This window comes from Lysobacter sp. 5GHs7-4, from assembly GCF_021284765.1.
GTDB lineage: Bacteria > Pseudomonadota > Gammaproteobacteria > Xanthomonadales > Xanthomonadaceae > Lysobacter.
This window is the reverse complement of record NZ_CP089924.1, coordinates 4,376,669-4,489,153: the sequence shown is the minus strand read 5'-3', so window position 1 is coordinate 4,489,153 and position 112,485 is coordinate 4,376,669. Positions and strand designations below refer to the sequence as shown.

The following is a 112,485-nucleotide window of genomic DNA, read 5'->3' as shown; positions in this document are numbered from 1 at the left end:
TGGCCCAGCCTGGCGCGCCTGCGCTGTCCGGGGCTGCTGCAACTGGGCGCGGTCGTGCATCCGGAGTGCGAACACGCGCAGGTCGAACAGGCCCTGCGCGCCGCGTTGGACGAGTTGCGCCGCGACGGCGTCGGCGACGAGGAAGTCGCGCGCGCGAAGGCGCGCATCCGCGGCAGCCTGCTGACCTCGCGCGACGGACCGCTGGCGGTGGCGATGCAGTTGAACGAGGCCATCGCCTGCGGCGATTGGCGCGGTTACGCGGCGGCGGCCGACCGCATCGCGGCGGTGAGCGCCGCCGATGTCGAGCGGGTCGCGCAGCGCTACCTGAGCGATCGCGGGCTGACCGTGGCCTATCTCGTCGATACGTTCGACGCGCGCGCGCCGCAGGCGGTGTCGGCATGAACGCGCAGCTGCGTTCCGACATGCCGCCGTCGGTCCTCGCCTTGCCGTTGGCGCACGCGGATTACTACGGGCTGCGCGCGGGCACGCCAGCCATCGTCGCCGTCAGCGGGCGCTTGCGCACCGGGCCGGCATCGCAGCCCGGCGAGGTCATGCTGCAGCGCCTGGTCGCGGCTCTGGTGGGTTGCGCCAGCGCGCGCCACGATGGCTGCGAGATCGCCGAGTTGCTGGAAGGCCGCGGCGCCTCGTACGCGGTCGAAGCCGACGCGGACGGCCTGCGCTTCAGCGCGCGCGCCTGCGCCAGCGATCTGGAACCGGTATTGGCCTGGACCCTGGCCTGCCTGCGCGAACCCGAGTTCGATCAGGCCCTGCTCGACGCCGAACGCGCGCGCATGATCGCCGAGTTGCAGTACCGCGCGATCGATCCCGGCCATGCCGCCGCCAGCGCGCTCACGCGTTCGCTGTATCCGCCGGCGCATCCCGCTTACGAGCCCGGCACCGACGAGCAGATCGCACAGCTGGAACGCTACGGCATCGCCGACGTGCGCCGCTGTCATCGCGAGCGCTACGGCGCCAACGAGCTGCGCATCGCGGTGGTCGGCGACGTCGATCCGCACGAGGCCGCGCGTCTGGTCGAACGCGAGCTGGCGCCGTGGACGCCGTGCGCGCTGCCGGCCGAGGAGGATCGGGTGACGCCTGACGCGACGGCGCAGCGGGTGCGCATGCGCTTGCCGGAGCAGGAGAGCTACGGCGTGGCGATGGGCCAGCGCCTGGCCGTCGGTCGCGCGCATCCGGACCATACCGCCCTGCAGTTGGCCAACCGTATCCTCGGCGGCGCCTACGCCTCGCGTCTGGTCGCGCGCGTGCGCGAACAGCGCGGCCTCAGCTACGCGATCCGTTCCACGCTGGTCGACGCGCCGCGTGGCAGCGGTCATTGGCAGGTCGCGCTGTCGGCCAGTCCCGACAAGCTCGACGATGCGGTGGCCGTGACGCGCGAGACCATCGCGGAACTGGCGGCGTCGGGCGTGCAGGCGCCGGAGTTCGAGAGCGCGCGCCGCGCGGCGATCGGCGCCTATCAAATCGGCCTGGCCACGCTGGACGGCTTGAGCGCGGCGATCCTGGCGGAGGCCGAGCGGGGCGAATCACCCGGCGATCTGCGCGGCTACGAGCGGCGCATGGCCGCGCTCACGCTGGAACAACTCAATCGCGCGATCGGCGAGGGCCTGCAGCCGCAGCGCTGGAGCACCTGCATCGCAGGGCCGTACGAGGACGGCTAGCCGTGCCTGCGCTGGCGCGGCTGGCGCGCCCGCTCAGAACCCCATCACCTCGCCGTCCAGCGGCATCTGATCGCGATGCGGTTCGCGCTTGGGACTGAACGTGGATGCCGGGTCGATCGCCTGGGTCAGCGTCCAGTCGCCGGGCGAAGCGTAGCGTTCGAACACGAACGGCAGCCCTTCGGAGCCTTCGAACGTCGCCGCGTTCGACACATGGATATGCAGGTGCGGCCCGTTGGTGTTGCCCGACTGGCCCATGCGACCCAGCGTGGCGCCTTGCTGCACCTTCTGGCCGACTTTCACGCCCACGCTGCCGGGCTGCAGATGCGCGTAATGCACGAACACCTGCGGCGCGATCTCCAGCACCACGTAGTTGCCGTACAGGCCGGCAGCGGTCAGCGATTCGGGTTCCGGCTGCGCCTCCAGCGGCGAGTGGTCCGGCTGGCCGTCGCGCACGTCGCGCACCACGCCGTCGGCGACCGCGAGCACGTCGCTGCCGTATCCGATCCAGTCCTCGCGCTTGCTCTTGCGCAGGTCCAGCGCGCCGTTGCGCAGTGCGCGGCCGTGGTCGTCCAGGCCGAACACGTCCAGCGCGTAGCGCTGCGGAATGGTGACCTGGCCGTTGGCCGCGACCAGGCTGCCCCAATGGTGCGAGCGCGAATTGCCCGGCCCTTCGCTCGCCAGCCACAGCCCCGCGCGCAGCGGCGGGCCCAGCCGCACCGGCGGTGTCGCGTCGACCGCCACGCGCGCGCCGTCGACCAGTTGCAGCGCGCCCTTGGCGTCGACGAACTCCAACCGATGGCGCAGCGTGTGCGGCGCCGCCGTGCCCGCCGGCAGGGTCAGCCATACGAACGCGATCGCGCGCATGCCGGCCGCTACCAGCACGCCATCACTGGCGGCGTCGTCGGCCGGCTGCGCTTGCACGATCTGCGCCAGCGCCTGTCCTTCGAAACTCGCCAGCGGCGCGCTCTGCGCATCGGCGTACACCGCGATGCGGCGCAGGCGCAGCACGCCGGTGTCGCGATAGAAATTGCTCACGTGCAGTTCGTAAGCCAGATGACTGCGGCCATCGCCGCCGACGACCGCCGCAGGCGCCCACGGCGTGCGCACCTCGACCGGTGCCAGCGCGACCTGCGGCGCGACATCGGTCTGCGCAGATGCGCTGTGCGGCCAGAGCAGGTTCAGCGACAGCGCCAAGGCGCAGCCGATCGCGTGCAACGGCAACGGGTGGGCGTCGGAAGGGCGGGGCGTGGCGGGCATCGCGATGTCCTGTGTCCGCGGGGTGGCGCGGCGTGCGGCCATACTAGCCGCCGCGCCGGCCGCACGCGCGTGGCCTCGGGCGCCCCTTGCGCCGGCGCCGGCCGACCCCATCAAGGGAGTTCGTACCCCGGAGGCCGTATGGACCCGAGTCAGAACCCCAACACCTTTCACGCCACCACGATCGTCTCGGTGCGCCGCAACGGCCGCGTCGCGGTCGCCGGCGACGGACAGGTGACCTTGGGGCATACCGTAATGAAGGCCAACGCGCGCAAGGTGCGCCGTCTCGGCCGCGAGGGCCAGGTGCTCGCCGGTTTCGCCGGTGCGGCCGCGGACGCCTTCACCCTGTTCGAATTGTTCGAAGCCAAGCTCGAGAAACACGGCCAGCTCACCCGCGCCGCGGTCGAGCTGGCCAAGGATTGGCGCACCGAGCGCCGCCTGGGCAAGCTCGAGGCGTTGCTCGCGGTCGCCGACCGCGAAACCTCGCTGATCATCAGCGGCACCGGCGATGTGATCGAGCCCGAGGACGGCATCATCGCCATCGGTTCCGGCGGCATGTACGCGCTGTCGGCCGCGCGCGCGCTGATGAAGCACACCGAACTCGACGCCCGCACCCTCGCCACCGAGGCGATCGGCATCGCCGGCGACGTCTGCATCTACACCAATCGGAACGTGGTGGTGGAGGAGTTGTAAGGGCGTCCGCCCTGCAACCATCCGCCATTCGCTCACCCTACTCATTTCTCCCCCCTATGAAACCCGATAACAGCCACGCCACCATGACTCCGCGCGAGATCGTGCAGGAGCTAGACCGTCACATCGTCGGCCAGCACGCGGCCAAGCGCGCGGTCGCGATCGCGCTGCGCAACCGCTGGCGGCGCATGCAGCTCGCGCCGGATCTGCGCAACGAGGTGATGCCCAAGAACATCCTGATGATCGGCCCCACCGGCGTCGGCAAGACCGAGATCGCGCGCCGCCTGGCGACGCTGGCCAACGCGCCCTTCGTCAAGGTCGAGGCCACGCGCTTCACCGAGGTCGGCTACGTCGGCAAGGACGTCGAGCAGATCGTGCGCGATCTGGCCGACACCGCGGTCAAGCTGTACCGCGAGCAGGCCAAGCACCGCGTGCGCACCCAGGCCGAGGACCGCGCCGAGGACCGCATCCTCGACGCGCTGCTGCCCAAGCGCATTCCGGGCGGCTTCGGTTTCGGCGCCGACACGCCGGCGCAGGACCATCAGGCGCCCGACAACGACACCCGCGCCAAGTTGCGCAAACAGCTGCGCGCCGGCGAGCTGGACGAGCGCGAGATCGAGATCGAAACCGCGGTCAACCTGGGCGTGGACATCATGGCGCCGCCCGGCATGGAGGAGATGGGCCAGCAGCTGCGGCAGATGTTCTCGCAGGTGTCGGGCGGCAAGACCCACAAGCGCCAGCTCACCATCAAGGCCGCGCGTCCGCAGCTGATCGAGGAGGAGGCCGGCAAGCTGGTCAACGAGGACGAGGTGCGCGAGGCCGCGATCGAAGCCTGCGAGCAGCACGGCATCGTCTTCATCGACGAAATCGACAAGGTCGCCAAGCGTTCGGAGAACGTCGGCGGCGGCGACGTCAGCCGCGAAGGCGTGCAGCGCGACCTGCTGCCGCTGGTCGAGGGCTCGACCGTGAGCACCAAGTACGGCGCGGTCAAGACCGACCACATCCTGTTCATCGCGTCGGGCGCGTTCCACCTGGCCAAGCCCAGCGACCTGATTCCCGAGTTGCAGGGCCGTTTCCCGATCCGGGTCGAACTGGGCGCGCTGAGCAAGGACGATTTCGTGCGCATCCTGACCGAGCCCAAGGCCGCGCTGACCACCCAATACGTCGAGCTGCTGCGCACCGAGGGCGTGAACCTGAGCTTCAGCGCCGGTGCGGTGGATCGTCTGGCCGAGATCGCCGCCCAGGTCAACGAGCGCCAGGAGAACATCGGCGCGCGCCGCCTGCACACCGTGTTGGAGCGCCTGCTCGATACGCTGAGCTACGAGGCGCCCGACCGCGACGGCCAGGCCGTGGTGATCGACCGCGCCTACGTCGATGCCCATCTGGGCGAGCTGGTGCAGGATCCCGATCTGAGTCGCTACATCCTGTAACGCGCTGCGCGATGGCTGCGTCGCGTTGTCCATTCAACGGATCAGGCACGAAAGTGTCTGATCCGTGGTGGGTCCTCGGGGAGTGATTCAGGTGCCCCACAAAATGTCTCGTAAAACAGATAGATAAGCACGGTCGCGGCCAGGGTGCCTGTGCAGATTTTCTCTGCCTGGCGTCGCTGATTTTGCCGGCCGCGATAATGTTGCTGAGAAATAGCGCTGCCATCAGAATCCAGACGACAGCTTGGGCTGTCCACGCTCGATCTCGTAAATTGCAGCGTCACGAATTCCACGCTACCTATTGCGATCGCCGCTCACTCCTCTAACGACAGTTCGAGCAGGATGTCCGCATAGTTCGTTGTGCCGTCGGAACGAGGCGCCTTCAGTTGATCCAGTACATAGGCCATCTTCACTCTCTTTCCGACCTGAAACAGCGCCAGGTCGTTGGGGTCATTCGCATACCGGCTCGAGATGCGAACTTCGCCATCGTCGGACACGCATTCGAAATCGGGTTCGGAGATGGCATCGCCCGGCATTCCGGGGATGAACAGGCGACGTATCGTCCCTGAAAAGAACATCACCTCAAGATCGCCGTCGATGATCGCGCGCCACCACTCTTTGCTCGCGAACAACCCCTGCGTCCCCGCCAGTCCGAGATAGGGTTTGGAGTCGTCGAGAGTCGTCGCGTGGATACGGTCTGCTCGCGCCGGGTTGTCTTTCAGGTCTTGCAAGAGTGTGTAAACGATCTTCATCGCAATCTCGGAACCTGTCGCATTCTCCAGGCCATCTCTGACCCGCTCCATTCTGAGAATATTATAGTGGACGGATTCGGCGCACGGCCGTCCTCGTCGCCGAGTTACGCGGTAATCTCACCCTGCGATGCAACTAGGGTTCGATTAACTGCGACGCGTGAAATATTGGTGCGAATAGATGATTCGCGCTGGTAACTCGCTCGTGTTGCCGAGGGTGTAGGCTCGGGCCTCGACCGGCGCCGCGGTAGCCTGAGCGGACGTGTCAGGTTTTCCGCGGCCCGGCAGACTATGCAGGCAGGGGAGCCAGGAAGACCGGTATGGACAACACCGCGAAAGCGGTTTCGACGCAGAGTGGCGACGGCGCCGCGCAAGTGCAGGGGCGCGCGGGCGGGGCTGCGACAGCGAATTTCGACGCGGTGCTGCGCGAACACGGACCGATGCTCGGCCGCATCGCCGGCAGCTATCAGGCCGAGCCGGGACGGCGCGAAGACCTGCTGCAGGAAATCAGCCTGGCGCTGTGGCGCGCCTTGCCGAGCTGGCGCGGCGACGCGTCGCTGCGCACCTTCGTGGCGCGGGTCGCGCACAACCGCGCGATCGACTACCTCGCCCGCCACCGCCGGGTGGAGGACGAACTGGACGAAGACCACCCCGATCCAGGCGACGACCCGCTGCGCCACGCCGAGGCCCAGCAGCGTCGCCGCAACCTGCTGGCCGCGGTGCGGCGCCTGCCGCTGGGCCAGCGCCAGGTGGTGGTGCTGGCCCTGGAAGGATTTTCCCTGCGCGAGATCGGCAGTTCGCTGGGGCTGGAAGAAAACACCGTCGCGCAACGCTTGAGCCGCGCACGCCGCGAGCTGCGCGATGGCCTGGGCGCGGACGGTCGGGGAGAGTCGGCATGAGCGACACGAATTTCGATTGGGCCGCACTGGGCGACGAGTGGCGCGCGCAGCCCGACGCCGGCATCGACGTCGAGCGCCTGCGCGCGGACGTGCGCAAGCGCGGGCGCAGCCTGCGGCGCGCCCTGCTGGGCGAGGTCTTGCTGACCCTGGCCATCCTGGCGGCGCTGGTCTGGCTGATAGTCCAGACCGAGACCGGCGATCCGATGAGGACGATCCTGGTGGCGATGATCCCGATCTCGATCGGTTTCCAGCTGTGGTCGCTGTGGCTGCGCCGCCGGCAACTGCGCGACGACGGTCTGGACGTGGCGGCGATGCTGGAGCTGGAGATCGGCCGGGTCAACGCCAGCCTGCGCTATTGGCGTCACGGCACCTGGTCGGCGCTGCTGTTGATGCTGGCGGTCTTCGCGTTCGCCCTGGTGGACGCCCAACCGAAGCAAATCGGCGGCCTGGTCGGCGGTGCGGTCGGCGGCGGGTTGGGCGCGCTGTTCTCCGCGGCGATGGGTTGGTTCAAGCACCGCAGTGGCCGCCGTCGCCTGGCTTACCTGCGCGAGCTGCAGGCGCAGCTGCGCGACGGTTAGCGCGCGGTTCGGCGCATCGTGGAGCTGCGGCCGCGCGCGTTGGGTTAGCCTGTCGCGCATGTCCGCAGCCGACCCGCCTACGCCCGCCGTCCGCACCGTCCTGGTGATCGGCGCCGACGGCTTTCTGGCCGGGTACATCCTCGCCGCGCTGCGGCGTTCGGGTTGGCGCGTACTGCGCGGCGTGCGCCGGCGCGGCGCGTTGGCGCAGGACGAGCGCCACTGCGAGCTCACCCGGCTGCGCGACGAGGCGGATTGGCGGCCTTTGCTGGCCGGCGTGGACGCGGTGGTCAACGCCTCGGGCATCCTGCGCGAAAGCGGGCGCCAGAGCTTCGCCTGCATCCATGTCGATGCGCCGCTTGCGCTGGCGCGCGCCTGCGTGAGCGCGGGCGTGACGCGTTTCGTGCAGTTGTCCGCGCTGGGCCGCCCCGAGGACGGCGAATTCATCGCCTCCAAGCATCGCTTCGACGCGGCGCTGCTGGCCTTGCCGCTGGACGCGGTGGTGCTGCGCCCGTCGGTGGTCTATGCGACGTCCGGCTCCTACGGCGGTACTTCGCTGCTGCGTGCGCTGGCGGCGTTCCCGGGCATGCAGCTGCTGCCGGGCGACGGCCGTTGGCCGATCCAGCCGGTCGCGGCCGAGGACCTGGGCGAATTGGCGGCGCGCGCCCTGAGCGGCGGGGAGCGCGGCCTCTATGAGGTCGGTGGCCCCGAGCCCATGGCCTTGCGCGACTACCAGAGCGCCTGGCGACGTTGGTTGCGGATAGACGGGCAACGCGCCTGGCGCGTGCCCGAGGCGCTGGTGTCCGCGCAGGTGCGGGTCGGCGAGTGGCTGGGGCGCGGTCCGGTCGGCGAGACCATGTGGCGCATGCTCCGGCGCGGCAACGTGACCGCGCCGCAAGCGACTTCGCGATTGCGCGAGAGCTTCGGCTACACGCCGCGCGCGCTGTCCGAGGTGTTGGCCGCGCATCCCAGCCAGGTCCAGGACCGTTGGCAGGCGCAGCTGTATTTTCTCGCGCCGAGCTTGCGCGTGGCTATCGTCGCCTTGTGGCTGTTGTCGGCCTGGGCCGGTTGGGCGACGCCGGCCGCGACGATCGACGCGCTGACCGCGGACTCGGCGTTGGCGCATTGGGCGCCGCTGCCGTTGGCGCGCGCGACGGCGACGCTGGATCTGCTGCTGGCGGTCTGGCTCGCCAGCGGCCGGCGCCCGCGCTGGGTGCTGGGGTTGATGGGGCTCAGCGTAGCGGCCTATACCGTCGTGTTCGGCATCGCGCTGCCGGGGTTGTGGCTGGACCCCTTGGGCGGCTTGGCCAAGAATCTGCTGGTGTTGCCGGCGCTGGCCGTGGCCTGGGTCTTGGCGGAGCGTAGATGAGCATGGCCTATCTGTGGGTGAAGTGGCTGCACATCCTGTCCTCAACCCTGCTGTTCGGCACCGGTCTGGGCATCGCGTTCTTCTTCTGGCTCGCGCATCGGCGTGGCGATGCGCGCGTGATCGCCGAAACCGCGCGCACGGTGGTGATCGCCGATGCCTGTTTCACGGCGCCGGCGGTGCTGGTGCAGTTCTTCAGCGGCCTGTGGTTGGTGCGTCAGCTGGGCCTGCCGTTCGACCTGTTCTGGGTCAAGACCGCGTTGCTGCTGTTCTTCGTGATCGGCGCGTGCTGGTTGCCGGTGCTGTGGCTGCAGTTGCGCGCGCGCGATCTGGCGATGGAGGCCGCTCGCACGAACGCGCCGTTGCCGCCGGCCTATCACCGGGCGATGCGCTGGTGGTTCTGGTTGGGCTGGCCCGCGTTCCTGAGCGTGATCGCGATTTTCTGGCTGATGGTGCTCAAGCCGGTCTAGCCGTTGCAGCGCGCGGGCCGGAGCCCGCGCGCTGCGGATGGATCAGCGCTGCTGCGGCAAGCGCGACCAGCCCTGCGGCGCGGTCAGTGCCGGTTTCAGCGGCAGGCCGGTGTCGAAGCGCAGGTCGCGCACCTCGATGGCGTAGGCGACCGCGCCGTTGCGGTCGCGACCGACCAGCCTGAGCAGGGCACCGGTCTTGTCGTCCACCCACATGCGGAAGCTGTCCGCGCCCAGCTTGTGGCCCAGGTAGTCGCCGTGCTTGCCGGCCACCACGGTGGCGGCGCGGCCGAGCAGGCGCTGGCGGCCGGCGATGCGCACGTCCTCGGTGGACAGCCAGAAGGCGTAGTTCTGCGGCGAGATCACGTTGTCGGCGCCGACCGCGCCGGCGCTGTCGCTGCGGTGCACGAACACCGGCTCGCAGCGCGCGTTGCGATACACGCGCGGACCGCTGGGCGCGGGCAGCTCCGCGAGCGAAGTCGTCCGATACGCCTTGGCTTGCGGGTACAGACTCAGGCTGGTGCCGTCGCGGGTGGCGTGTTCTTCGACATGGTCGTGGCCGCGGGCGATGCGCACGAAGCTGCTGCGCTGCGTGCGCGACACTTCGAAGTCGATGGCTTCGTCCTGGCCGTTGTTGCTGAAGCGCAGGTCCACCGAGCCGGCGACGTCGCGGTAGGCGTCGCCGGCGTCGAGCATGCGCTGCTGCAACGCGGCGATGCGCGGATCGGCCGGCGTGACGGAAGGGCAGCGACCGCCGACGTCGCGATCGGCCTCGGCGATGCGCGGGGCGGTATCGGCCGCGGCCAGGCTGCCGGAGTAGTACAGCTGCACGATGTCGGCGCCGTTGCGGCCGTTGCCGCTGGGGGTGACGGTGAACAGGTAGCCATAGCCGTAACCCGCGTAGTTCCAGCCGCCCGGCGCGGTGTTCTGGTTGATGACGGCGGTCTGGCGGTAGGCGTTGCTGGTGTCGATCACACCGTAGCGCGCGTAGGCGTCGGTGAAGGCGCCGTTGTTGAGCCAGGCGTAGAAGCTGTAGCTGCGCTCGACGCCGGGGAAGAACCAGCCGTACCAGCCGCTGCTGGTGGAGTTCAGACGATCGTCGCCGTTCCAGTCGCCGCTTTGGCCGCTGCGGTAGACGTAGTTGAGGCCGCCCATGTTGTCGCAGGGGTATTGCCCCGCGGCGCGGTCGTTGTCGCACTGCACGCTGCCGGCCCAGGCCGGCGCGGCGAACATACCCGTGACGGCCAGGGCGCAGGACAGCAGCGCCCGCTTACGCATTGCGTTCATTCGATCTCCTTGTGTACCGCTGCATGGATGGACGCACCAATCCATTGATCACCCCTGCATCGGCAGGGTAACACCGCCGGATGACGGTGCGTGTCAGCGCGCACCAATCAGCGTGCACCGAGCAGATCGCGTCGCGTTCAGTCTTCGCCGATGTCTTCGTTCCAGATCTCGGGGTGCTGTGCGATGTAGCCGCCGAGCATCTCGATGCATTCGCCGTCGTTGAGATCGATCACGTTGACGCCGCTCTCGCGCAGCCATTGAATGCCGCCCTGGAACGTCACCGATTCGCCGACCACCACGGTGCCGATGTTGAACTGGCGCACCAGGCCGCTGCAGTACCAGCACGGCGCCAGCGTGGTGACCATGATGGTGTCGCGGTAGCGGCGTTGGCGGCCGGCCTTGCGGAAGGCGTCGGTTTCGCCGTGCACGGACGGGTCGCCTTCCTGCACGCGGCGGTTGTGGCCGCAGCCGAGCAGGCGGCCGTCGTTGTGGTACAGCGCCGCGCCGATCGGGATGCCGCCTTCGGCCAATCCCTGGCGGGCTTCGGCGACGGCGGTGGCGAGCAGGGCGCGGTAATCGGGGGTGGCGAGCATGGGCAACTCCGGAAGACAGAGGCGCAGTCTGGCCTGTGCGCCCGACGCGGTCGAGAGGCGGGCATAATCGTGGCCCCGCCGCCACGCCGACGATCCGCGCCGCATGATCTTCTGGAGCATCGTATTCGCGATCGGTGCGGGCCAGGCCCTGTTGCTGGCGCTGGCGTTGTGGCGAAGGCCGGTGAACGTGCAGGCCAACCGCGTGCTGGCCGCGTGGGTGGCGACGATCGGCGTCGACCTGGCGGTCAAGGCGGTGTGGTTCCACGGCCCGACGCCGGAATGGATCAAGACCTTTCGCCTGGTCGGGCTGTTCCCGTTTTTCTACGGCAGCCTGTTCTATCTCTACGTGCGCACGCTGACGCAGGCGCGCGCGCCGCGTTGGCGCGATCTGCTGCACCTGAGCGGTTTCGCGATCGGGCTGGTGGCCAACATCGGCCTGTTCCTGCAGGACGCGGCGCAGGACCGCGCCTTTCTGGATTACCTGCGCCGCGGCGGCGAGTGGCCGGGACGGCCGTGGCTGGATCTGCTGCTGTTCGGCTACAGCCTGAGCTATGTGCTGGCCGGCCTGCTGCAGGTGCGCGCGTATCGCCGCCGGCTGCGGCAGCGGCGCTCGGACGCCGACCGCATGTCGCTGCACTGGATCGACGCGATGGCGGTGTCGCAGATCGTGATCTGGTGCATCGCGGTGATGCAGTGGCTGACGCGCATCCCGGGGATCGACTATCCGTTGATCTACGGCGCGGTGGTGGCCTGGGTGTTCGTGATCGGTTATCTGAGCCTGCATCAGGTCGCGGTGGCGGCCGAACCCGCGGCCGCCGGCGACGAGGCCGCGCCGACGGAGGCGCCGGCCGCGGACGATCCGCGCTTCCCGGCGGTGGAGGCGCGCCTGGCGCAACTGATGGCGCGCGAGCAGCTGTACCGCGAACCGGCGCTGACCATCGGCCAACTGGCCAAGCGCAGCGGCTACCCCGAGTACCTGGTGTCGGCGGTGATCAACCGCCGCTTCGAGGGTTCGTTTTGGGATTACATCAATCGCCAGCGCGTCGAAGCCGCGCGCGCCTGCCTGGCCGATGGCGGCGACGCGCGCACCATCCTCGACATCGCCTACGCCTGCGGCTACACCTCCAAATCGACCTTCAACGCCGCCTTCAAGCGCCAGCTAGGCCAGACGCCCAGCGCCTATCGCCAGCAGCACGCGGCGGCTTCAGCGGGGCAGGGCGGCTAGCCGGCGCCCGGCCGCGAAACGCGCGCGTATCTGCGGCCAGCGCAGCAACAGTTCGCACACCGCCAGATTGAAGGTCCAGCAGGCCCAGGCGGCGGTGATGTAGACGGTCAGGAATGGCCAATGCATGGCGGCCGCACCCACGCCCAGCATCAGGCGCAGGGTCACCGCCGAGGCGGTCAAGGCGACGCTGCGGCACATCCAGCGCCGATGGCGCTCGTAGTCGCCGATCACCGCGTAACGGATGCCGTGGGCGGTGACGCCCATCCACGCCAGCGCCAGCAGCACGAAGCCGCTGCCGCTGGCCCAGCCGCCTTGCGCGTGGGTGGCCAGCGACAGCGCCGAGAGGCCGCCGATCAGGATGCCGCCCGCGTACAGCCCGCCGCCCAGGCGGTGCAGGCGCGGCCAGCGCCGGCGCGCGCCGGTCAGCAGTTGCAGTGGCGCCAGCAGCAGGGCCAGGCCGGCGCCGAACAGATGGCCGGGTACGTCCCAGCCGGAGACGACGAAGCGGGCATCGAAGGGATTGCCCATCGAGGCGTCGCGGTAATGGAAGAAGGTGAAGGCATACGCCGCCACCGCCACGCAGGACAGGCCGAACGTCAGCGCCGCTCCCCACCGCAACCACACCTTTGCACGCGACATGCCGTACCTCCGTTGGATTCAGGAGGTGCCAGCGTGGCCGCGACGGCGTGCGAGGTCGTCCGAGACGGCGGATTCGTACGTCCGAAGCGCCACGAACAGGGCGGGAACGCCATCGCCCCCGACGATTGCGCCGGGTCGCGCATCCGATCGCCCCTGCGCGGCCTCTAGTCAGGGTCGAAAGCCGATAGCGCCGTTTGGAGATCCGCATGCACTACCCCGAGGAACGTCCCGCCCTGTCCCGCGTCTGGGAGCTGTCGGCCCGCCTGCTTGGCCTGCTCAGCCTGTGGTTCGGGCTGATGCGGCTGTTTCCGTTCGAGATCGCCGCGCTGGAACGGACCTTCGCGCGCTATGCCTGGCTGCCGCCGGCCGAGACCGCCCCGGCGCTGAGCCTGGCGCTGGCGGTGCTGGAGTCGGGCATCGGCTTGGCATTGCTGTTGGCGCCGCGCGGCGCGTGGCGCAAGGGCGCGGCGCTGGCGGCGATGCTGTTCTGGGGCGCGGGGCTGGCGCTGCTGTTCGGCGCCGCGGCCTGGATCCACGACCCGCCCTACGGCGGTTTCCCGGTGATCGGCAGCGGTCAGACCCTGCTCAAGCACCTGGGCATCGCCGGCCTGGCGCTGGGGCTGTACGCGCGCGAACGCGGCTGCCCGCACGGCCGGCGGCGCGCGCTGTACCTGCTGTGGGCGGGCCAGCTGCTGGTGCTGGTGTGGATCGGACTGATGAAGTTCACCCTGGTCGAGGCGCAGGGCGTGGCCGGGCTGATGCGGCCCAGTCCATTGTTCGCCTGGCTGTACGGGCCCTTCGGCGAACAGGGCGCGTCGAACGTGATCGGCGTTATCGAGCTGGCGACCGCGGCGTCGATCGCGCTGTGGCCGTGGCGGCCGGCGCTGGCGCGCTGGGGCCTGTGGCTGGCGATCGGCACCTATGTGCTCACCAACACCTTCCTGTTCACCACGCCCGGCTGGGAGCCCGGCTACGGTTTCCCGTACGTCGGCGGTACCGGCCAGTTCCTGCTCAAGGATCTGCTGTTGTTGGCCGGCGCCGCGGTGCTGCTGCTCAGCGAACCGCCGTCGCGCGCGCCCGCGGCTGCGGTCAGGCGCCCGCGCGCCTGATGAGATCCACGTGCGGGATGCCGTCCTCGACGTAGGGCTCGGACGAAGGTACGAAGCCGTGCTTGCCGTAGTAGCCCTGCAGATGGGCCTGCGCGCCGATCTGGATGTCGGCGCCCGGCCAGTGCGCCTGGATCGCGGCCAGCGCGGCCTCGACCATGGCGTCGCCCAGGCCGCGGCCGCGGAAGGCCGGCGCGGTCAGCACGCGTCCAAAGCTGACCTGCGGATAGCTGAGCCCGGCCGGCAGGATGCGCAGGTAGGCGGCCAGCTCGCCGTTGTCGGCATAGCCGAGCACGTGCAGGGCCTCGGGATGGCGGTCCTTGCCGTCGGGGTCCAGGTAGACGCAGTTCTGCTCGATCACGAACACCTGCGCGCGCAGGCGCAGCAGTTCGTAGAGCTGGTCGCGTTCGAGTTCGGCGTAGGGCTTGATCAGCCAGCGCAGGGCAGGGGAGGCGGACATGGCCGGATCATGCCATGCCGGTACGCGGGCGCCGCGGACGGCCGTGCGATAATGCCGCCATGAGCGAACAGACCCAAAAGCCCGGCACCACCCATTTCGGTTTCCGCGACGTGCCCACGGGCGACAAGCAGAAGCTGGTCGGCGAGGTGTTCTCCTCGGTCGCCGGCAAGTACGACCTGATGAACGACCTGATGAGCCTGGGCGTGCACCGGGTCTGGAAGCGCTATTTCGTCGCCACCGCGCAGGTTAAGCGCGGCGACCGCGTGCTCGACCTGGCCGGCGGCACCGGCGACATCGCCCTGCTGCTGCGCGACCGCGTCGGCGTCAACGGCAGCATCGTGCTGGGCGACATCAACGGCGACATGCTGCGCGTGGGCCGCGACCGCATGACCGACCAGGGCAAGGTCGGCGGCTTCGAGTACGTGCAGATGAATGCCGAGAAGCTGCCGTTCCCGGACGCCAGCTTCGACCTGGTCACCATCGCCTTCGGCCTGCGCAACGTCACCGACAAGGACGCCGCGCTGCGCGAGATGCATCGCGTGCTGAAGGTGGGCGGCCAGGCGCGGGTGCTGGAGTTCTCGGAAGTGAAGGCCGACTGGTTCAAGCCGATCTACGACTTCCACTCCTTCAACATCCTGCCCAAGCTGGGCAAGCTGTTCGCCAACGACAGCGACAGCTATCAGTACCTGGCCGAAAGCATTCGCAAGCACCCGCCGCAGGACGAGCTGAAGCGGATGATGGGCGAGGCGGGGTTCGCGCGCTGCGATTACAAGAACCTGTCGGCCGGCATCGTCGCGATTCATACCGGTTATAAAGTCTAAGCGGGGCCTCTATGGCGCTGTGCCGCCGATGCGAACAGCGCGAGGCCGAGGGCGGCGAGGTGCAGTGGTGGTTATGGCTGCCCTTACTGCTGCTGGGCGCGGTTTCCGGCTCGGGCTATTGCCGCGACTGCGCCGGCGGTTTGAATTTCCTCGGCCTGTTGGCCACCGCCGCCTGGCTGACGATCGGTTTCGTGCTGTGGGTGATCTTCTAGCCGCGTGCATGGCACCGCGGGATTGATTCGACATGCATATACGCGAGTACCGCCACCAGGATTGGCCACGACTGTGCGAAATCCATGACGCCGCGCGCCGCGACGAGTTGCGCGCGAGCGGTTTGATGGAGGCGTTTCTGAGCCTGGAGCAGGCCGCGGCCACCGAGGGCCTGTTCGACGCCCAAGTAGTGGTGGCAGAGGTCGACGGCCGCGTGCTGGGCTTCGCCGCTTACTCGCCACAGGAGCTGACCTGGCTGTACTGCGATCCGTCGGCCTATCGACAAGGCACGGGCCGCGCTTTGCTGCGCCATGTCATCGACGCAAGCGAAGACGAGTTGTACACCGAAGTGCTGGCGGGCAACGCCGCCGCGCTGGCGCTGTATCTGTCGGAAGGCTTCAGCGTGGTGCGCAAGGTCGAAGGCCAACTGGCCGGCAACGAGGCTTACGCCGCCACCGCCTATTACCTGCGGCGCGTCCACGCGGCCTGAGCGGCGCGACCGGGCCGCCTCGATCCGCACCGACTGCGGTTTCGCACCCGCCCTGCCCGGGTCGGCGCATACCGCCCACGTGTGAGCGCACATCGCTGGCGGCGATGCGATTGGCTGCCATAGGCTCGATCGCATCGAAGCGCATGTTTGCCACGTCGAGTCGCCATGAAGTTCCTGCCCGCATCGCTATCGCTGTTTCTGCTGCTGGGCGCTGCCGTCCCGGCGTACGCAGAGGACGGCTGCCCGGACGGCATGCGGCCGAATCCGACGCCCACCGGCACTCCGGGCGCGAACCAATGCGTTCCAGGGTCGTCGGGCGGCGGCTGGCCGCCGGTGGACAGCACGCCGCGCGGGCCCAAGGTCTACAACGGCTACGGCGCGCTCGCGTTCGCGCAGACCTCGGTGGCGGTGGGCGCCAGCGACAAGCAGGATCTGTTCGGCAGCAAGCGTCAGGCCGAACGCTCGGCTTTGAACAGTTGCAAGGCCAACGGCGGCACCGACTGCAAGATCGTGCTGAGCTTCGTCAACGAATGCGCGGTGGCCGTGCTGGGCGCCGATGCCGGCGGCAGCAGGATCGCGATTTACGCCGGCACCGGCAAGGACGTGGCCGACGCGAAGCGCCAGGCCGAAGCGCAGTGCAAATCGAAGGGCTCGCCGATGTGCAAGCCGGCCTATGCCAACTGCGTGGAGCAATGGAACGACTGGTGAGGGCCGCGCGGCGGGACGGCATCAGCGCCGCGCATGCGCGCGCGCGGCCTCAGTGCACCAGCTTCAACCCGATCACGCCGCCCACGATCAGCGCCAGGCACAGCAGCCGCGCCGCGCTCGCGGGCTCGCCGAAAGCGACGATGCCCGCGATCGCGACGCCGACCGTGCCGATGCCGACCCAGACCGCGTAGGCGGTGCCCACCGGCAACCACTTCAGCGCCAACGCCAGCAAGGCGAAGCTGGCGATCGCGGCGCCCAGGCCGATCGCGCTGGGCCACAGGCGCGCGAAACCCTCGCTCTGCTTCAGTGCGATCGCCCAGACGATTTCCAGCAGGCCCGCGCCGACCAGCAGCGCCCAGGCCAGCATCGCCGCGCGCGTCATCGCCGGCTCAGGCCGAGAAGCCGCCGTCGACCGAGATCGCGGCGCCGGTGATGAAGCGTCCGCCCGGGCCGGCCAGGAACGCCACCGCGTCGGCGACCTCGTCGGCTTCGCCGTAGCGTCCCAGCGGCAGGCCCGCGCGCTGGCCGTCGGCGCCTTCGCCGTCGGCGGGGTTCATCTCGGTGTCGATCGGGCCCGGCTGGACCACGTTGGCGGTGATGCCGCGCGCGCCCAGGTCCTGCGCCAGGCCCTTGCTCAGGCCGACCGTGGCGAACTTGGTCAGCGAGTACAGGGTCATGCCCGGCGCGCCCACGCGCTCGCCCAGGCAGCTGCCGATGGTGATGATGCGGCCGCCTTCGCCCATGTGCCTGGACGCGGCCTGGGCGGCGACGAACGGCGCCTGCACGTTGATCGCGATCGCGCGTTCGAAACTTTCGCGCGATTCGTCCTCGAACGGCCCGTACATGAAGATGCCGGCGTTGTTGACCAGGATGTCGAGGCGGCCGAACTCGGCCACGGTGCGCTCGACCGCGGCGATCACCGCCTCCGGGTCGGCGCTGTCGGCCTGGATCGCCAGCGCGCGCCGTCCGCCGGCCTGGATCGCCGCGACCACCGCCTGCGCGCGGTCCGGCGAGGCGGCGTAGGTCAGCACCACATCGGCGCCGTCGCGCGCCAGGCGTTGCGCGGTGGCCGCGCCGATACCGCGGCTGCCGCCGGTGACCAGGGCCACTTTGCCTGCAAGGGAAGTCATCGTGTCGTTCCGAAAGGGGAGAGGCCGCCGATGCTAGGCGCCCGTCCGCACGGGCGCAGCCGGGCGCGCGGGACGGATCGTTGCAGCGTCGCGGGCCGGAAATCAGCGTTGCGGCGCCGGGGCTGACCACGGGCGGGCGAACCGCCATGCTGTGCGGTGCCCCCGGCGCGGATCAGGCGCTAAACTCGAAGGCTCGATCCCTAGTCGTGGGCCTTCCATGCGTTATTCGATCCTTACCGTTTGCCTCGCCGCCGCGCTCGCCCTGGGTTGCTCGCGCGAGACCGCGCCGTCCGCCGACGGCGCCGCCACTCCCGCCGCCAAGACGGAGACCGCCGTGACCCAGACCGCCGCGGTCGACGAGCATTCCTACGCCCAGCCCGGCAAGGTCCGGATCGACGATCTGGCCCTGCAGCTGGCGGTCGACTTCGAGCAGAAGCAGCTCAGCGGCTCGGCCACCTACACCCTCAACTGGGTCGACAAGACCGCCACCCAGCTGGTGCTGGACACGCGCGATCTGACCATCGAGAAGATCGTCGGCGAGCGCAGCGACGGCAAGTGGAACGATCTCAAGTTCGCGCTGGCGCCGGCCGACAAGCTGCTGGGCAGCAAGCTCACCATCGAAACGCCGGAGCGCAACGCGCGCATCCGCGTGACCTACAAGACCTCGCCCAGCGCGTCGGGCCTGCAGTGGCTGACCCCGGCGATGACCGAGGGCAAGAAGACGCCCTTCATGTTCAGCCAGTCGCAGCAGATCCACGCGCGTTCGTGGGTGCCGTTGCAGGATACGCCCAGCGTGCGCTTCACCTACACCGCGCACGTGACCTCGCCCAAGGACGCGATGGTGCTGATGAGCGCCGACAACGATCCCAAGGCGGCGCGCGACGGCGACTACGAATTCAAGATGCCGCAGAAGATCCCGTCCTACCTGCTCGCGATCGCGGCCGGCGACCTGGTGTTCCAGCCGATCTCGCAGCGCAGCGGCGTGTGGGCGGAGCCGGCGATGGCGCCCAAGGCGGTGGCCGAGTTCTCCGACACCGAGAAGATGATGGAGACCGCCGAGAAGCTGTACGGCCCCTACCGCTGGGACCGTTACGACATCCTGGTGCTGCCGCCGTCGTTCCCGTACGGCGGCATGGAGAATCCGCGCCTGACCTTCGCCACTCCGACCGCGATCGTCGGCGACAAGTCGCTGGTGTCGCTGATCGCGCATGAGCTCGCGCACAGCTGGTCCGGCAACCTGGTGACCTTCTCCACGTCGAACGACGCCTGGCTCAACGAAGGCTTCACCAGCTACGTCGAGAACCGCATCGTCGAAGTGCTGTACGGCAAGGAGCGCGCCGACATGGAGAGCCTGATCGGCCGCAACGAGCTCAAGTCCGAGTTCACCGAGGACAACAAGGCGCTGCAGCGCCTGGCGGTGAAGCCGGGCGACCTGACCGATCCGGACGACAACCTCACCGGCACCGTCTATACGAAGGGCGCGTGGTTCCTGCAGTTCCTGGAGCAGCGTTTCGGCCGCGAGAATTTCGACGCCTTCCTGCGCGGTTACTTCGACCACTTCGCGTTCCAGAGCATCTCGACCCAGCAGTTCGTCGACTACGCCAAGGCCAACCTGCTCGACAAGTACCCGGGCAAGGTCACCCAGGCCGAGTTCGACGCCTGGCTGTACGAGCCGGGCGTGCCGGCCAACGCGCCGCAGACGCCGTCGGCGCGCTTCGACGCCATCGACGCCGCGCGCAAGGCCTGGATCGACGCGGGCACTCTGCCGGACAAGGCCGCGACCGCGAAGTGGTCGACCCAGGAATGGGTGCACTTCATCGAAGGCATGCCGGACACGCTCAGCGTCGATCAGCTCAAGGCGCTGGACGCCGCCTACAAGATCACCGGCACGCCCAACGGCGAGATCGCGCAGCGCTGGTATCCGCTGACCGTGCGCAGCGGCTACACGCAGGCCAACGAGGCGATCGCCGCGTTCCTGCAGCGCATCGGCCGCCGCAAGCTGATCATGCCGACCTACAGCGAGCTGGTGAAAACGCCGGCCGGCCTGAAGCTGGCCGAGGACACCTTCGCCAAGGCCAAGCCGGGCTATCACCCGATCACGACCGATTCGGTCGCGGCGGTGATCGCCAAGGCCAAGGCCGCGCCGCAGGCCGCCCAGTAAGACGCCATGCGCTGGCGTCGTGCCCTCTACGCGGCCGCCCTCGTGGCGGCCGCGTCGTTTGCGGTGGTCGCGGTGCTGCTGTGGCGCAATCCCTACGGTCTGGTGCTGGCCGACTTCCATCGTCAGCGCATCGCCGCGGGCCTCTCGCGCGACAGCCTGGTGCTCGATGAGCATCGTTGGGTCTACGCGTACAGCAACGAAGCGCCGGCCGGCGCGCCCACATTGGTGCTGGTGCACGGCTTTACCGGCAGCAAGGAAAACTGGTACCCGCTCGCGCAGCGGCTGCGCGGCCGCTATCGGCTGCTGATCCCGGATCTGCCGGGCTGGGGCGAAAGCCAGCGCCGCGACGGCGGCGATTACGGCTTCGTGGCCCAGAGCGCGCGACTGGCGCGTTTCATCGAACGCGTGGCGCGGCCGCAGGGCGGCGAGGTGGTGCTGATCGGGCACTCCATGGGCGGCGGCATCGCCGCGCTGACCGCGGCGCGCTATCCGCGCGAGGTCGACCGGCTGGGCCTGCTCGACGCGGCCGGCGTGCGTTTTCGCGACAACCGTTTCGGCATCGAGGTGCTGGCCGGCCGCAATCCGTTCGCGGTGCACGACGGCGCCAGCTTGCAGCGCTACCTGGACACGGTGTTCTTCGACGCCGCCGCCAAGCCCACGATTCCCTGGCCCGCCGATGCGATCTACATCGCGCGCCGCAAGCGCGATGCCGCGTTCGAGCAAGCGGTGCTGAACCGCATCGGCCGCGGTCCCGAGCGTTTCCTGCCCGGCGAGGAAGCGCAGCGCATCCGCCAGCCCGCGCTGCTGCTATGGTGCCGGCAGGATGCGGTGATCGACGCCAGCGCGATGGCGTTGTACGCCGCGCGCATGCCGCAGGCGCGGCGGGTGCTGCTGGACGGCTGCGGTCATATGTCGCTGATGGAGCGTCCGGATGCGGTCGCGCAAGCCGTAGCGGCGCTGGCGGGGCCACCGTAAGGCCGTTCCGATTTTAACGACGAACCACGAACCACGAACCACGAACCCTATCGAGACTTGCCGCATGAATTCCAGGACGCCGATGTTGTTGCTCGCCGCCGCGCTCGCGCTGGGCGCCTGCAAACCCGCCGAGGATCCGCAGGTCGCGATCGCCGCCAAGGCCGCCGCGGACGAGAAGGCCGCCGAGGCGATGGCCCAGTCCTTCGAGGCGGCGGTGGCCTTGAACAAATGGGACGTCGCGCGCGCGCACGGCGACGTGCTGACCGCGCAGTACCCCAACAGCAAGGCCGCGGCGCGCATCAAGGCGCAGTACGAGGTCGCCAAGGTCGAAGCGGTGAAGGCGCTGGAGGCGCGCCGTCTGGCCGCGCTGTGGTCGTACCAGACCGAGCCGGTGATCTCCGGCGGCGAGCAGCGCTCGGCCGCGCTCTACGCCAAGGACCATATCGACACCGACGGCGGCGGTGCGCACGAGGTGCGGCTGATCTTCCGCGACCATCCCGCCTGGGGGCGCAGCAGTTACCTGGTGCTGCAGGCCGGCGACTTCGATTGCTACGGCGGCTGCAAGGTCAAGCTCAAGGTCGACGACGCGGCGCCCAAGCCGGTGGCCGCGAGCCGGCCCAAGACCGACGAGGCCACGGCGATGTTCATCGAGGACGAGCGCATGTTGTGGCGTACCGTGCGCGGCGCCAAGACCATCGCGATCGAGTTCCCGGTCAAGGCCGGCGGCACGCGCACGGCGGTGTTCGAGGTCGGCGGCCTGGACGCCAGCCGGCTGCCGGGCTGGAAGTGAGCGCGCGCGGCTGGCGCATCGCCGCCGTCTGCGTCGGTGCGGCCGCGGCCGCGGTGCTGGCCGCGTCGCTGGGCTGGCTGTGGTTCCTGCATTGGCAGCCCGATCGCGCGCGCTATCCCGTGCGCGGCATCGACGTCTCTCACCACCAGGGCGCGATCGACTGGCGCGCGGTGGCGTCCGACGATGTCGCCTTCGCCTACCTCAAGGCCAGCGAAGGCGGCGACCACCGCGACCGCCGCTACGCGCAGAACCGGCGCGATGCGCGCGCGGCCGGGCTGGCGGTCGGCGCCTACCACTTCTTCACCTGGTGCAAGCCGGGCGCCGAGCAGGCGCGCAACTTCATCGACGCCGTGCCGCGCGATGCCGACGCGCTGCCGCCGGCGCTGGATCTGGAGTTCGGCGGCAACTGCGGCCGCAGCCTCAGCGGCGCGGAATTGCGTCGCGAACTCGATGCCTATCTGACGACGGTGGAGGCCGCCTACGGCAAGCCCGTGTTGCTGTACGTCACGCCGGAGTTTCTCGCCGCGCATCGCGGCGATCTGCCGCCGCATGCGCTGTGGCGCCGCTCGATCGTGCGCCTGCCCGACGCGGGCACGCCGTGGGCGTTCTGGCAGTACCACAATCGCGGCCGCGTGCGCGGCATCGCGGGACCGGTGGACTTGAACGTGTTCGAAGGCGACGCCGCGGCATTCGCGCGATGGCGCGAGGCGGCGCCATGAGCGGCGACGAGATCCAGGTCGCGCTGTTGGCCGACCATCCGACGGCGACCGCCGACTTGCGGCGCCTGTTCGAAAGCGAATGGCCCGATTACTACGGTGCCGAAGGCCCCGGCGACGCGGCCGCCGATCTGGCCGCGTTCCGCAGCCGCGATGCGCTGCCGATCGGCGTGGTGGCGCTGCATCAGGGCGCGGCGATCGGCGTGGCGGCGTTGAAGGCGGCCTCGATCGACGAGTGCGCGCAGTACACGCCCTGGGCCGCGGCGGCGCTGGTCGCGCCGGCCTGGCGCCGGCGCGGGGTGGGCGCGCGACTGATCGTCGCCTTGGAGGAACTGGCGCGCCGGCGCGGCGATGCCGCGCTGTACACCGGCACCGCGACCGCCGTCAGCCTGATGCATAGCCTGCGCTGGGAGTATCTGCAAACCGCGCGACAAGGCGGCGAAGAGGTTGCGGTGTTCCGCAAGCGCCTGCGCGACTGATCGCTGCGCGCGCCGTCGCGACGAGGCGACGCCCCGGCCGTGCAAAAGAAAATCCCGGCGCGAGGCCGGGATTTTCGTATCGAACGCCGCGCCTCGCGCTTACAACGCGTAGCCGAACTGCTGGCGGAACTGCTCGGCGAACTCTTCGTAGTCGAAGCGCTGGTTCTGCGTGCCCGGGTGCTCGACCTTGAGCGCGCCCATCAGGTTGCCCATGCGGCCGATGGTCAGCCAGTCGTAGCCCTTCTCGATGCCGAAGATCAGGCCGGCGCGGAACGCGTCGCCGCAGCCGGTCGGGTCGGTCACGCGGCGCTCGTGCGCCGGCGGGATGTCGTAGGTCTTTTCCGGCGTGTGGATCTGCGAGCCGTGCGGGCCGCGCGTGGTGATGTAGGCCTTCACGCGCTTGACGATGTCGTTCTCGCTCCAGCCGGTGCGCTCCTGCAGCAGATTGGACTCGTAATCGTTGACGGTGACGTAGTCGGCCTGCTCGATGAAGTGGCGCAGCTCTTCGCCGTTGAACAGCGGCATCGCCTGGCCCGGATCGAAGATGAAGGGGATGTTGGCTTCGGCGAATTCGGTCGCGTTCTGCAGCATGCCTTCGCGGCCGTCGGGGCTGACGATGCCGAAGGTGACGCCGGCGACGTCGCGCACGTGGTTCTCGTACGAACGCATCATCGCGCCCGGATGGAAGGCGGTGATCTGGTTGTTGTCGTGATCGGTGGTGATGAAGGCCTGCGGGGTGAACAGCTCGTCGATCACCTTGACCTGATCCAGACGGATCGCCTGCTCCTCGAACCACTCGCGGTACGGGCCGAAGTCCTGGCCGACGGTGGCCATCGGAATCGGATCGCCGCCGAGCAGCTTGAGGTTGTAAGCGATGTTGCCGGCGCAGCCGCCGAACTCGCGGCGCATGCGCGGCACCAGGAACGACACATTCAAGATGTGGACCTTGTCCGGCAGGATGTGGTTCTTGAACTGGTCGGGAAACACCATGATGGTGTCGTAAGCCAGAGAACCGCAGATCAGTGCAGACATCGCTGAAACCCCAAGGTTGAGAGCCGCTCGATGCGGCGCCGTACAGGCGCGCGGCGGCCAAAAAAACGGCGGCCCTATGCCGCCCGGCGGCTAGCGTAGCCGCTGTACGTCCGTCCGGCCAGTTTGTGACGCAAATCCGGATTCGGCGGCCGTCGTCGCGGCACCCCCTATTCAGCTTCGGATCGGACCCGGGCCGGGGCGGCGGCGGGACCGTCCCGGCGGATGACCCCCGGCGTCGAAAAGCGTCGGAAAGCGTTGTTTTTCCTTGCTCGCAGGGGGGGCGGTTGTTAGGCTAGCGAACCCCTACGCGGCTCCCTTTTGACGGCCTATCCCCCGATGTTCAAGAAGTTTCGCGGCATGTTCTCCAATGACCTGTCCATCGACCTGGGCACGGCCAACACCCTCATTTACGTGCGTGGACAAGGGATAGTCCTGAACGAGCCTTCGGTGGTCGCGGTGCGCCAGGACCGCCTGATCGGCGGCAACCGTACGGTGGCTGCGGTCGGCGGCGAGGCCAAGCAGATGCTGGGCCGCACCCCGGGCCACATCACCACGATCCGGCCGATGAAGGACGGCGTGATCGCCGACTTCACCTACACGGAAGAAATGCTCAAGCACTTCATCCGCAAGGTGCACAAGTCGCGCTTCCTGCGCCCGAGCCCGCGCGTGCTGGTCTGCGTGCCCTGCGGCTCGACCCAGGTCGAGCGCCGCGCGATCAAGGAATCGGCCGAAGAGGCCGGTGCGCGCGAGGTCTACCTGATCGAGGAACCGATGGCCGCGGCGATCGGTGCCGGCATGCCGGTGACCGAGGCGCGCGGTTCGATGGTGGTCGACGTCGGCGGCGGCACCACCGAGGTCGCGGTGATCGCGCTCAACGGCATCGTCTATTCGGCCTCGGTCCGGATCGGCGGCGACCGTTTCGACGAGTCCATCATCAACTACGTGCGCCGCACCTACGGCACCCTGATCGGCGAAGCCACCGCCGAGCGCATCAAGCTCGAGATCGGCTGCGCCTACCCGCAGCAGAAGGCGGCCTCGATCGAGGTCTCCGGCCGCAACCTCGCCGAGGGCGTGCCGAAGATGATCCTGATCAATTCCAACGAAGTGCTGGAAGCGCTGCGCGAGCCGCTGGCCGGGATCGTCTCGGCGATCAAGCTGGCGCTGGAGCAGACCCCGCCGGAACTGTGCGCCGACGTCGCCGAGCGCGGCATCGTGCTGACCGGCGGCGGCGCGCTGCTGCGCGACCTGGACCGTCTGATCAGCGAGGAAACCGGCCTGCACGTGCAGGTGGCCGACGATCCGCTGACCTGCGTGGCCCGCGGCGGCGGCCGCGCGCTGGAGCTGGTCGACATGCACGGCAACGAGTTCTTCGCGCCGGAATGAGGTCACGCGCGCCCGCGCTGGTCGGAGCGGGTGGGTCAGCAGCGCGACGGCCATCGCAGTGTTTGTTCCATCCGCGAGCCGGCAGCCTGCCTGCCGCTCGCAGCCCGGGACGGCAGGACGCCGTCCCGATGCAGGCGCCGCGTTCGCGGCCTCTTCCGTCCGCCTCTTTCGACTCGTAGACACCGCCCGTGCCGTCTTACGCCGGTCCTCCCACCACCGCCCGCATCGGGGATGTCGCAGGGACCTTGCGCCTGCTCGCCTATCTGGCGCTGGCGGTGGTGCTGATCGTGCTCGACCACCGCGGCGGCTGGCTCAACCAGGCGCGCCGCCAGGTCGGCGTGGCGGTCGCGCCGCTGTGGGCCGTGGCCGGCTGGCCGGGACGGGTGGCCGAACGCATCCACGACGACGCCGGCACCCTGGGCCAGCTCACCGAAGACAACCGCCGCCTGCGCAACGAATTGCTGGTCAACCAGGCGCGGATGGCGCGGCTGCAGACCCTGGCCGCCGACAACGCGCGCCTGCGCGGCCTGCTGGAAGCGGCCGAGCGCGGCAATCTGGACGTGGTGCTGGCGCCCATCCTCGACATCGACCTGGACCCGACCCGGCAGCGCCTGATCCTGGACGCGGGCAGCCGCGACCGCGTGCGCACCGGCCAGAGCGTGATCGATTCCGGCGGCCTGCTCGGCCAGATCATCGGCGTCAATCCGATGCACGCCAGCGTGCTGCTGATCACCGACCCCTCGCACGCGGTGCCGGTGGCGGTGGCGCGCAACGGCGTGCGCCTGGTGGTGTACGGCGACGGCCGCAGCGACACCCTGCGCCTGGCCAGCGTGCCGCTGTCCAGCGACGTCAAGGTCGGCGACCAACTGGTGACCTCGGGCCTGGGCGGGCGTTTTCCGCCGGGGTTCCCGGTCGGCACCATCGCCGCGCTGCGCCCCGACGACAGCCGCGCCTTCCTGATCGGCGACGTCAAGCCGGCCGCGCAGCTGGACCGCGGCCGCGAAGTGCTGGTGCTGCTGTCGATGCCGCCGCCGGTGAATCCGGAGGAGTTCGACACCACGCCGCCGGCGCCGGGCGAACCCGGCGCGCCGACGGCCACCGCGCCGGCTGGCGCGACGCAGAGCGCCGCCGCTGCGACCCCAAGCGCCACCACCGGCGCCACCACCGGCGCCGCGCCGGCCACGAATCCGCCGACATCGCCCGCGCCCGCGCGCGCGACCCCGCCCACCGCTCCAGCTGCCCGCGAGCCGCGCCGATGACCCGCACCCGCCAACATTGGGTGTTGCCGGTGAGCCTGATCGCCGCGCTGCTGCTGGGTTTGCTGCCGCTGCCCACGCTGCTGCAGCCGCTGCGCCCGTACTGGCTGGCGCTGGTGCTGGCCTACTGGGTGATCGAGGACCCCGACCGCGCCGGCCTGGGCTTCGCCTTCGCCATCGGCCTGCTCGGCGACCTGGTGTACGGCGGCCTGTTCGGCGAGCAGGCGCTGCGGCTGGTGGTGATGACCTTCATCCTGCAGCGCTTCCGCGCGCGGCTGCGGTTCTTCCCGCTGTGGCAGCAGGCGCTGTGGGTCGGCGGCCTGATGCTCAACGACCGCATCGTCACCGCCGCGATCCACGTCGCGCTGGGCGAGCCGACGTTGCCGGCGACGTTCTGGCTGGCGCCGCTGTCGGGCCTGCTGCTGTGGCCGCTGATCTTCCTGCTGCTCGACGCATTGCGCCTGGGCACCTGGCGGAGGCGCTGAGCCGTGGGCCCGCGTCGTCGCTGGTTCGGTGCGCACCCGCTCAAGAAGCGGACGCTGAAGAACGCCGCCGCCGAGGCGGACCAGTTCCGCCGCCGCGCCGCGGTCGCGTTCGTGTGCGTGGTGCTGGGCGTGCTCGGCCTGGGCTTCTGGTACTACCGCCTGCAGGTGCTGCAGCACGCCGACTACGTCACCCGCTCGGAAGCCAACCGCATCAAGCTGCGGCCGGTGGTGCCCGGGCGCGGGCTGATCTACGACCGCAAGGGCCGCATCCTCGCCGACAACGTGCCGGCGTTCCGCATCGACGTGACGCCCAGCGAGGCCGGCAAGACCGAAACCTGGCTGCCGGCGCTGGCACAGGTCATCGCGCTGTCGCCCGAGGACATCAAGCGCTACGAGAACGAGCGCAAGGCCACGCGCGGCTTCAAGCCGATCACGCTCAAGCTGCGCGTGAGCGACGAGGAAGCGGCGCGCTTCTCGGTCGATCGCTGGCGCTACCCGGGCGTGGAGCTGGTCTCCTACCTCAACCGCCGTTATCCCTACGGCGAACTGCTGTCGCATGTGATCGGCTACGTCGGCCGCATCGACACCAAGGACCTGGAGACCATGGCCGAGGGCAACGCGGCCCTGACCCATGTCGGCAAGACCGGCCTGGAGCGCTATTACGAGGAAGCGCTGCGCGGCAAGGTCGGTTACGAAAAGATCGAGACCAACGTCGACGGCCGTCCGATGGGCCAGGTCGGGCACGTGCCGGCGCAGCCGGGTGCGGACCTGCGCCTGAGCATCGACCTGGACCTGCAGCGCGCGATGGTGGCCGCGTTCGGCGACTTCGACGGTTCGGCGGTGGCGGTGGACCCGCGCACCGGCGAGGTGCTGGCCATGGTCAGCCTGCCGGGCTACGACACCAACCTGTTCGTCAACGGCATCTCCAGCGCCGACTACCGCGCGCTGATGGACAACCCCTCGCGGCCGATGTTCAACCGCAACGTGCTCGGCGGCGGTCCGCCGGGCTCGACGGTGAAGCCGCTGATCGGCCTGGCCGGCCTGGACAGCGGCCTGCGCACCGCCGACGACAAGGTGTTCTCCACCGGCGAGTTCCACATCCCAGGCCAGAAGCGCGGCTACCGCGACGCGCACGGCGGCGCCGGCTGGACCGATCTGCGCAAGTCGATCTCGCAGTCGGTGAACTACTACTACTACAAGCTCGCCTACGAAATGGGGATCAACCGTTTCGAGCAGTACATGCGCAAGTACGGCTTCGGCGGGCCCACCGGCATCGACCTGGCCGGCGAGAACAGCGGCGTGGTGCCGTCGCAGGCATGGAAGGCCAAGCGCAGCAAGGAAGGCTGGTACCCGGGCGAGACGGTGATCGCCGGCATCGGCCAGGGCTATTGGGTCGCCACCGCCTTGCAACTGGTGCGCGGCACCGCGGCGATCGCCAACGGCGGCGACCTGCGCCGGCTGCACCTGGTGCGCGAGCGCCGCGACGGTTACGAGTCGCCGTGGACCGCGGTCGAGCAGCCGGTGCCGTCGCGCATCACCGACAACGCCGCGCATCTGCGCGCGGTGCAGGAGGGCATGGTCGCGACCATGCTGCCCGGCGGCACCGGCGCCAGCCTGGTGCGCGGCGCGCCGTACCAGAGCGCCGGCAAGACCGGCACCGCGCAGAAGATCAGCCGGCGCGGCAACGTCAGCCTGAACCCGCATTCGCTGCCCTACCACCTGCGCCATCAGGCGCTGTTCGTGGGCTATGCGCCGGCCGACAACCCGACCATCGCGGTCGCGGTGGTGGTTGAGCACGGCGGTTACGGCGCCAGCTCGGCCGGCCCGATCGCGCGCAAGATCTTCGATGCCTGGCTGCTGGGCAAGATGCCGGAGCCCGATCCGGCCGAGAAAAACGCGATTCCGCCGCTGGCCGCGCCGGTGGCGGCGACGACGGCGCAAGTGGTGCAGGTCGCCTTGTCGGCGGCCGACGACGGCGTGGTGGCCAATACGCCGGCGCCGGTGTCGCCTGCGTTCGCGGTCGGCGCGCTGAGCCCGCAGGCGCTGGCGCAGGAGGCCGCGAAGGGCCATGCCAATGCGCCTAATTTGAATGCGCGGCGCAGCGGCGCCACCGCGCCTGCGCAGACGGGAACCAGCACGACGACGCAAGTCGCGCCCACCGCGGCGGCGCCTGCGAGCGCCGGCACCGCGCCGGCGACAACGCAAGGCCAGGCGCCGGTTCAGGGCGGCATGCCCACGCGGCAAAACGGCGCCGCACCGCCGGAGCCGCGCCGGTGAGAGTGATTCTGCGCTGGCTGTTCGACCTGATCGCGCGCGCGCTGCGCACGGTCGATCTGCCGCTGCTGGGCGCCTTGCTGGCGCTGATGGCGATCGGCCTGGCGGTGCTGTACAGCGCCGGCGACCATTCCACGCGCATGGTGTTGGCGCAGGGGTCGCGCTTCGGCGCCGGCCTGGTGGCGATGTGGGCGCTGTCGCGCATGCCGACCTCACAGCTGCGTAACTGGACGCCGCTGATCTACGGCGCGTCCTTGCTGCCGCTGCTGCTGGTGCTGGCGATCGGCACAGGCAAGCACGGCCGCCACTGGATCGATTTGAAGCTGTTCTATTTCCAGCCCGCCGAGCTGCTCAAGCTGAGCCTGCCGATGATGGTGGCCTGGTACCTCAACCGTCAGGCGCTGCCGCCGAAGTTCTCTTCGGTGTTGGTCGCCGGCGTGGTGATCGCGGTGCCGACGGTGCTGATCCTGCTGCAGCCCGACTTCGGCACCGCCATGCTGGTCGGCATCAGCGGCGCGTTCGCGCTGTATCTGGCGGGATTGCCGTGGTGGTGGTTCGGCGCGGCCTTCGGCGGCGTCGCCGCGATCGCGCCGGTGGCCTGGTTCTGGCTGCTGCGGCCCTACCAGAAGGACCGCATCCTGACCTTCCTCAACCCCGAATCCGATCCGTTGGGCACGGGCTGGAACATCATCCAGTCCAAGATCGCGATCGGTGCCGGCGGCATGACCGGCAAGGGCTGGCTGCAGGGCTCGCAGTCGCATCTGAACTATCTGCCCGAACACACCACCGATTTCATCTTCGCCGTGCTCAGCGAGGAGTTCGGCTGGCTGGGCGTGGCGACGGTGCTGAGCCTGTACCTGTTCGTGGTCGGGCGCTGCCTGTGGATCGCGGCGGAGGCGCGCGACGGCTACTCGCGCCTGATCGCCGGCGCGCTGGGCCTGGCGTTCTTCGTCTACGTGATCGTCAACGGCGGCATGATCGCCGGCCTGTTGCCGGTGGTGGGCGTGCCGATGCCGCTGCTCAGCTACGGCGGCACCTCCGCGGTCTCGCTGCTGGCCGGCCTGGGCGTGGTGATGGCGGTGCGCGCGCACCGACCGGTGCATGGCGGGCGCTGAGAGGCTGAAGCGCCAGCGTCGAGCTCCTGATTTTCCTTCTCCCTGTGGGAGAAGGTGCCCGCAGGGCGGATGAGGGTCCGGGATGAGGTTCGAGCGGCGCACTTGCGTCGGACCCTCACCCCAACCCCTCTCCCAGCGGGAGAGGGGCTTCCGCGGCGCGATCGCTTCGTGGCCACATGTAGCCGGAATCCCGCTGCGCCCACTTCGCGCCGATTAAGCAACAAAACCTGACTATCGGCCGCGATCTTCATGAATACACGGTTTTGGCCGCTGTTTTCGCGTGCTAACCTCGCGTCGATGATTCGACGCCCCCATACCGTACGCCGCGCCGCGATCTGCGCGCTCACGCTCGCTCTGGCGGCTTGCGCCACCCAGGCGCCGCCCCCGACCGCCGCACAGCCCAAGGCGCCCGCCGCGACGCCGACGCCGGCCGCGCCGGCCGCCAAGCCCGACCCGCTCGCGCATCTGCCGCCGCCGGTGGTGCCGATGCCGATCGAGCAGGCCCGCGCCGCGTTCGTGCGCGACACCGCGGCCAAGTACGCGATCGACCCGGCCTACATCGAATCCGTGCTGGCCCGCGCGCAGATCCGCGACGGCATCGTCGCGGCGATGTCGCGCCCGGCCGAGGCCAAGCCCTGGCGCGACTACCGCCCGATCTTCATCACCCAAAAGCGCATCGACGGCGGCAAGGCCTTCCTGGCCCAGCATCGCGAAAAGCTCGCGCGCGTCGAGGCGCAGACCGGCGTGCCGGCCGAGATCATCGTCTCGATCCTCGGGGTCGAGACCAGCTTTGGCGGCAACACCGGCAGCTATCCGGTGATCGACGCGCTGTACACGCTGGCCTTCGCCTATCCGCGCACCGGCGATCCGGCCAAGGCCGAACGCGAGAACCGCCGCGAGGCCTTCTTCCGCGACGAGCTCGGCCAGTTGTTCGCGATGGGCAAGGAAAACGGCATGGACGTGGCCACGCTGACCGGCAGCTACGCCGGCGCGATGGGCTGGGGCCAGTTCATGCCCTCCAGCTACCGTCAGTACGCGGTCGACGGCGACGGCGACGGCAAGAAGGATCTGTTCACCGATCTCGACGACGTGTTCGCCTCGGTCGCCAACTACTTCGTCAAGAAGGGCGGCTGGGTGCGCGGCGGTCCGATCGTGCTGCGCGCCAACCGCGACGCCACCGCGCTGGACTTCAAGCCCGACAACCTGGACCCGATCATTCCGCTCAGCGACCTGGCCGCGCGCGGCTATCGTCCCTTGGGCACGGTCGCGCCGACCGAAACGGCGACGCTGTTGAACCTGGAAGGCGTCGCCGGGCCGGAGTACTGGCTCGGTTTCCGCAACTTCTACGCGATCACCCGTTACAACATCTCCGCCCACTACGCGATGGCGGTGTACCAGTTGTCCGAGGCGATCGCCGGACGGGAGAATCCCTTGGCCACGAACAGCACTGGACAGCCTCCGGCATGAAGCGGCTGATCGCCGCGATCCTGCCCCTGGCCCTGGTGGCCTGCGCTAGCGCCCCCAGGAAGCCCGCCTCCGAATCGGTCGCCTTGCCCGACCGCGACGGCGTCCATCGCGCCGGCCTGCCGTCGGCGGGCGGACGCAAGAAATCGCCGTACGCCCCGGCCCAGGAAGATCCGCGCACGCGCGGCAACTACACCGCCGGTGGCCTGTACGCGCCGGGCCAGCGCGACAGCACGCCGGACTACGTGCCCGACGTCGACGCGATCCCCGAGCCCGACATCGTCGCCGAGCCGCGCTCGCGCTTCGGCAACCGCTCGCCGTACACCGTGCTGGGCAAGACCTACCGCGTACTCGACAACCACGACGATTACGTCGAGACCGGCACCGCGTCCTACTACGGCCAGAAATTCCACGGCCGCCGCACCTCCAACCTGGAGGTGTACGACATGTACGCCTTCACCGCCGCGCATAAATCGCTGCCGCTGCCCAGCTTCGCGCGCGTGACCAACCTGGACAACGGCAAGTCGGTGACCGTGCGCGTCAACGACCGCGGCCCCTTCCACGACGGCCGCGTGATCGACCTGAGCTACGCCGCCGCGGTCAAGTTGGGCATCACCCAGCGCGGCACCGGCCGGGTCGAGGTGCGCGCGCTGCATCCGGGCGAGGCGCCGCCGCCGGCGTACGCCAGCGCCGCCAACAATCCGCCGCCGGCCGCGGCCCGGCCGGCCGCGCCCAGCGCCATGGACCGCCTGGTGTCGGCGATGCCGGTGGCCAGCGCCAACGCCGGCGAATTGCCGCCGGGCGCACGCATCGCCACCGGCAAGCCGGCGCCGGTCGTCGCCAAGCCCACAGCGGCGGCGGTCGCCTCCGCCGCCAAACCGGCCTCGGGCGGGGATTACCGCTTCGACATGCTGCAAAACGGCAAGACCATGACCGCCGACGAGTTCGAGGTCTGGATGAAGTCGCGCCAGGTCCGGGTCGCCACCGGCAAGGCGGTGCGCGTGGACAGCGCGCCGCCGCGCAAGCTCAGCCGCGCCGAGCGCCGCGCCCTGGAAAAACGCCAGAAGGCCGAAGCGGTCGCCGCCGCCGCGCTGCCGGCGCCGCCCAAGGCGCCGCCGCCGCCGAGTCCGGCCAAGGCCGCCACCGTGGTCGCCGCCGCGATCGAGCGCAACGACACGCCGCGCGGCGAAGACGTGACCCTGCAAGTGGCCAGCTTCAGCGCGCGCAGCAACGCCGACCGCGCGCTGGGCATGCTGAAAAGCGCCGGCATCGACGACGCGCGCCTGCTCGACGGCAACGCCAACGGGCAGAAGGTTTGGCGCTTGCGCGTGGGTCCGCTGCAGGCCGCCGCCGCGCCGGAACTCGCCGCGCGTATCGTCGGTCTGGGTTTCGGACAACCGCAGCGCGTGCGCGACTGAACGCGCCAGGAGCTACATCTGGCCGCGGATTCGTCCGCGGCGGCGCGGGGCAGGACGTCCCGCCGTCGATCGCGGCCCGGGACGGCCGCGTCGAACGCAAGGGGAGGGCGCAAGCCCGCCCGCCGATCTGGAGCGCCCGGGACGGGCGGCTCCAGCCTAGAATTCCAGCGTAAGCCCAGCCCAGGCCGGCACGAGACCGGCTCCCCGGAGTAGTTGAACGATGAAAGCCCGCTTCACCCCACGCGCCGCCGCGCTCGCAGCGTTCGCCGCCGCCTGCCTGGTCACCACGACCGCCGGCCTGGTCTTCGCGCAGACGCCCGTTCCGAAGCCCGCCGCGGCCCTGCCGCCGGCCAGCGATTCGCTGCCGGTGCCGCCGCCGCCGGCGATCAAGGCCAGCGCCTGGGTGCTGATGGACGCCGCCAGCGGCAACGTGCTCGCCGGCGAAAACATCGACACCCGCGTCGAGCCGGCCAGCATCACCAAGGTCATGACCAGCTACGTGATCGCCGCCGAACTCAAGGGCGGCAAGGTCAAGGACACCGACCAGGTGATGATGACCGAGAACGCCTGGCGCAAGGGCGGCGCGGCCACCGACGGCAGCTACTCCGGCTTCGAGGTCAACAAGACCGCGCCGCTGATCGACATGGAAAAGGGCATGGTGGTGCAGTCCGGCAACGATGCCGCGATCGCCCTGGCCGAGCACGTCGCCGGCAGCGAGGACGCCTTCGCCGCGCTGATGAACCAGTACGCCGCGCGCATCGGCATGAAGAACTCGCACTTCATGAATCCGCACGGCCTGTCGCAGGAAAACCATTACTCCAGCGCACGCGATCTGGCCCTGCTCGGGCGCGCGCTGATCCACGATTTCCCGGTCGCGTACTCGTACAACAAGATCAAGGAACTCAAGGTCGGCCCGATCGAGCAGTTGAACCGCAATCGCCTGCTGTGGCGCGATCCGTCGGTCGACGGCATCAAGACCGGCCACCACTCCGGCGCCGGTTACTGCCTGATGGGTTCGGCCCTGCGTGGCGATCAGCGCTTGATCTCGGTGGTGATGGGCTCGACCTCCGACGACCAGCGCACCGTCGACAGCCAGGCGCTGCTGAACTGGGGCTTCCGCTTCTACGAAACCCACCGCCTCTACGACGCCGGCAAATCCATCGCCAAGCAGAAGGTCTGGAAGGGCACCGCCGACGAAGCCCAGCTCGGCGTCGCCGAGCCGCTGCTGGTGACCGTGCCGCGCGGCAAGTACGCCCAGCTCAAGCCCAGCATGGACGTCAGCAAGACCCTGGTCGCGCCGATCCAGAAGGGTCAGGCCGTGGGCACCGTAAAGGTCGTGCTGGACGGCAAAGTCATCGCCCAGCGCCCGCTGGTCGCGCTCAACGCGATCGAAGAAGGCGGCTTCTTCAAGCGCCTGTGGGACGAGTTCTGGATGTGGTGGGAGTCGGAGTAAGCGGCTTACGCCTAACGATGCGATCAAAAAGGCCGGCGAAAGCCGGCCTTTTTATATCCAGTTACATCGCTAACGAACATCGCGTGCTATGCGGTTCGCTGCGCTCACCACATCCTACTTCGCCCGGAACGTCACCGTAGGATGCGGTGAGCGCAGCGAACCGCATCAGCCCGCGTCACTCGCCAAAATCACGCGTCCCGGCATACGCCGCAACACCCCAGTCTTTCGCATATCGCCCATCGCTCACGTAGCGATGAAAGCTTGAGTAGGGCCACTCCTTCGCTGCCGTCACCAGTCCATGTTTCACGGGGTTGTAGTGCACGTAATCGCAATGCGCCGCCAAATCGGTCGCATCGCGAATCAAATGATCCCAGTATCGTCGCTGCCAGATGCCGCGCTCGCCACGCAACAGGCGGCTGTTCGAACGTTGTTCGCCGTGCGGCAGGCGACGGGCGAAGTCCGCCTTGATCAGTCCCCAGCGCGTTCCGATACGTGAATCGCCGGGAGGCAGCGTCCAAATGGCGTGCAGATGATCGGGCAGCACCACCATGGCGTCGATGCGGAACGGATGTCTGCACCGAACCCGCGCGACCGTTTCGCGCAGTAGTCCGATTTGCTCCACGAGCAGGCGATTGCCGCCGCGCTGGGCGAGGTTGGTGGTGAAGAACCAGGTCGCGCCTGAGGCGTGGGGGCGGCGATAGGCGGTCATCGTTGGAACCCGGAGCACGGAGGGCCCAGGATGAATGTCGCAACGCGGGGGCGCTGTCGGCAGATGGCGCGCTACGGTGTGGGAAAAATCTGGTGATGGGTGGGCGATGCGGCTCGCTACGCTCACCGCATCGTACGGCTGCGGCTACCGCGGCAGTCAGAACCGCAAGAAATACGGCACCGCCGCCAACCCCACGCCGATCAGCACCAGCGCCCAGTTGTTGGAGACGAAGTAGGGGAACGCCATCAGCCCCAGCCCGCATACCAGCGGCACCGGTGCGCGCTGGCGCTTGCCGTACAGGAAATAACCCAGGCCGATCGAGCCGAACAGCAAGCCCCACCACAGCGACGCTGTATTCATCTGACGCGACTCCCGCAACCGGTGCCTGGGCGCATGCTACGCCGGGTTGGGTTCGGGCTCCCGCGGACCCATAATCCGCGTATGGACATCCAATCCGACAACCCCGACCACGGCTTCCAGTTCCCCGGTACCTTCGAGCTCAGCGCCATGGGCGCGGCCGAGGCCGGCCTGGAGCGCGAACTGCCGCGGCTGCTGACCGACGCCGGTATCGAGGTCGAGGCCGAAACCATCCAGTGGAAGCACTCGGCCAGCGGCAAATACGTCTCGGTACGGATCAGCTTCCGCGCCGAAAGCCGCGCCCAGTACGACCTGGCCCACCAGGTGCTGCGCGACCATCCGGAAGTGAAGTGGACACTGTGATCGACGCCGTGGCGGCGGTGCTGGGCGGCGAGCGCGGCCCGCCGCCGGCGCAGCTGCGCGATCTGGGCCGCCAGCCCTACGAGCCGGTCTGGCGCGCCATGCAGGCCTTCACCGACGCCCGCGACGCCGACACGCCGGACGAGCTGTGGCTGGTCGAACACGAGCCGGTGTTCACCCTGGGTCAGGCCGGCAAGGACGAGCACGTGCTGATGCCGGGCGACATTCCGGTGATCCACGTCGACCGCGGCGGCCAGGTGACCTACCACGGGCCCGGCCAGATCGTGCTGTACCCGCTGCTGGATCTGCGCCGGCTCAAGGTCGGGGTGCGCGAGTACGTGGACCGGATCGAGCAGGCGGTGATCGACACCCTGGCCGAGTGGAACCTGGAAGGCGCGCGCCGCGACGGCGCGCCCGGGGTCTACGTGGCCGGGGCCAAGGTCATGGCCCTGGGCATCCGGGTGCGGCGCGGCTGCACCTTCCACGGCCTGGCCTTCAACATCGCCATGGACCTGTCGCCCTACCAGCGCATCAACCCCTGCGGTTATCAGGGGCTGCAGGTGACCTCGGTGGTAGACTTGGGCGGCCCTTCCGGGCTGGATGCGGTCAAGCCGGTGCTGGTCGACCACTTGTCCCGGCAGTTTGGTTTGACGGTGGAAACCGCCGAGCCGTTGAGCTTCTGATTGCTTCTGATTTCCCTTCTCCCGCAAGCGGGGTGAGGAGCGGCGTTTGCGAGCCACCGGCTCGCGCTGCGCCGAACGCCCGACCGCTATGCGGGCGGGCCGGGGAACGCAGTGCCGATTCGCTTCGCGATCGGCCGCTGCGTGGCCCTCACCCCAACCCTCTCCCGCCCGCGGGGGAGGGAGCTAACACACCAGAGTCGACGCACGCATGACCGATCCCGCCTCCAAGACCATCCCGCTCACGGTCGTCAGCGGTGGCGCGCCCGACGCGCCGGCGGTGCTGCAGTCCACCACCATGACGCCGGGCGCCAAGCAGCTCGGCGGCGACAAGATCCAGCGCTCGCCGGTGCAGTTCGTCGATGCGCCGGTGCTGCGCAAGCCGTCCTGGATCCGCGTGCGCATCCCCTCGGGCAATTCGGTCGCCCAGCTCAAGGCGAAACTGCGCGAGAACCGGCTGGTCACCGTCTGCGAAGAGGCCAGCTGCCCGAACATCCACGAGTGCTTCAGTCACGGCACCGCGACCTTCATGATTCTCGGTGAGGTCTGCACGCGCCGTTGCTCGTTCTGCGACGTCGCCCACGGCCGGCCCAAGCCGCCGGACGCCAGCGAGCCGGCCAACCTGGCCCGCACCGTCGCCGACATGGCGCTGAAGTACGTGGTCATCACCAGCGTCGACCGCGACGACCTGCGCGACGGCGGCGCCCAGCATTTCGTCGACTGCATCAAGGCCGTGCGCAACGAAAGCCCGCGCACCAAGATCGAGATCCTCACGCCCGATTTCCGCGGCAAGGGCCGCATGGAGCGCGCGCTGGACATCTTGAACACCAGCCCGCCGGACGTGTTCAACCACAACGTCGAGACCGTGCCGGACCTGTACACCAACGTGCGTCCGGGCGCCGACTACCAGTGGTCGCTGACCCTGCTGCAGAAGTTCAAGGCCCAGCACCCGCAGGTCGCGACCAAGTCCGGCATCATGCTGGGCCTGGGCGAAACCATGGAGCAGGTGCAGGCCACGCTGCGCGACCTGCGCGCGCACGACGTGGACATGATCACCATCGGCCAGTACCTGCAGCCCACGCCGCATCACCATCCGGTGCTGCGCTACTGGACGCCGGACGAGTTCAAGGCGCTGGAGGAGTACGGCATGGCGCTGGGCTTCACCCACGTCGCCTCCGGCCCGCTGGTGCGTTCGTCCTACCACGCCGACCGCCAGGCCATCGAAGCCGGTTTCGCCGCGGCCTGAGCCGCCAATCCGGCGCCGCGCGCCGGGTATGATCGACGGCGACGATGGGACGTCGCCGGGGATATCCAATGACTGTGTTGCGCGCGGGCCTCGCGCTCGCCCTGTGGGGCTGCGCGCTGCAGGCGCCCGCGGCCGATGCCGTGGCCGCCGACGACGTCAAGACGCGCGCCGACACCATCGCCCTGGTCAGCGGCCTGTTCACCGACAAGCGCTACAACTACCGGCCGCGTGCGCTGGACGACGCCTTGTCGGCCGAACTGTTCGACGCCTGGCTGGCGCAGCTGGATCCCGATCGCCTCTACCTCAGCGCCGCCGATATCGGCGAGCTGCAGCGCTATCGCGAGGGCCTGGACGACGCGATCCGCGCACGCGATCTCGCCCCGTTCCTGGCCATGCGCGAACTGGCGCTGACGCGCCTGGACGCGCGCGTGGCGAAGGTGCCGGCGCTGCTCGCGCAGGGCTTCGACTTCGGCGGCCAGGACGACTGGACGCCCGATCGCGCCGCCGCGCCCTGGGCCGCGGACGCCGCCGCGTTGGACGCGTTGTGGCTGCGCCGGATCAAGAGCGAGGCGCTGGACCTGAGCCTGGCCGGCCGCACGCCGGCGCAGGTGCGCGCGACGCTGGAACGCCGCTACGCGCAAATCGCGGGCGCCGCGCATGCGCCGTCGCCGCAGGCGGTGTTCGAAGCGGTCCTGAACACCTATGCGGGCGTCAGCGATTCCGGCGGCGACTATTACTCGTCCGCCGCCGCGCAGCGCCTGCTCGACGCGGTGCCCGACCACGTCGGTGTCGGCATGTCGCTCAAGCGCGGCAACGACGACACGGTATCGCTGGTCTACCTCAGCGCCGACGGCCCCGCCGCGCGCGCCGGCCTGCGCAGCGGCGACCGTCTGCTGGCGACGGGCGAGGGCGAGACCGACGCGCTGGAGGACGTCGCCGGTGCCGATCTGGACGCCTTGGTGACGCGTCTGCGCGGCCGTCCGGGCAGCCGCGTGCGCGTGCAGGTGCAGCCGTTCGGCAGCCTGCCCGGCGAGCCCACGCGCACCGTCGTGCTGGAACGCGCCCGCGCCGGCATGGCCGAGCAGCGCGCCACCCAGCGCGTGCTGGAGGTCGGCGGCAAGCGCATCGGCGTGATCGTGCCGGGCAGCTTCTACGTCGATTTCGCGCGCATGCGCACCGATCCCGATCACCGCTCGGTGTCGCGCGACGTCGCCGAGCTGCTGCGCCAGCTGCAGGCGCAGCGCGTCGACGCGGTGCTGGTGGACCTGCGCGACAACGAGGGCGGCGCCCTCAACCAGTTGCCGGAAGTGTTCGGATTGTTCATGCGGGCGCCGGCGGTGGTGCAGCTGCGCGAGGGCGGTGGCCGCGTCGAACTGATGAACGCCCAGGTCGAGCCGGTGTGGACCGGCCCGATGGCGGTGCTGGTCAACGCACGCTCGGCCGCGGCCTCGGAGATGTTCGCCGCCGCCGTGCAGGACTACGGCCGCGGCCTGGTGGTCGGCCAGCGCACTTACGGCCGCGGCAGCATCCAGAACCTGATCGACCTGGACCGCTGGCCGAACAACCAGGAGCGGCGTTACGGCCAGGTGCGCATGAGCGTCGCCCATGCCTTCCGGGTCAGCGGGCTATCGCTGGAGGGGGTAGGCGTGACACCGGACCTGAGCCTGCTCGCCGATACCGCGGCCGCGCCCAAGCCTGGTCCGCGCATGGTCGCCATGCCGGGCTACAAGGCGCCGGTCGCGCCGGCCGTGCCGCTGGCCGCGCACCAGGCGCGCGCGGCCGCCGACGGCGAGTTGCGCCGCTGGCAGCAACGCCGGCAGGCCCTGGCCGCGCACGCGCGCGGCCAGGTGTCGCTGAACCTGGCGGCGCGCCGCGCCGAACTGGCGCGGCTGGGGCCGCCACCGCAGACCGACGCCGAGCTGGCCGAGGCCGCGGCGGTGCTGGCCGACGCGACGGCGGGCGCCGCGCGCTGAGCTTTAGCCCCGTTGCGGCCGGTCTTGCGTTCACATCCTTAGGCGTCGGGACGACTTTCTAACGTCGTTCTAACGCCTTTACGCGTGCCCAACCCACGAAGCTGAACGCCATCCGCCCCCGGATGCCCGAAACCGTTACCGCCGCGCGTGACAGGCACGGCAACTTTCGGCACTGTGGTCTTGTCCAATCCCGCACCATCCTCGACGCCTAGGCCGCTCCGGCCATGAAGACCCCCGCGATGACCGCCAAGACCACTCTGCTCGCCTTCATGCTGACCGCCCCGCTCGCGCTGCTCGCGCGCGCCGACGCGGGCGGCGCTCCCAACGCGTTGACCAACGCGCCGACCGCCGATCAGGCCACCGCCGCCAAGCTGGTCTACGGCGTGTTGTCCGACAGCCGCTACGCCTACCGTCCGCGCGCGCTCGACGACGCGCTGTCGGCCGACATGCACAAGCGCTATCTGGAATCGCTGGACGCGGGCAAGCAGTACTTCACCGCCCAGGACATCGCCAAGTTCGACGCCTACAAGACCAAGCTGGACGACGCCATCCGCGGCGGCGACCTCAGCCCGGCCTACGCGATCTTCGCCACCTTCAAGCAGCGCGTCGACGAACGCGTCGCCTATGCGCGCGCGCTGCTCAAGCAGGACATCTTCAGCTTCGACGGCAGCGACCGTTTCGAGTACGACCGCGAGAAGGCGCCGTGGGCCGCCGACACCGCCGCGCTGGACACGCTGTGGCGGCAGTCGGTGCGTAACGACTACCTGCGCCTGAAGCTGGCCGGCAAGAAGCCCGAGGACATCCGCAAGACCCTGGACAAGCGTTACCAGAATCTCGCCAAGGGCTTCTCCGAGCTCAAGAGCGAGGACGTGTTCCAGACCTTCGTCAACAGCTACGCCAACGCGATCGATCCGCACACCGACTACTTCACGCCCAAGTCGGCCGACAACTTCAACATGACCATGTCGCTGTCGCTGGAAGGCATCGGCGCGGTGCTGCAGAAGCAGGACGACGTGGTCGCGATCCGCGAGATCGTGCCCGGCGGTCCGGCCGGCAACTCCGGCAAGATCAAGGCCGGCGACCGCGTGGTCGCGGTGGGTCAGGGCGACAGCGGCGCGATGGAAGACGTGATCGGCTGGCGCATCGACGACGTGGTCGCCAAGATCCGCGGCGCCAAGGGCACCAAGGTGCGCCTGGACGTGATCCCGGCCGAAGCCGGCCTGGACAGCAAGCCCAACCGCCTGGTGCTGGTGCGCGACAAGGTGCGCCTGGAAGATCAGGCCGCCAAGTCCGAGATCATCACCATCCCGGCCGCCGGCGGCGTCCCGGCCAAGCGCATCGGCGTGATCAAGCTGCCCGGCTTCTATCAGGACTTCGAAGGCCGTCGCAAGAACAGCGCCGACTACGCCTCGGCCACGCGCGACGTCAGCAAGCTGCTGACCAAGCTGCGCGCCGACAAGGTCGACGGCGTGGTGCTGGACCTGCGCTACAACGGCGGCGGTTCGCTGGACGAGGCGATCGAACTCACCGGTCTGTTCATCGACCGCGGCCCGGTGGTGCAGGTGCGCCAGTCGGGCGGCCGCATCGAGGTCAATGGCGACGACGACTCCGGCATCGCCTGGGAAGGTCCGCTGGCGGTGCTGATCAATCGCGGTTCGGCCTCGGCTTCGGAGATCTTCGCCGGCGCCATCCAGGACTACGGCCGCGGCCTGGTGATCGGCGAGACCACCTTCGGCAAGGGCACCGTGCAGAACATGCTGGACCTGGACCGCTGGCCGGCCAACGAAGGCCCGCGCTTCGGTCAGGTCAAGCTGACCATCGCCCAGTTCTTCCGCGTCAGCGGCGGTTCCACCCAGAACAAGGGCGTGGTGCCCGACCTGTCGTTCCCGGCCTCGGTCGACGCCAGCGAATACGGCGAGAGCACCTACGACAACGCGCTGCCCTGGACCAAGATCGCGCCGGTGCCGCACGTGCGTTACGGCAACTTCGCGCCGCTGCTGCCCAAGCTGTCGGCGCTGCACGACAGCCGCGTCGCCAACGACAAGGAATTCCAGTGGTGGTCGCAGGACGTGACCGAGTTCCGCACCGAGCGCGCCAAGAAGTCGATCACGCTCAACGAGGCCGAGCGCCGCGCCGAGCGCGACCGCGACGACGCCAAGCGCAAGCAGCGCCAGGCCGAGCGCAAGACCATGGGCCTGGACCTGGATCCGCTGGCCGACGACAACGGCGACGACGGCCTGCAGTCCAGCGAGCGCAACCTGGCCCAGGAAGTGGCGCGCGAGAAGGCCGCCGAAAAGCGCCCGGATCCGCTGCTGCGCGAGTCCGCCTCGATCCTGGCCGACGCGGTGCGCCTGCTCAACGACGACCGCCAGCTGTCGGCGCAGGTGCTGCCGACCGCCAACAAGCCGGGCCACTGGGCCGACTGAGTTCCGCGGCGAACGGGTAATCACGAAGGCGCGCACCGCAAGGGCGCGCCTTCGTCGTTTCCGAGCCACGCCTCCCTAACGATTCGACACTCAACGGACCTCACCCAAGCCCCCCCCGCTTTCTGTGGGAGCGGCGTAAGCCGCGATCGCGACACCCGCATGCGACGAAACCCCAGCGCCAACGGATGCCGGGCTGCGACGCAGACCTCCTTTACCCCCAACTGAAGCTCTCCAGCACCGAACCCCCATGGGTGCAAGAATCGGATATCGCGCCCACGCCGCCGGCCGTACCCTGCAGGCCATGAACGCCATGACCCCCATCCGCGATCTCACCCCCGTCGACAAGCTCGATCACGCGCGCGCGCTGCTGGATGCCGGCGAGCCCACCCTGACCGATCTGGCCGCCGCCGTCGGCCTCAGCCCCTCGCACCTGCAGCGCCGTTTCAGCGCGCGCTACGGAATCAGCCCGGCCGAATACCTGGCGCAGCGCAAGCTGGGCACGCTGAAGTCGGCCCTGCGCGAAGGCAGCGACGTCAGCGCCGCGCTGTACGACGCCGGCTACGGCTCGCCCTCGCGCGTGTACGAGGGCGGCGCGGCCCGCCTGGGCATGACGCCCGCGCGCTACCGCGCCGGCGGCGCCGGCGAGCAGATCCGCTGGAGCCTGGCGCGCACCGCCCTGGGCACGGCCCTGGTCGCCACCACCGAACGCGGCGTGTGCATGGTCGAACTGGGCGACGACGGCGCGGCGCTGGAAGCCAAGCTGCGCGCCGAGTTCCCGCAGGCGCAGCTGGAACGCGTCGACGCCGGCCGCGACGAGTTCCTCGCGCCGCGCCTGCAAGCCGTCGCCGACACCCTCGGCGGCCAGGCCCACGCGGTGCCAGTGGACCTGCTGGGCACCGCGTTCCAGAAGAAGGTCTGGGATGCCTTGATGAAGATTCCGGCCGGACAGACGCTCAGCTACGCGCAGGTCGCCGAACGCATCGGCGCACCGGGCAGCGCCCGCGCGGTGGCGCGCGCCTGCGCCGGCAATCGCGTGGCGGTGGTGGTGCCCTGCCACCGAGTGGTGCGCGGCGACGGTTCGCTGGGCGGCTACCGTTGGGGCCTGCCGCTGAAGGAAAAGCTGCTGCAGCGCGAGCGCGCGGCATAACGGCAGGCGCGCCAGTCCGCGCCCGATGCGGAGCCCACGATGCGGTGCGCCTACGGCGTACCGCATCCTACGAATCGCCGGTGGCCCCTGTAGGAGCGGCGTAAGCCGCGACCGCGTCAGTGAAGTTACGAAGCAAGCCCGCCCTCCGTGGGAGCGGCGTAAGCCGCGATCGCGCCAGGAGGTAACGACGCAAGCTTGCCCTCTGTAGGAGCGGCGTAAGCCGCGACCGCGTCAGGAAGCTACGACGCAAGCCCGCCCTCTGTGGGAGCGGCGTGAGCCGCGATCGCGAAACGCGCCTACGACGCAAGCACCGACCTGAGCGTATGCGCTACCAACTGCTACCAACCCGCCGCTTCCAGCCAGGCCACTACTTCCGCCTTCGCGTCGCCTTAGGCGCATCCCGCGTCGGCAATTCCAGCCCGTGCTTGACCACATCGAACACCAGATGCGTCTCGTAGCGCTTGATGTTGCCCTCGTCCAAGAACAGCCGCTCCGCGACCTGCCGGCAGTGGGCGACGCCGGTGGTGGCCAGGATCACCAGGTAATCCCATTGCCCCGCCAACACATAGCACTGCTGCACCTCGGGCGCGGCGCGCATGCGCGCGTAGAACGCGGCATGCCGGCTCGCCGATTCGCGTTCGATCGTCACCCACACCGCGGCCAGGGTGCTGCCCAGCGCGACCGGGTCCAGCACGGCGACTTGACGCAGCAGCCCGTGCGTGCGGTAGCGGGTCAGCCGCCGCTGCACCGCGCTGGGCGACAGCCCCACCGCGTCGCCCAACGCGGTCAGCGTGGCCGAGGCGTCGCGCTGCAGGAGGCCCAGCAGTTTGTGGTCGAGTTCGTCCAACGCGAGGGGGGCACGGGCCATGCAAAAATTTTGCGTTGCGGCGGGCCAATTTTCAATCGCCATTCTTCGCCCCCCGATAGGATCGTCGAGTCGAATACGCCGATGAGCCGCATGCAGCGCCTCGCCCCCACCCCTTCTCCCCTGCGCGCCGGTGCCGAGCGCTACGCCCTGCGCGTGGCCGCGCCCGCCGACATCGCGGCGGTCCATGCGCTGATCCGCGAGCACGGCCCCAGCCCGTGGAACTACCTCGCCGAACCGGCGCTGTCCGAGCACCTGCGCGCGATCGGTCGCGGTGTCGACGCGGTGCTGGCGACGCTGGACGGCGCGCTGGTCGCGGCGACCACGTACGCCGACAGCGACGACTTCGCCTGCTACCAGAGCGCCGGCCGCGAGCGCGCGCGCCACGGCCACATCGGCGAGGTGGTGGTGCACCGCGACCACCGCGGCGCCGGCCTCGGCGCGCGCCTGCTGGGCGAGGCCGTCGCGCGGTTGCGCGCGCGCGGCCTGATCGAGATCTATGCCGAACGGCACGAAGAGAACGCGGGCTCGGCCGGCATGATGCGCAAGGCCGGTTTCGCCCCGATCGACAGCTATCACGACCCCGTGCGTCGCAGCGTCGGCAGCGGGCGCACCGCGGTCTGCGTGCACCGTCCGCCTTGAACCCTGTAGCAGTCACTCCCTCCCTTCCTCCCCCTAGGAAACCCCGCCGTATGAGCGCCGCCTCACCCTCCGCAGCAAGACTGGCCCCCGGCGCGATCGCGGTCGCGCTGGCGCTGGCCTCGGTCTACATCCTGTGGGGCTCGACCTATCTCGCGATCCGCTTTGCCCTGGAGAGCTATCCGCCCTTCCTGCTCGGCGCGCTGCGCATGTTCATCGCCGGCGCGCTGATGTACGGCGTGCTGCGCTGGCGCGGCGCGACGCCGCCGACGCGCAAGCAATGGCGCACGCTGTGGGTGTTGTCGATCTGGATGGTGCTGCTGTCCAACGGCCTGGTGAACCTGGCCGAGACCGAAGTCGGCTCCGGCCTGGCCGCGATCGCGGTGGCGTCGATGCCGCTGTTCGCCGGCGTGTTCGCGATGCTGCGCGGCCGCCATCCCTCGAAGATCGAATGGATCGGTCTGGTGATCGGTTTCCTGGGCGTGATCTGGCTCAACGCCGGCAGCGCCTTGTCGGGTTCGACCCTGGGCCTGGTCTGTTTGATCGTGGCGCCGATCGCCTGGGCCTGGGGTTCGATCTGGAGCCGCGATCAGGACCTGCCGTCGCCGTTCATGGCCGCCAGCGCGCAGATGCTGACCGGCAGCGTGTGGATGCTGGGCGCGGCCGCGGTGACCGGCGAGCGCATCACCGCTTGGCCCAGCGCGGGTGCGACCGGGGCGCTGCTGTACCTGGTCGTGGCCGGTTCGATCTTCGGCTTCACCGCCTACATCTGGCTGCTGCATCACGTGCGCCCGGCGCTGGCGACCAGCTATGCCTACGTCAATCCGCCGATCGCGGTGCTGTTCGGCGCGGTGCTGGCGGGCGAGCGCTTCACCTCGCACGACATCGGCGCGATGGCGGTGATCCTGGTCGGCGTGGTCATCATCACCCTGGCCAAGGCGCGCGCCGCGCGTGCGCCGATGACGCCGGCTCCGGCCGCGCCAACGCCGAGCGAGCCGGCGGCATGAACGCCGCGCAGGCCGAAGGGCGGCGCGGGCTGTGGATTGCCGCCGCCTCGTTCGTACTGTGGGGGCTGATGCCGCTGTACTGGCATCTGCTCAAGGCGGTGCCGTCGCTGCAGATCGTCGGCCATCGCATCGCCTGGAGCGCGGCGATGGTGGCGGCCTGGCTGTGCTGGAAGCAGGGCCTGGCCTGGTTGCGCGAGGTGTTCTCGCAGCCGCGCAAGGCCGCGATGCTGGCCTTGAGCGGCACGCTGATCGCCTTCAACTGGGGCCTGTACATCTGGGCGGTCAACGCCGGCCACGTGGTCGAGACCAGTCTGGGCTACTTCATCAACCCGCTGGTCAACGTGGTGCTGGGCGTGCTGCTGTTGCACGAGCGCATGAACCGCGTGCAGTGGCTGGCGGTGGCGCTGGCCGCGGCCGGCGTGGTCTGGCTGACCTGGCAGTACGGCCAACTGCCTTGGATCGCGATCGCGCTGGCCCTGTCGTTCGCGACCTACGGCCTGATCCGCAAGCTGGTCGCGGTGGAGGCAGTGACCGGGCTGGGCATCGAGAGCCTGTACCTGTTCCTGCCCGCGCTGGCGGTGCTGCTGTGGGGCGAAAGCCACGGTCAGGGCGGGTTTCTGGGCGGCTGGGGCCTGGGCGTCGATCTGCTGCTGATCATGGCCGGCGCGCTCACCGCGCTGCCGTTGATCGGCTTCGCCTACGCGGTACGGCGCGTGCCGCTGTCGGTGGTGGGTCTGATGCAGTACATCGCGCCGACCCTGCAGCTGCTGATCGGCGTGCTGGTGCTGCACGAGCCGTTCGACCGCGCGCGTTTGATCGGCTTCGTGTTCATCTGGGTCGGCTTGCTGATGTTCGCCGGCGACGGCCTGTGGCGGTCGCGCAGGCAGGCGGCGGCCTGACGTCGCTCAGAGGTCGAGCAGGTAAGCGGCGAGCAACGCCGCCAGCACGAACCCGACGATGAGCCAGCTGTCCCTGCGCTGCCGTGTGCGCTCGGCCTCGCGGCGCGTGCGGCTGCGCCGCAACTCGCGCTCGCGCCGCTGGGCTTCGGCCTGGACCTCACGTTCGGCCGATGCCTGCTGAGCGCGCAGGCGGTGCGGGTAGTCGTCGGTGGGTTCCGCCGACGCCTGTGCGGCGCCAAGCGCACCGGCGCGCTCGCGCAGCGCCTCGATCTCGCGCGCGACTTCGGCCATGGTCACGTCCAGTTGCCAGTCGGCGAAGAACGGCGCCGGTTCGGCGCGACGCAGCAGCAGCGCCAATCGATGGATCTGCAGCGGATCGCTGTCGAACAGGTCCAGCGGGAGCGTGTAGCTGCCGTAATCGGCGTGGGCCTTGGTCTGCTTGCGGATCCACAGCGATGCGGAGTAGCGGTGCGGATGGCGCAGGCACAAGTCCAGGTAATGACGGATACGCACGCCGTCCTCGCCGGTATCGCGATCGGTGCGCAGGTGCAGGCCGGCCACGTCCGCCCACGGGATGTCGCCGATCAGCACGGTGCGTAGGCCACGATCGTCCAGGCTCAGGTGCGGGCCGGAGTGCAGCACGGTGATCAGCCAGGGCAGCAGCAAGGCCCACGCTGCTGCCAGCACCAGCAGCGCTAGGCCTGCGGTCCATTCGCCGCCCAGCAACGCGGCCGACAACGAGGTGGAGATCAGCGCCAGCACGGCGGCGCCGATCAGCGCGCTGCCGCGATGCAGGTTCGCGTCCAGGCGGCGCGTGCGCAGCGTCTCGGTGATCTCGCGTCTGCTGTCCACCTGCGGCGGGCTCCCTGTCGGCCGGACCGCGTCAGCCTAGCCGATCCGACCGTCGGCGCGCAGGCCCTGACCCGTGCATGCGTCGCCGCCGTTGATCGCCGCAAAAAAAACGAGGCGCCGCGAACGGCGCCTCGTTAGTTTTCCGCGGTGACTTGTCGTTTAAGCGGCGCGCAGCGCCGTGGTCACCGGCAGGCGCGCCGCGCGCAGCGCCGGGAACAGGCCGCCGACCAGGCCGATGCCCAGCGCCCACTTCAGGCCGCTCCACAGCAGCTCGGGCGAGACCTTGAACTGGAACACCACCTGGCTGAAGTTGCTGCCCAGCGTCGACACCTGGTAGCCGTTGAAGATCAGCCACGCCACCGCCGCGCCGAGCAGGCCGCCCAGCAGCGCCAGCAGCATGGTTTCCAGCATCACCGCCACCACCACCGGCACGCCGCGGAAGCCCAGCGCACGCAGGGTCGCGATCTCGCGCGCGCGTCCGGCGACGGCGGCGTACATGGTGTTGAGCGCGCCGAACACCGCGCCGATCGCCATGATGGTGCCGATCACCGTGCCCAGGATCTTGATCAGCTTGGTCAGGCCTTCGGACTGCTTGGCGTAGTAGTCGTGGGTGGTCTGCACGTCCAGCTTCAACCGCGGGTCGGCGGCCAGCGCGCCCTTGAGCTGCTTGAAGCCGTCCTTGCCGGCCAGCTTCACCGTCACCGACTGGAACGAGCTGCGCTGGTAGGTCGAGGCCAGCACCTCGCCGTCGGCCCACAGCTCCGAATCGTGCGAGTCGCCGGCGGCGAACACGCCGACCACGGTCCAGTTCTGGTTGGCCAGCTCGATCTGCTTGCCCACTTCCAGGCCGCGGAACTGCTTGGCCGCGCCCTGGCCGGCGATCAGCTCGCGCAGGCCCGCGCCGAACTTGCGGCCCTTCACGATCTTGACGTTGGGACGCAGCGACCAGGCTTCGGCGCCGACGCCGCGCAGCTGCGCGTTGGCGTCGCTGCCGTCGCTGACGGTGGGCAGGTTGATCACCTGCGACAGCTCCGGCGAGACCTGGGCACGGTCGCCCGCGTCCTTGGCGATGCCGGCCAGGGACGAGATCAGCGGCACCTGGTCGCGGTTGATGACCGAGTTGGTCTCGGCCTGCGAACCGCCGCGCAGGATGATCGCGGTGTCGTCGCTGCCGGTCTGCTTGAGCGTGTTCTGGAAGCCTTCGCCCATCGCCAGCATCGCCACCAGCACGCCGACCACGCCGGCGATGCCGATCACGATCACCGACGACGCGCCCCAGCGCTGCGGCAGGCTGGAGATGCCGACGCCGGACACGGCCAGGGTCTGCTGGCCGCGCTTGGTCAGGAACAGCCACAGCAGCAGCGCCACGGCGACGCCGACCACCGCGTACCACGGCAACATCACCCACACGGCCAGCGCGGCGAGCAGCAGGACCACGATGCCGACATTGATCAGGAACTTCATCATCGCGATTTCTCCTTAGCGGCCGGCCAGTGCATCGACGATCTTCAGGCGCATGCCGCGCAACGCCGGCATCAAGCCCACCGCCACGCCGATCGCCAGCATCAGGCCCAGACCGGTCAACCAGGTCTGCGGCAGCACGGTCGGCAGCTGGATGATGCCGCCGCTGGCCGCGCTCACGCCCGGCATCAGCAGTGCGGCGATGCCCAGGCCGATGCTGCCGCCCAGCACGATCAGCAGGATCGACTCGGTCAGCACCAACGCCAGCACGCTGCGGTCGCTGAAGCCGATGGTCTTGAGCACCGCCAGTTCCGGGATGCGCTCGCGCACCGCCTGAGCCATGGTGTTGCCGGTCAGCAGCAGCAGGGTGAAGAACACCGCGCCCATGATCGCGGTGACGATCAGGCCGATGTCGGCGAACTGCTTGGCGAAGGACTGGTTGAAGGCCTGTTCGGTCTGGGTCTTGGTCTCGTGGTCGGAGTTCTCCGACAGCGCGTCGATGCCCTTGGCCACGCGCGTGGCCTGGTTCACGTCCGACAGCTTGACCATGTACCAGCCGACCCGGCTCTTGACGTAGTCGTTGGACTCGTCGAAGTACTTCCAGTGGAACAACAGCTGGTTTTCCTCGCCCTTGCGCTTGCTGTCCTTGATCTCGAAGATCGCGCGCAGCTTCAGCGGCCAGTCGTTGCTGCCCTTGGTCGGGAAGATCGTGGCCTGCAGCGGAATGGTGTCGCCGACTTTCCAGCCGTGGCGCTTGGCCAGCGAGGCGCCGACGATGGCGCCCTGGCGGTCGGCCTGCCAGGCTTTGACCTGCTCGGCGGGCACGATGTATTCCGGGTACAGGTCCAGATAGTCCGGGCTGACCGAGAAGTTCGGGAAGAAGTTCTTCGGATCCTGGTAGATGCCGCCGAACCAGGCCGCGTAGGCGACCTTCTTCACGCCCGGCTGCGACTCGATCTGGCTGAGCAGGTTGTAGGGCAGCATCTGCGTGATCGACAGGCGCGAGGCCACCACCAGACGATCGGCGCCGGCGACGCTGCCGCCGGAGTTGAAGGCCACGCGGACCGAGTCGAGCATGCCGAACAGCAGGAACGCCGCCACCACCGACAACAGGGTCAGGAAGGTGCGGGTCTTGCTTCGGAACAGTGCGGCCCAGATCAGGTGCAGGTATTTCATGTCTGCTTTCCTTTAGGTGTTGCCTTCTCCGCGAGGGAGAACAGGCGCAAGCGGCGGGTGAGGATCCGGAGCCCGGCCGACGGCGCGCGATCGCGACGGCGGTGGCTCAGCGCGCTCGTCGGGAGCGCGCGCGTGCGGAACTCAGTGCGCGCCGCCGCCTTCGCCCGCGAGCGTGCCCTTGTCGAGATGGATCGTGCGGCGCGCGTGGTCGGCGGCCTTGGGATCGTGGGTGACCATGACGATGGTCTTGCCGTGGTCGCGGTTGAGCGACTGCAGCAGGGCCAGGATCTCCTCGGCCGACTGGCGGTCCAGGTCGCCGGTGGGCTCGTCGCAGATCAGCAGGGTGGGGTCGGACACGATCGCGCGGGCGATCGCCACGCGCTGCTGCTGGCCGCCGGACAGTTCGTTCGGGCGGTGCTTGCCGCGCTCGGCCAGGCCGACCAGTTGCAGCGCGATCTCGGCGTTGCGCTTGCGCTGGGCGGCGTTGAGCTTGGTCAGCAGCAGCGGCAGCTCGACGTTCTTCTGCGCGGTCAGGGTCGGCATCAGGTTGTAGAACTGGAACACGAAGCCGACATGGTTGCTGCGCCACTGCGACAGCTGGCCGGCGCTCATGCGGTCGATGCGCTGGTTCTCGATCTCGATCTCGCCGTCGCTGGGGTTGTCCAGGCCGCCGATCAGATTGAGCAACGTGGTCTTGCCCGAGCCCGACGGCCCCATCAGCGCGACGAAGTCGCCCTTGGGGATGTCGAGGTTGATGCCGTGCAGCACTTCGACCTTTTCGGGGCCGCGCTGATAGGTCTTCTTGAGGTTGCGGATCGAAACCAGCGTATCCATCGTTGGACTTCCTCTGTAGAGCGCAGATTCGGGATTGGGAGTCGGGTTGCGAGAGTGCGGTCGGATGGCTTCGGCCAGCTCGAACGCTTATTCCCGGATCCCGCCTTGAACGTTATTCGCTGCTGGAACCGGATTCGTCACTGCTGGCATCGTCGCCGCCTTCGGCGGCCACGCGCACGCGCGCGCCGTCCTTCAACTCGTTGCCCGGGTTCAGCACCACGGTCTCGCCGCCGGCCACGCCCTGGGTGACTTCGCGGTCGTCGCCCAGGCTGCGGCCGAGCTTGAGCGCGCGCTGGGCGACCTTGCCGTCGGCGACCACGAAGGCGACATCGGCGCCGTCGCGCTGCGCGATGGCCGCGGTGGGCACCAGCACGCCGGGCTTGGGCTGGTTGGCCGCTACCGGTTTGGCCGCTTCCAGGAAGCTCACCCGCACGCCCATGTCCGGCACGATGCGCGCGTCCTTGGTCTTGAGCGCGATGCGCACCTTGACCGTGGCCTTGCCGCGGTCGGCGGCCGGAATGATCGCGATCACCTCGGCCGGGATCTTCCAGTCCTGGTAGGCGTTGAGCGTGGCCTCCACCGGCATCTTCGGCTGCACGCGGCCGATGAAGGCCTCGCCCACGTCCACTTCGACTTCCAGCGAGTCCATGTCGACGATGGTGCCGATGCCGGTGCGGGTGAAGCCGCCGCCGGCCGACAGCGGCGACACGATCTCGCCCGGCTGCGCCGCCTTGGCCGTGACCACGCCGGCGAACGGCGCGCGCACGATGGTGTTGTCCACGCCCAGGTCGGCGATGTGCAGGCGGTCGCCGGCGACCTTGGCGTTGCGCTGCGAGGTCAGCAGCTGCGCGCGCAGCGAGTCGCGCGTGGCCACGGCCTGATCGTATTGCGAGCGCGACACCAGCTGCTGCTTGACCAGCGTGGCCAGGCGGTTGGCGTTGATCTCGGCTTCCTTGAGCTGGGCCTGCACGCGCGCGGTTTCGCTTTGCGAGGCGCCCAGCTGGGCGTCGGCGAGCGAACGTTCGGCGTTGGCGTCGATCGGGTCCAGCGTGGCCATGATCTGGCCGGCCTCGACGCGCTGGCCTTCCTCGATCATCACCTCGCGCACCTTGCCGGTGATCTTGGCCGAGACCGTGGCCATGCGCCGCGCCACCACGTAGCCGGTCGCGTCCAGCACCGACGCGCTGCCGCCGCCTTGGCCGACCGCGACCGCGGTGGCGGTCTTGACCTCGGGCGCGGCGTTGCGGCCGAACACCGCCCAGCCGACGACGCCGAGCAGGGCGACCACGCCGACCGCGCCCAGCGCGATCCACAGCGTGCGCCCGCCACCGGACGGCGGCGGCGGAGCGCTGCGGTCGATGCGGAGTTCTTTGAGCAGATCGGAAGAAGTCGCCATATCCCAACCGGACGAAAAAGTGTGCCTAGTGTGACCGTAGGCCGTTCAGGCGCCAACCTGCCGGAAGTCAGAATCTGTCAGCAGGCTGCGGCGGCGCTAGGGCGCGCCGCTGCCGGCCGCCGCGATCATCGACTGCAGCGCGCCCAGGTGGCGTTCCAGCGCGCCGCGGCCGCTGTCGGTCATGCGGTACCAGGTCACCGGTTTGCGTTCGACGAAGTCGCGGCGCAAGGCGAGATAGCCCGCCTCCTCCAACCGCCGCAGCTGCGCGCCGAGGTTGCCGTCGGTGAGCTGAAGCTGCTGCTTGAACGCGGCGAAGCTGATCTCGTCGTGGCGCATCAGCAGCACCGCGATCGCCAGGCGCACGCGGTGCTCGAACTCAGGATCGAGAGCCGCCAGCGCCTTCATTGCGACGCTCCGCCCCTGCGACGCTGCGCGGAAATGCCGGCCCAGGTCAGTCCGGCCGCGGTCGCGATACCGGCGAAGGTCCAGGCATACGGCGGCGAGAACAGCATCATCGCGGCGTAGGCGGCATACATGATCAGGCCGCTCCACAGGATCGGACGATCCATGTGCACGCCGGCCAATGCGTAGACGGTGCCGCCGGTCAGCAGAAAGTTGGCGACGGTCTGGATCTCGTAGCGGCCCAGGGCGATCGGCAACGCGGTCAGCCCGAATGCGACGCCGGCCACCAGCCAGTGGAAGCCGTAACGGCGGCTGCGTTCGCGGTCGATCACGCCGTGCACGCGCTCGTCGCGCATCGACAGCCAGACGCTGAGCGCGCCGCCGCCGATGCAGGCGATGAACCAATACAGCCCGGCCGCATGCGGCGCCCAATCCGGCAGGGCGAAGCCGATCAGCACCAGCGGTGCCCACAGGAAGTAGATCGCCGGCACGCCGGGCGGGCGCTCGCGCTTGCGCACGGCGCGGGCCACGTAGTCCAGGTTGCTCTGCAGTTCGTCTCGGGTCATGGCGGCGGGTCGGTGGAAGGTGTTTGCAAAGTACTCTGGATTTCAGAGTAAAGCAAGCGGACCTTACGACCAGGCCCAGGCCGCAGCGAGTGCGGGCCGGGCTTGGCGGGCGGGAAGGCGTCAGTACGCCGCGGGATTGGCGCTGAAGATCACCGGCACCAGCACGTTGACGCAGGCGCCGACCGGCAGGTTCACGCCGGCGATCGCCACCGTGTTGCCGCCGATGCTGCCGCCGCTAGCCGGGCAGGTGCCGCCGCCGGTGCCGCTGCAGGTCCAGGGCGCGGTCAGGGTCACGCCGTTGGGCAGCGAGTCGTTGATGGTGGCGCCGGTGGCGCCGTCCGGACCGGTCTGGTTGCAGGCCTGCAAGGTGTAGGTGGTGGTCGCGCCCGGCGTGTAAGTCGTCGGGTTGCCGCTCTCGCTCTTGGTCATCGTCAGATCGGCGCACAGCGGATCGACCAGGGCGGTGGCGGCGTTGTTGACGCTGCCGCCGGGCACCGGCGTGACGAACCCGGCCTGCGCCGACGCGCCTTCGGCCAGAGGCGTGTTGGTCGCGATCGAGGCGTTGTTGGTGACCGCGGTGCACTGGGTCGCGCCGAGGGTGGCGTTGATGGTGTAAGTGACCGTGCCGCCAGCGACGCCGCCGGTGCCCGCCGGCAGGGTCGCGCTGCCGGCGATCGCGCCGCTGCCGCTGGCCGCCGGGCACACGCCGCCGTTGCTGCCGGCGCAGGTCCAACTGGTGAAGGTGAGCCCCGCCGGCACCGCGTCGGCGATGGTCGCCACCGCATCGTGCGCGGTGGTGTCGCCGACCGTGGGCTTGGCGGTGTTGTTGGTGTAGGCGACGGTGAACTGCGTGGTGCCGCCAGCGGGCGGTGTCGCATTGCCGCTGTTGCTCTTGGTCACGCGCAGGTCGACGTCGTTGTCGAGGATGGTGAGCGTGGCGGTGTTCTGCACCGTCGCGCTGCCGCAGGTGGTGGTGGAGGCCAGCGTGTACGCGGCGGCGTTGGGCAACACCTGCACCAGCACGGTCTCGTTGTCCTCGATCACGTTGTCGTCGGTGATGGTGATCGGTATCGCGAAGCGGTTGTCGTCGTAGGTGCCGGCGGGAATCGCCACGTTGACGTTGGCGCCGGCCGTGTAGTCGCTGCCGGAGGTCGCGGTGCCGCCGGTGACGTTGACCAGCACGGTGATGCCGCCGGCCGGCACGGTGCCGGTGATGCGGATGGTGGGCAGCGAGGGCACGGCCTGGCCTTCGCGGGTGGTGTAGGTGATGGGGTCGAATTCCAGATAAGGGCGCAGCGTGATCTGGATGTCGTCGAGGAAGTTGCCGGAGCCGCCGCCGCCCACGGCCTGGAAGCCGAAGTTGTGGTTGCCGCTGGTGCCGTTCCAGTTGAAGCTGCCCGAGTAATCGGCCCAGCCGTTGCCGCCGGCCCCGACGGTGCAGCTGAGGTTGTCGACGCTGCCGCTGTCCAGGCAGACCGGAGCGCCGCCGGCCACGGTGGTGCTGGACAGCACCGCCACCGTGTTGGTGGTGCTGTCGATGTTGAAGTTCATGACGTCCGGCGTGACGTTGCTGTTGCGGCCGCGGTGGCTGAGCCGCCAGTCCACGCGCTCGCCATTGGTCAGACAGATCGTCTGCGACAGGCGCGATGCGGTGTAGGCGTTGAGTTCGGCGTGCTGATTGCCGGCGCGCGGCGGCACGCTGCTGAAGCTGGGGCCGCGCCAGATCTCGATGGGGCCGTTGATCGCCGCGCCGCCCGGCTGACCGGCCAGGGTGCAGGTGCCGCCGACGACATTGGCGGGGTGGTCGGTGTTCCAGCCCGGCACCACGTCGGCCGAAATGATCAGATAGCAGCTGCTGCCGGTCAGCGCCGGCTGCTCGAACCCCAGATTGACGAAGGTGCGTTGCACCTGTGCGGCGGCGTTGGGCGCGCATATCGCCGCGGCCACGGCTAAGCCCAAGGCGCCGAGCCGGCGCGTCGCGTGATCCCGCATTCCCCTTCCTCCTTGAACCCGGCGCCAGGGCGCTGGCGCTTGCTTGCGTACCCATGGCAGCCGTCGCACCGGCCCCGCGGCGTCCGACGCCTCGGGGATTCACGCGGTGGCGATCACGGTACGGCCATCGGGCGGCCGATCAGTGGCGGGCTACCTCAAGGCAATTTACACATTTCAGGTTTGGAAAAGGTGATAAATCGCGCCCATTCAGCGTGCGAAAAACGTCGGCAGCCGCACGCCGCCGGCGGACCGGTGCGTTCACCGTGACGCGCGCGTCGCTGAGCGGACGCCCGCGATGGCGGTCTGGTTGCGGCACGCGCACGCGCAGGACGGCCAGACACCGTCGCTAGCGTCGGTGTCCACGGCCGCGGGGGCGGTGGCTTAAGGCGTCGAGCCGCTCTGGGATTTCAGCAGCGCGTAGGCCGCGCGCAGGCCTTGCGCCTCGCCGCCGGCGGGACGGCCCGGGCGGTCGGCGTCGTTCCAGCTGTACACGTCCAGGTGCGCCCAGGGCAGGGCGGCCGGCACGAAGCGCTCCAGGTACAGCGCCGCGGTGACCGAACCGGCCATCTTCGACGGCCCACCGTTGGCGATGTCGGCGATGGCGCTGGTGAGATAGCGCAGGTACGGGCGCCACAGCGGCATGCGCCACAGCGGATCGCGCTGCTGCAGGCCGGCGTCGAGCCAGCGCTGGGCCAGCGCCTCGTCGTTGCTGTACAGCGCCGGCAGGTCCGGGCCCAGCGCGATGCGCGCCGCGCCGGTCAGGGTGGCGAAATCCAGCACCAGCGCGGGCGAGAGTTCGCCGGCATAGGTCAGCGCATCACATAGCACCACGCGACCCTCGGCGTCGGTGTTGTCGATCTCCACGCTGATGCCCTGGCGCGTGGCGATGACTTCGCCAGGCCGGAACGCGTCGGGGCCGACCGCGTTCTCCACCGCCGGCACCAGCAGGGTGATGCGCAGCGGCAGCTTGCGCGCCATCGCCAGCTCGGCCAGGGCGATCGCGTGCGCGGCGCCGCCCATGTCCTTCTTCATGTTGCGCATGCCGTCGGCCGGCTTCAGGTCCAGGCCGCCGGTGTCGAAGCACACGCCCTTGCCGACCAGCGCCACGTGCGGATGCGCCTCGTCGCCCCAGCGCAGGCGGATCAGGCGCGGCGCGCGGTGCGAGGCGCGGCCGACGGCGTGGATGGCGGGGAAGTTCTGGCTCAGCAGTTCGTCGCCGGTCACCGCGTCGATCTGCGCGCCGTGGCGTTGCGCGATCTCGCGCGCCACCGCTTCCAGCTGCTCCGGGCCCATGTGTTCGGTCGGCGTGTTGATCAGGTCGCGCACGCGCAGGCAGGCGGCGATCAGGTCGTCGGTTTCGGCGTCGTCGCGTTCGACCAGCAGGCGCGCCGGTGCGCGCGGCGGTTGCTTGTAGCGGCTGAAGCGGTAGCTGCCCAGGCCCCAGCCCAGGCGCAGCGCCGCCAGGGTCGCGGTGTCGTGCGTGCCGGCCACGCGCCAGGTGCGCAGCGGCAGGCCGAACGCGGCATGGCCATAGGAATACGGATCCAGCGCATCGCCGATGCCCAGCACCGCGCCGCCCAGGCCGCCGTCGGCACCGGGCAGGGTCAGCAGCGTGCCGGCCGCGGCCTCGTAGCCCTGCGCCGTCACCCAGGCCGCGCTGGCCGGCGGCAGCGTCGCGTGCCAGGCGGCGAAGTCGGTGCGTGCGACCAGGTGCAGCGGCAGCGCGTCGGTGGCGGAATCGGTAAAGCCCAGGGGCAGGTTCATGCGGCGGCGGTGTCCGGGGTCTGGGCCGCGTCCAGCCAGTCGGCGAGCGCGGCGAGGGTGTCGAATTCGAGGTCGGGGCGCAGGCCGGCGTGCGGCCATTCGCGGCGGCGGCCTGCCTCGTCGAGGCGGTTGATCCAGCAGCTGCGCAGCCCGGCGCGATGCGCGCCGACCACGTCCAGCTCGATGTCGTCGCCCACGTGCAGCACGTGCTGCGGCTCGCAGTCCAAACGCGCGCAGGCGGCGTGGAAGATGCTCGCCGCGGGCTTGGCCTCGCCGTGCTCGCGCGCGCCCAGCTGGAAGCGGAACAGATGCATCAGGCCGATGCGCTGCAGATCGGCGTTGCCGTTGCTCAGCGCGGCCAGCGGCAGACGCGCGGCCATGCGCTCCAGCGCGGCCACGCTGTCGTCGTAGTGGCGGACCTCGCAGCGCGCGTTGAAGAACACCTCGAACGCGGGCGCGACCAGCGCCGTGTCGTCGCCGGCCTCGCGCAGCATGCGCTCCAGGGTGAGCTTGCGCTGGTGGGTGAAGTCGTGCGCCAGGTGCGGATGCTCGGCGGCGATCTGGTCGCGCAGCGTGCGCATGGCCTCGGCCGGCCAGCGCTGCGCGGTGCGCGGCGCGTGTTCGCGCAACCAGTCGCCCAGCGCGCGTTCGGCATGCACGATCACCGGCGCGATCGGCCACAAGGTGTCGTCGAGGTCGAGGGTGATGGCGCGGACGGGGAAAGTCATCGCGCCATTTTAGCGCCTAATGCGCGCACGGCCGCGGTTTTCCCGCGCGAGGCGCGTAGGGGTTTTCACTCACAAGCTGTGTGCCACGCGGCACTCGACGCCTCGGCCTGCGGCCTCACTCCAGCAGCTTGGACCACTTCTCCAGGCCTTCGATGCGCGCCAGCACCAGTTTCACGCACACCAGCATCGGCACCGCCAGCAGCAGGCCGACGATGCCCCACAGCCAGCCGAAGAACATCAGCGCCAGGATCAGCACCAGCGGCGACAGGCGCATGCGCCGGCCCAGCACGATCGGCGTGACGATCTGGCCCTCGATGGTATGCAGCACCAGGTACAGGCCGGCCGGCAGCAGCGCGCGCCAGGCCTCGTCGAAAGCGACGAAACCCATCAGCAGCATGGTCACCATGCCGATCAGCGGGCCCACGTACGGCGCGAAGTTCAGGATCGCCGCCATCGTGCCCCACAGCAGCGCCTCCGGCAGCGGCACGCCCAGCCAGAACAAGGCCCCGGCCAGGGCCAGGCCCAGCGCGGTGTTGATCAGGCTGATGGTGAGCACGTAGCGCGAGATCTCGCGCTCGATCGAATGCAGGATGTCGACGGTGATCTTGCGTTCGCGCAAGCCGGGCAGCAGGCTGATCGCGTTGCGCTGCAGGCTTTCGCCGTAGACCATGAAGAAGAACGTCAGCAGCACCACCGCCAGCACCGAGGCCACGTATTTGGGCGTGGACGTCAGCGACTTGTAAGGGTCGTTGAGCTCGGTCTTGACCACCTGCACCGGCTTGGCCGTGCTCTCGCCGCCGGCCGCGCGCGCGATGTTCTGCGCGGCGCGGTTGGCCTCCTGCATGGGCTTGGTCATCTCGCGCAGCTTGGGCGCGAGTTGCTTCATCTCGCGCGGCACCTGCCGCACCCACTCGCCGGCCGGTTCGATCAACTGGTTGGCCAGCAGCCCGGCCGCGGCCAGACCGCCGATCAGCACCAGCAGCGCCGCGGCGAAACGCGGCAGCCACAGCTTGCGCAGGCCGCGGATGATCGGGTTGCCGATCAGGGCGAAGAACGCCGACAGCAGGATCGGCAGGATCAGCGCCTGCGCCGCCCACAGGGTGGCGCCCACCGCCAGCGTCGCCAGCACCACCATAGAGGCCGGCGCGCGCGGTCGCGGCGGCGCGGGTGCGTGCGGTTCGTCGTCGGCCGGCGCGGGCGCGTCGGCGGCGGGTTCGGGTTCGTGCTCGGCGGACGCGTTCAAAAGTCGATCGGATCGGCGGTGGAACGCACAGCTTGCACCGTCGCCTCGGCGCGCGCCACGGCGGCTTCCTCGCCTTCCTCGACCGCCGCGGCGACGGTTTCGGTGTTGTCGGCCGCGCGTTCGGCCTGGCTGGCCGCCACGCCGGCGCTACCGCCGGCGAACAGGCTGGACAGCATCGAGATCATCTGCATCATGCCGCCGCTCTTGGCCGCCACGCGCAGCGGCTCGGCGCGGCCGACCGCGAAGCCGCTGACCAGCCCGGCGATCACGATGCGTCCCGGCGTCCAGGCTTCGCGCCAGGACTGCTTGATCACGTCCAGATGCGCGACCAGGCGCCGCTCATGCGCTTCGACCACGTCCTCGGCCTGGTGCACCTTGGCGATCAGTTGTTCGAAGCTCATGCGCGTGCGCTCTGTCTGGACGGTGGGTCGGAAACAAACGGCATCAGGGCGGCGTCAGGTCGACGCCGCGGTCGTCCTTGCCGGCACCCGGGCCGGCCGGCGGCCAGCGCCGCGCGGCATCGCGCGCCGATTCCGGCGAGCCCGGCGTCGGCGTGACGTCGGCCAGCTCGCCGATGCCCAGCCGCGCCAACTGCCGGCGCGTGGCCTGCATGCGGGTGTGCTCGAAGTAGCGCACCGCCTGCCAGCCCGCCCACGCCGTCACCGCCAGACTCAGCAGCGCGCTCAGCAGCAGGGCTAGCGACCACGGCATGCCCAGGGTGCGGCTCAGGAACACGATCAGCGTCGCCATCAGCAACAGCCAGGCCGAGCCGCCGAACGCGATCGCCACGCCCATCAGCGCCAGCGCGCGGCCCAATGCGCTGCGCGCCAGCGAAATGTCGGCCGCGACCAGGCTGCGCAGGGCTTTGGCGGTGTCGCCGGCCGCGCCCAATCCGGCGCGGCCGGTATCGCCCAATTCGCGCAGCGATTCCAGCAGGTCCGGTGCGGCCTTCGCGGCGTCCGGTCCGCCGGCATCGGGCTGGTGCGCGTCGGCACCGCCGCTGCCGGGCGGCTGCGGCGGGCGCGGGTCCCCTGTGGCTTGCATGCCTGGGCTTACTTGTCGCTGCCGCGGGCGAGCTTGGCGATGATGAAGCCGGCCGCGAAGGCCACGCCGAACGAGGCCAGCGGACGTTCGCGCACCAGATCGGCCGCGCTTTCGATCAGGTCGCGGCCCTTGTCCATCAGCACGTCGACTTGCTCGCGCGCCGCGCCGCCGGCGTGCTCGGCCGCGGCGATGCCGGCCAGGGCGCCATCGGCCAGGTCGGCCTTGACGTTGGCGCGTCCGATCTTGAGTTCGTCGCCGGCCGCGCCGGCCGCGCCGCGGATCGCTTCGCCGGCATCGGCCGCCGCCTGCTTGAGGTGGGTACCGGCTTCGCCGAGGTTGGCCTTCATGGCGTCGGTCGAGGTAGGGCTCATTGCATTCTCCTGGGAGGGGGCGGGACTTTGTCTGCTTAAGGTCTGCTAGCGCGTCCGGCGATGATCGCTGATCCAGATGACGTCATCGCCCGACCCGCTTCATTGCATCAACAGATTGGCGACCGCGTTGCCGCGCATCACGCGCAGGACCAACTGTGCCGGAGGCCGTGTGAAGCTCGCGCGGAAGCCCGGCAGATCCTCGAAATCGCCCGCGTTGCCCGCCACCACCACGTCGCCCGAACGCAGGCCGTTGCGCTCGGCGCGGCTGCCGCGCGCCACCGACTCGATCAGCACGCCGGCCGCGCCGGACTGGCGCAGGCGCTCGGGCAGCTCGGCGAAGCTGGCGCCGGTCAGGCGCTCGTCCAGTTCGGTGCCGGCGTAGGCCTTGGGCTGCTCGCGCAGGGTCGCGGTCAGCTGCAGCGGCCGGCCGTCGCGGCGCACGTCCAGCGCCACCCGCCCGCCGATCGCCTGCAGGCCCTCGAAGTTGCGCAGCGCGTCGCGGTTGTCGATGCGCTGGTTGTTGGCGCTCAGGATCACGTCGCCGGCCTTCAATCCCGCCGCCGCCGCCGCGCTGCCCGCGAACACCCGCGTGACCACCGCGCCGCGCGGCTCGTCCAGCTTCAGCGCCTGCGCCAGGCGCGCGTCCACGTCCTGGGTTTCCAGGCCCAGCGAACCGCGCCGCACCACGCCGTCGTTGGCGATCAGCTGGTCCTTGATGTAGCGCGCCAGGTTGGCCGGGATCGCGAAGCCCAGGCCGATGTTGCCGGCCATGCTGCCCTGCGGATTGAAGCTGGCGGTGTTGATGCCGACCAGCTCGCCGTTGAGGTTGACCAGCGCGCCGCCGGAGTTGCCGGGATTGATCGAGGCGTCGGTCTGGATGAAGTTCTGGTAGCCCAGCCCACGCAGGCCGCTGCGGCCCACCGCCGAGACGATGCCCGAGGTGACCGTCTGGCCGATGCCGAACGGGTTGCCCACCGCCACCACGAAGTCGCCGACCTTGAGCCCGTCGGAATCGGTCAGGTTCAGCGCGCTGAGGTTTTCGCCCGGGATCTTCATCACCGCGATGTCGGTGTCCGGGTCGGAGCCGACGAACGCGGCCTTGAGCGTGCGCCCGTCGCTGAGCGTCACCGACACCGCGTCGGCCCCCTCGATCACGTGGTGGTTGGTCAGCACGTAGCCGTTCTTGGCGTCGATGATCACGCCCGAGCCCAGCGATTCGTTGATCCGCTCCTGCGGGATGTTCGGGAACATGCGCCGGAACATCGGGTCGTTGGCGAAGGGGTTGCGGATGCGCACGGTCTGCTTGGCGTGCACGCTGACCACCGCCGGGGTCACCCGCGCCAGCATCGGCGCCAGCGACGGCACCGGCTGCCCGCCCACCGCGGTCGGCAGCGCCGACACCGCCGGCAGCGCGGCCGCGGCCGGCGAGGCCTGGGCGGGCGCCTCCAGCCCGTCGCGGATCGCGGTCGCGGCGAAACCGCCGAATGCGGCGGCCAGGGTCAGGGCGAGCAGGGTCGGCAGGGGGCGAGGACGCATCGAGTACCGTTCCGTAAGGACGTTGTAAGGAGGGGCGGCCGCCCGGCGATCCGGCCCGTGCGGGCCCGGCGCCGCGGGCGTGCGCGCAGCTGAACGAAGTGTCGGTCAAGCCCGCTAAATATGCGATGAAGTGTTCCGCCTGAGGGTTTGTACTCATGGCGCACACACAAATTGTGGCCGCATTCTCAGCGCGTTTACGTAAGGCGCGCGTGTGTCGTTTTACTTCATCCCGACACGTGACCGTCATCAAAAAAACCGTTGACACCGTCCAGGGCCGGGCGTAGCTTGAGTCCTCGCTTCGACACTACATGTAGTGGTCCTCGCAGCGACAGGAGCCCAAGCTTAGGGGTTCGGCTTGGGTCGGTTAGGCGCCAACGGGGGGCGGCGCATGACAGGAGCAAGCTCGGCCCGATGCCACACACACCACATCGCACGCGGCGCGTAAGGGCGCGATCGCGCGCGTAGCCGTCGGCGCCCAGGCGTCGCGGCAACGGCAGGCAAGGCGACAGACGGCACCACCGCGGTACCCAAAACAAGACACACCCCGATTACCAGCAATCACAACAAGACTCACCCGGCGGCGGGCGCAACAGCACGGCCCGCCCCAGTTAAGGAGACAGGACAGGCATGAGTACGGTTCGCCTCGAGGCGGTCAAGACGGAAGCGGCTGACAAGGACATCCCGCTGCAGCCCGCATCCCAGGACATCTGGGACAAGAAGTACCGGCTGAAGACCAAGACCGGAGAGGCGGTGGACGCCGATATCGACGCCACCTACCAGCGCGTCGCCAAGGCCCTGGCCGACGCCGAACCCACGTCCGAAAAGCAGCAGTACTGGTACGACCGTTTCGTCTGGGCGCTGCGCCGCGGCGCGATCCCGGCCGGCCGCATCACCTCCAACGCCGGCGCCTTGGAGCACAAGCCCGCCACGTCCACGATCAACTGCACCGTCTCGGGCACCATCGAGGATTCGATGGACGGCATCCTGGAGAAAGTCCACGAAGCCGGCCTGACCCTCAAGGCCGGCTGCGGCATCGGCTACGAATTCAGCACCCTGCGTCCGCGCGGCGCGTTCGTCGCCGGCGCCGGCGCCTACACGTCCGGTCCGATGTCCTTCATGGATATCTACGACAAGATGTGCTTCACCGTGTCCTCGGCCGGCGGCCGCCGCGGCGCCCAGATGGGCACCTTCGACGTCAGCCACCCCGACGTGAAGGACTTCATCCGCGCCAAGCGCGAAGACGGCCGCCTGCGCCAGTTCAACCTGTCGCTGCTGATCACCGACGGCTTCATGGACGCGGTCAAGACCGACGCCGACTGGCCGCTGGTGTTCCCGGTCAACGTCAAGGAGCGCGGCGACCTCGACCTGGAAGACGCCGACAAGGTCGTCTGGCGCGACTGGCCGACCCATAAGAACTACATCTCCCGCGACGACGGCCTGGTCGCCTGCAAGATCTACGGCCACATCCGCGCGCGGCACCTGTGGGACATGATCATGGTCTCGACGTACGACTACGCCGAGCCCGGGTTCATCCTCATCGACCGCGTCAACGAGATGAACAACAACTGGTGGTGCGAAACCATCCGCGCCACCAACCCCTGCGGCGAACAGCCGCTGCCGCCCTACGGCGCCTGCCTGCTGGGTTCGGTCAACCTGACCAAGTTCGTGCGCAACGCCTTCACCGACCAGGCGCAGTTCGACTGGGAGGAATACAAGGAAGTCGTGCGCGTGTTCACCCGCATGCTCGACAACGTGGTCGAGGTCAACGGCCTGCCGCTGGAACAGCAGCGCGCCGAGATCATGCGCAAGCGCCGCCACGGCATGGGCTTCCTCGGCCTGGGCAGCACCGTGACCATGCTGAAGATGAAGTACGGCTCGGCCGAGTCCTGCGAGTTCACCGAGCGCATCGCGCGCGAGATGGCCGTGGCCGGCTGGGAAATGGGTCTGGCGCTGTCCAAGGAGAAGGGCCCGGCCCCGATCATGGAAGAGCGCTTCGCCGTCACCGCCGAGATGCTGCGCAAGCGCCCGGAGATGAAGAAGGACGGCTGGAAGGTCGGCCAGGACATCCCCGGCAAGCTGCTGCACACCCGTTACTCGCGCTACATGCAGCGCGTGGCCGAAGTGGCGCCGGAGCTGGTCGAGGAGCTGGCCGAAGTCGGCGCCCGCTTCACCCACCACAGCTCGATCGCGCCCACCGGCACCATCTCGCTGTCGCTGGCCAACAACGCCTCCAACGGCATCGAGCCGTCCTTCGCCCATCACTACAGCCGCAACGTGATCCGCGAAGGCAAGAAGTCCAAGGAAAAGGTCGACGTCTACTCGTTCGAGCTGCTGGCCTACCGCGAGCTGATCAACGCCAAGGCGATGCCGTTCAGCGACGAAGCCGGCACCCAGCTGCCGGACTACTTCATCGCCGCCGACGACATCACCCCCAAGGAGCACGTCGACGTCCAGGCCGCCGCCCAGAAGTGGGTCGACAGCTCGATCTCCAAGACCGCCAACGTCCCCACGGATTACCCGTACGAGGACTTCAAGGACATCTACCGTTACGCCCACGAGCAGGGCCTCAAGGGCTGCACCACCTTCCGCTTCAACCCGGCCGCCTTCCAGGGCGTGCTGGTGAAGGAAGCCGACCTGGAAAACACCACCTACCGCTTCGAGCTCGAAGACGGCAGCGTGCTGGAGGTCAAGGGCAACGAGCAGATCGAATACGACGGCGAGATGCACACCGCCGCCAATCTGTTCGACGCGCTCAAGGAAGGCTATTACGGCAAGTTCTGATCCCCGCGCCGGCCTGCTCCCGCCGCAGAGCGGGGCAGGCCTCGGGGAATCCCGGCATCACTTTCCGGCGGAGGCACCGTTCAAGCGCCTCACGCACCGCCCTCGGCCGGCGGATGCGCAGCACAGCCAGGCCGAAACGCGCGACCGCGGTCAGTGTTATTGCGTGCGCGCCGGGTATAGCATCGGTCCCGTACCACCCCGATTACACATAGCCAATACGTAACGCCGACGAAAGCGCCCACGAGGAGGGCATATGAGCAACGGAAATGGAGTGACGGCGACCCTGACCCAGGCCGCTGAGAACGTCAAAGAAACCGCGTCCAACATCGGCAGCGCCATCGCCACGCGCGCCGAAGACGCGGTGAAGTCGGTCAAGAAGACCGCCACCAAGGCGCGCAAGGCCGCCAAGAAGGCCGTCGGCACCGCCAAGAAGAAGCTCGCCACCGCCAGCGCCAAGGCCAAGAAGGAAGCGTCCGCGCTGAAGGCCAAGGCCACCGGCAAGAAGCCGGCCAAGAAGGCGGCGAAGAAAGCCGCCAAGAAGGTCGCCAAGAAGCCCGCGGCCAAGAAGGCGGCGAAGAAGATCGCCAAGAAGCCGGCAGCGAAGAAGGCCGCCAAGAAAGTCGCCAAGAAGCCGGCGAAGAAGGCCGCCAAGAAAGCCGTGAAGAAGGCGGCCAAGAAGGTCGCCAAGCAGCCGGCCAAGAAGAAGGCCGCCGCCAAGAAGGTGCCGCGCCAGCCGGCCGTCGCCAAGAAGGCCGCCAAGAAAGCCGCGAAGAAGAAGTAAGCCTTCGATCCTCCCCTCTCCCGCACGCGGGAGAGGGCGGGGTGAGGGCCGCGCCGCACCGGCGCATCCACACCAAAACTAGAAAAGCACCACCGCAACAGGAGCCTGGCCCATGGCCGTCAAGATCGAAAAGAAAATCAAGGGTTACGCCGTCGTCACCCCGGAAGACAAAGCCAAGGAAAGCGCCAAGTCCGAGGCCGCCGCGCGCAAGGTCGAAGAGCTGCCCAGCGCCGACGTCATCCAGATGCACGAGCGCATCGAGCGTCCCGAGATCCTGATCGGCTCCACCTACAAGATCAAATCGCCGCTGTTCGAGCATGCGCTGTACGTGACGATCAACGACATCGTCCTCAACGCCGGCACCGAGCACGAACTGCGCCGCCCCTTCGAGATCTTCATCAACTCGAAGAACATGGACCACTTCCAGTGGATCGTGGCCCTGACCCGCATCATGTCCGCCGTGTTCCGCAAGGGCGGCGACGTCACCTTCCTGGTCGACGAGATGAAGGCCGTGTTCGACCCGCGCGGCGGCTACTTCAAGCCCGGTGGCGTCTACATGCCCTCGCTGGTCGCCGAAATGGGCGCCATCGTCGAGGACCACCTCAAGTCGATCGGCATGATGCACGACCCCGACATGAGCGACGCCCAGCGCGCCCTGATCGCCGAGAAGCGCGCCGCCTACGAGCAGCGCTCAAAAAAAAACTCTGACGTAAGCCCGGCCGCCGCCGTCGTCGTCGCCGACAGCGGCCACGAGGACATCGAAGTCACCGGCGAAGGCGTGTCGTTCCCGCCTTCGGCCACGCTGTGCCACAAGTGCAGCGCCAAGGCGCTGGTGATCATGGACGGCTGCGCGACTTGCTTGAACTGCGGGTACAGCAAGTGCGGGTGAGCGGCTGATCGGGCATGTGGGCGCGAGTCGCTGTGAGAGCACCCATAAGCCGCGATTTGAGCACCGACACGTTGCGGTCGCGGGTACTCATAAGCTGCGACTAGGCCAAATCACGAATCTTGGGGCTCTCCGGAGCCCCTTTTCGTTTCTTGGTGAGCAATAGGGATAGGCCAATACGGGTCGACGCGATTGCCATCGACCCACGCCTTCGCGGCGTCCCCGCTTGCGTGCACCGGGGCCGCATGTTCAGTGAAGCAATGAGGGCTGATCGCGCTGCCAATCCATCGTGATCAGGTCGCCGACACGGCGCGGGCTAGCCGCTCGTTCCGGATTCAGTGCAAACGCATATGGGCGAGCACGGCAATCGCCATGCCCATCAGATCGTTGACGACATGGGTAATCGTGGACGCCCAGACGTTGCGCGTCAGGATGTAAACCCCGGTCAGGATCAAGCGCGCCGAACCGATCACCAGCAACGCCTGCCCGAAGTGCCAGCCGTATGTGGGCAAATGCAGCGCGCCGAACGCGAGCGCGGTGACCACCCATGACACGCCGATCGCCAACTGCGGTTTCGCGCCGGCGCGATGCAGCAGCGTCAGCAGTAGCAGGAACGGCAGGATAGTCACCAACTCCTCGCCGAGCAGTTGCACCGACGCCATGGCCATTGCATTCGCCGCATACGCTGGCGACATCGCGCCGATGGCGAGGATGCCCGGGTTTGTCGCCAGGTTGGGGCTGCCCACCACGAAGAAGGCTATGATGCCCGGGACGATGAGCATCAGCGGCACGCAAGCCAGCGCGATCCAGACGTCACGCAGCGTGGGTCGCCGGAAGATCGCTTTCCACGCCGGCCCGACTGCCAGCGCCAGTCCGGCGAGTTGCAGTGCGACGAACGAGATCGCGCCGATCCAGCCGCCGACCACGCCGGGAATGAAGCGTGGCAGCGCCAACAATGCCGCGAAACCCGCAGCGCAGGCGGCCAGTACGAGCAGGCAGCCGGCGTTGCTCAACGGCGCCGGACGGCCTTGGTAGTAAGGGAAATCCGGCGTCACGCTTTGCATTCTGCGTCCGTTACTTCCCGCGCTTCCGTATCGGGCTCAAGGATTCCACCAGGCCGTCGTTGCGCACCATGCACAAGAAGCGGCCATCGGGGTAGTCGACGATCAACTCGGTCACCTGGTCGTTGACCGGGACGCGGGTGACCAATGCGCCATCTGCCTTTGCCCGCGCATTGCAGGCACCCAACAGCTCGCGGGCCTCGCCCATACCGACAGCTGCGGGCGGACGATAGGAGGAATGCCCGCGGTCGGCGTTGCTGAATACCGCGCGGCAACCATCCTTCACCCATACGGAGTGGTGGTAAAGGCCCCAGGTCTCGTTCTGAACGCATTCGGTGCGGCTCAGCTGACGAACCAAGCGTACGTCGCCGTGCGTGTCCATGTCGCATTCGGTCTGACGGCCGTCGCGGGATTCGCAAGTCACTTCGTGCGGCGCGGTGTCGGCGGTCGGCGCCGCCATGGCGGCAGGGCGCGCCGCGCTTATCGTGCAAACGCCATTGGCGCCGCTCTTGCCCGTATAGGACACCTGCGCTCCGCCGTCGGGCGAGCGGCTGATCGACAGGGTCACGCCGCTGCCGGAATCGCTGGCTTCGTAGTAATCGTCATTGACGCGCTTGAGCCGGGTTTCGCGTCCGTCGGCATAAACCGGGCCACCTTCGTCGGCATGGATTTCAAGGCCGCCAGGGCACGTGCCGTTGAACATCGGGATGGCCGCGTTGGCTCGCGGTGCCACGGACAGTGCGAGAAGTGCGGCGACCGTCAGGAGGCAGGTGGATTTCATCGTGTCGCTTCCGCGAGGCTAGGGAAACGCGCAGCCTAGCATTAGCCAAGGTTGCCGGAGAATGCATTACGCATAGCCACTGCGTGCCTGCGAATGCCCTCATAGTCGTGTTGTCCAATGAGCGTCTGCCATTGGCCGAGCGCGGTCATAGGAACCACAGAATCGAAGCCGCTTGGCCTTGCCGCGAAGGTCATCCTGCCGGAGGCCTGGTCACAGGTCCGATGTGTGGGTCGGGCTTCACCGGTCTACGTTATCGATCCTGTCGGTGTGGATTGCCTCGTTGATGAATGGGGCGCGTCGATGCGGTCTTCGCGCGTCGGTCGGCACAAAAATGGCTCGCTATTCAGGTCTGCTGTTCACATTGAATGCGGATCGTAGGCCGCAAATGTTTTGCGACCGTCGACCAAGTGCAGCGAATTTGTGAAAACGAAAGGATGAACGTCGCAGTTTTCACAAGTGACCCGCGCATCTTCACGATCCATATACGTACTCCAACCTCAGCTGAAGGCGAGTCATAGCTCTGGCGAAAAGCTCGCTATATTCCAAGCTCCCAGACGAAGGAGAGTGGAATGCTTCCTACCAAGCAACATCTGAAGACGGCGCGCATGATCGGTGTGGCGCTGGTCGCTACCTTGGGCCTTGGCGCTTGCGCTACCTACAAGGAAGAGTTCGCAGGGATCAACTCGCGCCTCGATCAACTCGACTCGAAGGTGCAGGGCGCGGCGCAGAGCGCCGAATCGGCCAACCAGTCCGCGCAGCAGGCCAACCAGCGACTGGATCAGATCGAAGGCCGCGTGCAGCAGCTCGAACGGGCGCCGCGTCGCTCGCCGCGCGGCTAATCGCGTTTGCAAGCAACGGTTTGAACCCGGAAACCGGTGGCCTTCGTTGGCCACCGGTTTCTTTTCTTGATCCATCTTCGCAATGAGGAGTCTTCCTATCCGCACGTGCAAACACACCGCGATCCGGTTCGCCAATGGCGCGTTGTTGTGCGCGCTGGCGTTCGCGAGCGTCGGCGTGGCCAGCGCCAAGGACGCCGCTGCCAAGGAAGCCGCCGCGCAAACGGCCGTCGCCGCCGATCAGCTTCCGTCCGGCCAGGAAGTGTCCGATACCGTGATCGAGTTCGCGGGCTGGGTGGTCGCCAGCAAGAACAACCAGGGTTATCCGTTCGCGATCATGGACAAGGCCGCCGCGCAGATCCTGGTGTTCGGCGGCGATGGCCGGCTTCGCGGCGCCGCGCCCGGACTATTCGGTTCGGCGACCGGCGACCATACCGCCCCCGGCATCGCCGGCCTGGCGCTGCGCGAGATTCCCGGCCGCGATCGCACCACGCCTGCCGGCCGCTTCGTGGGCGGTTTCGGCCCGTCGATCGATGCGGGCCGCGTGCTGTGGGTGGACTACGAATCTGCGGTTTCCATCCATCCCACCGCTACTGGCGTGCCGGCCGAAAAGCGCCCCGAGCGTCTGGCATCGCCTTCGCCCGACGACAACCGCGTCACCCACGGTTGCATCAACGTCTCGCCCGAGTTCTACGAGCACATCATCCAGTCGACGTTCGAGCGCGGCGGAATTTTCTACATCCTGCCGGAGACGGCGTCGCTGGCGGAGACTTTCCCGGACTTCGCGCAAAGTCGCTCGACGGCGCAGCGCAAGGGCGGCAAACGCGCGCGAGCCGGACGCAGGTAGCGCCTTCCAAGCGGCGCGCGGTCCGGTCGGGCGCGCGCTACGGCTCGAATCTTTCGCTGGTGTCCATGCGGATGCTGCGCAAGCCCACGGTTTTCAGGTGCGATGCGTAGTTGGATTCCGCGAAGTAGCCGATCAGCGCCGAGCGACGGCGCAGACTGCCTGGATTGAGGCTGCCCGCATGGACGAGATCGGCGTCGAACACGAGGATGTCGCCGGCGCTGCCGGCCAATTGCAGGCTACGGGATTCGTCGTCGGCACTGAGCGCTAGGGCGTGCGGCGTCGGACGATGGCTGCCGGGTACCAGGCGGGTGGCGCCGTTGTCGGGGCCGTAGTCGTCGAAGTAGGCGAGCGCATTGACGGTGTCGCCCGGCCGCTGCGCGGAGAGATCGCGATGCAGTCCCTGATGGCCGCCCCCTGGCAGGGGCTCGCGGCCCTCCACCTGGGACAGGAAGTAGCGTTCGCCGATCAGCGCGCCGACCGCGGCCAGCAGGCGCGGCAGCCGACAGACGGCTTGCACGGTCGGGTCCAGGTCCAGCAAGGCATGGCGCCATCCCGGGCCGCGCGGCACCGGCCAGTGTTCGGACGGCCGCACGCCGGCATCGAAGGCGCGGCGCAGATCGTCCAGCCAGTCCGCCGGGATTTCGCCGCGGAGCAGGACGTATCCGTCGCGATGGAGCCGCTCGCGGTCGATCATGGGTGTCCGGCTTTGGGTGCGTGTGCCGGTTCTTTTACCGGGTCCGTGCGCGGAAGGACAGTCCGGAGGCGAAGCGCGCGCGGCCGACGGCCGACCCGCTGCGAACGTCCGCCCGGCCACGCGGCCGCCCGTCCCGGGGCGGGAGTACGCCGCGCCTGCGCCCCGCTGTCGTCCGCTTGCAAATCGCCTGCGCGTCTTCTACAGTGAACCATATGGTTCACTATCAAGCCCGCCTCGACGCCACCTTCGCCGCGCTTTCCGACGTCACCCGCCGCGGTGTACTGGAGCAGCTGACGGCTTCGGAAGCCTCCATCACCGACCTGGCGCAGAAGTTCGACATGACCCTGACGGGCATGAAGAAGCACGTCAGCGTGCTGGAGCAGGCCGGTCTGGTGACCACCGAAAAACTCGGTCGCGTGCGCACCTGCCGCATCGGCCCCTGCCGTCTCGAGGAGGAGATGGCGTGGCTCACGCGTTACCGCCAGGTATGGGATGCGCGCTTCGCCGCGCTGGACGGCGTCATCGACGAACTCAAACGACAGGAGCAGGCCCGTGGTCGCAAGAAAGGAAAGTGAATCCCCGCGCACGACGGTGCAGAAGACGTCCGACCGCGAAGTCGTCGTCACGCGCAGCTTCGACGCGCCCGCGCGGCTGGTGTTCGAAGCCTGGTCCAGGGCCGAATTGTTCGCCAAGTGGTGGGTGCCGCGCTCGCTGGGCATGACCCTGCGCTCGTGCGAGCTGGACGTGCGCACCGGCGGCGCCTACCGCCTGGTATTCGGCGAGGATGCCGCGAACACGATGGCGTTCTTCGGCAAGTACCTCGACGTGGTGCCCAACCAGCGCATCGTCTGGACCAACGAGGAAAGCGGCGACGCAGCATCCGTCACCACCGCGACGTTCGAGGAACGCGACGGCAGGACCTACCTCGTCCTGACCGAACGCTATCCGACCAAGGAAGCGCTGGACGAAGCGGGCACCGGCGCGCAGGACGCGATGCACGAGACGTTCGCGCAGCTCGACGAGCTGCTGGTCGAACTGGCCGCGGATTGATGCGGTTCGTGTGCCTCGGCAGGGCTGGGGCTGTGTACCCGGCGTAAGTCTGCGTGCTGGAGTCGCTGGTTTGGCGTCCAAAAATTGCCGATACTCGAATGGGGCTCTCCGGGGCCCCATTCCTTTTTCGACAGATCGTTTCCGGGGCCTCCGATGCGTCGTGCCGTCCTTTCGCTGCTGCTGGCCTCGTTCACCGCCGGTGCCGTCGTCATACGCGACGACGTACCCGATCGGCGCTATCGCATGGCGATCTCCGAGTTCCCGGCGCTGGTCGACGTGCCCGGCGAGGGTCATGGAGTCCTCATCGCGCCGCGTTGGGTGCTGACCGCCGCCCATGCCGTGGGCTGGCAGAAAGCCGTGGATGTCGTGGTCGTCGGCGGCACGCCGTATACCGTGAATCGCGTCGTCGTCCATCCCGGCTATAAGAAGCCGCCTCAGGACATGATCGATGCGGCGATCAAGTCGGGCGACTGGGCGGCGTTCCTGGAGTTCATGGCCGCCTCCGACGATATCGCCCTGATCGAGCTCACCGAGCCGGTGCGCGACATCGCGCCCGCACGGATCTACCGCGGATCGGAACAGGGCAAGATCGTTCGGATCATGGGCCGGGGCGCCACCGGCAAAGGATCCGAAGGGCACCACCCGCACGGTCCCAATCGAACCGACCTGCGCCAGGGCTACAACCAGATCAGCAGCGCCGAAGGTCGATGGATCGGATACAGCTTCGACCCACCGCCGGCCGCGCTTGCACTGGAAGCCTCGTCCGGCAATGGCGACAGCGGCGGGCCGATCCTGATCGCCGTGGGCGACGAATGGCAGGTGGCGGGCATCACCTCATGGAAGCGCGTGCAGGGCAACCCGATGGAAACCTGGCCGGGCAAGTACGGGCAGACCAATTACGGGGTGCGGGTGGCGCATTACCGCGGGTGGATCGAGCAGACGATCGCGGCCGATGGCGCGGCGGCGCGCGTCGCTGAGCATGCTCGCGGCCTGAAGCCCTGACCGCTACGGGGCAGCCGTAAGCCGCGCATTGCGCCGCAGGAACTGCGGCGGCTGCCCGAAGGTGCGCAGGAACGCGCGGCGCATGCGCTCCGGGTCGGCGAAGCCGGTTTGCGTCGCGATTTCGTCGATGCTGTGACGGCTCTGCTCGACCATCACACGGGCCGCTTCGACGCGCAGCTGTTCCACCGCCTTGGCCGGCGACTGTCCGGTTTCGGCGCGGAAGGCGCGGCTGAACTGACGCGGGCTCAGGTGCGCGGCCGCGGCCAGTTCCTCCACCGACAAGGGCGCGCCGAGGTTCTGGCGCGCATAGGCCAGGGCACCTTGGATGCGGTCGGACTTGGCGTCGAGTTCCAGCAGGGCCGAGTGTTGGGACTGGCCGCCGGCGCGGCGGTGGTAGACGACCAGTTTCTGCGCCACGGCGCGCGCGAGGTCGGCGCCAAAGTCCTTTTCGATCATGCCCAGTGCCAGGTCGATGCCGGCGCTCATGCCGGCCGAGGTCCAGATCGGGCCGTCGATGATGTAGATGCGGTCGTCCTCCACGCGTGCCTTCGCGAATTGCTTCTGCAACTCGCGCGCATACAGCCAATGCGTGGTGGCGCGCCGGCCGTCCAGTAGGCCCGCCTCACCCAGGATGAAGGCACCGGTGCAGACCGAAGCGGTGCGGCGGCTGGCCGAGGACACTCTGCGCAGCTGCCTGATGAGGCCTGGGCTGGTGGGTATAGGCCGCAGCGCGCCGATCGCGATCAAGGTGTCCAGCTTCTGCCGCGCGAGGGCGCGCGTCTGGATCGGTATGTCGAACGAGTTGGGAATCGCGCCGCCCAGCTCGGACAGGAACCGGATGTCGTAAAGGCGCTCGTCAGCGCTGACGTTGGCTAGTTCGAACGCCGACGCTGCGGCCAGGCCCATGATCTGGAAGCCCGGCGACAGGACGAAACCGATGCTGAGCATGGCCGGGTCTCCTATGTCTTGAAACGAGGTATATACGACATTTACGCCATGAGCAAGGCGGCCTAACGTTGCTCCACACCGTCACTCAACGGAATCTGGAGCCCGCAATGACCGCCTACTCTCAAGGCACCGCGCTGATCACCGGCGCTTCCTCCGGCATCGGCGCCGTCTACGCCGATCGTCTGGCCCGCGCCGGCTACGACCTGATCCTGGTCGCGCGCCGCGCCGACCGCTTGCGCGACCTGGCGCGCGAGCTCACCGACCGCACCGGTCGGTCGGTGGAAACGATCGCTGCCGACCTCACCCGTCCGGCCGACCTGACCGCGGTCGAGGCCGTACTCAAGACCGATGCCAGCATCACCATGCTGGTCAACAATGCCGGTCTCGGCGCGACGGCGCCGCTGTTGCAGTCCGATGCGGCCGACATGGACCGCATGATCGCGCTCAACGTGGGCGTGCTGACGCGACTGGCCTACGCCGCCGCACCGGCCTTCGTCGCCCGCGGCCACGGCACCATCGTCAACATCGCTTCGATCGTGGCCCTGGCGCCGGAACTGCTCAATGGCGTGTACGGCGGCAGCAAGGCCTTCGTGCTTGCGTTCTCGCAGTCGCTGCAACACGAGCTCGCCGACAAGGGCGTGCGCGTGCAGGCGGTGCTGCCCGGCGCCACGGCGACGGATTTCTGGGACGCCGCAGGGTTGCCCATCGCGCACCTGCCCGCGGAGATCGTCATGCCGGTGGAAGCGATGGTCGATGCGGCGCTGTCCGGGCTGGCGCAGGGCGAAAGCGTGACGATCCCGGCGTTGGCCGACCTGAGCGACTGGACCGCGTTCGACCAGGCGCGCAAGGCGCTGAGCCCGAAGCTGTCCCGTTCCGTCCCCGCCGCGCGCTACGCCGCGACGGCGCAATGACTCATCGCGGCGGCGTGCATCGCCACGTGGCCGCGACCCATCCCACACGCACTGCCCTGGAATCCCGTCATGAACACCGTAATGAAACGCAAGATCGCCTTCGCCCTGTCGATGGGCGTAGTGACGACCGGCATCATCTCGCTGGTGCTGATCGTCCTCAATCGCGGCCTGGCCGATGGTTTCGTCCTGGCCTGGCTGCGTTCCTGGGGCGTGGCCTATGTGATCGTGATCCCGGCGATCCTGCTGATCGGTCCGCGCCTGCAGGCCAGGATCGAACGGTTGATCGCCTGAGCACTTAGGCCGACAGGCGCTGCCTCCAGCGCGGCTCGCCGCGTCGGAGTCGACAGGGAAGTGCCGCAGAGTCTGCGTTCTGCGCAGACCCTGCGCGGAACGATTTCAACCGGTATCGCTCTCGAGGCGCTTCACCCGCTTGCGGTACGACTGCACGTTGTTGCCGTCGATTTCCGTCTCCCGCGTGCCCGTGATCTGGCCGATCTTCTGGTCCGAGCCGGTGACCGGCTTGGCGTCCACGACCGTTTCGCGCTCGAACGCGTGCGACTTGTCGGTGTTGCGGTAATACCGGTACAGGCCCCAATACAGGCCGGTGGCGCCGGCCGGGCCCAGTAGGAGCAGCCACAGTCCGCTGTCGTCGCTCACGAAGAAGTCCCCACGATCCAGAGTGCGATGCCTTCGAGGAAGGTACCGACGGTGATGGCGGTCAGCAGCAGCTTCCACTGTTGCACCGGGACGCTGCCCATGGTCTCGCCGGTGCGGCCGTTCACCGCGATGTAGTGCAGCATGCCGCCGTTGCTGCCCGGCTGGTGGTAGGAGTACAGCCATACCGGCAGATACATCGACACCCAGCGTGTGCCGTGCACGTCCAGCCGTTCCTGCTCCCAGCGCACGCCGCGGCCGTAGCGCTCCACCGAGTCCTCGACCTGGGCGCGCGCGATCGACAGCAGTTGATCCTCCATGCGCGGTATCAGGTGCTGCACGTCGGTGTTGCGTTTCTCGGAGCTGAAGCCCGACAGGTAGGACGCGTTCCACTTCACCGCGTTCTTGGTGTCGAACGGCAGGATGGTGTTGATGATGTTGTTGGTGTTGACGCGCGTGTCCAGGTTGCCGCGCTCGGTGGAAGATTCCAGCGGCAGGTCGTCGACGGTGAAATCGACGTGCCGTTCCACGCGGTACACGTCCGCGTCGTAGTAGGTCTTCTTGTCGTCGCCGCTGCCCTTGGTGTAGCGGCGCGTCTGGATCTCGCCCTTGCCGGCGATGTCGGCGCTGGCCTTGCCGTCGACGATCATGTACGGCAGGTACACGCCGACCACGTTCTCGGGCGTGAACTGTTCCTTGAACGCCTTCAACGCGAAGAAGCGGCGCTTGTCCACGAACTGGCGGATGCGGGCGACCGCGTCGTCCTTGCGGATGTGGAAGGGCAATACCGCATCGGGCACCGCGCCGTTGTCCACCTGCTCGTTGACGCCGAACACGTGCCGGCACCAGTGACAGCGCGCGGTCATCGCGTTGTCGGTGTTGACCGTGACCTCGGCGCCGCAGCCGGTGCACTTGAAGGTCATCAGGCTGGCGGCATCGGCGGCGATGTCGCGCGCGCCCGAGGCGATCACGGTGCCGCTGAGCTCGTCCAGGCCTATGCCTAGCCCGAACTCCTCTTCCACCCGCGCGCCGTGCCACTCGTTGCGGCAGTACAGGCAGATCAGCAGGTCGCTGCCCGGCTTGTGACGGATGTCGGACGCGCCGCACTTCGGACAGCGGTTGAGGCCGTCCTTGAGCTCATCGGAGGACGTGTCGATGGCGACCGGATCGGGCGCCAGCAACTCGTCGCGGATCGGTTCGGGCAGCGTGGCCGGATCCAGCGGCGAGCTGCCGGGCAGCGGCGGTACGTCCTGCGGCGACCCCGGGCCGGTGTACGGCGGCAGCGGCGGCGGCGACGAACGGGTGGAGTTCGACATGGTGGCTATGCGGCTCCGGCTTACAGGCCCAGCGTCTTGGTCTTGAGCGCGTCGTAATCGGCCTGCGTGATCAGACCCAGATCGAGCATCTCCTTGGCCTTCTTCAGCTTGGCGATCGGATCGTCGGCGGCGGGCGCGGCCGGCGCCACCGGCTGCTGCAGGCTGCCGATGCCCGCGCCGACCATGCCCGTGGCCATGCCCACGCCCATCAGGCCCGCCGCGCCGCCGTTCTCGCCGGCCGACTGGATGCCGGCCGCGACGCTGGCCTGCAGATTGGAATTGCCGCGCGCGCCCGACAGCGCATCGGCGCGCTGCACGGTCTTGAGCAGTTCGCGCGTGGTGGCGTCGTACTCGATGGAGACGATGGCGGTCTTGACGATGGCCAGGCCGCGGTCGGACTTCCACTGGTAGGCCGATTCCACCGCGTCCGACAGGCTCTTGGCGAAGCCGAGCGAGTCCTGCTGGATCTTGGTGATGCGGTTGCCCTTGTCGGCGTCGTTGGTGTACAGGCTGAAGGCCGGCGCGAGCGAGCCGACGACTTCGTTGAACAGCTGGCTGGCGGCGGCGTTGTCGACGTCGGTGAAGTCGAAGACCTGGCCGGGCCGCAGGTAGGTGGCCGGCACGAAGTTCTTCACGAACAGGATCGGATCGACGATCTTCAGCGTGTAGGAGCCGCGCGTCAGCGCACCGACCTGGGTGTTGAGGAAGCCGTCGTTCCAGTAGATCTCCGACTGCGTGCCGAAACGGTTGTCCGGCAGTTCCTTCAGCGAGACGAAGAACGCCGCCTGCTGCGAACACGGCTGGCCGCCGAACTTGAAACGCTCCCAGCTTTGCTTGATCAGCGAGCTGACCAGGCCGTCGCCGGCGAAGATGGACTGGGAGTTGATGTCGTCCGAGCGCCATTCGTAACCGCCCGGCTCGGCGGCGAAGCCGGTGATCGCGCCGTCCTGGAACAGCAGCAGGCCGTAGCCCTCCGGCACGACGATCTTCGAGCCGTTGCTGATGATGTTGCTGGAGCCGCTGGTGTTGGAACCGCGGCCGGCATTGGTGCCGCGCGGCACCGCGGCGAACAGGGCCGCCGTCGACGGCAGGCCGTCCGGCACCGTGTAGAAGTCCTTCCACTGGTCCGCCAGTACGCCGCCGACCGAACCCACCACCGCTTGCACCAGACCCATGTCATTCCCCGCGATTGTTGGCCGGGCACCGTACCCGCCATGCTCGGCGGCACTATACCTTTCCGCGCGCCGGACAGGAGGCGCGCCGCCGTGGAAAAAACCGCGCCGCGGTTGGCCGTGGCGGGGCGCTATCGAAGTACTTGAATTCAAACGCGAACGCCGCAATTTAACGGCCTTCCTCGCGGCGTCGCCGACGGCCCGCTACGCCTCTTCGCCGGCCGCGGCGGCACGGCTGTCTGCGCCGTGCACCGGCTCCGGCAGCATGCCGTCGTCGCGTCCGGCGTCGCGCACCGCCGTGCCGACGCGGCAGGCCTCCAACCGCGGTTGCTTGCCTACCCTTAGATTGCGCTCGGGCAACCAACGCGCGTGCTGCAGCCAGGGCCGCCAATCGGCCGGCGGCAGAAACACCGGTCCGTCGCGCACCCATGGCGGTTTGTTCGGATTGCCAGCCGGCCTATCGCCTGGGAACTCAGGCGCGCCAGCCGCATGCCTGGTCCGGCGATGCCGGCCGGGACGGCCGCTAAAAGCGCAGCACAGACCTGCCGAAGCGGCGCGAAAGCGCCGCTTCTTCTTGCGTCGGTCTTGCGCATCGCCGCTGTGAGGTCGCTCAGTCGGTCTTGCCGAACACGCGGCTGCAGGGCGGCAGCTCGTACGGGGTTTTCGCACCCTGGGTAACGTAGTCGACGATCGCGCCGTCGCGGAACTCGAAGCGCACCGTGCATACCGACACGCGCTCCCAACTAACGGGGCCGGACATCGGTGCGCACATCAGCGGCTTGTCCATGCCGTTCACCGGTTGCATGGTTTGTCCGGCCGGGCAGCCCTGGGTGGGCGCATAGATCGTATCCACCACCTGCTTGGTGTACGCGACGATGCGCCGATCGCTATGGTCTTCGGATTGGGTCGGCGTACCCCAAACGCGCAGCAGTTCCGCTTCTGGTTGTCCGATCCACGCTTCCAGCCCGCGCCGCACCGCGCCGGCTTCGCGTTTGCGGCGTTTGTCCAGACGCAGCAAGGGCGCCTGCGCCTTGGCGTAGCGCTCGGCCTCGATCTTCTCGTTCTGCACGGTCTGTCCCGCCAGGGCATTGGCCTCGGCCAGCGCCTTTTGCCGACGCGCGCCCAGGTCGGCCATCTCGCGTTCGAGTTCCGCCGCCGAACGCGGCGTGCCGGCGGGCCGCTTGCCGTCGGTCCACACGCTGTTCCAGACCAGATCGCCGACGTCGCCGGTGGTCAGCGGGCCGAGGTACATCCAGCCGCGCTCGCGCTGATCGGCCTTGCGCGCGGCCAGGCGCTTGGCCGCGTCCTTGGGGCCCATATCGCAAGCGAAGGCGATCAGCGCTTCGCCCACGGCGTTCTTGGGCGGCATCGCGGGCTGGTCCGGCGCGGTGGTGAGCTTGCCGCCGCGCGGCGAGACCTGGATGAGCTTCTCCTCCAAGGTGTTGCGGCCGCAGTCGATGATCATGTTGGACGACACCCAGTCCGGCGCCTTCGCGTTCTCCAGGAGGGTGAGGGTCTCCAGCTTGTAGGTCTTCTCGGCGAACGGCACCGCGTCCAGATAGGTCTCGTCGACGACCACGAACAGGCGGCTGGGCTTCTCGCCGCCGGTGTAGACCAGCCAGCGTTCTCCGGCGTAAGCGGGCGACGAAATCGCGGCCGCGACGGCTGCGAGGGCGAGCGTTCGTTTCAGCATGGAGTACTCACGGGCTGCATGGCGATACCGGGCGCGACGCGATCCGTCGAGCTAAGGCCGCTCATGGTAGGTGCGCCGTGGTGGTGCGATGGAGCGGAGCAGTGCGCCGTGCGCCGTTCCGGTAGTTGCGTGCGTCGGCTCGGGGCGAAATCGCCTTGCGACGAATCGTGCCGCCGGCTTGCGCCGACGGCACGTCGAACCCTTAGAGTTCGGACTTGTCGGTGACGAACACCGGCAAGGGCACGTCCACCGATTCGTCGGCGACCGGTCGGCCGGCAAGGAAATCGGCGAGGTTCTCGGCGATGCGCGGATTGCCCAGCCACAGCTCGTTGTCGTGGCTGGCGCCGCGGACCAGCAGCTGCTTGCCCTGGCTGAAGCCGGGCAGCAAGGCCTGCGCGTTGGCCTGCGGTGTGCGCCCATCCAGCGTGCCGCTGACGAATAGCACGGGCACTTCGCTGCGCAGCGGCGCGCGGAATGCATCGCCCAGATCGACCAGCCCCAGGCCGTCGGCCAGTTCGGGGAAGGGGAAGTTCAATGCGTCGCCGAACAGGCTTTCGCGCGCCTGCGCTTCGACCAGCGCGCGGCGCTGCGGACTCTGGCCGGAGGCCACATCCATCGCCAGCGGCATGGCGCGGAACCGGCCCAGCTCCTCGCGCACCATCAGCACGAAGCCGGCCAGCAGGCTGTAGTCGCCGCTTTCGGCTTCACGCAGCATCAGCGGCAGCATGCGCTGCGAAGCGCGCCGGCCGAGCGCAATAGCGATCGCGAGCTTCGCATCGTACTCGCCGATGACGACTTTTCTGCCGTCGTGCATGGGGCTGGCGCCTTGGCCGGGTTGGCGACGCAGCACCTCCAACACGCGCCGGGCCGATCCCTGCAGATCGTCGAAACCGTCCTTCCGGGCGACTACGGCCAGATCCGCCAACAAGCGATCCGCGGCCAGCGGCAACTTGATCGTATCGTCAGGCCCCTCGCTGCCCATCAGCACCACGCGTTCCAGACTCGTGCCGTGTCGGCGGACCGTGGCCAAGGCCAGGTGCGTGCCGTAGCTCATTCCCCACAGGCTGACGCGCTTCAGGCCCATCGCGCGTCTCAGGTCTTCGATGTCGTCGGCGCTTTCGGCCGTGGTATAGGCGGCCAGGTCGACGCCGCTCTTTCGCCATTCGGCGATGCATCCCAGGGCCGTTGCGCGCAGCGCCACCAGCGCGGTGTCGCGCTGCAACGGCTGGGCGTCGTCGAAGCGGTGCGCTTGCGAGCATTCCGGCGGCATTTCCGAAAAGTCCGTGCCGCGCTGATCGAGCAGCAGCACGTCGGTCTCGCGGCGGATGCGGTCGAACACCGGCCAGCGCGGCCCGAGTGCCGTCCCGAAACCGGAGCCGCCCGGCCCGCCGGCCAGATAGACCACGGGTGCGATACGGCCGTTGCCGCCGGTAGCGGGCAGGCGAACTACCCGCAGGCGGATGCGCGGCCCGTCGGGCTCGCTGTGCCGGCGCGGAACCTCCAGAAAGGCTTCCTCGGCCGCGATGGTGCCATTGCCCTTGGTTTCCATGGCATAAGGCGAGAACACCAGCGGTGTGCGCGCGCCGCCGGCCAGCGCCGGTGCCGCACAGGCCAGCGCGATGCACATCGCTGCGAGCCTTCCGGCGCGATGGAAGAATGGACGACGCTGGCCGAGGACGAGAAGCGATTTTCTGGACATGGCGGACTCCGGTGGGCAGAGGATCGGGACGTGGACGAGGCCTGCGCTTCTCTCGAAAAGGTCAGGCGGCCGTCGCCGCGGATGCCAGCATCTCCTTCGATACGCCGTCCGATTTGCGCGCGTCCGCCGAACAGCTCCCACGGACCGTCCAGCGTCTCCATGCAGCCGATAAGATGGATGCATGCAGAACCCGCGCACCTTTGCCGTACTGGCCGTATTGCTCGCCGCCGTCGCCGCGTGGCTGCTCGTTTCGGCGCCCGACATGGCGACGGTGCGGGTGCTGACCGGAGAAATGGCGCCCGCGAAGCTCTCGGCGTCCGGCGACCTGCCGAAGCAGCCGCCGGCCGACGCGGATTGGCGCCCACTCGACCAGCAGGTTCTGGCGGGGTGGCGCGAACCTTACTGGCTGCGCTGGCGGGCCGACGCACCCAAGGCGCGTAACGACGCCGACCGCGCATTGCGCTTCTCGCTGCGCGGAGCCAGCCGGCTCTACTGGAACGGGCAGCCGTTGGCCGGGAACGGCACGGTGGGCCGCGACGCCGCGCAGGAGCGTCCCGGCCGCATCGACATCGTCCGCGTGCTGCCGCCATCCACGTCCGGTGCGGCGGACGAATTGATGGTGCTCGCGTCCAGCCAACACCAGGGCTGGCAGCTGCGTAGCGCGGACGCCTTCGCCGTGGTGGCTCCCGCCGAGCTGCTTTACCGCCAAGCCATGCGGCCGTGGCTGATTGCGGCTTTCGCCACGGGCGCGCTCGCCGCCGCCTATCTTTATTTTCTGGCGGTCCAGTGGCGCCGCCCGCGCATACCGGGCGCCCGTCTCCTGCTCGCGCTGTGCGCCGTCGGATTGGCGTTGCCGGTGGTCGAGGGCTGGCGCCCGCTGCTGGGGTATGCCTATCCATGGCATGGCCCGCGCCTGCTGGTTCTGTTGGCCCTGCACGCGGCGGCGGCATTGCTGCTGCCGGCCTACCTCGCGCGCCATTTCGACGTCGCCGTGCGTCTCGGCGTGCGCATCGCCTATCTGGCGGCAGTCGCCGCGGCCGTGGTGTTCGTGCCCAGCTTCGATGCGCGTTCCGCGGCGGTGCTGCTGCTGAGCCTGCTCGCCTCGGCGGGCTTGTTGTGGCGCGTGCGTGGCGCGCCGGAAGAACGCGGGCCGATCCTGGCGCTGGTGCTTGCCGGCGCGTTGGCGATGGCGTTCGCGCGCAATGCCTTCCTCGATGGCCCGTACTTCCTGATGCTGGCCGTGCTGATGGGCTTCCTGCTATTGCGCCACGCGGCGCAGCTGCGCGCCCTGGACAGCCACAACGCGAGGCTGCGCGAAGAGCGCGCCCAGCTTTCGCTACAGCTGCTGCAGCGGGGCATCCATCCGCACTGGCTGATGAACACCTTGACCTGCCTGCAGGAGTTGATCGAGCAAGCGCCGCCTCGCGCAAGCCGTCTGGTCGAGTCGCTGGCCGAGCAGTTCGACCGCCTGCGCGACAGCAGCACCCGCCAAAGCGTTCCGCTGGAGGACGAACTGGCCTTGTGCCGCAATCACCTGGACATCGTCGGCCTCGCATCGGATCAGTCGATATCGTTCGAGGTCGATGCCCAGGACACCGGATTGTCGCTGCCGCCCGGCATCCTGCACGCCCAGGTCGAGAACGCGCTGACCCACGCCGGCGCAGGCGCCTGTGCGCAGCATCCGTTCCGTCTGCGCGTGCGCCGCGAGAGCGATCGCTGGGTGCTGGAACTGCGCAGCGCCCGCGGTTCGGCGCCGCACCGTGGCCGCGGCACCGGCACGCGCTACATCGAGGCCAGCCTGGCCAGCGCATATCCCGACGCTTGGCGCTTTGTCCAAGGCGTCGATGATTCCGATTGGTGCGGTCGCATCGAGTTCACATGCGTATCCTGATCGTCGAGGACGAACCGCTGGTGCGCCAGCGTCTGCTGCGCCTGAGCGCGGAGCTGGCCGGTGCGCGTGCGCGTTTCGATGCGGTGGCGGACCTGGAGTCGGCCGGCGACCGGCTCCAGCGCAACGTCTACGACGGCCTGTTGCTGGATCTCAACCTGGAAGGCGAAGACGGCTTCGAGCTGCTGCGGCGCGCGGTATCCGGACGCTACCACTGCGTGGTGGTTTCGGCCCATCGCGAACGTGCGCTGCAGGCGTTCGAGTACGGCGTGCTGGATTTCGTTCCCAAACCGTTCTCGCGCGAGCGCCTGGGGCAGGCGCTCGAACGCCTGCTCGACGTCGGCCGCTACTGCGCGGGCCGTGCCCGCTACCTCGGCATATGGCGGGCACAGGGCACGGCGCTGGTCGAGCTGGCCGATGTGGTGTGGATCCGCGCGGACGGCGACTACAGCGAGCTGCGCATGCGCGACGGGCGCAGCGAACTGCACGACAAATCCCTTGCCGCCCTAAGCGGCGTGCTGCCGCCCGATTTCGTGCGCTGCCACCGCTCCTACCTGGTCAACCTGCGCCATGTGCGTACCCTGCATGCCGGTTCGGGCAGTCGCTACTGGTTGGGATTGAGCGACGGCGCGGAGCTGCCCGTGGGTCGCTCCTATGTCGCGGCGCTGCGGCGCGCGCTCGCGCTTGAGTGAGCTCATGATCGGGCCGCATCGCCTGGTCTGAGACCAAGGCCCGTCGCTGTCCCATGCCTGCAGCGGACATAGCCGACGGTCGCCGCGATCCGGCTGCGCTACTGAAACGCCAACGTGAGCACGCGCAAAGCCTCGCGCGTGCGGCGGTCGCTCAGATTGCTGTAGAGCATCACGTCCTGCGAGCGCATCGGCGGCAGCGCCAGCAGGCCACCGACGTCCACCGTGCCCGCTGGCGCCGCGCGTCGCGCCAGCACCGCCACCGCCAGGCCGGCGAGCGCGGCGGCGCCCAGGATCGCGGCGCCCTTGCCGACGAAGACCTCGCGCCACTCGATGCCCGCGCGATCCAGCGCGCGCACCGCATCGGCACGGACGCGGCAGGATTCGCCCTGCGTCGCCAGCGGCAACGGCTGGCCGGTCTGCGGTTCCCAGCCGGCCGCGGCGAACCAGGAAAAGGTCTCGATCCCGACGGCCCTGCCGCGTTTGCCGCGGTCCTCGGGGCGCAGCACCAGCGCGGCATCGAGCGTGCCGTCCTCAAGCTCACGCATCAGCTCGCCGGTACCGGCGATACGCATCTCCACCAACAGGCTCGGGTCATGGTCGCGCACGCGCCGCAGCAGCAGCGGAAGGTCGCTGCCGACCAGCTGCTGATTGATGCCGATCGCCAACCGCCGCTGCTCGGTTTCGAAGGCGGTGGCCGCTCGGTCGTGGGACGACACCAGTTCGCGCGCCACGCCGAGAAACGCCAGCCCCTCGGCCGACAGGCGGACGTGCCGCGGCGTGCGCTCCAGCAAGCGGCGGCCGAGTTGCGTTTCCAGCCGCTGCAGCTTGAGGCTCACCGCCGATTGCGTGGTGCCCAGCACGTCGGCAGCGCGGGTGAAGCTGTGCAAATCGGCCGCCAGCAGGAACGCCCTGACCGCATCCACGTCCATCGCCTTCATGCGCAGAGATTCGATTTTGAAATGGCAGATATCCTTGTAGATCAGTTTTTCGTATCCATCAAGCGGCCTAGCATGAGGTTCCGACCCGACCCATAAGGACCACCGCGATGAACAAGTTGACCGGCGCACTGATCGGCATGCTGGCGGGATTGGCCGCTCGCGATGCGCCGGCGCCCGTGTTCCCCCTGCAAGGCACCTGGACCTTGGTCGCCGCCGACCAGCGCCTGCCGGGCGGCAAGACGGCGCGGGACTACGGCGAGCACCCGAAAGGCCGGCTGGTCATCGATGCGCGGGGGCGTTACTCGCTGCAGATCTTCAAATCCGAACGCCTGTCTTTCGCCCGCGGCAGCAAGGCCGACGGCAGCGCCGACGAGTTCAAGTCCGCGGTCATGGGCAGCAGCACCCACTACGGCACCGTGACCATGGACGAACGCGCGAAGGTGCTGACGTTCGCGATCGAAGGCTCGTCCTTCCCCAATTGGGAAGGCACGACACAACGGCGCCAGTACCAATGGGACGGCGCTACGCTGCGCTACGAGGTGCCGCCGCGGGCGGACGGCAGCGTCCCGATCTCCGTGTGGCGCCGGGTCGAATGAGGTCGCCGGCCGATCTGCGGATCGGCGTATCCGCCGCCGGAAAAGGCTGGCATGCTGACTGTGGAAGCGGCGGTTGCAGTCAATGCGGATCGCCCGGGGCACCTTTCGAAGGGGTGGGGTGGGGCATGCGGGTGTGGTCATGGGGATTGCTGTGGATGGCGCTGGTGCCGATCGCGCCACTGCATGCGGGCGAAGTAACCACGCTGAAGCTCGTCATCGCAGGTGCCAGCCAGGGCATCGTACCCGTGATCTGGGAATCGCCGGGATGCGAGCACGACAAACTAGGCTCGGTGGACATCACCGTAGGCGAGCGCGTCAGCGAGATTACCCAGGATCCGAACGTGCCCACCGTCGAGTACGGCCGCGCCATGGCCAAGCTCGCGCGGGCCGCCGGCGATAGGGGCGCCAACGCCGTCGTGCTGCGCTGGCACCAGGGCGTGTACTTCACCTTTCACGGCAAGAAAAGCCGGAAGCCGGTGTTCATAAGGCTGCGGGGGGCTGCGATCCGTCTCTCGTCGGAGGCGATGGCGCAGTGCGATCTGAAGCCCGTGACGGTGGCCGATCTGGAGGATCGCTCGCGCAGAGGCAAGCCGGTCAATGCCAATGCGCGGGATGTGTTCGCGAAGGATTGAGTGCCGTCCAGGCGGGTACGGCTGGCGCCGATGCCTGCCGGAGGTTGCGGACGGCTAGCTGCGCGCCCATGACGGAGATTGCTGCGGCGCGGCAGAGGCCGGCCGCGCGCAGGCCTACAATCGTGCGCGCGACAGCTGTCCGCTCAGCCGTGGTCTCACGCGTCAGCGCACACCGGAGGCTTCAATGCGACGTCTCGCTCTTGCTGCAGCTCTGCTCCTGTCCTCGACGGCCGCTTGCGCGTCCGAGTGGCTGTTGATCGTTCCCACCGATACCCAGGCCCAACACTTCATTCTGGAAGTAGGCGGCAAGTGGCCCGGTCGTACCGTCGTCAGCAAGCGCGTGGCCGCCAACGGCGCCCGTTATTCGAAGCGCTTCTACGACTGCCTCAACCACACCGTCAAATATCTGGGCACCGGCGATACGCTGATCGCGATGACGCGCTCGAACGCCGAGCCCGACATGACGCCGGTCAAAGCGCGGTCGGTGGCCGACTATCTGGAGCAGGAGGCGTGCAAACGCTAGGAGGCGGCAATGAAACGCACCTGGACCATCATCGGCGTGGCCGACGTCGCGCGCAGCTACGGCTGGTATCAGTCGCTGTTCGGCCAGGCCGCGACGGCGCCCGCGCACGAGTACTTCGGGCAGATCCTCGATGAGGACGGGACGGTGTTGATCTGCCTGCATCGATGGGGATCGCACGAACACCCGACGCTGACCAGTCCCGAACGCGCGCAGCCGGGCAATGGGCTGCTGCTGTTCTTTCGTGTCGACGATTTCGATGCGGCCTTGCGGAGGGCGCGCGCGCTGGTGCCGCAACTGGAAGAAGAGCCGAACGTGAACCCCAACACCGGCACGCAGGAATTCGCGCTGCGCGATCCCGATGGCTACTACGTCATGGTCAGCGCTTTAACGGCGGCCTAAGCGCCGCGCGCCGCATTCAGAAAACGAAATGGGAGGCGCCATGCGCCTCCCACAACCAATTTATACAACGCATGGGGGCTTGCGGCAAGGCCCGGCCCGTGGCGCAGCATCGCCAGCCTGTCGAAACGGCAGGACATCGGAGCGACGCGATGACGGATGCACCCATCTACTACCACGGCACCAAGGCCGACCTGCGCGCGGGCGATCTGATCGCGCCGGGCTATTCCTCCAACTACGGCCGCAGGAAGCAGGCCGCCTTCGTCTATCTGGCCGCCACGCTCGAAGCCGCCATCTGGGGCGCCGAGCTGGCGGTGGGCGAGGGGCCCGGCCGCATCTACATCGTCGAACCCACCGGGCCCATCGAGGACGATCCCAACCTCACCGACAAGCGCTTTCCGGGCAACCCCACCAAGTCGTACCGCTCGCGCGATCCGTTCCGCGTCGTCGGCGAGGTCGCGCAGTGGACGGGGCATACGCCGGAGCAACTCAAGCAGATGCACGATCACCTCGACGAGCTCAAGCGGCGAGGTGTGGAAGCGATCGAGGAATAAGCATGACGCTATTGTTCAGAATCCCCCACAAGCCGGCGCCGATTCGGGCGCCGGTCCCCTACCGCAGAGGCCGCCGCATGCGCACCGGAAATCTCTACGCCGACGCCGACCCACCCGCCGATGGCGAGCGCTTCGAGACCTTGCTTGGCCACCGGAACCTGGTCGTGGAGCGCATCGTCAGCTCCGCCAGGATCGCGCCCTGCGAGTACGTGCAAACCCAGGACGAATGGGTCGCGATGATCCAAGGCGAGGCCACGTTGGACGTCGGCGGCGCATCGGTCGAACTGCGCAGCGGCGACTACGTGTTCCTGCCGGCCGGCACGCCGCATAGTGTGCGACGCGTGTCGGAGGGCGCGCTGTGGCTGGCGATTCATCTGCACTGATGCTGGGAACTGCGTTGTGTTTCCGCCGTGGAGCCGTCGACGTTAGCCGATGCTGCAGCTGCGCTGCGCGGGTCCGGTACGCGCTATCGCAGCGGTGTGGACGATCTTCTTCGCTACTTGAGCGGAAGCGGCGGCCACGTACGGCGCGGACACGCGCGGCGCAGGCGCTTTCGACGGCTCCATCGCGCTGCGGTCAGCGGAGCAGTGTCCGTGACGGGCTTTGCGGCTTAAAATCGGTCCCGGCCCCGCACGCAGACCGACCATGAGCATCGCCACGCTGCAATCTCTGTTCGGCTACAAGGCCTGGGCCAATGCCGAGTTGTTCGCACTGCTGGCCTCGGTGCCGGCGACGCATGCCGACCGCGTGCATGCCTGCATCCGCACGCTCAACCACGTCTACGTCGCCGACTGCATCTTCCGCGCCCATCTCAGCGGCGCGCCGCGACCGTTCGACGCGACCAACACCCAGGACACGCCAAGTCTGCAGCAGTTGCAGGCCGACGTGCAGGCATCGGATGCGTGGTATCTGGATTACGTGTTCGGGCTGAACGAGTCGTCGGCGGCCGAAGTGCTGGATTTCCAGTTCACCGACGGCGATCGCGGCCGCATGTCGCGCGAGGAAATGTTGCTGCACGTGGTGACCCACGGCGGCTACCACCGCGGTAACGTGGGCGAGCGCCTGGACGCGATCGGCATCGCGCCGCCGCGCGACCTGTACACCAAGTTCCTGCATCTGAGCGAGCCAGAACGTCGCGGCGACTGACCGCCGTCACCGTCGCGTCACCGCGGCACACCAGGCGTGCCGCAACGCAGCGCATTCATTCGCTCGAATTGACAACGCGTTCGGCGCCGTGCTGGTATGAATCCGGCGAGCGTCATCGGCTCCCGGCCGAGGGCGATCACCGAACGGATGCGGGCCGGCGAGTTGCGATCGGCCCGATCCTGGTCGCATCGATTCAAGGAGGATCGCGATGACCCAGCCGCCCGAAGTTCGCCTGCCCAGCGACCCGCTGCACCCCGATCACGAGATGTACCAGCGCGTGCTGACCGGCGTGCAGGATCTGCGGCGCTGGACGCCCGAGCAGAACGCCAACCTGGCCGCGGCGCTGTACGCGGACATCCGCAGCGAACAGCCGCATATGCTGGCGCGCGATATCGGCCAGATCGTGGCCGGCGATCCGGCCGCGCCGCAGCCGTCGGTATTCGCCCTGCCCAGGGCGGGCTACCACACGCACAATCCCGATCCGGCGGCGATGCGCTTCAGCGCTTCGGTGGACGCCACCTCACGCCCCGCGCAGGAATCGCTGGCGCCGTTCGGCCGCGAAACCACCATCGGCCGCGACGGCTATCTGACCGATGCCGGCATCACGCGCACCCCGGTGGCGCAGATCGAGCACGGCGTCATGGCCCAAGTGAACGGCATCGTCCTGCACCGCACCGATTCCACCACCGCCGCGAGCACGTTGAACGGTTGGCGCACCGGCGCGGCGGGAACGGGCGCGCATTTCCTGATCGACAAGGACGGCACCATCCACCAAACGGTGAGCGTGGATCGTCAGGCCTGGCATATCGGTCCGATCCGTTCGCGCGGCGAGGTCGAGGGCACGATCACGCCCGAGGACCAGCGCGAGATCACCGCCGCCCGTGGCGGTGTCGCGGAGTGGCGCAGGAGCGCGGTGCAGGCGGTGCACGGCATCGAATCCACGCGCCCCTATCCCGAGCGCTATCCCACCAATGGCGACAGCGTCGGCATCGAGGTGGTGGGCGATTACAACGAGCGCACGCGCACCTGGGATCCGCCGACGGCGGCGCAGACCGCGTCTATCCAGCGGCTGGTGGGCTCCCTGCAGCAGAATTTCGGATTGAACGACCATGATGTGTACCAACACGATGTCATCTCGCGCAAAACCGCGGGCGAGGGCGCGGGCCTGTATACGCCTGCCGCGCCGGCTGTTCCTGCTCCCACTCCCACTGCTCCTGGCCTGCCAGCCGCACCCTCGGGCCCCAGCCGATAGCGCACGGGCCGACCTGACTGTTCTTGACGTATCGGCGCCGGTGTACCAACCGGCCGCCGGCGCGCGCCACACGGCCAGCGAAGCGACCATGTGCAAGGCGTGGGTGCTGGACCAGGCGCAGGCCGAGTCGTTCTTCCGTCTCAGCAAGCCGCTGCGCGAGGGCGAGCGGCACGATTTCGACTGGTTGCCGTGCTCGATCAAGGGACGTCTGCGCGAGAGCGGGCGGGAATGGGCGTTCGAGATCAATGCAGCCGGCACCAGCGCCTGGATCGACGGCGAGGAGACGCGCTCGTTCGGCTGTTCGCAGGCGCAATGCGAACCGCTGGTGATCCTGATGCCCGATCCGGCGGCTCAATAGCGGCGCCGGCAACGCCGTGGCACGCACCGACGTCGTCGAACGCCAAGCCGCGGCCGGGATACTCGAAGCGCTGGAAGGCTCGGGCCTGGAGAAGGTGGTGGACGAATCGACCGGCGGCGCCCAGCCCGGCGACTGGAGCTGGAACAAGGCCTACGCGCGTATGACCGCGGCCGCGGTGGACAGCGGGTTCGACGTAGCGAACGATCCGCTGCGCGGAACGATCACGCTGGACGCGTACGTGCGCGATCTGGTGAATCGCGACCGCTAGCGACTGATCCCTCCGCGTTCCAACGTGTCTAACCTGACGATGCGCTTATGCCGCGCACGGCATTTCAAGGCGTCTTTGGCCGTCGCGAAACAAGGCGAGACGACAGTAATGTGTGCTTCGTCACACGACGCTACGCGTAGTAAACGTTTTTCATGGGCCGCAGCCGCGTCACGCGTCGCGTTGTCCGGCACGCCGCCGCTTCCGCGTTGGTTAGTTGCACAGGGACAGTGCAGCAAGCCATGGAGGCTATCCGCGCAAAGCGACCGCGCCAGTCGTAGTGCCATCGCCGTTCCGGCGATGTCGTCCGCAGTACGTATCGGGTCCACGGACCAATAACCCCCAGTCATGCATGCGCAGCGGGCTTCAAGCCCGTCAGGGCGAAGCCTTGCCGTCCCTATGCCGAATCGTCGCGCAACGACGATGGAACGCCTGTGCCCAGGCAAACCCGAACCATCATGGAGAACAGCATCATGGAGAGCAGGACGAGTATCGAAGTAGGGTGCATAGGAGCCTCACCAAGGCGGCGCGGCCAGCGTATCGCCACCTGGCTCGCAACGGGGCTGGTAGCCGCGTTGCTGCCCTTGGGCGTCAGCCAGGCCCAGACGATGGCGCCGTTGATCAACGAGCACGCGCCCAAGCGCATTCCCGGTCAGTACATCGTGGTCTTCAAGCAAGGCATCGCCGTCAAGTCGGTGCAGACCTCGCAGGACCGCGTGCGCGCGCTGGGCGGCAAGATCGGCCACACCTACACCGCCGCCTTGCGCGGCTTCAGCGCGACGCTGCCGGACAACGCGGTGCGCAGCCTGCGCCAAAACCCGGAGGTCGCCTACATCGAGGTCGACCAGGTCGGCGATCTCAACGTCATCCAGCTCAACCCGCCGGCGGGCCTGGATCGCACCAGCGAACGTCTGTTGCCGCTGGACTCGCGCTACACGTACAGCGAAACCGGCAACAACGTGCACGTGTACGTCATCGACACCGGCATCCGGCCGACCCACAACGAAATGGTCGGGCGCGTGTCGGGCGGCACCAATACCATGAACCTGGCCGCCGGCACCAACGACTGCCACGGTCACGGCACCCACGTCGCCGGCACCATCGGAGGCACCACCTTCGGCATCGCCAAGCAGGCCCTGCTGCATCCGGTGCGCGCGGGCGACTGCGCCAACACCTACCTGGCGCCGGTGATCGCGGCGGTGGACTGGGTCACGGCCAACCGCGTGCTGCCCGCGGTCGCCAACCTGAGTTCGGGTTTCTCGCCCAGTCCTACCCTGGACACGGCGATCGCCAACTCGGTCGCCTCCGGCGTGACCTACTCGGTCGCGGCCGGCAACAACAACGGCGACGCCTGCAACATCTCCCCGGCGCGCGCGCCGTCGGCGATCACCGTGGGCGCGATCACCCCGACCAACGACACCCGTGCCGGCTTCTCCAACTGGGGCACCTGTGTCGATCTGTTCGCACCGGGCGTGAACACGCTGTCGGCCGGCATCGCCAACGACGCTGCGACGGCGGTGATGTCGGGCACGTCGATGGCGGCCCCGCACGTGGCCGGCGTGGCCGCACGCTATCTGCAGATCCATCCGGCATCGACGCCGGCGGCGGTCTGGGCGGCGCTGCATAACGCCAACAACACGGCGGCCACGCCGGGTTGGCCCGGCGTGATCAATCGCGGCGCGGGTTCGCCGAACGAGCAGCTGCACTACGGTTCGCTCAACGACGGCTTCAATGATGGCGACCCACACATCACCACCGTCAACGGCCTGTATTACGACTTCCAGCCCGGCGGCGAGTTCGTCGCCTTGATGGGCGGCATGGGCATGGAAGTGCAGACGCGGCAGACCGTGGTGCCCAGTGCGCCGTGGGTCAGCGTCAACACCGCCATCGCCGCGCGCGTGGGCAGCTACCGCGTCACCTGGGTGCCCAACCTCAGCGGCGTGCCGGACCCCAGCGGCCTGCAACTGCGCGTCAACGGCACCCTGGTCAGCCCCGGTCCCGGCGGCATCGGCCTGGGCGTGGGCGGCCGCGTCAGCAAGTACGGCAGCAACGGCATCCAGATCGACTTCCCCGACGGCACCACGCTGATCGCGACCTCGAACTGGTGGCCCAACCAGAGCCAGTGGTACATCAACGTGCGTGCGTACCACACGCCCGCCACCGAAGGCATCATGGGCGTGCTGACGCAGGGCGAATGGACCCGCCCGGGCTTCGTCGATTCCTGGCGCGTGACCGACAAGACCACGCTGTTCGACTATGCCAAGGAAGACTCGACCGGCAACTACCGCAAGGATCCCTTCCCGGAAGACAAGATCCCGCCGATGAAGCCCGAGAACGTCGAGCTGGCGCGTCGCGTTTGCGAACCGCTGCAGGACCGCAAGATCCGTGGCGACTGCGAGTTCGACGTCGGCACCACCGGCGACGAGATCTTCGCCAAGAGCGCGCAAGAGAGTCAGAGCGTGCAGCGCGGCGGCACCAAGACCTCGCTGGGCGCCAACGGCAAGGGCGACGGCGTGATCCTGACCGCCACCGTCGCGCGTCTGGCGCGCGGCCAGGAAACCCCGGTGGGCGCGGTGCGCCTGATGGCCGACGGCAAGGACATCGCCGAACCGGCCAAGCTGGACAAGACCGGCCGCGCCGACTGGACCGTGTCGGCCGAGTCCATTAAGGGTCTGAGCGTGATCGCCGTGTACGTACCGCCGCGGGACAGCGAGTTCCTGGCCAGCACCAGCGGCGCGTTGGAGTATGGCCGCGAGGCCAAGCGCATCGCGACCGATCCGCTGGCCGATCCGGTTTATCGGCGGCTGTCGAAGTGAGCGCTGTGCGGTATCCCGGCGCTAGTCGCGCTGGATGAGGTAACTCCGCGCAGGCGGGGGCGCCCGGGCATCGTCGAGAGGCGGTGTCCGGGCGTATTCGTATGGGGCCTGAAAACTGAGGGAAAACGCCCGCCTGACCTCGCTCCAAAACCGGGCGTATGATGGCCCGGCCCGCCGCGAATGGAGCCGGGGCAAGCAGGGTCCACCGGCAGGCGCAGTACGCATGAAACGCCGATCCACCCCTTCAGGGAGGAAGTGGGATGTTCAAGCGATTCCTGGATATCTTCCGCGACGATCCGCCGCCGAACCCGCCGCCGGCCCAACAGCCCGCGCCGCAAGCACCGCAACAAGCGCAGCCGCATCACGCCGCCGTTCCGCCGGTGCCCCCGCCCGCCGCCGCGGACGCCGCCGTGCCGCTCGATCCCGCTAACCCGCGCTTCGCGCTCGATGACGCCGGTCAGCAAAAGCTGATGAAACTGAATCAGAACGATCGCCAGGATCTGGTGGCCGCGTTCAAGCAACCGGAGGACTACATCAACGTGCGCGGCATGACGCTGCAGCACCTGATGGACCTGCCCGACCAAGAACGCTCCGGCCTGCTGCGGGCCAGCAAACAGTTCGGCGCGCTCGAACCCGCCGAGCGCACCGGCGTACTGCAAGCGCTGGACGACCCACGCAGCTTCATCAGCCTGGCCGAGATGGACGTGGGCAAGATCGCGGGCCTGTCCCGTCAGCACCGGGACATGCTGCTGAGGCAAAACCAGGATTTCTCAGCGGCCACACAAGGCCACTGGACCGCGGGCCCGCGCACCGACGAACAGGCCCAAGCGCTGGGCAATCAGTTCTTCACCAGGAACATGCTGCACCTGTACGGCACCGTCGGCTTCAGCAACCAAGTCCCGTTGAACGAAACCGCGCGCTACCAGCACGCCTTCGTCAACGCGATGAAACAGGGCTTCGTGGCCCCAAACCTGCCGCCGGGTGTGCCGGAGGGCTTTGATCTATCGACGTTCAAAACCCTGCCCAGTCAACAGGTCGAGGCCATCCGCGACACGCTGCGCAACTGCCCGGCCAAACAGATCGTGATGACCGCGCAGACGGTCGGCACCAATCTGGGGTCGGAGCTGACCATGGTGGGGATGGGAGGGGATATCAAGGAGCAGCGGAAAGCTCAGGCGCCTGGGCATGGGCCTAGTATGTAGCTGGGTGCTTCAAGGCAAGCGCTAACTATGTTGCTGGTCAGACGCAGGGCGGCAGCGACTGATGAGCGAAAGTCCCCCGCCAAGCAGTTTCCGCGGCAGCCGACTGCGGCGCCTAGTCATGGGCCCATCAAGTAACGCGGGACTTCGAAGTTGGAGCTGATAGTCGTGGCGCTTCTAGGGTGATGGTCAACACGAACAGAGGAATAACCTGACTCTATTTACTGGCCGGGCTGCGCACCGATCCGCACGTTGAAGTGCTAGGCCGTTAGTCATTCAGCAGGAACATGCTGCATCTATATAGAACGATCTTTTAGCGCTTCTATGAAAGTGGCTCGGCCCAACTCTCACACCCAACACGATTGACGAACTCTTGTTCTGGATGAAATAGCATTTTCTTGATGAGATTGGGGGGCAAGTTCTGTGTTGAGTAGTGTTCAAAATTGTTATCACAATCTTCTAGTAGTCCGGCAGATATCAAATCGGATCGTGCTATGAAGTCCACAAGCTTGGCTGGTGATGGCAGGAATGCCACTGGTACCTCAGCTTCAACCAATGCAGGCCGCCCAATGCTACGAAGAACTGAGCTAGTTTTCGGGCTATGTGTGTGAGCCCAATACAATGCTTCGCCACCCCAATGTCTAAGTAGGGCTCCAGAAGCGTGTTCGTCGGGGAGCGGTTCGTAGAATCCAAGCCATATCATCCCAGTACGATTTGGCCTGCCGGCTTGGTGAGTGGCCAGCAACTCATTGGCATGGGCGCGACTTAGAAGGCCCTTAGTAACGGCATTCTCAACACGATGATGCAAAAGGTCAGGTGTAGACACTCTGAGTCCATTCAGTCTTATATCTTCTGCCTCCCATTCGAGAAGCCGAGTTAGGTGCCAGCCGTGCAAAGCATATGGCAATAGAGCTTCTGCGATATATTCAGCGGCTGCATCGTAGGCCGAGGCGCGTCTGGAGTTTTCGCTCTTAAACCAAGCGGAAAATGTGGGGCGAGTTGATTCCAGTGCTAGCCGCAGGGCCGAAGGCCAGGAGTGAGGCTTCGCAATGTCAATCAAGTATGTGTGCGAACTGGATTCTAGACGGTTCATGCGGGCTGTCAGTTCAGCGAGATATTGGACGATTCACTGGGGAGGAGTGTGGTGAAAGGTAGCCAACAACTTGTTGAAGGTTCAATGAGCGATCTGCGGCGTCGTGTAGAGAGTGGTGAGATTGCAGGGGTGTCTATCGATACAAGCTATTTCAGAGGCAGCAATTGGGGCTTCGAGCATGGTGTTCTGAAAAGGCTTCGCCAGTTCAGTGGAGCAACTACGAACCTCATTCTTAGCGATATTGTCGTAGGAGAGGTAAGGAAGAACCTGCTTGATGATGCGACCAACAGCTTGGCTAAGCTGAAGAGGGCAATGAAAGAATTGTCTAACGCTTGGAACGTAGATCGAGCGGCTCAAGACCAGTCAATCGAAGGGTTGCTGAAAAAGCAGTCTCCTCAAGAAGCGGTCGAGAGTCGTATGGCGCTATTTCTTGAGGTCACAGAAGCTGTCGTCGTTAAATCAGATGGCTTTTGCGATGTCGCAGAGATAATTAGTCGTTACTTTTCAGCTCACCCGCCGTTTGGGAGTTCGAGCGATAAGAAGAATGAATTTCCAGATGCGTTTGCACTAACATCTCTTGAGGAGTGGGGCAGAAGGTGTGAAAAAAAGATAATTGTAGTGAGCGCTGATGGCGATTGGAGGGCTTACTGTGATCGGTCCAAATGGTTGATTCGGGTTGATGACTTGGCGCAAGCATTGTCATGCTTTCAAGTTGAGTCAGATAGCTATATTTTGAACGAAAAGATGCAGGGCAAAGATTTTCAGGGTGTTTTATCGCTAATTCAGGTGGAGTTGGACAAGAATGCTTCTGTTGTAGATTTTGATATCGAGGCAGATTCACAATTTCATTATGATATTGATATAGATGACGTCTCTTTGAGTCTTGTGGAGGTTAGGGATTTTCGAGGAAAGAAGTATTTTAGTGTTATCGATTCTTCCGAAAGAGAAATCACCGCGCAACTGTACTTGACAGTGTCTGCCGACGTTGAGATAAGCGCGTCATTCGAAAAGTGGGATGGCATCGATAGGGAATACATCTCTATGGGTGGTGGTCAATTCAAAATATCTGAAGAAATTGATGTGGAGGCGATCCTCGTTTTCGATATTGATAGAAGCAGTGGGGTGGCTGAGGTGCAAAGTGTAGAGCTTGTTCCCACGACTCAGTGCATTCGCATGGGAGAGATTGAGCCCGATTGGATGAGTGACGGGCCTGAGGATGAGTATTGATGCCAAGGGCCCTTCAATTTGTGTCAGGCTTGAATTTTCGGCGGGGCGTACTTGATCTACCCCAAAATGGGTTATTCGACTTCATGGTTTAGGCTCGATCCGATCTAACCCCGAAAGGAGTCGGCGATGCCCCGAGCCACCGCTTACAAATCCCATCCGGCCAACGTCAGGCAGGCCGATGCCGCGCTCTACGAAGCTGAGGTGTTGGTGCGGCAGCACGCGCGCAGCCTCGGCGTCTCCGTCGCCTACTTCTACGCCGACAACGACTTGTTGGCCGAGGCGATCCTGGCTTTCGGTTTGCTGGCCGAGCCGGACCGGCGGCAGGCCCTGCGCGACATGAAGGCCAAGCTGGGCTACGGCACGGACGACGAGGGGGACGGACGCAAGCGGGGCCGGGTGGGGAAGGCGCGCTGAGCCAGCGCTTAGCCTTCGTGGCCTTAGCCGAAGGGCTCGCTCAGTTCGCGAAAGCCGCTGCCGGCTTCGCGTAGGTCTTTCCGGTCTTAGCGAAGCCATCGACGGCCTTCCGGAAGGCCGCGCGGGGATTCGCGTAAAGCGCCGTGGGCTAAACGAAGGCCTTCGCCGCATTCCGGAAAGCCGATGAGTCTTTCCCGAAGCCCTCCGACCGATTCGCGAAGGGCGGGATCGCTATGGCGAAAGCGCGCGAGTCCTTCCGGAAGCTATCGGGCGCTATCGGGAAGGATGAGACCTCATTCCGGAAAGCACTGGCCGCCTTCCGGAATGTATTTTTTATTTACCAATGGTGTTTTCTGGCACATGCGAGCTGCGTCCCGTGCCAGCCGGCTTCATCGGACGACTAGGTGGTTTCATTGGGACGCCAGCTTGAGTAGGCCCGCTAACCCCTCCGGCGGTGCTCGGGCGTTGTCGCATACAGGGGCCGCGTTCTTTGGGGCGGTTAAGGCCTGGCGGTCGGGTAGGCTTCGCTCCGGGACGTGGTATGCCCGCGTTGATGGGCGGTGGCTAGGCGCGGCAAGGGTTCGAATCTCATGGGGGTGCAATGAAAGCGTGGGTGCTTGCGGCCGTGGTCGCTTTGGCGGTGTCGCATACGACGGCGCAGGCGCCGTCTGCCCGCGTGGCGACGGCGTCGGTCATTCCGGCGTGCAAGGTGGCGCAGCGCATGGGGTACTCGCCCAGTGCGGAGGAGGTCGCCGCGCACCGCCTATCCGATGCGCCGGCGATCCGTTATCCCTATGGCACGGCGATGCCCCGCGGCTGGTGGGGTTTCGAGCTGACGGTGCGGGTGGATGCGGGCGGCCGCGTCGTTTGCTACGGCGATCAGGACGAGTTCGGCAGGACGCAGACGTTGAGTGCGCCGCGACGGGCGCTGTTGCAAAGCCTGCGCTATCGGCCGTTCCAGCGCGACGGGCAGGCGGTCGATGCGGTGTTGACCGAGGATGTCGCCGAAGAGGAGCGGCCGCAGCAGCGACGCCCGCTGCCGGTGGTGCCGTTGGACCAAGTGCGTATCGTCTTGACGCGTGGCCCCTGCTTCGGCGACTGCCCCAGCTACCGCGTCGAGCTGCGCGGCGACGGGCAAGCCGTTTACGAGGGCAGTGCCTTCGTCGATGTGGAGGGCCGGCATGCCTATCGGGTGCCGCCCGAGCGGGTGGCGGCGCTGGTCGACAGCCTGCGCGCCAAGGATCTGTGGTCGCTGCGCACGGGCTATCGCGCGCGCATCACCGACAACCCGACCTATGTGCTGAGCCTGACCTTGGGCGATCAGACCCACGTCATCGAGGACTACGTCGGTGAGCGCGCGGGGATGCCGCGTGCGGTGTCGGCGTTCGAGCGCGAAGTCGACGAGGCAGCGCGCTCGCAGATGTGGCTGCAGTTGACGCCCGAGGCCGTGCAGCGGTTGAAGTCGGAAGGCTTCGACTTCGCCTCCACGGCCGGCGCCGATCTGCTGGCGCGCGCCGTGGCGAGCGATGGCGACCAAAAGGAAGCGGCCCTGCTGGAACTGATCGCGCTGGGTACGCCCACCGATCCGGCCCGCCGTACGCCCCAAGAGACGGTATGGGGTGCCGGCCCGGCCGAGCCGATCGTGATGACGGCCCTGAAGCGCGGCCACGTGGCGCTGGCGACGGCGCTGATCGCCGACGGCGCGCTGCAAACGCAAGGGCGCACCGACCCGGGCAAGTTGGACGAAGCCTTCGCCGCCGCCGTTGCCGGCGGCCGCTTGGCGGCCGTGCAGCGTGTGTGGGATGCGGCGGGCGGCAGGCCGTATCCCTCGTTGAGCTTTCTCGACACTTCCGCCGATAGCGAAAAGCCGGTTTCTAAGCGGGTGCCGGTGTCTCTGCAATTGCATCAGCAGTACGCCTATCCGAAGCAGTCGATAGACGGAGTGGGTATCGCGCGATGGTTGGCGGAGCGCGGTTGCGATCTCAAGGCCCATGGGGCCAGCGGCGACACGCTGCTGCACAACGCGACCCGGGCCGGCGATGTGGAACTGGTGCGTTACCTGTTGGATCAGGGCGTGGACCCGTCGGCGCCCGGCCGGTTCGGCTTGCCGGCATTGGGTGGTGCGCAGGACGAGGAGGTCGCGCTGACGTTGTTACAGGCAGGCACGGACCCGTCGAAGCTGAGCGACTTTCAAAGGTACGTCGACTACAACCGATGGACTCGGGTCGATGCGTGGCTGAAGGCGCATGGCGGGCGCTAGGCAGGTGCGCGACCTTGCGCCCGGGCTTGCGATCCGTCGGCACACTTAAAGCGGTTCGAAACCTAAAGTTGCGAGGCGGGTGGCGGCACTTGACGCCGCTATCGGCACTGGAGAAGCTGGCTTCGCGTCGCACCCGGGCCCGTCCCGCGCAGCGACACGCAGGAACCGCTGCAGCCCACAGGGGAGCTAGGCAGTGATGCATACGGAGTGTGGAACGGCCCGGCCTACGCCGCAGGCCTTGTCGCAACGGCTAGGCGCACAGTGCGCCCGCGTCGCGCGTTTGTCGCGGCGCTGTCCGAATTCGCCCGCAGGCTGCTGGCTGCCGCGCTCGCGCAGCCCGCGCTGATCGCCCTTTACTGCACCACCATCGACCGCGCGCGGCGCCTTCGCCGCCGTCGATGCGCCGAACCGGTTCACCGCATTTCCCGCAGCACCACCAACGGAAAGGGGATGGTATGGGTTTCGTAGGAATGGGCCACCGCCGCACCATGGCTGCGCGCATGCGCTGGGCCGCGGTCGCGCTAGCGTCGTTGTGCGGGCTGAGCGGCGCCGCCGCCGCGCAGGAGGTCGGGCAGCTGTGGGTCAGTCCGTGGGCGTTCAACGGGCCGCATACCAACGAGCGCGCCGTGCAACAGGACTTGGAGAGCCTGCATGCCGCCTCGCTGCCCTACGGCCCCTTTAGTTTCGAAGTGACCAAGCAGACCGTGCTGAGCGACCGCACGATCTACCAGTACGAGTTCGAACGGGTGCCGCCGGTGGTGGGCGAGTGGAGCCATCACAGCCTGCTCGACCCGCCGCAGCCGAACGCGACGCTGCAGATGGTCGTGGACCAGATCAAGCAGCGCCTGGACGCGGACAGCACGGGGCAGGGGTGTCCTGCGTCCACGGTGGTGACCGTGTCGCCGAACTGGCAGGTGGACAGCAGTTGGGACAACGGGCAGAGCCTGAACGAGAACACCAGCTACACCGCCAGCTACGCGGTTGGCTCGCCCGGCAATTGCACCAGCACGAACGAGAACGGCTCGATCCTGCGCAACCGCTCCATTCAATGCCCCAACATCACCGTGCATGCCTGGAGCGCCGCCAAGCAGGCCTGCGCCGGCGTGCCGGGCTCGGAGATGGTCTATGCCAGCGACCCGCCGCGCGTGTGCCCGTCGGAGGAAGGCTGCCAGACCACCAGCGGCGCCAAGACCGAGGCCACGCGCGATTTCGACCTGGGTTGGGTGAGCTTTCAGCGCAGCTACCACTCGGGCGGTTCGGCGGCCGCCAGCGGCTTCGGCGGCGGTTGGACGCATTCGCACAATATCCGCTTGGCCATCGGCATCGACCCGGCCAGCGGCAATTCGACGCTGCATTATGGGTTGATCGAGGGCAACGGCGCGCACGTCGCCTACAAGCCCGTCGGCGCCGCCTATGAGGCGACCGACGGCAGCGGCGACCGCCTGCTCGCCTCCGGTGCGCAATGGAAACTCTACCGCGCCGACCGCGTGCTGACCTTCGATGCCGAAGGCCGTTTGCTGGAGCAGCGCTACGACGACGGCACGTTCCTGAGTTACAGCTATGACACGCTCAAGCGCCTGGCGACCATCGCGCACAGCAGCGGGCGCGCGCTGGAATTCGCCTATGCCTCGGGCAAGGGCGCCGCGCCGGTGGCGTCGATCAGTTCCGGCGGCACGGTGCTGGCCAGCTACGGCTACACCTCGCTGGGGCAAGTGCAAAGGGCGACGTATCCCGGGGGCGCGCAGCTGGGCTACCACTACAGCCAATCCAATGCGCCCATGTTGCTGACTGGCGTCACCGCCGAGGACGGCCGCCGCTTGAGCAGCTACACCTACGACGCCAAGAGCCGCGTGGAATTCAGCGAGCTGCAAGACGCGGGGGGCGGCCTGCTGATCGACTACAACGCCAACGGCACGGTCAAGGCCACCAACGCGATCGACCGCGAGAACGTCTACGCCCTCACCGCCACGCCGCCCAGCGGCGCGCCGCGCAAAGTCGCCTCCGTCAACAACGGCGTCGGCACGCTCAGCTACACCTACTACCCCGAAACCACCGACTTCCGCCGCCGCATCGACACCGTCACCGACCGCAACGGCACGGTCGCCAAGCACCAGTACGCTGAGCTCACCGACGCCGTCTCCGGCCTGCTGGTCAGCGCGCATACGGTCACCGAGGCCCAAGGCACCGCGCAGGCGCGCACCACCGAGCAGCGCACGGAGCTGGCGACCAACCGCGTGCTGATGACCCTGACCGGCACCCGCGAAACCCGCATCACCCGCAACGCGCGCCAGCAGGCGACCGCGATCACCGTGCGCGACACCGCCACCAACGCCACCCGCACCACGGCCTACGCCTACTGCGAGGCCGCCGACGTGGCCGCCAGCAACAGCACCTGCCCGCTGCTGGGCCTGCTGAAATCGGTGGATGGCCCGCGCACCGACCTCAACGACGTCACCGCCTACGCCTACTACCCCAGCGATGACACCAGCTGCGCATCGGCACCGGCCACCTGCCCGCACCGCAAGGGCGACTTGTGGAAGACGACCAATGCCCTTGGGCAGGTCATCGAGGTGCTGCAGTACGACGCCCAAGGCCGCGTGCTGTCGCTGCAGGACATCAACGGCGTGGTCACCGATTACGAGTACCACCCGCGCGGCTGGTTGATCGCCACCAAGGTGCGCGGCCCCAATGCCGCCAGCGAAGCCGACGACCGCATCACGCGTGCGATCTACGAGGCCACCGGCCTGGTCCAGCGCCTGACCCAGCCCGACGGCAGCTACGTCCAGTTCACCTACAACGCCGCGCAGCGCCTGACCGACGTGACCGACAACGCCGGCAATACCATCCACTACACCTTGGACGAGGCCGGCAACCGCATCAAGGAAGAGACCAAGGACAGCGGCGCGGTGCTGCGCCGGCAGCTGTCGCGTCTCTACAACAGCCTGGGCGAGCAGACCCAGCACAAGGACGCCGGCAACCACATCACCGGCACCACCTACGATGCGGACGGCAACCCCAACCTGGTCACCGACCCGCTCAGCCGCGTGGTCGATCATGATTACGACCCGCTCAACCGGATCTCGCGCACGGTGCAGGACCCGGGCGGCATCGCCGCCGAAACCACGTATCAATACGACGCGCTGGATCAGGTCACCCAGGTCACCGATCCCAAGGGCTTGAACACCGGCTACACCTACAACGGCTTCGGCGACGTGACCCAACTGGTCAGCCCGGACACCGGCACCACCGCGTACACCTACGACAGCGCGGGCAACCTCGGCAGCCGCCTGGACGCCAACGACGCGCAGGCGCATACCTACGCTTACGACGCCCTCAATCGCCTGACTTCGGTGTCGATGCTGGCCACCAGCGGCGGCAACGACATCGTCTACCAGTACGACACCTTCAACACCGGTTGCGGGGACGATCCCGCGTTCGCGTTCGGTCGCATGACCGGCACCAACAAGAACTTCGGCGCCACGATGCGCTACTGCTACGACCGTTTCGGCCAGGTCGAAACCAAGATGCAGATCGTCGGTGGTCGGTTCTTTGTGGTGAACTACACCTACACCGCCGCCGGCGACGTGAAGTCGATCAACTACCCCGACGGCGCGGTGGTCGACTACGTGCGCAATGCCCAGGGCCGCATCACCGAAGTCGGCGTGACCCCGAATGGCGGCAGCCGCATGGTGCTGCTCAACCAAGCCGGCTATGCCCCGTTCGGCCCGGCCGTGGGTTGGGTCTACGGCAACGGCCGCACCCTGGCGCGCCAGCACGATCTGGACTACCGGCCCGCCACGATTCAGGACAACGCCAGCGGTGGCCTGTCGCTGCACTACGGTTACGATGCCGCCGGCCAGCTGACCGAACTCAAGGACGGCCTGCAGAGCGCGTTCCTGGCCCGCTACGACTACGACAACCTGGGCCGCCTGACCATCCTGCGCGACGGTGTCAGTAGTACCCCGATCGAGACCTACACCTACGACGCAACCGGCAACCGAACCAGTCTGTTACACGGCGGCTATACCAAGCCGTTCGCATACGCCAGTAACAGCCATCGGCTCAGCTCGGTGGATGGTGTGGCTCGTACTTACGACGGCGTGGGCAACACCACGGCCATCGGCGGCACGGCCAAACAGTTCAACTACGGCGAAGACGACCGCCTGCGCAGCGTGCAGCAGAGCGGCACGATCGTGCGCAGCTATTCGTACAACGCACTGGGCGAGCGCGTGCTATCGACCATCCCAGCCGTCGCCAGCAATCCCGACGGCAGCGGCGGCACTCCGGCAGTGAACACCTACACCGTCTACGACGAATCCGGCCGTTGGCTGGGCGACTACGACACCAACGGCGTTGTCCTACAGCAAGCGATCTGGCTGGACGACCTGCCGGTCGGCCTGCTGGCCGGCGCCGGCGCCAACCAGAAACTCCACTACATCGAACCCGACCACCTGGGCACTCCGCGCGCCGTCATCGACCGCACCCGCGACGTGGCGATCTGGACCTGGGAACTGAAGGGCGAGGCGTTTGGCAACAGCCCGCCGAATCAAGACCCGGACCTAGACAGCGCGGCGTTCGTGCTGGACATGCGGTTCCCGGGGCAGCGGTATGACGCGGCTAGTGGGCTGAATTACAACTACTTCCGGGATTACGATCCCGGGAGTGGGCAGTATGTGCAGTCTGATCCGATTGGACTGGCGGGCGGAATCAGTACTTATGGTTATGCTAGTGCAACCCCCCTAAGCAGCTCTGATTTTCTTGGCTTAAGAGCGCGCGTGTGCAGAGATGGGAACAAGATCGCAATCTCCCAGCCAATCAACTTTGAAATTGGCCCAGGCGTAACTCCTGAGGCAGCAGCTCGTCCGTTCCGAGAGGCGCAGAAGGACTGGACTGGCGTAGTCGGGGAGTACCACGTAAGACTAAGAATTACAGACGGCAGGGGGGACCCTAACGCCGTACGAGTTCGCATAAATCACTATGTACCTGGGCCTGGAGACGCTATAACCATGAACAGTTGGCACGTGCCAAATCCTGGTGACGGCCGGTCTTGGACAACCTTCGATTGGTCTGTCTACGCTCATGAGGTGGGCCACGATCTCCTTGGGTTTCCCGGAAATGTTGAGGGGCGACCGGGTCGAAACACCGTAATGGCTAGAAGGGACGGCGCTGGTCCGGCCTTTGTGGTGTCGCAGTTAGATGTCGAATTACTTCTTCAAGGTCTAAAAGTAGACCATGGCAAATGGGGGAGCTGCGGATGCGAATGGTAACTTTACTGAATGCTTTTCTAGTCGTTTTTTTTCTTGTTGGGTGCGGCTCGTCTTCGAAAGGGGAACCGTCCAAGGCGGAAATTCCACCTCAGGCTAAGCTTAGCAATTCAGACCTGCTTTCAGTTAATGGGGAGCTTTTCCCATTAAGTTCTTACTTTGGTGTCTGTGTGCGTTACAAAGGTCTCTGGCGAGCTGAGCTTCGTAACGGGATGCTAAGCCCTCATCAGCCAACGAGTGGCGAAGTAACTATGCCTGGAAATATAAAATTGAGCATCCAAGTCGGTAAATTCGATATGTGGCCGGGAACCATCCTCGAGGATGTCCCCACTACCTCGCCACCTCGGCGCATTCGAACCGCAGCCTTGGAAGGGGAGAGGACGATAGTTGTCTCCGACTTTGAGGGCGGAGGGAACAACCTGGTGAGCATTGGTTATGACCAAAAGGACGCTGCCGCGCAAGCTGAGGCCATTCGCCTTGCCAACAATGTGGTGGCCTGCCATATCTCTGCCAACCAGCCTTGAACCGCCCAGGGTTTCATAGGTAGTCGTCAGCTGGCGTCTTCGACGGTCTAAGCAAGGGAGATGTCGGTTGCCCAGCGGGTCGCCGGAAACAGGGGTCAGAGTGGACTTTCTAGAAAGCCCACTCTGACCCCTGTTTCGACGACGCCACCGGCAAACACACCCACCTGCAGCATGGTGTGGCGCACACGCACGACGGCGTCGGCAACACCATCGCCATCGGCGGGGCGACCCAGCAGTTCAACTACGGCGAAGACGACCGCCTGCGCAGCGTGCAGCAGAGCGGCACGATCGTGCGCAGCTATTCGTACAACGCACTGGGCGAGCGCGTGCTATCGACCATCCCAGCCGTCGCCAGCAATCCCGACGGCAGCGGCGGCACTCCGGCAGTGAACACCTACACCGTCTACGACGAATCCGGCCGTTGGCTGGGCGACTACGACACCTACGGCGTTGTCCTACAGCAAGCGATCTGGCTGGACGACCTGCCGGTCGGCCTGCTGGCCGGAAGCGGTGCCAACCAGAAACTCCACTACATCGAACCCGACCACCTGGGCACCCCGCGCGCGGTCATCGACCGCACCCGCGACGTCGCGATCTGGACCTGGGCCCTACAGAACGAAGCCTTCGGCAACAGCCCGCCGAACCAGGACCCGGACCTGGACAGCACGGCGTTCGTGCTGGACATGCGGTTCCCGGGGCAGCGGTATGACGCGGCTAGCGGACTGAATTACAACTATTTCCGGGATTACGATGCCGCTAGTGGGCGGTATGTGCAGAGCGATCCGATCGGGCTGAAGGGTGGCATCAGCTCTTACGCTTACGTTTCTGGAGCTCCCTTGCAGGCATATGATCCATTCGGACTTGAGTTATGCCGCTTCACACTCGGCGACTATGATGGCTACCTAGATACCGAGTTTTCGCCCTATGTCTCTGAATGGCATGCCTTGAACCAACTCTACGGGATCGACACGCCATTCTCGTCGGGATTCAGGCCGACAGAGGCGCAGGCTCGTTTAAATAACAGGAATGCAACCACACCCGCGCCGGCCGGGAATAGCCTGCATGAGGCGGGTTTCGCGATGGACGTCCACTGGAATTCACAGCTTAATGCGGCTGAGCGTAAGATTGTGCTCGCCAATGCGTATGCTGTTGGTCTTGCATGGGGCGGATACTTCAATAACCCGGACAATGTTCATTTTTATCGCGACCCAGGCGATCGCGCTATACGGATTCCTGACGCGCAACGTAGATATCAAGAGGGAACGGCTGATGATTGCACATGCTCGCAAAATTAGTTTTCTTTGCGTGGTTTCAGCTTTGTTTGCTTTGCCGCTAATGGTTATGGCCAAGGGGGGCATTGCTGGAACATATTCCTCTATTAAGTACAACAGTGAGAGCGGCGACCTGTCCGGATACGAAATACAGATCATTCCCGTGGTCAATGGCTACAAGGCAATACTTCAACTCGCCGAGGGAGAGGTTACGGATGTCGTTGTTTCAGATGCGGCGGTTGATAAGGATGGCGTGCTCTCCGCCAGTTTCGTATTACGTTCTGGTGCTGGGTGCAAGCTGCGTGCAAAGGTGATGGCGGGAAAGCTTGTGGGTGTACTTTCGTTTGAGAAGTCAGGTGATGTCGATTTGACGATGCCCCGTTCGATAGGTTACTGGGATGACCAGATATCCAAAGTCAAGCGCTAAGATTCGGTTTTAATTTAGGGCAATATAAGAATCGGAATTGCGGATACGAAATCGCGGGAACTGGGACACCCACAGTTCGGAGATGACTAGGACGCCGCAGTTCCGTAGCTCTCTTGCGCCCAGCATCAGAAATCCCTGGCTGTGCGCCAATGGCACTGGCGCGATGCTGGGTCCGTGACCCAAGCACCCGCATCGCTGATTCCACCCGGCCAAGCGGGAACGTTCCACTGCGTGCGTCGGGCCTTCTTGTGCGGGGTTGATCGCTACACGGGCCGCACCTATGAGCACCGAAAGGATTGGACGCGCCGCTGCAACCGGTCAGCCAACGGGCCATCGCGCACCACTGCATACACTCGGCCGCTCGGTGCGAGCTCAGTCCTGCAATGCCGTCGCGATCCGCACCTCACCCGTCAGCACCTTATGAATCGGGCACGCGTTGGCGATCTGCAGCAGCCGCTCGCGTTGTTCGTCCGTCAGTTCGCCCAGCAGAGTGATCTTGCGCTCGATATCGGTGCCGGCGGCGGGCTTGCCGTCCGGGTTGAAGCGCAGCGCGACTTCGACGCCGGCCAGCGGCCACTGCTTACGCACGGCATACATGCGTACGGTGATGGCGGTGCAGGCGCCCAGGCTGGACAGCAGCAGGTGGTCGGGCGTGGGCGCGGTGTCGCCGCCGCCGAGGTCGGCCGGCTCGTCGGCCTGCCAGGTGTGGCCGCGGTGGTCGAGGAAGGTGACCACATAGGGTGTGGGTTGGGTGGTGGCGTGGACAGTCGCGACGGTCATGGCGTTCCTGGGACTTGCGGCATCGATTCCGCTGTTACAGACCTTAAGCCTAGCCATGCGACGGTGCCAGCCATGGCGGTCGCACGAACCGTTCCAAGGTGCGAACGATGCGGTATGGCCCTGCCGCCCTCGTTATAGCGAGACCTCGTTGCATTCCGTTCGATCTTCCAAGTCGCAGTGATCTGTCATCGAAACCTGAAAACCCCGGTCATCGATACAAGAATAGGAGCCAAATCCTTTCGGAATACCCCATGCGCGCGATGCAGAAGATGCTGCAGCAGCTGAAGAAGAGCCAAGCCTTGGTGGATCTGTATCGAGACGATCTAAGCGGCGAGTCGCTGACCGGTGTCATTACCGACTACTCCGAGGATCTCGTCTACCTCAGCCTTTTCACCGAGGCCGGACTAGCCAATGGCATTGTGGTCTGCTTCCGTAGCGACATCACCCGGATCCGCTGGGAAGGCAACGAACGTCAGGCCATTTCCATGCTTGTAGACGCGGCCGGTTCCAAGCCCACCGCGCCTGCGCTCGCCATCGATTCGTTGCAGTCGGTGTTGGAATCGGTGTGCTCGACGTTCGGCTACGTGAATGTCCTTGCTGAACGGATGAATGGGGCGGAAACCTTCATTGGAAAGATCGCAGAGCTGGATGCGGAGTCGTTGATCCTAGACACCTTCGGAACCTATTCCAGTCGGGATCGCAGCAAGCTATGGTTGCGCCTTTCCGATATCACGCGAGTCGATGCGGATGCTTCGTATGAGCGCAGTGTGGCTTACATAGCGGGACGTTCGAGCTGATTCACGAAGTAGTGCCGCCTACCGATTCCGGCATTAGATGGTTCGATTTCCGTTCAGTGCGGGCGGCGCCCTCCGGCGCCGCCCGCATCGCTATCAGCGACCGGCGGTGCCGGTGCTCCACAACGGCTTACGCTGGTAGTCGTACACCACCACATTGCCGTCGTTCTGCACCATCAGCACCGCGCCGCGATTGCCGCCGGTGTTGCTGGCCCAGCGCACCTGGTTGGCGCTGTCGCGCACGGTCAGGTTGCCGTCGGTCTGCATGTGCAGGGTGTGGCCGCTGCCGTAGACGTGGTTGGCCCAGATCGCGCCGACGTTCTGCTTGTATAGCACCAGGTTGCCGTCGCCCTGGATCGCCAGCGTGAATCGCCGGTCGCAGGAGGTGAGGGTGCCGTTGGTCTCGCGCCAGTCGCGCGGGTTGAGGCGGCCGCAGTTGGGCACGGTGCGTAGCACCAGGTCGTAGGCGTTGAGGATGGGCTGCAGCGGTTGGAAGTAGCTCACCGGCGCCGGATCGCCGCAGTTGTCGTTGCGGCCGTCGAAGAGGTCGCCGCCGGAATGCACGCCCTGAGCCTCGGCGCTGGGCGTGATCACCGCGCCGCCCGAGTCGCCGTAGCCGGAGCAGGCATTGGATTTGGTCAGGTTCTTGACCTTGCCGTACCCCGGACCGTAATCGACCGTCCAGTTCTTGGCCTGCACGGTGCCGCAGCGGTAGCCGGTGTAGTCGCCCGAGCGGCATATCACCGCGCCCACCGGCGCTTCGAAGCCGCCGAGCACGTCGATATCGCCGCCGACATAGTTGTTGACCCAGGGCAGGATGTGCCACAGGTTGGGCTGCGTGTTCTGCACCCAGGCGTGGTCGGCGACGGGGAACGTGGAGAACGCGAAATGGCCGATGGGGGAGTCGTTGGGGCCGCGCACGGGGGTGTTGGCCGGGGCGCAATGGCCCGCCGTCACGAAGCCGGGCGTGTTGCCGCGGAAGGCCGAGAAACCCATCGAGCAGCCGCTGCCGGGCGTAAGGTAAATATCGCCGCCGCGCAGGTCGTGCTGCGGCCGGGGACGCTTGGCGGAGGTGACGATGCGCACCATCTTGGCGTCGATGCCGCTGCGCGCGATCAGGTCGATCGCGGCCTCTTCGGCGCCGGGGTCGATGGTGAGCTCGATGCGGTTGTTGGGCAGGTCCACGCCCCAGGACTGCACGCGCGGGCCGTCGTTGCGCATCGCGCCCGCGGTCGGCTGGCGATGGGCCTGGTTCAATTGCGTTTGCGCCGCGTCCAGCGCGGCCAGGCTGTGGCGCTGCAGGCGCAGTTCGTCGCCGATCTTCGGCATGCGGCTGGCCGACTTGCTATCGGTGGTGCCCACGATCAGGCGGAAGTCGCCCGCGGCATCGCGTTCCAGCCAGGCGCCGGCGTAATGTGCGCCGAGCGCGGCCTTGGCTTCGGCCTGCGCGCGCAACGCGCGGTGTTCGGTGGCCAGGTAGGTCGACACCTGCGTGGGCTTGAGGCCCAGATCCCGCTGCATGGCCTGGCGTATGGCGGCCGATGCCGGATTGGCCGGCAATGCGGCAGCGTCGCCGGTCAGGGGCGCAAGCATCGCGCACAGCGTGGCGGCCAGCGCGGTGACGGTGTGGATGGCATTCATGAGTTCGTTTCCTTCCTTGAGTGATGTGGGACGCGGGCACGTCCGATGGCGGCCGTGCCTATCCCTGTACGAGCGGGCGGGCCGAACCCTGACATCGACTTGGAAGAAATCTAGAAGCGGGTGTTTTCGACCTTCGATCGCCCCATGACCGGATGGCGCCTGGTGCTCAGCGCGGGTTCTGCACTCGCGCCTGGCATTCGGCGACCCAGCGCCGGCTCAGGGGGCCGTGCCAGGCGGTGCGGTTGGGCATCGCCTCCAGTTGGCGCAGCGCGGCGGCGAGTTCCAGGCGGCGGTCCGCGCTGCCGCAGCGCGCACGCTCCAGCGCGACTTGTTCGAAGCGCGGTTGCGATTCGACGATGGCTTCGTCGGCGCGCTGGGCGGCGTTGGCCTGCAGCGCCGCGATGGCTTGCGCGAGCTTGCCGCGCTGCAGCCAGGCGACGGCGCGCAGGCCGTCGATGTCGAGCAACTGGCCGTGACCTTCGGCGTTGCGCTTTGCCGACAGGCGGCGCGCGCGGTCCAGGTCGTGTTCGGCCAGCGCCCATTCGCCGCGCGCCAGGCGCGTTTCGCCACGACCCAGCAGTGCGGAGACCGACGCCGGGTGCTCTTCGCCGTGGAATTCCAGCGAACGCGCGACCATGCGGTCGTAGCGGCGCAGGGCTTCGTCCAGGCGTTGGGTCTGCAAGGCGGCGAACGCCAGGTTGCGGCCGATCAGCAGTTCTTCGTCCGGATTGCGCGGCGTCAGCTGCTGCACCAGCGTGTCGGCCTTGAGCAACAGAGGATAGGCCTTGGCCGCGTCGCCGTCGGTGAGCGCGATGCCGCCGCTGTTGACCAGTGCGCGCACGTGGTCCTTGCGCGTTGCCGCGCCGCCGACTTCCAGCAATGCCAGGCTGCGCTCCAGATAGGTCCAGCCGCGGGGCTTGTCGCCCAGGGCGAAGTGACCGATGCCGATATTGCCGAGCAGGCGCGGATACAAGGGGTCCTGTGTCGCACCGGCGCGCTCGAGCACCTGCGCGGCCTGTTCGCTGTACCGCAGGAAGGGCTTGGGCTGACCCAGCCCGTAGTGCGCGGTGGCCAGACCGCGCAAGGCATCGGCCAGGGCCAGCGGATCGTCCTGGTCGCGCAGCGAGGCGACGGCGCGCGCGTAAGCGTCGCGCGCCTGCGTGGGCATGCCCAGATCGGTATAGACCTGGCCGGAGGCGTGCAACAACGCGGCCAGGGCTTGCGGCGAGTGGGTCTGGTCTTGCTGGTCCTGCAACTGCTTCATGCCGCCGTCGAGCAGTTCGCGTGCGGTGACTTCGCCGCGGGTCGCCGCTTTCGGCGTGGTGCTGCGGAACAGACTGACGAAGTAGTCGGCCACGGCGCGGGCCTTCTCGCGCTCGCGCTCGGTGCGTTCGAGCTGGCGATCCAGGCTGTAAATGTGGAAGACGGCGAAGACCACGCCGGCCGCGACGGCCGCGAACACGGGCCAGCGGCGGCGCAGCAGGCGGCGCAGGCGATAGCCGCGTTCGTGGCCGCGCGCGCGGATCGGCAGGTGCTGCGCCCAGCGCTGCAAGTCGTCGGCCAGCGCTTCGGCGCTGGGGTAGCGCTCGCGAGGGTCCGCCGCGGTGGCGTGGGCGACGATGCGTTCCAGATCGCCATGCAGACGCGTGGCCAGGCGCGAGGGGCTCAGGGCGCGCGCAGCGGCGATGTCGGTCGCGGCAGTGGGCTCGTCGCGCAGCAGGTTGGCCCAGCGCTGGCCCAGGCGCGATGGCGCCTCGGTGTGACGTGCCTGCGAGCCGATCAGCAAGGCCTGCAGCAACAGGCCCAACTGGTACACGTCCGTGGCGGTGGTGACCGCCTCGCCGCGGCGCTGCTCGGGCGCGGCCCAGGCGGGCGTCATCGAGCGCGTCTGGGTCTGGGTCGGGTCGGCCTCGTCCAGCAGTTTGGCGATGCCGAAATCCAGCAGCTTCACTTGACCGGCCGGGTCGACGAGGACGT

Annotated in this window: 107 protein-coding genes and 2 pseudogenes (2 of these 109 only partly in view); 68 read left to right on the top strand and 41 right to left on the bottom strand. The window is 67.8% G+C overall.

Features of this window, described 5'->3' with window-relative positions; translation table 11 throughout:
- Both LVB77_RS20320 and LVB77_RS20315 read left to right on the top strand, forming a co-directional pair.
- Positions 1 to 402: the 3' portion of a pitrilysin family protein gene (locus tag LVB77_RS20320; RefSeq protein WP_232908011.1), read on the top strand. It extends 948 nt beyond the left edge of the window; the window shows 402 of its 1,350 coding nt (coding positions 949–1,350); its start codon lies beyond the left edge, outside the window; the stop codon is at positions 400 to 402.
- Positions 399 to 1,676 carry a pitrilysin family protein gene (locus LVB77_RS20315; protein ID WP_232908010.1) on the top strand — a complete coding sequence of 426 codons (1,278 nt, stop codon included), beginning with the start codon at positions 399 to 401 and terminating at the stop codon, positions 1,674 to 1,676. The genes LVB77_RS20320 and LVB77_RS20315 overlap by 4 nt, the downstream gene beginning before the upstream one ends.
- Positions 1,677 to 1,709: 33 nt before the next feature.
- Here LVB77_RS20315 and LVB77_RS20310 read toward each other — a convergent pair whose 3' ends face one another.
- Positions 1,710 to 2,933, bottom strand: a complete 1,224-nt coding sequence (locus LVB77_RS20310; protein ID WP_232908009.1) for a M23 family metallopeptidase — start codon at positions 2,931 to 2,933, stop codon at positions 1,710 to 1,712.
- 138 nt (positions 2,934 to 3,071) lie between these two features.
- Between LVB77_RS20310 and hslV the strand changes: the two genes are divergently transcribed.
- Both hslV and hslU read left to right on the top strand, forming a co-directional pair.
- Positions 3,072 to 3,623, top strand: a complete 552-nt coding sequence (gene hslV, locus LVB77_RS20305) for an ATP-dependent protease subunit HslV (RefSeq protein WP_232908008.1) — start codon at positions 3,072 to 3,074, stop codon at positions 3,621 to 3,623.
- 56 nt (positions 3,624 to 3,679) lie between these two features.
- Positions 3,680 to 5,050: an ATP-dependent protease ATPase subunit HslU gene (hslU, locus tag LVB77_RS20300; protein ID WP_232908007.1), complete on the top strand. Its 1,371-nt coding sequence runs from the start codon at positions 3,680 to 3,682 to the stop codon at positions 5,048 to 5,050.
- Positions 5,051 to 5,361: 311 nt separating this feature from the next.
- Here the strand turns inward: hslU and LVB77_RS20295 are convergent, their stop codons facing one another.
- The gene (locus tag LVB77_RS20295; RefSeq protein WP_232908006.1) at positions 5,362 to 5,799 is read right to left on the bottom strand and encodes a hypothetical protein; all 438 of its coding nucleotides are present in this window, start codon (positions 5,797 to 5,799) and stop codon (positions 5,362 to 5,364) included.
- A gap of 317 nt (positions 5,800 to 6,116) precedes the next feature.
- On the opposite strand from LVB77_RS20295, the gene LVB77_RS20290 reads away from it, so the two are divergent.
- From LVB77_RS20290 to LVB77_RS20275, 4 genes are read left to right on the top strand one after another with little or no spacing between them, the layout of a single operon-like run.
- The gene (locus LVB77_RS20290; protein ID WP_232908005.1) at positions 6,117 to 6,695 is read left to right on the top strand and encodes a sigma-70 family RNA polymerase sigma factor; all 579 of its coding nucleotides are present in this window, start codon (positions 6,117 to 6,119) and stop codon (positions 6,693 to 6,695) included.
- Positions 6,692 to 7,273, top strand: a complete 582-nt coding sequence (locus tag LVB77_RS20285; RefSeq protein ID WP_232908004.1) for a hypothetical protein — start codon at positions 6,692 to 6,694, stop codon at positions 7,271 to 7,273. The genes LVB77_RS20290 and LVB77_RS20285 overlap by 4 nt, the downstream gene beginning before the upstream one ends.
- 58 nt (positions 7,274 to 7,331) lie before the next feature.
- On the top strand, positions 7,332 to 8,639 hold the full coding sequence (locus LVB77_RS20280) for an SDR family oxidoreductase (protein WP_232908003.1): 1,308 nt from the start codon (positions 7,332 to 7,334) through the stop codon (positions 8,637 to 8,639).
- Positions 8,636 to 9,106: a DUF2269 domain-containing protein gene (locus LVB77_RS20275; RefSeq protein WP_232908002.1), complete on the top strand. Its 471-nt coding sequence runs from the start codon at positions 8,636 to 8,638 to the stop codon at positions 9,104 to 9,106. The genes LVB77_RS20280 and LVB77_RS20275 overlap by 4 nt, the downstream gene beginning before the upstream one ends.
- Before the next feature lie 42 nt (positions 9,107 to 9,148).
- Here the strand turns inward: LVB77_RS20275 and LVB77_RS20270 are convergent, their stop codons facing one another.
- Both LVB77_RS20270 and LVB77_RS20265 read right to left on the bottom strand, forming a co-directional pair.
- Positions 9,149 to 10,390 (bottom strand): hypothetical protein, encoded by a 1,242-nt coding sequence (locus tag LVB77_RS20270; RefSeq protein WP_232908001.1) that lies wholly within the window; start codon positions 10,388 to 10,390, stop codon positions 9,149 to 9,151.
- A gap of 137 nt (positions 10,391 to 10,527) precedes the next feature.
- Positions 10,528 to 10,983, bottom strand: coding sequence for a nucleoside deaminase (locus LVB77_RS20265; RefSeq protein ID WP_232908000.1), 456 nt, complete (start codon positions 10,981 to 10,983; stop codon positions 10,528 to 10,530).
- A 103-nt stretch (positions 10,984 to 11,086) separates the two neighbouring features.
- Between LVB77_RS20265 and LVB77_RS20260 the strand changes: the two genes are divergently transcribed.
- On the top strand, positions 11,087 to 12,208 hold the full coding sequence (locus LVB77_RS20260) for an AraC family transcriptional regulator (protein WP_232907999.1): 1,122 nt from the start codon (positions 11,087 to 11,089) through the stop codon (positions 12,206 to 12,208).
- Here LVB77_RS20260 and LVB77_RS20255 read toward each other — a convergent pair.
- Positions 12,188 to 12,847, bottom strand: coding sequence for a DUF2306 domain-containing protein (locus LVB77_RS20255; protein ID WP_232907998.1), 660 nt, complete (start codon positions 12,845 to 12,847; stop codon positions 12,188 to 12,190). The genes LVB77_RS20260 and LVB77_RS20255 overlap by 21 nt on opposite strands.
- Before the next feature lie 206 nt (positions 12,848 to 13,053).
- Here LVB77_RS20255 and LVB77_RS20250 point away from each other — a divergent pair, with 206 nt between their 5' ends.
- Entirely contained in the window at positions 13,054 to 13,956 is a 903-nt protein-coding gene (locus LVB77_RS20250; protein WP_232907997.1) for a DUF417 family protein, read from the top strand.
- Here the strand turns inward: LVB77_RS20250 and LVB77_RS20245 are convergent.
- Positions 13,937 to 14,413: a GNAT family N-acetyltransferase gene (locus LVB77_RS20245; protein WP_232907996.1), complete on the bottom strand. Its 477-nt coding sequence runs from the start codon at positions 14,411 to 14,413 to the stop codon at positions 13,937 to 13,939. The two genes, LVB77_RS20250 and LVB77_RS20245, sit on opposite strands and share 20 nt — an antisense overlap.
- Before the next feature lie 59 nt (positions 14,414 to 14,472).
- Between LVB77_RS20245 and ubiE the strand changes: the two genes are divergently transcribed.
- The 4 genes from ubiE (at position 14,473) to LVB77_RS20225 (ending at position 16,642) form a co-directional block, all read left to right on the top strand.
- On the top strand, positions 14,473 to 15,234 hold the full coding sequence (gene ubiE, locus LVB77_RS20240; protein WP_232907995.1) for a bifunctional demethylmenaquinone methyltransferase/2-methoxy-6-polyprenyl-1,4-benzoquinol methylase UbiE: 762 nt from the start codon (positions 14,473 to 14,475) through the stop codon (positions 15,232 to 15,234).
- An 11-nt stretch (positions 15,235 to 15,245) separates the two neighbouring features.
- Positions 15,246 to 15,446 (top strand): hypothetical protein, encoded by a 201-nt coding sequence (locus tag LVB77_RS20235; RefSeq protein ID WP_232907994.1) that lies wholly within the window; start codon positions 15,246 to 15,248, stop codon positions 15,444 to 15,446.
- Between the two features lie 32 nt (positions 15,447 to 15,478).
- The gene (locus LVB77_RS20230) at positions 15,479 to 15,934 is read left to right on the top strand and encodes a GNAT family N-acetyltransferase (protein WP_232907993.1); all 456 of its coding nucleotides are present in this window, start codon (positions 15,479 to 15,481) and stop codon (positions 15,932 to 15,934) included.
- Between the two features lie 165 nt (positions 15,935 to 16,099).
- Positions 16,100 to 16,642 carry a DUF4189 domain-containing protein gene (locus LVB77_RS20225; protein ID WP_232907992.1) on the top strand — a complete coding sequence of 181 codons (543 nt, stop codon included), beginning with the start codon at positions 16,100 to 16,102 and terminating at the stop codon, positions 16,640 to 16,642.
- 49 nt (positions 16,643 to 16,691) lie between these two features.
- On the opposite strand, the gene LVB77_RS20220 is transcribed toward LVB77_RS20225, so the two are convergent.
- Entirely contained in the window at positions 16,692 to 17,006 is a 315-nt protein-coding gene (locus tag LVB77_RS20220; protein WP_232910377.1) for a multidrug efflux SMR transporter, read from the bottom strand.
- A gap of 25 nt (positions 17,007 to 17,031) precedes the next feature.
- On the bottom strand, positions 17,032 to 17,772 hold the full coding sequence (locus LVB77_RS20215) for a 3-oxoacyl-ACP reductase family protein (RefSeq protein WP_232907991.1): 741 nt from the start codon (positions 17,770 to 17,772) through the stop codon (positions 17,032 to 17,034).
- Positions 17,773 to 17,989: 217 nt separating this feature from the next.
- Here LVB77_RS20215 and LVB77_RS20210 point away from each other — a divergent pair, with 217 nt between their 5' ends.
- The 5 genes from LVB77_RS20210 (at position 17,990) to LVB77_RS20190 (ending at position 22,893) form a co-directional block, all read left to right on the top strand.
- Complete coding sequence (locus LVB77_RS20210; protein WP_232907990.1) at positions 17,990 to 19,933, top strand: M1 family metallopeptidase; 1,944 nt, start codon at positions 17,990 to 17,992, stop codon at positions 19,931 to 19,933.
- A 6-nt stretch (positions 19,934 to 19,939) separates the two neighbouring features.
- Positions 19,940 to 20,908 (top strand): alpha/beta hydrolase, encoded by a 969-nt coding sequence (locus LVB77_RS20205; RefSeq protein WP_232907989.1) that lies wholly within the window; start codon positions 19,940 to 19,942, stop codon positions 20,906 to 20,908.
- Positions 20,909 to 20,972: 64 nt separating this feature from the next.
- Positions 20,973 to 21,698 carry a hypothetical protein gene (locus LVB77_RS20200; RefSeq protein ID WP_232907988.1) on the top strand — a complete coding sequence of 242 codons (726 nt, stop codon included), beginning with the start codon at positions 20,973 to 20,975 and terminating at the stop codon, positions 21,696 to 21,698.
- A complete protein-coding gene (locus LVB77_RS20195) occupies positions 21,695 to 22,417 on the top strand; it encodes a glycoside hydrolase family 25 protein (RefSeq protein WP_232907987.1) in 723 nt (240 codons plus the stop codon). The genes LVB77_RS20200 and LVB77_RS20195 overlap by 4 nt, the downstream gene beginning before the upstream one ends.
- Positions 22,414 to 22,893, top strand: coding sequence for a GNAT family N-acetyltransferase (locus LVB77_RS20190; protein WP_232907986.1), 480 nt, complete (start codon positions 22,414 to 22,416; stop codon positions 22,891 to 22,893). The genes LVB77_RS20195 and LVB77_RS20190 overlap by 4 nt, the downstream gene beginning before the upstream one ends.
- Before the next feature lie 99 nt (positions 22,894 to 22,992).
- Here LVB77_RS20190 and LVB77_RS20185 read toward each other — a convergent pair whose 3' ends face one another.
- A complete protein-coding gene (locus LVB77_RS20185) occupies positions 22,993 to 23,925 on the bottom strand; it encodes a carbohydrate kinase family protein (protein ID WP_232907985.1) in 933 nt (310 codons plus the stop codon).
- Between the two features lie 336 nt (positions 23,926 to 24,261).
- On the opposite strand from LVB77_RS20185, the gene LVB77_RS20180 reads away from it, so the two are divergent.
- From LVB77_RS20180 to LVB77_RS20145, 8 genes and pseudogenes are all read left to right on the top strand, one after another.
- Positions 24,262 to 25,308, top strand: a complete 1,047-nt coding sequence (locus LVB77_RS20180; protein WP_232907984.1) for a rod shape-determining protein — start codon at positions 24,262 to 24,264, stop codon at positions 25,306 to 25,308.
- 245 nt (positions 25,309 to 25,553) lie between these two features.
- A complete protein-coding gene (mreC, locus tag LVB77_RS20175; protein WP_343226212.1) occupies positions 25,554 to 26,567 on the top strand; it encodes a rod shape-determining protein MreC in 1,014 nt (337 codons plus the stop codon).
- Complete coding sequence (gene mreD / locus LVB77_RS20170; protein ID WP_232907982.1) at positions 26,564 to 27,049, top strand: rod shape-determining protein MreD; 486 nt, start codon at positions 26,564 to 26,566, stop codon at positions 27,047 to 27,049. Before mreC ends, mreD begins: the two co-directional genes overlap by 4 nt.
- A 3-nt stretch (positions 27,050 to 27,052) precedes the next feature.
- A pseudogene (gene mrdA, locus LVB77_RS20165) lies at positions 27,053 to 28,921 on the top strand (penicillin-binding protein 2); the annotation flags it as partial.
- A 401-nt stretch (positions 28,922 to 29,322) separates the two neighbouring features.
- Complete coding sequence (gene rodA / locus LVB77_RS20160) at positions 29,323 to 30,438, top strand: rod shape-determining protein RodA (RefSeq protein WP_232907981.1); 1,116 nt, start codon at positions 29,323 to 29,325, stop codon at positions 30,436 to 30,438.
- A 297-nt stretch (positions 30,439 to 30,735) separates the two neighbouring features.
- Positions 30,736 to 31,905 carry a lytic murein transglycosylase B gene (mltB, locus tag LVB77_RS20155; protein ID WP_232907980.1) on the top strand — a complete coding sequence of 390 codons (1,170 nt, stop codon included), beginning with the start codon at positions 30,736 to 30,738 and terminating at the stop codon, positions 31,903 to 31,905.
- Positions 31,902 to 33,320, top strand: a complete 1,419-nt coding sequence (locus LVB77_RS20150) for a septal ring lytic transglycosylase RlpA family protein (protein ID WP_232907979.1) — start codon at positions 31,902 to 31,904, stop codon at positions 33,318 to 33,320. Before mltB ends, LVB77_RS20150 begins: the two co-directional genes overlap by 4 nt.
- A gap of 220 nt (positions 33,321 to 33,540) precedes the next feature.
- Complete coding sequence (locus LVB77_RS20145) at positions 33,541 to 34,773, top strand: D-alanyl-D-alanine carboxypeptidase family protein (protein ID WP_232907978.1); 1,233 nt, start codon at positions 33,541 to 33,543, stop codon at positions 34,771 to 34,773.
- A gap of 175 nt (positions 34,774 to 34,948) precedes the next feature.
- Here LVB77_RS20145 and LVB77_RS20140 read toward each other — a convergent pair whose 3' ends face one another.
- Together LVB77_RS20140 and LVB77_RS20135 are read right to left on the bottom strand one after the other, a co-directional pair.
- Positions 34,949 to 35,482 carry a transposase gene (locus LVB77_RS20140; RefSeq protein ID WP_232907977.1) on the bottom strand — a complete coding sequence of 178 codons (534 nt, stop codon included), beginning with the start codon at positions 35,480 to 35,482 and terminating at the stop codon, positions 34,949 to 34,951.
- A 156-nt stretch (positions 35,483 to 35,638) separates the two neighbouring features.
- Entirely contained in the window at positions 35,639 to 35,842 is a 204-nt protein-coding gene (locus LVB77_RS20135) for a hypothetical protein (RefSeq protein WP_232907976.1), read from the bottom strand.
- Between the two features lie 81 nt (positions 35,843 to 35,923).
- On the opposite strand from LVB77_RS20135, the gene LVB77_RS20130 reads away from it, so the two are divergent.
- From LVB77_RS20130 to LVB77_RS20105, 6 genes are all read left to right on the top strand, one after another.
- On the top strand, positions 35,924 to 36,202 hold the full coding sequence (locus LVB77_RS20130) for a DUF493 family protein (protein ID WP_232907975.1): 279 nt from the start codon (positions 35,924 to 35,926) through the stop codon (positions 36,200 to 36,202).
- The gene (gene lipB / locus LVB77_RS20125; protein WP_232910375.1) at positions 36,202 to 36,882 is read left to right on the top strand and encodes a lipoyl(octanoyl) transferase LipB; all 681 of its coding nucleotides are present in this window, start codon (positions 36,202 to 36,204) and stop codon (positions 36,880 to 36,882) included. The genes LVB77_RS20130 and lipB overlap by 1 nt, the downstream gene beginning before the upstream one ends.
- Before the next feature lie 208 nt (positions 36,883 to 37,090).
- Positions 37,091 to 38,125: a lipoyl synthase gene (lipA, locus tag LVB77_RS20120; RefSeq protein ID WP_232907974.1), complete on the top strand. Its 1,035-nt coding sequence runs from the start codon at positions 37,091 to 37,093 to the stop codon at positions 38,123 to 38,125.
- 68 nt (positions 38,126 to 38,193) lie between these two features.
- On the top strand, positions 38,194 to 40,098 hold the full coding sequence (locus LVB77_RS20115; protein ID WP_232907973.1) for a S41 family peptidase: 1,905 nt from the start codon (positions 38,194 to 38,196) through the stop codon (positions 40,096 to 40,098).
- Between the two features lie 239 nt (positions 40,099 to 40,337).
- Complete coding sequence (locus LVB77_RS20110; protein ID WP_232910373.1) at positions 40,338 to 42,524, top strand: carboxy terminal-processing peptidase; 2,187 nt, start codon at positions 40,338 to 40,340, stop codon at positions 42,522 to 42,524.
- 310 nt (positions 42,525 to 42,834) lie between these two features.
- Entirely contained in the window at positions 42,835 to 43,671 is an 837-nt protein-coding gene (locus LVB77_RS20105) for a methylated-DNA--[protein]-cysteine S-methyltransferase (protein ID WP_232907972.1), read from the top strand.
- 367 nt (positions 43,672 to 44,038) lie between these two features.
- Here LVB77_RS20105 and LVB77_RS20100 read toward each other — a convergent pair whose 3' ends face one another.
- Positions 44,039 to 44,539 carry an Lrp/AsnC family transcriptional regulator gene (locus tag LVB77_RS20100; RefSeq protein ID WP_232907971.1) on the bottom strand — a complete coding sequence of 167 codons (501 nt, stop codon included), beginning with the start codon at positions 44,537 to 44,539 and terminating at the stop codon, positions 44,039 to 44,041.
- A gap of 81 nt (positions 44,540 to 44,620) precedes the next feature.
- Here LVB77_RS20100 and LVB77_RS20095 point away from each other — a divergent pair, with 81 nt between their 5' ends.
- The 3 genes from LVB77_RS20095 to rarD are packed head-to-tail and all read left to right on the top strand — an operon-like array spanning position 44,621 to position 47,081.
- On the top strand, positions 44,621 to 45,178 hold the full coding sequence (locus LVB77_RS20095; protein ID WP_232907970.1) for a GNAT family N-acetyltransferase: 558 nt from the start codon (positions 44,621 to 44,623) through the stop codon (positions 45,176 to 45,178).
- Positions 45,179 to 45,228: 50 nt separating this feature from the next.
- Positions 45,229 to 46,182 (top strand): drug/metabolite exporter YedA, encoded by a 954-nt coding sequence (yedA, locus tag LVB77_RS20090; protein ID WP_232907969.1) that lies wholly within the window; start codon positions 45,229 to 45,231, stop codon positions 46,180 to 46,182.
- Positions 46,179 to 47,081 (top strand): EamA family transporter RarD, encoded by a 903-nt coding sequence (rarD, locus tag LVB77_RS20085; RefSeq protein ID WP_232907968.1) that lies wholly within the window; start codon positions 46,179 to 46,181, stop codon positions 47,079 to 47,081. Before yedA ends, rarD begins: the two co-directional genes overlap by 4 nt.
- A 6-nt stretch (positions 47,082 to 47,087) precedes the next feature.
- On the opposite strand, the gene LVB77_RS20080 is transcribed toward rarD, so the two are convergent.
- The 15 genes from LVB77_RS20080 to LVB77_RS20010 all read right to left on the bottom strand — a co-directional run bounded on the left by LVB77_RS20080 (position 47,088) and on the right by LVB77_RS20010 (position 62,446).
- Positions 47,088 to 47,933: a hypothetical protein gene (locus tag LVB77_RS20080; protein WP_232907967.1), complete on the bottom strand. Its 846-nt coding sequence runs from the start codon at positions 47,931 to 47,933 to the stop codon at positions 47,088 to 47,090.
- Between the two features lie 159 nt (positions 47,934 to 48,092).
- Positions 48,093 to 49,400 (bottom strand): ABC transporter permease, encoded by a 1,308-nt coding sequence (locus LVB77_RS20075; protein WP_232907966.1) that lies wholly within the window; start codon positions 49,398 to 49,400, stop codon positions 48,093 to 48,095.
- Between the two features lie 12 nt (positions 49,401 to 49,412).
- On the bottom strand, positions 49,413 to 50,570 hold the full coding sequence (locus LVB77_RS20070) for an FtsX-like permease family protein (protein WP_232907965.1): 1,158 nt from the start codon (positions 50,568 to 50,570) through the stop codon (positions 49,413 to 49,415).
- Between the two features lie 141 nt (positions 50,571 to 50,711).
- Complete coding sequence (locus LVB77_RS20065) at positions 50,712 to 51,404, bottom strand: ABC transporter ATP-binding protein (RefSeq protein ID WP_232907964.1); 693 nt, start codon at positions 51,402 to 51,404, stop codon at positions 50,712 to 50,714.
- A gap of 112 nt (positions 51,405 to 51,516) precedes the next feature.
- Positions 51,517 to 52,800, bottom strand: a complete 1,284-nt coding sequence (locus LVB77_RS20060) for an efflux RND transporter periplasmic adaptor subunit (RefSeq protein ID WP_232907963.1) — start codon at positions 52,798 to 52,800, stop codon at positions 51,517 to 51,519.
- A gap of 96 nt (positions 52,801 to 52,896) precedes the next feature.
- A complete protein-coding gene (locus LVB77_RS20055) occupies positions 52,897 to 53,205 on the bottom strand; it encodes a transcriptional regulator (RefSeq protein ID WP_232907962.1) in 309 nt (102 codons plus the stop codon).
- On the bottom strand, positions 53,202 to 53,768 hold the full coding sequence (locus LVB77_RS20050) for a hypothetical protein (RefSeq protein WP_232907961.1): 567 nt from the start codon (positions 53,766 to 53,768) through the stop codon (positions 53,202 to 53,204). Before LVB77_RS20050 ends, LVB77_RS20055 begins: the two co-directional genes overlap by 4 nt.
- Before the next feature lie 120 nt (positions 53,769 to 53,888).
- A complete protein-coding gene (locus tag LVB77_RS20045; protein ID WP_232907960.1) occupies positions 53,889 to 55,760 on the bottom strand; it encodes a Calx-beta domain-containing protein in 1,872 nt (623 codons plus the stop codon).
- Positions 55,761 to 56,141: 381 nt separating this feature from the next.
- Positions 56,142 to 57,524 carry a leucyl aminopeptidase family protein gene (locus tag LVB77_RS20040; RefSeq protein WP_232907959.1) on the bottom strand — a complete coding sequence of 461 codons (1,383 nt, stop codon included), beginning with the start codon at positions 57,522 to 57,524 and terminating at the stop codon, positions 56,142 to 56,144.
- Entirely contained in the window at positions 57,521 to 58,252 is a 732-nt protein-coding gene (locus tag LVB77_RS20035) for an HAD-IA family hydrolase (RefSeq protein WP_232907958.1), read from the bottom strand. The genes LVB77_RS20040 and LVB77_RS20035 overlap by 4 nt, the downstream gene beginning before the upstream one ends.
- 115 nt (positions 58,253 to 58,367) lie before the next feature.
- On the bottom strand, positions 58,368 to 59,495 hold the full coding sequence (locus LVB77_RS20030) for an AI-2E family transporter (RefSeq protein WP_232907957.1): 1,128 nt from the start codon (positions 59,493 to 59,495) through the stop codon (positions 58,368 to 58,370).
- Positions 59,492 to 59,896 carry a hypothetical protein gene (locus LVB77_RS20025; protein WP_232907956.1) on the bottom strand — a complete coding sequence of 135 codons (405 nt, stop codon included), beginning with the start codon at positions 59,894 to 59,896 and terminating at the stop codon, positions 59,492 to 59,494. The genes LVB77_RS20030 and LVB77_RS20025 overlap by 4 nt, the downstream gene beginning before the upstream one ends.
- 43 nt (positions 59,897 to 59,939) lie before the next feature.
- Positions 59,940 to 60,539, bottom strand: a complete 600-nt coding sequence (locus LVB77_RS20020; protein ID WP_232907955.1) for a phage holin family protein — start codon at positions 60,537 to 60,539, stop codon at positions 59,940 to 59,942.
- A gap of 8 nt (positions 60,540 to 60,547) precedes the next feature.
- Complete coding sequence (locus LVB77_RS20015) at positions 60,548 to 60,910, bottom strand: hypothetical protein (protein WP_232907954.1); 363 nt, start codon at positions 60,908 to 60,910, stop codon at positions 60,548 to 60,550.
- 99 nt (positions 60,911 to 61,009) lie between these two features.
- A complete protein-coding gene (locus LVB77_RS20010; protein WP_232907953.1) occupies positions 61,010 to 62,446 on the bottom strand; it encodes a Do family serine endopeptidase in 1,437 nt (478 codons plus the stop codon).
- Positions 62,447 to 63,073: 627 nt separating this feature from the next.
- Here LVB77_RS20010 and LVB77_RS20005 point away from each other — a divergent pair.
- The 3 genes from LVB77_RS20005 (at position 63,074) to LVB77_RS19995 (ending at position 66,897) form a co-directional block, all read left to right on the top strand.
- Positions 63,074 to 65,227 carry an adenosylcobalamin-dependent ribonucleoside-diphosphate reductase gene (locus tag LVB77_RS20005; protein ID WP_232907952.1) on the top strand — a complete coding sequence of 718 codons (2,154 nt, stop codon included), beginning with the start codon at positions 63,074 to 63,076 and terminating at the stop codon, positions 65,225 to 65,227.
- A 253-nt stretch (positions 65,228 to 65,480) separates the two neighbouring features.
- A complete protein-coding gene (locus LVB77_RS20000) occupies positions 65,481 to 66,008 on the top strand; it encodes a hypothetical protein (RefSeq protein WP_232907951.1) in 528 nt (175 codons plus the stop codon).
- Positions 66,009 to 66,120: 112 nt separating this feature from the next.
- Positions 66,121 to 66,897 carry an NrdJb gene (locus tag LVB77_RS19995; protein ID WP_232907950.1) on the top strand — a complete coding sequence of 259 codons (777 nt, stop codon included), beginning with the start codon at positions 66,121 to 66,123 and terminating at the stop codon, positions 66,895 to 66,897.
- 332 nt (positions 66,898 to 67,229) lie between these two features.
- Here LVB77_RS19995 and LVB77_RS19990 read toward each other — a convergent pair whose 3' ends face one another.
- Together LVB77_RS19990 and LVB77_RS19985 are read right to left on the bottom strand one after the other, a co-directional pair.
- Positions 67,230 to 67,958, bottom strand: coding sequence for a CPBP family intramembrane glutamic endopeptidase (locus tag LVB77_RS19990; protein ID WP_232907949.1), 729 nt, complete (start codon positions 67,956 to 67,958; stop codon positions 67,230 to 67,232).
- A gap of 10 nt (positions 67,959 to 67,968) precedes the next feature.
- Entirely contained in the window at positions 67,969 to 68,736 is a 768-nt protein-coding gene (locus LVB77_RS19985; RefSeq protein WP_232907948.1) for a DUF3011 domain-containing protein, read from the bottom strand.
- Positions 68,737 to 69,305: 569 nt separating this feature from the next.
- Here LVB77_RS19985 and LVB77_RS19980 point away from each other — a divergent pair.
- Together LVB77_RS19980 and LVB77_RS19975 are read left to right on the top strand one after the other, a co-directional pair.
- On the top strand, positions 69,306 to 69,575 hold the full coding sequence (locus tag LVB77_RS19980; RefSeq protein WP_232907947.1) for a hypothetical protein: 270 nt from the start codon (positions 69,306 to 69,308) through the stop codon (positions 69,573 to 69,575).
- 82 nt (positions 69,576 to 69,657) lie between these two features.
- Positions 69,658 to 70,419 carry a hypothetical protein gene (locus tag LVB77_RS19975; protein WP_232907946.1) on the top strand — a complete coding sequence of 254 codons (762 nt, stop codon included), beginning with the start codon at positions 69,658 to 69,660 and terminating at the stop codon, positions 70,417 to 70,419.
- A gap of 37 nt (positions 70,420 to 70,456) precedes the next feature.
- Here the strand turns inward: LVB77_RS19975 and LVB77_RS19970 are convergent, their stop codons facing one another.
- Positions 70,457 to 71,113, bottom strand: coding sequence for a phytanoyl-CoA dioxygenase family protein (locus LVB77_RS19970; protein WP_232907945.1), 657 nt, complete (start codon positions 71,111 to 71,113; stop codon positions 70,457 to 70,459).
- Positions 71,114 to 71,325: 212 nt separating this feature from the next.
- Between LVB77_RS19970 and LVB77_RS19965 the strand changes: the two genes are divergently transcribed.
- The 3 genes from LVB77_RS19965 to LVB77_RS19955 all read left to right on the top strand — a co-directional run bounded on the left by LVB77_RS19965 (position 71,326) and on the right by LVB77_RS19955 (position 73,165).
- Complete coding sequence (locus LVB77_RS19965; protein ID WP_232907944.1) at positions 71,326 to 71,688, top strand: metalloregulator ArsR/SmtB family transcription factor; 363 nt, start codon at positions 71,326 to 71,328, stop codon at positions 71,686 to 71,688.
- A 16-nt stretch (positions 71,689 to 71,704) separates the two neighbouring features.
- Positions 71,705 to 72,163, top strand: a complete 459-nt coding sequence (locus tag LVB77_RS19960; protein ID WP_232907943.1) for an SRPBCC family protein — start codon at positions 71,705 to 71,707, stop codon at positions 72,161 to 72,163.
- A 153-nt stretch (positions 72,164 to 72,316) separates the two neighbouring features.
- Complete coding sequence (locus LVB77_RS19955; protein ID WP_232907942.1) at positions 72,317 to 73,165, top strand: trypsin-like serine protease; 849 nt, start codon at positions 72,317 to 72,319, stop codon at positions 73,163 to 73,165.
- Positions 73,166 to 73,168: 3 nt separating this feature from the next.
- Here LVB77_RS19955 and LVB77_RS19950 read toward each other — a convergent pair whose 3' ends face one another.
- Positions 73,169 to 74,113: a GlxA family transcriptional regulator gene (locus LVB77_RS19950; protein WP_232907941.1), complete on the bottom strand. Its 945-nt coding sequence runs from the start codon at positions 74,111 to 74,113 to the stop codon at positions 73,169 to 73,171.
- Between the two features lie 107 nt (positions 74,114 to 74,220).
- Between LVB77_RS19950 and LVB77_RS19945 the strand changes: the two genes are divergently transcribed.
- Both LVB77_RS19945 and LVB77_RS19940 read left to right on the top strand, forming a co-directional pair.
- On the top strand, positions 74,221 to 75,024 hold the full coding sequence (locus LVB77_RS19945) for an SDR family oxidoreductase (protein ID WP_232907940.1): 804 nt from the start codon (positions 74,221 to 74,223) through the stop codon (positions 75,022 to 75,024).
- An 81-nt stretch (positions 75,025 to 75,105) separates the two neighbouring features.
- A complete protein-coding gene (locus tag LVB77_RS19940) occupies positions 75,106 to 75,315 on the top strand; it encodes a DUF2798 domain-containing protein (protein ID WP_232907939.1) in 210 nt (69 codons plus the stop codon).
- A 105-nt stretch (positions 75,316 to 75,420) separates the two neighbouring features.
- On the opposite strand, the gene LVB77_RS19935 is transcribed toward LVB77_RS19940, so the two are convergent.
- The 6 genes from LVB77_RS19935 to LVB77_RS19910 all read right to left on the bottom strand — a co-directional run bounded on the left by LVB77_RS19935 (position 75,421) and on the right by LVB77_RS19910 (position 81,699).
- Positions 75,421 to 75,681: a hypothetical protein gene (locus LVB77_RS19935; RefSeq protein ID WP_232907938.1), complete on the bottom strand. Its 261-nt coding sequence runs from the start codon at positions 75,679 to 75,681 to the stop codon at positions 75,421 to 75,423.
- Entirely contained in the window at positions 75,678 to 76,994 is a 1,317-nt protein-coding gene (locus LVB77_RS19930; protein ID WP_232907937.1) for a TFIIB-type zinc ribbon-containing protein, read from the bottom strand. The genes LVB77_RS19935 and LVB77_RS19930 overlap by 4 nt, the downstream gene beginning before the upstream one ends.
- A gap of 20 nt (positions 76,995 to 77,014) precedes the next feature.
- A complete protein-coding gene (locus LVB77_RS19925; RefSeq protein WP_232907936.1) occupies positions 77,015 to 78,169 on the bottom strand; it encodes an SPFH domain-containing protein in 1,155 nt (384 codons plus the stop codon).
- A gap of 201 nt (positions 78,170 to 78,370) precedes the next feature.
- Complete coding sequence (locus LVB77_RS19920; protein ID WP_232907935.1) at positions 78,371 to 78,592, bottom strand: hypothetical protein; 222 nt, start codon at positions 78,590 to 78,592, stop codon at positions 78,371 to 78,373.
- A gap of 184 nt (positions 78,593 to 78,776) precedes the next feature.
- Positions 78,777 to 79,859, bottom strand: a complete 1,083-nt coding sequence (locus LVB77_RS19915) for a hypothetical protein (RefSeq protein ID WP_232907934.1) — start codon at positions 79,857 to 79,859, stop codon at positions 78,777 to 78,779.
- A 202-nt stretch (positions 79,860 to 80,061) separates the two neighbouring features.
- Positions 80,062 to 81,699, bottom strand: coding sequence for an alpha/beta fold hydrolase (locus tag LVB77_RS19910; RefSeq protein ID WP_232907933.1), 1,638 nt, complete (start codon positions 81,697 to 81,699; stop codon positions 80,062 to 80,064).
- Between the two features lie 40 nt (positions 81,700 to 81,739).
- On the opposite strand from LVB77_RS19910, the gene LVB77_RS19905 reads away from it, so the two are divergent.
- Together LVB77_RS19905 and LVB77_RS19900 are read left to right on the top strand one after the other, a co-directional pair.
- Complete coding sequence (locus tag LVB77_RS19905; RefSeq protein ID WP_232907932.1) at positions 81,740 to 83,449, top strand: sensor histidine kinase; 1,710 nt, start codon at positions 81,740 to 81,742, stop codon at positions 83,447 to 83,449.
- Positions 83,437 to 84,138 carry a LytTR family DNA-binding domain-containing protein gene (locus LVB77_RS19900; protein WP_232907931.1) on the top strand — a complete coding sequence of 234 codons (702 nt, stop codon included), beginning with the start codon at positions 83,437 to 83,439 and terminating at the stop codon, positions 84,136 to 84,138. The genes LVB77_RS19905 and LVB77_RS19900 overlap by 13 nt, the downstream gene beginning before the upstream one ends.
- Positions 84,139 to 84,236: 98 nt before the next feature.
- Here LVB77_RS19900 and LVB77_RS19895 read toward each other — a convergent pair whose 3' ends face one another.
- Entirely contained in the window at positions 84,237 to 85,205 is a 969-nt protein-coding gene (locus tag LVB77_RS19895; protein WP_232907930.1) for a LysR family transcriptional regulator, read from the bottom strand.
- Here LVB77_RS19895 and LVB77_RS19890 point away from each other — a divergent pair.
- The 19 genes and pseudogenes from LVB77_RS19890 (at position 85,184) to LVB77_RS19800 (ending at position 107,293) form a co-directional block, all read left to right on the top strand.
- On the top strand, positions 85,184 to 85,672 hold the full coding sequence (locus tag LVB77_RS19890) for a lipocalin-like domain-containing protein (protein ID WP_232907929.1): 489 nt from the start codon (positions 85,184 to 85,186) through the stop codon (positions 85,670 to 85,672). The two genes, LVB77_RS19895 and LVB77_RS19890, sit on opposite strands and share 22 nt — an antisense overlap.
- Before the next feature lie 155 nt (positions 85,673 to 85,827).
- Complete coding sequence (locus LVB77_RS19885; protein ID WP_232907928.1) at positions 85,828 to 86,304, top strand: hypothetical protein; 477 nt, start codon at positions 85,828 to 85,830, stop codon at positions 86,302 to 86,304.
- A 253-nt stretch (positions 86,305 to 86,557) separates the two neighbouring features.
- Positions 86,558 to 86,827 (top strand): hypothetical protein, encoded by a 270-nt coding sequence (locus tag LVB77_RS19880; protein ID WP_232907927.1) that lies wholly within the window; start codon positions 86,558 to 86,560, stop codon positions 86,825 to 86,827.
- Positions 86,828 to 86,836: 9 nt separating this feature from the next.
- A complete protein-coding gene (locus LVB77_RS19875) occupies positions 86,837 to 87,226 on the top strand; it encodes a VOC family protein (protein WP_232907926.1) in 390 nt (129 codons plus the stop codon).
- Positions 87,227 to 87,375: 149 nt separating this feature from the next.
- Positions 87,376 to 87,777 (top strand): NAD(+)--rifampin ADP-ribosyltransferase, encoded by a 402-nt coding sequence (gene arr / locus LVB77_RS19870; RefSeq protein ID WP_232907925.1) that lies wholly within the window; start codon positions 87,376 to 87,378, stop codon positions 87,775 to 87,777.
- 77 nt (positions 87,778 to 87,854) lie between these two features.
- On the top strand, positions 87,855 to 88,160 hold the full coding sequence (locus LVB77_RS19865) for a cupin domain-containing protein (RefSeq protein WP_232907924.1): 306 nt from the start codon (positions 87,855 to 87,857) through the stop codon (positions 88,158 to 88,160).
- 262 nt (positions 88,161 to 88,422) lie between these two features.
- Positions 88,423 to 88,923: a DinB family protein gene (locus LVB77_RS19860; protein ID WP_232907923.1), complete on the top strand. Its 501-nt coding sequence runs from the start codon at positions 88,423 to 88,425 to the stop codon at positions 88,921 to 88,923.
- Positions 88,924 to 89,131: 208 nt separating this feature from the next.
- Entirely contained in the window at positions 89,132 to 90,175 is a 1,044-nt protein-coding gene (locus LVB77_RS19855) for a peptidoglycan recognition family protein (RefSeq protein WP_232907922.1), read from the top strand.
- Positions 90,176 to 90,215: 40 nt separating this feature from the next.
- Positions 90,216 to 90,533, top strand: a complete 318-nt coding sequence (locus LVB77_RS19850; protein ID WP_232907921.1) for a hypothetical protein — start codon at positions 90,216 to 90,218, stop codon at positions 90,531 to 90,533.
- Positions 90,534 to 90,549: 16 nt separating this feature from the next.
- Positions 90,550 to 90,801, top strand: a complete 252-nt coding sequence (locus LVB77_RS19845) for a hypothetical protein (protein WP_232907920.1) — start codon at positions 90,550 to 90,552, stop codon at positions 90,799 to 90,801.
- A 572-nt stretch (positions 90,802 to 91,373) separates the two neighbouring features.
- Positions 91,374 to 93,614 (top strand): S8 family peptidase, encoded by a 2,241-nt coding sequence (locus LVB77_RS19840; RefSeq protein WP_232907919.1) that lies wholly within the window; start codon positions 91,374 to 91,376, stop codon positions 93,612 to 93,614.
- A gap of 260 nt (positions 93,615 to 93,874) precedes the next feature.
- The gene (locus LVB77_RS19835; protein WP_232907918.1) at positions 93,875 to 94,816 is read left to right on the top strand and encodes a hypothetical protein; all 942 of its coding nucleotides are present in this window, start codon (positions 93,875 to 93,877) and stop codon (positions 94,814 to 94,816) included.
- Positions 94,817 to 95,957: 1,141 nt separating this feature from the next.
- Complete coding sequence (locus LVB77_RS19830) at positions 95,958 to 97,133, top strand: PIN domain-containing protein (protein ID WP_232907917.1); 1,176 nt, start codon at positions 95,958 to 95,960, stop codon at positions 97,131 to 97,133.
- Positions 97,134 to 97,259: 126 nt separating this feature from the next.
- Positions 97,260 to 97,547, top strand: coding sequence for a hypothetical protein (locus tag LVB77_RS19825; RefSeq protein WP_232907916.1), 288 nt, complete (start codon positions 97,260 to 97,262; stop codon positions 97,545 to 97,547).
- A 601-nt stretch (positions 97,548 to 98,148) separates the two neighbouring features.
- Complete coding sequence (locus tag LVB77_RS19820; protein ID WP_232907915.1) at positions 98,149 to 99,807, top strand: DUF6438 domain-containing protein; 1,659 nt, start codon at positions 98,149 to 98,151, stop codon at positions 99,805 to 99,807.
- 455 nt (positions 99,808 to 100,262) lie between these two features.
- Positions 100,263 to 105,074: an RHS repeat-associated core domain-containing protein gene (locus LVB77_RS19815; protein ID WP_232907914.1), complete on the top strand. Its 4,812-nt coding sequence runs from the start codon at positions 100,263 to 100,265 to the stop codon at positions 105,072 to 105,074.
- A 266-nt stretch (positions 105,075 to 105,340) separates the two neighbouring features.
- On the top strand, positions 105,341 to 105,595 hold the full coding sequence (locus tag LVB77_RS19810) for a hypothetical protein (protein ID WP_232907913.1): 255 nt from the start codon (positions 105,341 to 105,343) through the stop codon (positions 105,593 to 105,595).
- A 173-nt stretch (positions 105,596 to 105,768) separates the two neighbouring features.
- Positions 105,769 to 106,437, top strand: a pseudogene (locus tag LVB77_RS19805) (RHS repeat-associated core domain-containing protein); the annotation flags it as partial.
- Positions 106,438 to 106,864: 427 nt separating this feature from the next.
- On the top strand, positions 106,865 to 107,293 hold the full coding sequence (locus LVB77_RS19800) for a hypothetical protein (RefSeq protein ID WP_232907912.1): 429 nt from the start codon (positions 106,865 to 106,867) through the stop codon (positions 107,291 to 107,293).
- Positions 107,294 to 107,665: 372 nt separating this feature from the next.
- Here the strand turns inward: LVB77_RS19800 and LVB77_RS19795 are convergent, their stop codons facing one another.
- Complete coding sequence (locus tag LVB77_RS19795) at positions 107,666 to 108,073, bottom strand: OsmC family protein (protein ID WP_232907911.1); 408 nt, start codon at positions 108,071 to 108,073, stop codon at positions 107,666 to 107,668.
- 251 nt (positions 108,074 to 108,324) lie between these two features.
- Here LVB77_RS19795 and LVB77_RS19790 point away from each other — a divergent pair, with 251 nt between their 5' ends.
- Positions 108,325 to 108,870: a hypothetical protein gene (locus tag LVB77_RS19790; protein WP_232907910.1), complete on the top strand. Its 546-nt coding sequence runs from the start codon at positions 108,325 to 108,327 to the stop codon at positions 108,868 to 108,870.
- 93 nt (positions 108,871 to 108,963) lie between these two features.
- Here the strand turns inward: LVB77_RS19790 and LVB77_RS19785 are convergent, their stop codons facing one another.
- On the bottom strand, positions 108,964 to 110,508 hold the full coding sequence (locus tag LVB77_RS19785; RefSeq protein WP_232907909.1) for an alpha-lytic protease prodomain-containing protein: 1,545 nt from the start codon (positions 110,506 to 110,508) through the stop codon (positions 108,964 to 108,966).
- A 166-nt stretch (positions 110,509 to 110,674) separates the two neighbouring features.
- On the bottom strand, positions 110,675 to 112,485 hold the 3' portion of the coding sequence (locus LVB77_RS19780; RefSeq protein WP_232907908.1) for a serine/threonine-protein kinase. Its footprint extends 577 nt past the window's final position; the window shows 1,811 of its 2,388 coding nt (coding positions 578–2,388); its start codon lies beyond the right edge, outside the window; its stop codon occupies positions 110,675 to 110,677.

Bases quoted from the DNA above. Each gene is read 5' to 3' on its own strand.
- LVB77_RS20315 (WP_232908010.1), top strand. From the start codon at position 399: ATGAACGCGCAGCTGCGTTCCGACATGCCGCCGTCGGTCCTCGCCTTG.
- LVB77_RS20310 (WP_232908009.1), bottom strand. From the start codon at position 2,933: ATGCCCGCCACGCCCCGCCCTTCCGACGCCCACCCGTTGCCGTTGCAC.
- hslV (WP_232908008.1), top strand. From the start codon at position 3,072: ATGGACCCGAGTCAGAACCCCAACACCTTTCACGCCACCACGATCGTC.
- hslU (WP_232908007.1), top strand. From the start codon at position 3,680: ATGAAACCCGATAACAGCCACGCCACCATGACTCCGCGCGAGATCGTG.
- LVB77_RS20295 (WP_232908006.1), bottom strand. From the start codon at position 5,799: ATGAAGATCGTTTACACACTCTTGCAAGACCTGAAAGACAACCCGGCG.
- LVB77_RS20290 (WP_232908005.1), top strand. From the start codon at position 6,117: ATGGACAACACCGCGAAAGCGGTTTCGACGCAGAGTGGCGACGGCGCC.
- LVB77_RS20285 (WP_232908004.1), top strand. From the start codon at position 6,692: ATGAGCGACACGAATTTCGATTGGGCCGCACTGGGCGACGAGTGGCGC.
- LVB77_RS20280 (WP_232908003.1), top strand. From the start codon at position 7,332: ATGTCCGCAGCCGACCCGCCTACGCCCGCCGTCCGCACCGTCCTGGTG.
- LVB77_RS20275 (WP_232908002.1), top strand. From the start codon at position 8,636: ATGAGCATGGCCTATCTGTGGGTGAAGTGGCTGCACATCCTGTCCTCA.
- LVB77_RS20270 (WP_232908001.1), bottom strand. From the start codon at position 10,390: ATGAACGCAATGCGTAAGCGGGCGCTGCTGTCCTGCGCCCTGGCCGTC.
- LVB77_RS20265 (WP_232908000.1), bottom strand. From the start codon at position 10,983: ATGCTCGCCACCCCCGATTACCGCGCCCTGCTCGCCACCGCCGTCGCC.
- LVB77_RS20260 (WP_232907999.1), top strand. From the start codon at position 11,087: ATGATCTTCTGGAGCATCGTATTCGCGATCGGTGCGGGCCAGGCCCTG.
- LVB77_RS20255 (WP_232907998.1), bottom strand. From the start codon at position 12,847: ATGTCGCGTGCAAAGGTGTGGTTGCGGTGGGGAGCGGCGCTGACGTTC.
- LVB77_RS20250 (WP_232907997.1), top strand. From the start codon at position 13,054: ATGCACTACCCCGAGGAACGTCCCGCCCTGTCCCGCGTCTGGGAGCTG.
- LVB77_RS20245 (WP_232907996.1), bottom strand. From the start codon at position 14,413: ATGTCCGCCTCCCCTGCCCTGCGCTGGCTGATCAAGCCCTACGCCGAA.
- ubiE (WP_232907995.1), top strand. From the start codon at position 14,473: ATGAGCGAACAGACCCAAAAGCCCGGCACCACCCATTTCGGTTTCCGC.
- LVB77_RS20235 (WP_232907994.1), top strand. From the start codon at position 15,246: ATGGCGCTGTGCCGCCGATGCGAACAGCGCGAGGCCGAGGGCGGCGAG.
- LVB77_RS20230 (WP_232907993.1), top strand. From the start codon at position 15,479: ATGCATATACGCGAGTACCGCCACCAGGATTGGCCACGACTGTGCGAA.
- LVB77_RS20225 (WP_232907992.1), top strand. From the start codon at position 16,100: ATGAAGTTCCTGCCCGCATCGCTATCGCTGTTTCTGCTGCTGGGCGCT.
- LVB77_RS20215 (WP_232907991.1), bottom strand. From the start codon at position 17,772: ATGACTTCCCTTGCAGGCAAAGTGGCCCTGGTCACCGGCGGCAGCCGC.
- LVB77_RS20210 (WP_232907990.1), top strand. From the start codon at position 17,990: ATGCGTTATTCGATCCTTACCGTTTGCCTCGCCGCCGCGCTCGCCCTG.
- LVB77_RS20205 (WP_232907989.1), top strand. From the start codon at position 19,940: ATGCGCTGGCGTCGTGCCCTCTACGCGGCCGCCCTCGTGGCGGCCGCG.
- LVB77_RS20200 (WP_232907988.1), top strand. From the start codon at position 20,973: ATGAATTCCAGGACGCCGATGTTGTTGCTCGCCGCCGCGCTCGCGCTG.
- LVB77_RS20190 (WP_232907986.1), top strand. From the start codon at position 22,414: ATGAGCGGCGACGAGATCCAGGTCGCGCTGTTGGCCGACCATCCGACG.
- LVB77_RS20185 (WP_232907985.1), bottom strand. From the start codon at position 23,925: ATGTCTGCACTGATCTGCGGTTCTCTGGCTTACGACACCATCATGGTG.
- LVB77_RS20180 (WP_232907984.1), top strand. From the start codon at position 24,262: ATGTTCAAGAAGTTTCGCGGCATGTTCTCCAATGACCTGTCCATCGAC.
- mreD (WP_232907982.1), top strand. From the start codon at position 26,564: ATGACCCGCACCCGCCAACATTGGGTGTTGCCGGTGAGCCTGATCGCC.
- mltB (WP_232907980.1), top strand. From the start codon at position 30,736: ATGATTCGACGCCCCCATACCGTACGCCGCGCCGCGATCTGCGCGCTC.
- LVB77_RS20150 (WP_232907979.1), top strand. From the start codon at position 31,902: ATGAAGCGGCTGATCGCCGCGATCCTGCCCCTGGCCCTGGTGGCCTGC.
- LVB77_RS20145 (WP_232907978.1), top strand. From the start codon at position 33,541: ATGAAAGCCCGCTTCACCCCACGCGCCGCCGCGCTCGCAGCGTTCGCC.
- LVB77_RS20140 (WP_232907977.1), bottom strand. From the start codon at position 35,482: ATGACCGCCTATCGCCGCCCCCACGCCTCAGGCGCGACCTGGTTCTTC.
- LVB77_RS20135 (WP_232907976.1), bottom strand. From the start codon at position 35,842: ATGAATACAGCGTCGCTGTGGTGGGGCTTGCTGTTCGGCTCGATCGGC.
- LVB77_RS20130 (WP_232907975.1), top strand. From the start codon at position 35,924: ATGGACATCCAATCCGACAACCCCGACCACGGCTTCCAGTTCCCCGGT.
- lipA (WP_232907974.1), top strand. From the start codon at position 37,091: ATGACCGATCCCGCCTCCAAGACCATCCCGCTCACGGTCGTCAGCGGT.
- LVB77_RS20115 (WP_232907973.1), top strand. From the start codon at position 38,194: ATGACTGTGTTGCGCGCGGGCCTCGCGCTCGCCCTGTGGGGCTGCGCG.
- LVB77_RS20110 (WP_232910373.1), top strand. From the start codon at position 40,338: ATGACCGCCAAGACCACTCTGCTCGCCTTCATGCTGACCGCCCCGCTC.
- LVB77_RS20105 (WP_232907972.1), top strand. From the start codon at position 42,835: ATGACCCCCATCCGCGATCTCACCCCCGTCGACAAGCTCGATCACGCG.
- LVB77_RS20100 (WP_232907971.1), bottom strand. From the start codon at position 44,539: ATGGCCCGTGCCCCCCTCGCGTTGGACGAACTCGACCACAAACTGCTG.
- LVB77_RS20095 (WP_232907970.1), top strand. From the start codon at position 44,621: ATGAGCCGCATGCAGCGCCTCGCCCCCACCCCTTCTCCCCTGCGCGCC.
- yedA (WP_232907969.1), top strand. From the start codon at position 45,229: ATGAGCGCCGCCTCACCCTCCGCAGCAAGACTGGCCCCCGGCGCGATC.
- rarD (WP_232907968.1), top strand. From the start codon at position 46,179: ATGAACGCCGCGCAGGCCGAAGGGCGGCGCGGGCTGTGGATTGCCGCC.
- LVB77_RS20075 (WP_232907966.1), bottom strand. From the start codon at position 49,400: ATGATGAAGTTCCTGATCAATGTCGGCATCGTGGTCCTGCTGCTCGCC.
- LVB77_RS20070 (WP_232907965.1), bottom strand. From the start codon at position 50,570: ATGAAATACCTGCACCTGATCTGGGCCGCACTGTTCCGAAGCAAGACC.
- LVB77_RS20065 (WP_232907964.1), bottom strand. From the start codon at position 51,404: ATGGATACGCTGGTTTCGATCCGCAACCTCAAGAAGACCTATCAGCGC.
- LVB77_RS20060 (WP_232907963.1), bottom strand. From the start codon at position 52,800: ATGGCGACTTCTTCCGATCTGCTCAAAGAACTCCGCATCGACCGCAGC.
- LVB77_RS20055 (WP_232907962.1), bottom strand. From the start codon at position 53,205: ATGAAGGCGCTGGCGGCTCTCGATCCTGAGTTCGAGCACCGCGTGCGC.
- LVB77_RS20050 (WP_232907961.1), bottom strand. From the start codon at position 53,768: ATGACCCGAGACGAACTGCAGAGCAACCTGGACTACGTGGCCCGCGCC.
- LVB77_RS20045 (WP_232907960.1), bottom strand. From the start codon at position 55,760: ATGCGGGATCACGCGACGCGCCGGCTCGGCGCCTTGGGCTTAGCCGTG.
- LVB77_RS20040 (WP_232907959.1), bottom strand. From the start codon at position 57,524: ATGAACCTGCCCCTGGGCTTTACCGATTCCGCCACCGACGCGCTGCCG.
- LVB77_RS20035 (WP_232907958.1), bottom strand. From the start codon at position 58,252: ATGACTTTCCCCGTCCGCGCCATCACCCTCGACCTCGACGACACCTTG.
- LVB77_RS20025 (WP_232907956.1), bottom strand. From the start codon at position 59,896: ATGAGCTTCGAACAACTGATCGCCAAGGTGCACCAGGCCGAGGACGTG.
- LVB77_RS20020 (WP_232907955.1), bottom strand. From the start codon at position 60,539: ATGCAAGCCACAGGGGACCCGCGCCCGCCGCAGCCGCCCGGCAGCGGC.
- LVB77_RS20015 (WP_232907954.1), bottom strand. From the start codon at position 60,910: ATGAGCCCTACCTCGACCGACGCCATGAAGGCCAACCTCGGCGAAGCC.
- LVB77_RS20010 (WP_232907953.1), bottom strand. From the start codon at position 62,446: ATGCGTCCTCGCCCCCTGCCGACCCTGCTCGCCCTGACCCTGGCCGCC.
- LVB77_RS20005 (WP_232907952.1), top strand. From the start codon at position 63,074: ATGAGTACGGTTCGCCTCGAGGCGGTCAAGACGGAAGCGGCTGACAAG.
- LVB77_RS20000 (WP_232907951.1), top strand. From the start codon at position 65,481: ATGAGCAACGGAAATGGAGTGACGGCGACCCTGACCCAGGCCGCTGAG.
- LVB77_RS19995 (WP_232907950.1), top strand. From the start codon at position 66,121: ATGGCCGTCAAGATCGAAAAGAAAATCAAGGGTTACGCCGTCGTCACC.
- LVB77_RS19990 (WP_232907949.1), bottom strand. From the start codon at position 67,958: ATGCAAAGCGTGACGCCGGATTTCCCTTACTACCAAGGCCGTCCGGCG.
- LVB77_RS19985 (WP_232907948.1), bottom strand. From the start codon at position 68,736: ATGAAATCCACCTGCCTCCTGACGGTCGCCGCACTTCTCGCACTGTCC.
- LVB77_RS19980 (WP_232907947.1), top strand. From the start codon at position 69,306: ATGCTTCCTACCAAGCAACATCTGAAGACGGCGCGCATGATCGGTGTG.
- LVB77_RS19975 (WP_232907946.1), top strand. From the start codon at position 69,658: ATGAGGAGTCTTCCTATCCGCACGTGCAAACACACCGCGATCCGGTTC.
- LVB77_RS19970 (WP_232907945.1), bottom strand. From the start codon at position 71,113: ATGATCGACCGCGAGCGGCTCCATCGCGACGGATACGTCCTGCTCCGC.
- LVB77_RS19965 (WP_232907944.1), top strand. From the start codon at position 71,326: ATGGTTCACTATCAAGCCCGCCTCGACGCCACCTTCGCCGCGCTTTCC.
- LVB77_RS19955 (WP_232907942.1), top strand. From the start codon at position 72,317: ATGCGTCGTGCCGTCCTTTCGCTGCTGCTGGCCTCGTTCACCGCCGGT.
- LVB77_RS19950 (WP_232907941.1), bottom strand. From the start codon at position 74,113: ATGCTCAGCATCGGTTTCGTCCTGTCGCCGGGCTTCCAGATCATGGGC.
- LVB77_RS19945 (WP_232907940.1), top strand. From the start codon at position 74,221: ATGACCGCCTACTCTCAAGGCACCGCGCTGATCACCGGCGCTTCCTCC.
- LVB77_RS19940 (WP_232907939.1), top strand. From the start codon at position 75,106: ATGAAACGCAAGATCGCCTTCGCCCTGTCGATGGGCGTAGTGACGACC.
- LVB77_RS19930 (WP_232907937.1), bottom strand. From the start codon at position 76,994: ATGTCGAACTCCACCCGTTCGTCGCCGCCGCCGCTGCCGCCGTACACC.
- LVB77_RS19925 (WP_232907936.1), bottom strand. From the start codon at position 78,169: ATGGGTCTGGTGCAAGCGGTGGTGGGTTCGGTCGGCGGCGTACTGGCG.
- LVB77_RS19915 (WP_232907934.1), bottom strand. From the start codon at position 79,859: ATGCTGAAACGAACGCTCGCCCTCGCAGCCGTCGCGGCCGCGATTTCG.
- LVB77_RS19905 (WP_232907932.1), top strand. From the start codon at position 81,740: ATGCAGAACCCGCGCACCTTTGCCGTACTGGCCGTATTGCTCGCCGCC.
- LVB77_RS19900 (WP_232907931.1), top strand. From the start codon at position 83,437: ATGCGTATCCTGATCGTCGAGGACGAACCGCTGGTGCGCCAGCGTCTG.
- LVB77_RS19890 (WP_232907929.1), top strand. From the start codon at position 85,184: ATGAACAAGTTGACCGGCGCACTGATCGGCATGCTGGCGGGATTGGCC.
- LVB77_RS19885 (WP_232907928.1), top strand. From the start codon at position 85,828: ATGGCGCTGGTGCCGATCGCGCCACTGCATGCGGGCGAAGTAACCACG.
- LVB77_RS19875 (WP_232907926.1), top strand. From the start codon at position 86,837: ATGAAACGCACCTGGACCATCATCGGCGTGGCCGACGTCGCGCGCAGC.
- arr (WP_232907925.1), top strand. From the start codon at position 87,376: ATGACGGATGCACCCATCTACTACCACGGCACCAAGGCCGACCTGCGC.
- LVB77_RS19865 (WP_232907924.1), top strand. From the start codon at position 87,855: ATGCGCACCGGAAATCTCTACGCCGACGCCGACCCACCCGCCGATGGC.
- LVB77_RS19860 (WP_232907923.1), top strand. From the start codon at position 88,423: ATGAGCATCGCCACGCTGCAATCTCTGTTCGGCTACAAGGCCTGGGCC.
- LVB77_RS19855 (WP_232907922.1), top strand. From the start codon at position 89,132: ATGACCCAGCCGCCCGAAGTTCGCCTGCCCAGCGACCCGCTGCACCCC.
- LVB77_RS19835 (WP_232907918.1), top strand. From the start codon at position 93,875: ATGTTCAAGCGATTCCTGGATATCTTCCGCGACGATCCGCCGCCGAAC.
- LVB77_RS19825 (WP_232907916.1), top strand. From the start codon at position 97,260: ATGCCCCGAGCCACCGCTTACAAATCCCATCCGGCCAACGTCAGGCAG.
- LVB77_RS19820 (WP_232907915.1), top strand. From the start codon at position 98,149: ATGAAAGCGTGGGTGCTTGCGGCCGTGGTCGCTTTGGCGGTGTCGCAT.
- LVB77_RS19815 (WP_232907914.1), top strand. From the start codon at position 100,263: ATGGGTTTCGTAGGAATGGGCCACCGCCGCACCATGGCTGCGCGCATG.
- LVB77_RS19800 (WP_232907912.1), top strand. From the start codon at position 106,865: ATGATTGCACATGCTCGCAAAATTAGTTTTCTTTGCGTGGTTTCAGCT.
- LVB77_RS19795 (WP_232907911.1), bottom strand. From the start codon at position 108,073: ATGACCGTCGCGACTGTCCACGCCACCACCCAACCCACACCCTATGTG.
- LVB77_RS19790 (WP_232907910.1), top strand. From the start codon at position 108,325: ATGCGCGCGATGCAGAAGATGCTGCAGCAGCTGAAGAAGAGCCAAGCC.
- LVB77_RS19785 (WP_232907909.1), bottom strand. From the start codon at position 110,508: ATGAATGCCATCCACACCGTCACCGCGCTGGCCGCCACGCTGTGCGCG.